This window comes from Bacillus sp. 95MFCvi2.1 (genome assembly GCF_000374965.1).
In the GTDB taxonomy this organism is placed as follows: Bacteria; Bacillota; Bacilli; order Bacillales; family Bacillaceae_G; genus Bacillus_A; species Bacillus_A pseudomycoides.
The window spans coordinates 1-115,343 of record NZ_KB895706.1 but is presented as its reverse complement, the minus strand read 5'-3'; the positions used below and the strand labels follow the sequence as shown (position 1 = coordinate 115,343).

Below are 115,343 nucleotides of genomic sequence, written 5' to 3'. Positions count from 1 at the left end.
GTCATCTTGAAAATTATCATACGGATATTTCGTTGCAACGTGGCGAATTGCTGTTTCACTTTGAATTTCTACGAATTCATCATAATGTTCAACCCCAAAAATCGCTTTTGCTGAATCGACAACTTTATAAACGACAACAGCTGCAATTTCAATCGGGTTCCCATCTACATCATTTACCTTTAGTTTTTTACTATTAAAGTTTTCAACGCGAAGAGAAACAGTTTGACGAAGTGCGAATGGAATTGTTAAAAATAATCCATTTTGACGGATTGTTCCTAAATAGTTCCCAAAAAACGTAATCACTTTTGCTTGATTTGGTTGGACAATCCCAATACCGGTGGCAAGAATAGCAGCTAAAATTAGACAAAGTACAGCTACTACAAATATTTCTTGTACGAGGCAAAATACACCGATACCGGCTAAAGCTAAAAGACCAATAATACCTAGAAAACCATTTACATAAAACACTTGTTTTTCTCTCATACTAATCGCCTCCTTCTGATATAAAAATGATATCACTTTTATATCATCGAATGCAAGGGAGGAAAATCTTATTTTCTGAAAATAATAAAAAATATTTCTTAGAAGAGTGGGAAATTAGTTTTTTAGGTGTGCGGCGCGATACATCTCAAATTAATATATAGCTACAGTTATTTATCCCGCATTAACGGGCAGTAAGACCTCCACCTCAGAATCCAGTAAAAGCAAAGAGATTAGATGGGGGTCGGGCTGCCCGTAAAAGCTCGATTGGTACGGGCTAATAATCAGTGGGGGATGAAGAAAACCTCCACTGATTAAAGTTTCACTTTATTAAATTCTGAGGGTGTTGTAATTGATTCAATGCATAAAATGACTCATCAAAAAGTATTAGTCTCCGAAAGGCGAGGATTTATTGAAATGAATTCGAAGAACATTAAAAAAGGTGCGAGAACTGGTTGAAAAAAGCGATCTTCTGCAATACAAGCCACAATACGTTGAAATCTTAGATAGATGGGAGAAAGGTGATTTCACTCAAGCGGTTGAGGAGCATAATTTTTTTGGGAAATACAAGGCGGTAACACTGGTAAAGCCTACAAATTAACAAATCCAGAGCAAGAATTCATTCAAACACAAGGAAAGTAAAGAGCAAAAAAATCCGCTCTTTTTTTAGTGGAATCTCTTAGGGGAAATAAAACAAAAGGAACATTAGTTCTGTTTTGTGATAAAATAAAGAAGACTTAGCCGCCCACTGCAGCAGCTAAGTCTCTTTGAGAGCATCTTGCATCGTGACAAATGATTCAAAGCGGTTTCGCCAGGATTGCTTCTTCAATCGCTGACTCAATCTCTTTGTCAGAAGCATCATAACTTCCTTTTGATCCTGGTTTGTCAGGACTGGAAGTGTGACTTACTTCTTCTTGTTTAGCATGTCCTTTTTTATTAAAATCCATGCTAGGTATTTTTAAGGCACCCATGTTTATATATTTTCCAAATTTACATGCTTCAGTAATAGGACAGAAACGCAAGATTCCTTCTGCAATTTTCATTGCACCAAGCCACAGCAAAATCTTTGACCAAGTGCACCATGGTTTACGTGTGAGTTTAGCTGTGCTACAACTTAGTACAACTAAACCGAGTGTAATTCGGATTAGAGCATTCATTATGCCGATGTTTTGCTTCATCAAAGAAAACACTCCTTCTTCGTCAGCTTAGAAATAGCAAACACTATTTCAGTTGTTATTATTCCACGTAAGTTTCGTGATATGTAATCCAACATTTGACGGTGAAAAAGATGTTGGATTGGACGTGTGTATAGGTGTCTTTTTTTGTTATAATGTAAGAATGCATAAAAGGAAGTTTAAAAAGTCCGGTCAAGATAACCTTCGCATTTCTTCGTTGCTTTGCCAGTCCGGTACTCATGTAGTATATAGCTACACTCCGTGTCCTCCTGGCTGCAGCGCCTCGAATAGCTCGGCTCTCTAGATCCTCCTTTTTGAACCAGCACATAAAGGTGAATAGACAAAAGAAAGGGTGTTTTCATGTACGATATTTCACAGTGGAAACATGTATTTAAACTTGATCCGAATAAGGAATTAAGCGATGAACATTTAGAAATGATTTGTGAATCTGGAACAGACGCAGTGATTGTAGGCGGAAGTGACGGGGTAACAATTGATAATGTATTACACATGCTAGTAAGCATTCGTAGATATGCAGTTCCTTGTGTGTTAGAGGTTTCTGATCTTGAAGCTCTTACACCAGGGTTTGATTTTTATTACATTCCAAGTGTTTTAAACAGCTCAAAAGTGGAATGGATAACGGGAATTCATCATGAGGCATTGAAAGAATTCGGGGATATTATGAACTGGGATGAAATTTTCATGGAAGGATATTGTGTTTTAAATCCAGAAGCAAAAGTAGCTCAGCTTACAGAGGCGAAATGTGATTTAACAGAAGATGATGTGATTGCATATGCACGTATGGCAGACAAGCTTCTGAAGTTGCCGATTTTTTACTTAGAATATAGTGGTACTTACGGAGATATTGAACTCGTTAAAAATGTAAAAGCAGAATTACAACAAGCAAAGTTGTATTACGGCGGTGGAATTTCAAGTGCGAAAGAAGCAAAAGAAATGGCACAGTACGCTGATACAGTCGTTGTAGGAAATGTAATTTATGATGATATAAAGGCAGCTTTACAAACAGTAAAAGCTGTAAAAGGAGAGTAGGTGCAGGCACATATGAGTATAACTGATAAATTATTAAATGGTTTAAATCCTCAGCAACAAAAGGCAGTGCAAACAACAAACGGACCACTTCTATTAATGGCAGGTGCTGGTAGTGGTAAGACGCGTGTGCTAACACATCGCATCGCATACTTACTTGGTGAAAAAGGTGTAGCACCTTGGAATGTATTAGCAATTACTTTTACAAATAAAGCGGCTCGTGAAATGCGTGAACGTATCGATAAGCTTGTTGGCCCGGAAGCGGAAGATATTTGGATTTCTACGTTCCACTCAATGTGCGTACGTATTTTACGACGTGACATTGATCGTATCGGAATTAATCGTAACTTTACGATTTTAGATGCAAGTGATCAACTTACAGTTGTAAAAAAGATTATGAAAGAGCGTAATATTGATCCGAAAAAATTCGATCCACGTTCTATTTTATCTGGTATTAGTAATGCAAAGAATGAATTGTTATCTGCTGATAAATATGCAAAGCAAATTTCAATTGCGGATCCATTTGAAAAATTAACAAGCGATGTATATACAGAATATCAAAAACGTCTTTTGAAAAATAACTCATTAGATTTTGATGATTTAATTATGACGACGATCCATTTATTTGAACGTGTTCCAGAAGTATTGGAATTCTATCAGCGTAAGTTCCAATATATTCATGTGGATGAGTACCAAGATACGAATAGAGCCCAATACATTCTTGTAAATAAATTAGCTGCTCGCTTTAAAAACCTTTGTGTTGTTGGTGATTCTGACCAGTCCATTTATCGTTGGCGTGGGGCGGACATTTCTAACATTTTGTCATTTGAAAAAGACTACGAAAATGCACAGGTTATCTTGTTAGAGCAAAACTACCGTTCATCACAAAATATTTTAAATGCGGCTAATGCTGTAATTGAAAATAATTCAAATCGTAAACCGAAAAAATTATGGACAGACAATCAAATTGGAAGTAAGATTTCGTATTACCGTGCTGCAACGGAAAAGGATGAAGCATATTTTGTTGCAAAAAAAATTCGCGATGAAATTCAAATGGGAAATCGAAAATATACAGATTTTGCGGTTCTGTATCGTACGAACGCCCAGTCTCGTATGGTCGAGGAGATTTTCTTAAAGTCTAATATTCCATATAAAATTGTCGGCGGCATTAAGTTCTATGATCGTAAAGAGATTAAAGATATTTTGGCATACTTACGTTTAATTGCAAATCCAGATGATGAGATTAGCTTCGCACGTATTATTAACATGCCGAAGCGAGGAATCGGTGCCACGTCTATCGATAAAATTATTAACTACGGCGTGCAAAATGGGATTTCATTAACGGCTGTAATGGATGAAATTGAACATGTCGGAGTAAGTGCAAAAATCACAAAAGCAGTAAAAGAATTTGCAAGTCAATTACACAACTGGGTAAACATGCAAGAATACTTATCTGTTACGGAACTAGTAGAAGAAGTGATTGAGAAAACGGGTTACCGCGATATGCTAAAGAATGAACGTTCTTTAGAAGCAGAAGGACGACTTGAAAACTTAGATGAGTTTTTATCTGTTACACAGACATTTGAATCGCAAAGTGAAGATAAGAGTCTTGTTGCTTTCTTAACAGATTTGGCACTTGTAGCAGATATTGATCGCGTGGATGAGGATCCAACTGCGGGTGAAGAAGTTATTTTAATGACGATGCACTCGGCAAAGGGACTTGAATTCCCAGTTGTCTTTATTATTGGACTAGAAGAAGGAGTGTTCCCGCATACTCGCTCTCTTATGGAAGAAGATGAAATGCAAGAGGAACGCCGTCTTGCTTATGTAGGTATTACTCGTGCGGAAGAAGAGTTATATTTATCAAATGCCCAAATGCGTACGTTATTCGGTAGAACAAATATGAATGCAGCATCTCGATTTATTTCAGAAATTCCTACGGAGTTGCTAGAACCATTAAATGAAACAGCGCCAAAGCGTGAGACATTTAGTGCAAAAGGAAGATCGGCTGGGGCAACAACGACAACACGTTCCCGCTCTGCATTTGTGCGTCCAACTGTGAAAACGACAGGAGGAGAGCAAATTGGCTGGGCTGTAGGTGATAAAGCGTCCCATCAAAAATGGGGTGTTGGTACAGTTGTAAGTGTGAAAGGTGAAGGAGATGCAAAAGAATTAGATATTGCATTCCCAAGTCCAATTGGCATTAAACGCTTATTAGCAAAATTTGCACCTGTAACGAAACAATAGAAAGGAGTAAGGATATGTCAAAAGAAGAGGCAAAGCAGCGTATAGAAGAACTTCGTGATATGTTAAATGCATTCAACTATCAATATCACGTATTAGACAATCCTTCTGTTTCTGATGCGGAATACGACCGTGATATGCAGGAGCTTATAAAATTAGAAGCAGAGAACCCAGAATTTTTAATAGAAGACTCTCCCACCGTTCGAGTTGGGGGAGCAGTGCTTGATATATTTGAAAAAGTAACGCACAAATCGCCGATGTTAAGTTTAGGAAATGCCTTTAATGAAGGAGATTTACGTGATTTTGATCGCAGAGTACGTCAAGGAATTGATGATTCAAATGTAAGATATATATGTGAACTAAAAATTGACGGTCTTGCTGTTTCCCTTCATTATGAAAAAGGACGCTTCGTTCAAGGCGCAACACGTGGCGATGGCGTAACTGGTGAAGATATTACGCAAAATTTAAAAACAATTAAAGCGATCCCTCTTCGTTTGAAAGAAGAAGTAACATTAGAAGCGCGCGGTGAAGCATATATGCCAAAGCGTTCTTTTGTAAAATTAAACGAAGAGAAAGAACAAAATGGCGAGGCAGTTTTTGCAAATCCACGTAATGCAGCAGCAGGATCACTTCGCCAGCTTGATCCGAAAATTGCTGCGAAGCGTAATTTGTCAATGTTTGTGTACGGCCTTGCTGATGTGAAAGAAAAGACGATTGCATCACATAGCGAATCATTAAACTTCTTAGGCGAGCTTGGGTTTAAAACGAATCCAAATCGCCGCACATGTGAAACAATTGAAGATGTAATCGCTTATGTAGAAGAATGGCAGGAAAAGCGCCCGAATCTTAATTATGAGATTGATGGAATCGTAATTAAAGTAGATGATGTGGCCTTGCAAGATAGTTTAGGAACAACAGCAAAGAGTCCACGCTGGGCAATTGCTTATAAGTTTCCGGCAGAAGAAGTTGTAACGAGATTAACAGGTATTGAACTGAGCGTGGGACGCACAGGGGTTGTGACACCGACGGCAGAACTAGAGCCAGTTCGAGTGGCAGGAACAATTGTCCGCCGTGCATCTCTACATAACGAGGATCTAATTCGTGAAAAAGATATTCGAATTGGTGACTACGTTATTGTGAAAAAGGCTGGAGACATTATTCCAGAAGTAGTTAATGTTATTTTCGATAAACGTACTGGTGAAGAAGAAGAGTATCATATGCCAACGCATTGTCCGGCTTGTGACAGTGAACTGGTTCGTTTAGAAGAAGAGGTAGCTCTGCGTTGTATTAATCCAGCATGTCCAGCGCAAATTCGTGAAGGATTGATTCATTTTGTTTCAAGAAATGCAATGAATATTGATGGGCTTGGAGAGCGTGTTATTACACAGCTCTTTGAGGCAGATTATATTCGGACATTCGCAGATTTGTATCCATTAACGCAAGAGCAATTGTTACAATTAGAGCGTTTTGGTGAGAAATCAGCATCTAAATTAGTACAAGCAATTGAAACTTCTAAGGAAAATTCGTTGGAGCGTCTATTATTTGGACTTGGTATTCGTCATGTCGGTGCAAAAGCGGCTCGCACGTTAGCTGAGCATTTTGAAACGATGGATCATCTTGTGAAAGCAACAGAAGAAGAGTTAAAAGAGATTAATGAAATTGGCGAGAAAATGGCCCAATCAATTGTAACGTACTTTGATAATGAAGACGTGTTAGAATTATTACAACAATTTAAAGAGTACGGTGTTAACATGACCTACAAAGGCATAAAACGTGCTGATTTACAAAATATTGCATCTTACTTCGCTGGAAAAACAATCGTTCTAACAGGGAAACTAGAAGTTATGGGGCGTAGCGAAGCGAAGAAAAAGATTGAAGAGCTAGGTGGAAAAGTAACAGGTAGTGTAAGTAAAAGTACTGATTTAGTCGTTGCTGGTGAAGCGGCAGGGTCAAAATTAGCACAAGCAGAGAAACATAATATTGAGGTTTGGAATGAAGAGAGGTTCTTACAAGAGCTGAATAAGTAAGAGGTGCAAACTTACCATGAAAAAAATAGCATTAGCGGTATTAAGCCTAGGTCTACTTCTAAGTGGATGTAGTACAGGTATAAAAAAAGAAGAAAAAGTTGTTGAAAAATCGGGTAAATCAAAAGAACAAGCGATTGTTCCGAAATATTCTATTTCTGAGGATTATTACAAAACAACGGTGCCATTTGATCCAGGTTCTGCACGTGGCTTAGTTGTACAAGGATTAAATAGCCGTCTGGATATAGATGAATTTGAAACAGGACTAATGCGTATTGCGAAAGAATCGTTTAGTACGAAGGATTATCTATTTAAAGGTGGTAGCTCTTTAGATAAAGAAACGGTTCAAATGCTTGTAAAGAGAAAGCGTACAGATGCGGAGCAAAAAGAGTTAGAAGAGAAACTGAAAAAAGACGCAGTGAAATTCCCTAATATTGGATTGAATCCGGCGTTACAAGAAGGTTCAGAATCATTAGAGGTTCGAAACAAAAAAACACCAATGTATCTTTCTAATATTTTAGAGCACGATTATTATGTACGAAAAGGTGAAAAAGAAGTTGAACTTGGTGGAGTTGTTATTGGTTTAGCAATGAATTCGGTTCATTATTATACTGAGGAACATGGGTATCCACGTGAGGTAGAAATTTCAGAAAAAGAAATGTTAGATCAAGGTAAGTCTATGGCACAAGAAATTTTAACATTATTGCAAAAGAAAGATCCAAAATTAAAAAATGTTCCCATTACATTTGCGATTTATCGCCAAGGATCAAAATCGACACTTGTACCAGGAAAATTTGTATCTTATGCTCAAATAGATAAAGGCAGTGACAAAGTAGGAGATTGGAAAGCAATTAATGAAAAATATTACTTGTTCCCTTCTGAATCAGCTAAAACGGATGTGCGTGAAGATTACGCAATTGTAGAAAACTTTAAAGCAAAACTGAGTGAGTTTTTCAAAGGTGACTACACAGCTATTGTTGGTACAGGATTTTATAAAGATGATCAATTAAAAGAAATGAAACTTGAAATCCCTGTTCAGTTTAATGGAAAAGCAGAAGTGATTGGATTTACACAATTTGTTGCTGGACAAGTTATGCAATACTTCCCGAATTATGTGAAAGTACAGGTGACAATTAAATCTGTTGAACGACCAGAAGCGATTATTATCCGTGAGGCGAAGCAGGATGAACCATTTGTGAAAATTTTAGATTAAGAAAAAAGCTGTTCCTTTCTGGAACGGCTTTTTTTCTTCTGTAATTTTGTTATAATTTCTAATGTTGTGAACAAAAAGGGGTAAGGAGAAAAGACATGGATGAGTTAAGCTTACAGATTATTGTATTACTCGTTGCTTTTGGTTTTTTGGCTGCATTTATTGATTCAGTTGTTGGAGGAGGAGGGCTCATTTCACTTCCAGCACTTATGTTTGTGGGCTTATCGCCTGCATCGGCAATTGCAACAAATAAGCTGGCTGCAACGATGGGGACTTTTACAAGTGCTATTTATTTTATTCGTTCAGGAAAGGTTAATTTTCGTATAGTAGGAAAATTAATCCCATTAACTATTGTGGGTGCGATAGCTGGAGCTTTAGTTGTGAAATTTATTCCACCCGATATTTTACGGCCGCTTGTACTTATTATGTTGGTATTTATTGCAATTTATATTATTGTAAAAAAAGATTGGGGAAGTACGTCCACTTATAAAAAGATGACGAAAGGAAAAGCATTAATGTTTTTCTTTGTTATTTTAAGTTTAGGATTTTATGATGGATTTTTTGGTCCCGGGACAGGTTCATTTTTAATTTTTGCATTTTTATTAATTGGTTTGGACTTTATTCAAGCTGCTGCATCTGGAAAACTTTTGAATTTCGTTAGTAACATTGTATCTTTAATCACATTTCTATTTTTAGATGTCATTCATTTTGAATACGGTATTATTATGGGGTTATCAATGATTTTAGGGGCTTATCTAGGATCAAAGTTTGCAGTACAAAAAGGTGTTGGATATGTGCGGACTTTATTTTTATTGGTGACAATTTTATTAATTGGGAAAAATGTTTTGGAATATGTTCATATTATTTAGCTTCATACATAACGTATGAAGCTTTTCTTTTTTTATTATATTTTAAAAATTAATTAATTTTAAAAATATAAGTCTAGGAATATTTGAATAAATCTAAATTATCGTGTAGAATAATGTTGTAAAATGTAAACGTTTTTCTAAGGGGAGGCTAAAAAGAATGGTAGTAGCATACAAGCATGAGCCATTTACAGATTTTTCAGTAGAGGCTAACAAGTTAGCGTTTGAAGAAGGTTTAAAGAAAGTAGAATCTTATCTTGGACAAGACTATCCATTAATTATCGGGGGAGAAAAGATCACTACAGACGAGAAAATCGTTTCTGTAAACCCTGCAAATAAAGAAGAAGTTGTGGGCAGTGTTTCAAAAGCAAGCCGTGAATTAGCTGAAAAAGCAATGCAAGTGGCGGATGAAACATTCCAAACTTGGAGAAAGTCAAAACCAGAAATGCGTGCAGACATTTTATTCCGTGCTGCAGCAATTGTTCGTCGTAGAAAGCATGAGTTCTCTGCTATTCTTGTAAAAGAAGCAGGTAAACCATGGAATGAGGCAGATGCTGATACAGCAGAAGCAATCGACTTTATGGAATATTATGGTCGTCAAATGTTAAAATTAAAAGACGGTATTCCAGTAGAAAGCCGTCCAATTGAATATAATCGTTTCTCTTACATTCCATTAGGAGTAGGTGTTATCATTTCTCCTTGGAACTTCCCATTCGCAATTATGGCAGGTATGACAACAGCTGCAGTAGTTTCTGGTAACACAGTATTACTAAAACCAGCTAGTACAACACCTGTAGTGGCAGCGAAATTTATGGAAGTATTAGAAGAAGCAGGCTTACCGGCAGGCGTTGTAAACTTCATCCCTGGTAGCGGATCTGAAGTTGGTGACTACTTAGTAGACCACCCTCGTACACGTTTCATTAGCTTCACTGGATCACGCGATGTAGGTATTCGTATTTACGAACGCGCAGCAAAAGTAAATCCAGGCCAAATTTGGTTAAAACGTGTTATCGCTGAAATGGGCGGTAAAGATACAATCGTTGTTGATAAAGAAGCAGATCTTGAATTAGCTGCTAAGTCTATCGTTGCATCTGCATTTGGATTCTCAGGACAAAAATGTTCTGCTTGTTCTCGTGCAGTAATCCATGAAGATGTATACGATTATGTATTAAACCGTGCTGTTGAATTAACGAAAGAATTAACTGTAGGTAACCCAGCTGAAAAAGACATGAACATGGGACCAGTTAATGACCAAGCTGCATTTGATAAAGTAATGAGCTATGTTGCAATTGGTAAAGAAGAAGGTAAAGTAGTAGCAGGTGGCGAAGGAGACGACTCTAAAGGCTGGTTCATCCAACCAACAATCGTTGCTGACGTTGCAGAAGACGCTCGTTTAATGAAAGAAGAAATCTTCGGACCAGTAGTAGCATTCTGTAAAGCGAAAGACTTTGATCATGCGCTTGCAATTGCAAATAACACAGAATACGGTTTAACAGGAGCTGTTGTTTCTAATAACCGTGAACATATCGAAAAAGCACGTGAAGACTTCCACGTTGGTAACTTATACTTCAACCGTGGATGTACTGGTGCAATCGTAGGTTACCAACCATTTGGTGGTTTTAACATGTCTGGTACAGACTCTAAAGCTGGTGGACCTGACTATATCGCACTTCACATGCAAGGAAAAACTACTTCTGAAACTTTATAAGAAATAGATGAAAAGGCCTTCCTGTAATAGGGAAGGCCTTTTTCATGTAAGAAAGATTCTGATTGGAAAACTGCTACCTTGCTTAAATACAATATAAAAGAGTGAAAAGAAACAAAAGCACCAGAAAAATTGATTCATTCGTCATATTTTTCTGTATTAATTTTTTGAATTTCCTGTATAATACAATTTGAAAGAAAATCTATGGTTAGACAAGAGGACACTACTTTCGGTTTTGCTCACTGAAAGTAGTGTTTTTGTATTTTTCAGAAAAAACATTGTAACAAATTATGGTAAATGATAAAATGAAACATGAAAGATTGGGAGAAAAATAAGTAGCTATTGAACAGTACTATATAATATATGGTACTGAATAATAAAAGCTATATGAACAGGGATGTATGGAATTTAATTTTTAACGATTTTATAGAAAGAAATACGACGAAGGAAGTGTTATTTTATGAAAAAGATTGTTCTTATCGCATTATCGTTGTTAGTTATTGGGGGCATTGGTGTTGGGGCAATGACTGTTTTCGGTGTAGCTTTTAATAAAACTGAAATTCATAAAAAAGAAACGGTGGCTGTTGAAAAAATTGATGAAATTGAAATAAAGACTTCTGCCGCAGATGTTGAAATTATTACAGTTGATTCAAAAGATATCGAAGTGTTACTGGATGGAGAAATAAGTAAAGAGCTAGTAGATGAATATAAATTTGATGTAAAAAAAGAAAACAATAGATTAAATATTAAATTTAGTAAAAATCAGAATTATGTTGGATGGGGAATTGGAACTGCCGCAGATGTAAACTTACAAGTTAAAGTTCCAAAGAAAATATATGACACTGTCAAAGTAACCACATCATCAGGAGATTTTGTTGCAAAAGAAATTGAAACAAAGGTAGCGGAGATAAATACTTCTTCTGGGGATGTATCATTATCACATTCTAAGGTAAATGAAAAATTAACAGCTAAAACATCTAGTGGAAAGATTAAGACAGATAAAAGTGAAATCGAAGTAGCAAAATTGAACACACGTAGCGGAAAAATTAGAGTAGAAGGTTTACATTCTAAAGAATTAGCAGCTAATACATCATCGGGTGATATTGAATATAATGATCGTAGTTTGCGGGGGGAAGTAGAGTGTAATACATCAAGCGGTGATGTTAAGATGCAATTTGATACATTTCCTGAATCTTTAAGAGTTGAGTTTGATGGAAGTTCAGGTAAAGCGGATATAAATGTTGCTGGTCTGCTATATGAAGAGAAATCAAAGAATCAGTTGGTTGGAGTAAAAGGTACAGGGGAAAATAAGGTGAAAGTAAAAACAAGTTCGGGAGATTTCAAGTTACGGTAACCTTTGAATAACAGCATAAAAAATCATGTCTCTGTCTGTGAGAGACATGATTTTTGTTTCAGATGGAGTTTCTAAAACTGAAGAATTCTTCTGTATTCATGACATCTGCATATACGTCATTCAAACTTGCTAAAATTGTATTATGGATATAAACAGCAGGAATCGTAGCGTTTTTAAAGATGAGATCTTTTGTTGCGCATGCATCATGTACAACAGTACAACGAAAACCGAAATCAAAAGCAGCTCTTACTGTAGCATCAATACACATATGAGTCATCATCCCGCATATAATAACATGTTCAATTTCTAAGTTTTGCAATTGCTCTAATAGGTCCGTTTCCCGAAAACCGTTTGGATAGTGTTTGAGAATAACAGTTTCATTTTTTAAGGGGCGAACATTTTCATGAATGTGGACTCCTTCTGTGTCAGGGAGAAAAAAAGTAGCATTTTCTTGAATAGATACATGTTGGATATGAAAAATAGGTTGATTCATTTCTCGAAAATGCCGAAGTAGTTGACTTGCATACTCGCTAGCTTCCATGGTGCCACGTAGTTCCATTTTACCATTTGGAAAATAGTCATTTTGAATATCAACGAGTAAAAGGGCTGTTTTCATATAATCGATCGTCCTCCGTTTTTATTTCGTATTCATGTAATGTTATTCAATTAACAGAGGAGATTTTCCTTTTAGAAAGACTTTCTTATTGCATTTAAAAATTTTAATAAAAAGATAATTGGTATATTTTAGGGTTTTTATATTGACCCTCGCTTTTCAGAGTTTTATAGTAAGACGTAATTAAGTGACAATTAAATCGATACACTCTTATCCAGAGAGGTGGAGGGACTGGCCCTGTGATATCTCAGCAACGGGTTTTTTAATACCGTGCTAATTCCAAGCAAGCTCTTAAAGGCTTGGAAGATGAGGAGATGTGAATGAGTATATAAGTGCTCTTCTTCTTATTTTTATTACAGATATGAAGAAGAGCACTTTTTATTTGATTTCAAGGCTCTGTTTCAAATTGTTACAGCGTGTAAAAACTTAAAAAAATCGTAAAATAATATCGGGTTTAACGAACTAACCAGTAGGAACCCCTTCGCTGTTAGCTCGTTCAACATATATCATACCTAACAGACGATACCCTAATTTTGTACCTTCCAATTCTGTGTAATAAAAGATTCAATGTCTGTTAGGTAGAGTGAAAAGGCCAGGAGTTTTCCTGGTTTTTTAATTTGATTAAGTAAGGAAGCTAGCTGAAAATAAGGTGATCCAGATCATAATAGGATAGGAGAGTAAACTAAAAAATAGTGTGAGAGCCAGTTTCTTTTTATTGATTAATAATTTTACTAGTGAGAATGCATAGAGGGAAAACAGTACAATTATAAATGCTGATATTGCCCCAGGATTGTAAGAACGATAAACGAAAAATAAAACAATATGTTGAACAGCGTTAAAGAAAATAGCTCCTTGTATGAAAATAATCCAGTAAACAGACGATATAATATGAATTTGGTATAGGGTAATGAAGAGTAGAACAATGGTCGTTAATATACAAATCGCTATTACAAACTGCTTATTGCTTATGAAATGAATTGAGAATTGATTGGCAAGATACTGAGGTATTTTAATAGATTCTTCAAGGTTATGAATGAAAAATAATAAGGGAATAAACCAAACAATAATATTGGTAGATATATGTTTAATTTTAGGTGTTTTAATCAAATAAATCATCTCCAGGTAAAGAAATAGAAAGCCCGTAAGGAAAGGGCCCCCTATGCTCTTATAGTTATTCAATCGTAATGCTTTTTAAGTTTACTTCTGCAGGCTGTTTTTCTTCCTGTATACAAGCGGAAAGCTCTTCTTGCAAAATATGAATCATCTTTTTAGCTTGCTGTCCGATAGGAGTAGGTAATTCATTGATGATACACATCCCAACCTTTAATTTTGTTTGAATGACTGTTCTTAGCAAATCCTCATGCATGAACAACGCCTCCAAATCGAATGATTAGCACATCCCCTTCAAATTTTGCACCTTGAACGGATAAATGCGTTAATGTTTTTGGTAATGTAATATTTCGTTTGACAGAACCGGCGCGAATGATGAGTTCATCACCTTTTTGATTTAAAGAGAGTTCACTTTTATCTGAGAATGGAATAGAGAGAACAAAAATATATTCATCACCATCTTTTTTTACATATTGTGTACGCCCGTTGAATTTTACAGCGGTTGGTTCTACATCATCTTTGAATAGAGCAGCTCCTACACGCTCTAGCATAGGTAATCCAACTACTTCTTGTTCAAACATTGGAGCTTCATAAATAGGAAGTGGTTGGAAGCTATCTTGAATTAATGCTTTATATTTTTTCTGCGCGTCTTTCCATGCTTGGAAGTAGGAGTCGGTAACGGTATCAGGGATGACGCGGTTAATCATGATCGCATCCACGTTATAATCATATAAATTCAAATAGGTGAAGCTACGCTGCGCTTCTTTAATAACCATTTTTTCTGGATTTACAACAACGCGAATACTTGTCACTTCACGGTTAGATAAAATATCCCGCATTTCTCCAAGGTGTTCAAGTGTATTTGTTAATTCATCCATAATATCATCAGTAGGAAGTGGGACTCCTAGAAGTGGTTGTGCAACAGGTCGGACAACTTTTAAAACTTTTCTTTTAATCGGAAAGAGTTTTTCCATCCACCAGCCGAGCATATCAGGAAAGCTTAGCATGGCGAGAGTTTCTCCGGTTGGTGCGCAATCAATAATGATGACATCATATGTTTTCTGTTTATAGTAATCGAGTACACGAAGTAAACTAATTAAGTCCTCCATGCCAGGAAACATCGTTAATTCCTCTGTTGTAATATCATCAGCAGCTTTTGATGTGAATAGCAATGTAATATACTTTTGTAATTTCCCCCAGCCTTTTTCCATTTCATAAATTGTATTGATTTCTTGTGCCCATAAATTTTCACGAATTTCTAGTGGCTCAGAAGATAATTTTATGCCAAAGGAATCTCCTAAGCTATGAGCTGGATCAGTGCTCATTACTAATGTTTTTAATCCTTGTTTTGCACTTTGAAGTGCTGTTGCTGCTGAAATGCTAGTTTTTCCTACGCCGCCTTTACCTGTATACAAAATAATTCTCATATTTATATCCCCTTTGTTTCGGTTATCGAATATTACGAGTGTCGAAATATATGTTTGAATAAAAACCCATAAAGGGCATTATTCAATCGGGATGTTCTTCATCTTAGGTGTAGGAAGCTTTTCGACTTGCTTTTGTTGTGACGTAGCGATGTGATTCATAATCTTTTGGAAGATTTGTAGTAAAAATGTTTTTTCTTCTTCTGATAATGCTTCCGTCACAAGGTTAAAGTAATGAGCCGCATTTTGTTTTACTTCTTGAACGAGTTGTACGCCAGTTTCGGTTAAGCGAATTAGTACAATGCGTCGATCATTTTCGTTCCGATAGCGCTCAATATATCCTTTTTTCACAAGCCGGTTAACGACACCTGTCGTTGTGCTCATTGGAATATCGAGAAGCTCCGTAATTTTCGTCATTGTAATATCTGTATTTCGCTCCATCCATAACAGACAGAATACTTCTGTTTTAGAAAGTGATAAATCAAGGCTCACCCATTCTTCTGGGTAGAAAAGCTTCTTGGCATTATCTAGCAGTAAATCTAAAAAATGTTCATATTGCAACAATTATTTCCACTCCCGTATATTTCGAGGTTCGTAATATTTATTTCTATTGTATGTATGTTTGAAATAAATGTCAAACAATTATGATTTGTTTTTTTAGATTAGATAAAAAATAAATTTTATATTAGAAAATTTATGTAATAGAGTACTAAGTAGATAAACATATTTTACATAAAAATCCATAATAGTAATATACTTATCTATTATGGAGGTACAGCTACAAGGGGGAGAACCATGAGGAGAAGAAATACCCAAGCGTTCACATTTTTAGCATGGACTTCATTTGTTTGTGCGCTTTCTGGTATGTTAATTGGTATTTATACATTAGATGAAAAACTTAGCGTAAAAGGATACTATTTAATAGGTACATTATTTTTAACAATGTCCTGTTTTGTACTGCAAAAAACAATTCGTGATAATGAAGAAGATAACGAGCGTTTACCGAAAAAAGAACCACTAGATAAAGAATAAATTGAGAGGAAAGGCAGAAGCCTTTCTTTTTTTATGTAAAAATGCTGTAAGTACCGTGTGTTGACTTGCTTGAAGTACTGAAAATTTGGTATCATCAATAGTATTGTAGATTGAACGATATATTATGGAGGTGGCCTAGCCGTGTCAAGAATTTCCGTTGAGAATGTAAAGCATGTAGCGCATTTAGCACGTCTTGCAATTACAGATCAAGAAGCAGAAAAATTTCAAAAGCAACTCGATGCAATTGTTACATTTGCAGAGCAGTTAAATGAATTAGATACAACAGGTGTTAAACCAACAACTCATGTATTAGATATGAAAAATATTATGCGTGAAGATGTACCAGAAAAAGGTTTACCAGTTGAAGAAGTATTAAAAAATGCACCGGATCACAAAGATAATCAAATCCGTGTTCCAGCAGTATTAGAATAGAGGAGGGGAATTTCGATGTCATTATTTGATCATTCTGTATCAGAGTTACATAAGAAGTTAAACAACAAAGAAATTTCCGTTACGGATTTAGTAGAAGAATCATACAAACGTATTGCGGATGTAGAAGATAACGTAAAAGCTTTTCTTACATTAGATGAAGAAAATGCACGCGCGAAAGCGAAGGAATTAGATGCGAAAATTGGTGCTGAAGATAACGGTTTACTATTCGGTATGCCAATCGGTGTGAAAGACAACATTGTAACAAACGGCCTTCGTACAACTTGTGCGAGCAAAATATTAGCAAACTTTGATCCAATTTATGATGCGACAGTTGTGCAAAAGCTGAAAGCTGCTGACACAATTACAATCGGTAAATTAAACATGGACGAGTTTGCAATGGGGTCTTCAAATGAAAACTCTGGTTTCTATGCTACGAAAAACCCATGGAATTTAGATTATGTTCCGGGCGGATCTAGTGGTGGTTCTGCAGCGGCAGTAGCGGCAGGAGAAGTATTATTCTCTTTAGGTTCTGATACGGGTGGTTCAATCCGTCAACCAGCTGCATATTGCGGTGTTGTTGGTTTAAAACCAACTTACGGACGTGTATCTCGCTTTGGTTTAGTTGCATTTGCATCTTCTCTTGACCAAATCGGACCAATTACACGTACAGTAGAAGACAATGCATACCTATTACAAGCGATTTCGGGTGTTGACCGCATGGATACAACTTCTGCAAATGTTGAAGTTGGCAACTACTTAGCTGGTTTAACAGGTGATGTAAAAGGTTTACGTATCGCTGTACCAAAAGAATACTTAGGAGAAGGTGTTGGCGAAGAAGCTCGTGAGTCAGTATTAGCTGCGTTAAAAGTATTAGAAGGTATGGGGGCAACTTGGGAAGAAGTATCTCTTCCGCACTCTAAATATGCTTTAGCAACGTATTACTTAATTTCTTCTTCAGAGGCGTCTGCTAACCTTTCACGCTTTGATGGCGTACGCTATGGCGTTCGTTCTGACAATGTGAGTAACTTAATGGACCTTTACAAAAACACGCGTAGCGAAGGCTTCGGTGATGAAGTGAAACGTCGTATCATGCTCGGTACATTTGCGCTTAGCTCTGGTTACTATGATGCATATTACAAAAAAGCACAACAAGTACGTACATTAATTAAAAATGACTTTGAAAATGTATTTGCTAACTATGACGTTATTATTGGACCAACAACGCCAACTCCAGCATTCAAAGTAGGCGAAAAAGTAGATGATCCAATGACAATGTACGCAAACGACATTTTAACAATTCCAGTGAACTTAGCAGGTGTTCCGGCGATTTCTGTTCCATGTGGATTCGGTGCGAACAACATGCCACTTGGTTTACAAATTATCGGTAAACACTTCGATGAAGCAACAATTTATCGCGTTGCACATGCGTTTGAGCAAGCAACAGATTATCATACAAAAAAAGCAAGTCTGTAGGAGGCGAGCATAGATGAATTTAGAAACAATTATCGGTTTAGAGGTTCACGTTGAGTTAAAAACGAATTCGAAAATTTTCTCTGCGAGTCCAACAGAATTCGGAGCGGATCCAAATACACAAACAAGTGTAATTGACTTAGGATATCCTGGGGTGCTTCCAACTCTAAATAAAGAAGCAGTTAACTTTGCAATGAAAGCTGCAATGGCATTAAACTGTGAAATCGCAACAGAAACAAAGTTTGATCGTAAAAACTATTTCTATCCAGATAATCCGAAAGCATACCAAATTTCTCAATATGATAAACCAATTGGGGAAAATGGTTGGATTGAAATTGAAGTAGATGGCAAAAAGAAACGCATCGGTATTACACGTCTTCACCTAGAAGAAGATGCAGGTAAATCAACGCATACAAGTGAAGGTTCATTAGTGGATTATAATCGTCAAGGTATGCCATTAATCGAAATCGTATCTGAGCCAGATATGCGTACGCCAGAAGAAGCATATGCATACTTAGAAAAATTAAAATCTATCATTCAATATACAGGTGTATCTGACTGTAAGATGGAAGAGGGGTCTCTTCGCTGTGATGCGAACATTTCCCTTCGTCCAGTAGGACAAGAGAAGTTCGGTACAAAAGCAGAGCTGAAAAACTTAAACTCTTTCACTTATGTACAAAAAGGTCTTGAGCATGAACAAGTACGCCAAGAAAAAGAATTATTATCTGGTGGCATCATTCAACAAGAAACACGTCGTTATGATGAAGCAACAAAGAAAACAATTTTAATGCGTGTAAAAGAAGGATCTGACGATTACCGTTACTTCCCAGAGCCAGACTTAGTTGAACTTTACATCGATGATGAGTGGAAAGAACGCGTTCGCGCTTCTATTCCAGAACTTCCAGATGCTCGTAAAGTACGCTATGTTGAAGAACTTGGTTTACCAGCTTATGATGCACACGTATTAACATTAACAAAAGAGATGTCTGATTTCTTTGAAGCAACAATTGTAGACGGTGCAGACGCGAAATTAACATCAAACTGGTTAATGGGTGAAGTACTTGCATACTTAAATAAACAACAAAAAGAATTAAAAGACGTAGCATTAACGCCAGCTGGTCTATCTAAAATGGTTCAATTAATTGAAAAAGGTACAATTTCGTCTAAAATTGCGAAAAAAGTATTTAACGAATTAATTGAAAAAGGTGGAGACCCAGAAGAAATCGTTAAAGCAAAAGGTCTTGTTCAAATTTCTGACGAAGGTACACTTCGTAAGGTCGTAACAGAAATTCTTGATAATAACGAACAATCTATTGAAGACTTTAAAAACGGTAAAGACCGTGCAATTGGCTTCTTAGTGGGTCAAATTATGAAGGCGACAAAAGGACAAGCAAACCCACCACTTGTTAATAAAATCTTGTTAGAAGAAATCAACAAGCGATAATAAAGAAAAGTGGAACTGGATAGCCTAGCTTATGAAGTTAAGCGGTTATCAAATAGTAAAGATTAATCAGAGAAAGCACCCATATTTGGGTGTTTTTTCTGAGTTAATCAAACGTTTGTTTAAATTAAGAAATTATTTAAACAAACGTTTGATTAACTAACAAAAGTGAGAAAATGTTTGTATAGCAACTATGGTATGATAGTTGCAAAAAGGTGGGAATAATGATAAATCTAGACATAGAGAGTTTTTTCATCTCGTGAAATAATAGATAATTGTTATCCCCTGTTTTGTATGTAAGAAACAGAAAGTACTATGAATGGTGAAATGATATATATTACTTAGTTCAATAAAGCAAAGCTTTCATTAGTAGGTTGTTCTTTATATTTTGCTGATGTAAAGCGGTATGAACCTGGGTCCTTATTTGTCCTTTTAAATGGGCTAAAGGAAGGATATGGAGATGAGAGGAGGTAGGCATAGGAACGCTGAATAAAGATTCGGTATATTCTTTTTCTGTGAATGGTGAATGAGAAATTTCCTGTGCTAATGAATGATGAAGCGAGCAAGAATAATTTATAACCCTACTTCTGGCCGTGAGTTATTTAAAAAGAACTTACCAGAAGTATTACAAAAATTAGAACAAGCTGGATATGAAACATCTTGTCATGCGACAACGGGTCCTGGAGATGCGACTGTGGCAGCGAGGCAAGCGGCAAATCGTAAATTTGATGTTGTCATTGCAGCTGGTGGTGACGGGACGTTAAATGAAGTGGTGAATGGTTTAGTAGGGAATGAATATCGTCCGAAATTCGGAATCATTCCAGTTGGGACAACAAATGATTTTGCACGTGCAATCGGTGTACCGCGTTCTATTGAAGAGGCGGCAGATATTATTTGTGAAGGTAAGACTGTTCCATTAGACCTTGGTAGAGCGAACGATACATATTTTATTAACATTGCTGGCGGCGGACGTATTACAGAATTAACATACGAAGTACCAAGTAAGCTGAAAACAGTACTAGGACAGCTTGCCTATTATTTAAAAGGTATCGAAATGCTGCCGTCATTACATCCAACATACGTTGAAATCGAGTATGATGGAAAGCTATTGCAAGAAGAGATTACGATGTTTTTAATTACGAATACCCGTTCAGTTGGTGGTTTTGAAAAGGTTGCACCATATGCATCTATTAACGATGGTTTATTTGACCTATTAGTGCTGAAGAAGGGTTCTATTGCTGATTTGATTAAAGCAGCAACACAAGCACAGCGCGGTGAGCATATTAATAATCCAAAAGTTTTATATACGCAGGCAAATCGTATTAAGGTTCATTCGCCGGATAAATTAATGATTAATTTAGATGGTGAATATGGCGGAGATGCGCCAATGGAATTTGAAAATATATATCATTGTCTTGAACTATTTGTTCCAGAACATAAAGAGGATACCTTATAAAGGTATCCTTTTTTATTTATATATATAGGAACGTGTCGATGGAATCGTGTCATTAATTCCTTTTGTAAATTGGGAGTTGGTTTGATTTTCAATGTATTTTTACAATGCGTTCATCTTATATCCACATTTACTTGCTACACTGAATGTGAGAAGGGAAGAAAGGTAGGGTGTGTTATGGAGAAGATAAAGGCAATACTCTTTGATAAAGATGGAACATTAATGGATTTTCATTCGATTTGGATTAAAGTTGCAGAAGAACTTGTAGCTGAACTTATAGAACTACATCAATTACCTCAATCATTACAGTTAACCATTTTGGAAGAAATTGGTGTTAAAGGGGCGTTTGTTCATCCAAGTAGTGTATTAGCAGCAGGAACAAGCCTCGATATAGCGAAAATTTGTTGTAAGTATATACCGTCTGTTAAAGAGAGTGATATGCATCACTGGATAAGTGGAAAACTATTTACTCTTATGTACGAACATCGTTCACATATGAGAATGACAGCAGATTTACCAAGGGTTTTACAAACATTGAAAGATAAAGGTTTCATTTTAGGAGTGGTGACAGCTGATGATTTTGCACCGACAGAATTATTTTTAAAGCAGTATCGATTGGAATCTTTCTTTGATTGTATTGTAACTGCAGATACATTTCCGGCACAAAAACCAGATAAACAAATTGTAGAAGCACTTTGCGAGAAGTTTAGCTTGGATTCATCGGAAGTAGCGGTAGTTGGTGATACACCGACCGATTTACATTTAGCGAAAAATAGTGGCGGTTGTTATGCAATTGGTGTTCTTTCTGGGACGGGGGATCGACAAACATTAGCACCACTTGCCGATGTTGTACTAGATTCTGTAGGGGATCTTATTTCTAGCTCTGGTGAATTTATTTGGGAACAAAGGAAGTCTAATGTATAAATAAAATAAGTCTATAGAGACTCATAACAAGTCTTTACAGACTTATTTTTTATGTCGAAATACTAGGAATGTTAGAACAACACTACATTTGTAAATTGGCATACATCTTGCAATATAGAAAAAGAAAATCGTAGCATAGAAAAGGATGGGAGAAACGATGAATACAAAATTCGCTAAAGTAAATGAACAAATTCCAGGACCAAAGGCAGCTTCTTTATTAGAACGCCGTCAAAATATCGTACCAAGGGGCGTGAGTAATGGGATTTCAACATTCGTACAGTCAGCCGATGGTGCGCTTGTAACAGATGTAGATGGAAATCAATTTATCGATTTTGCAGGAGCAATTGGAACGATTAACGTAGGACATTGTCACCCTGCTGTGAAAGAGGCGCTTCATAAACAAGTAGATCAATATATTCATACTGGATTTAATGTAATGATGTATGAGCCATATATTGAATTAGCAGAGAAGCTTGCTGCATTAGCTCCTGGAAAATTTGAAAAACAAGTATTATTTTTAAATAGCGGTGCTGAAGCAGTTGAAAATGCTGTGAAAATTGCTCGTAAATATACGAAAAGACCTGGCATTATTGCGTTTTCAAAAGGATTTCATGGTCGTACATTGATGACAATGACGATGACAAGTAAAGTAAAGCCATATAAATTCGGATTTGGTCCATTTGCACCGGAAGTATATAAAGCACCATTTCCATATGAATACCGTCGTCCAGAAGGTTTAACAGACGAACAATACGATAACTTTATTATTGAAGAATTTAAGAATTTTTTAATATCAGAAGTTGCACCAGAAAGTATAGCAGCTGTTGTGATGGAACCAGTCCAAGGTGAAGGGGGTTTTATCATTCCAAGTAAAAAGTTTGTACAAGAAGTACGTCGTCTTTGCTCCGAACATGGTATTTTATTTGTAGCTGATGAAATTCAAACAGGATTTAGCCGTACAGGAAAATACTTTGCAATTGATCATTATGATGTAGTTCCAGATTTAATTACTGTTTCAAAATCATTAGGGGCAGGAGTACCGATTAGTGGCGTTATTGGCCGAAAAGAAGTTATGAATGAATCAGCACCAGGGGAACTTGGTGGAACATACGCTGGAAGTCCATTAGGCTGCGCTGCGGCATTAGCTGTTTTGGATATTATAGAGAAAGAAAAATTAAATGATCGAGCTGTACATGTAGGAAAAGTTGTGATGGATCGATTTGAAGCAATGAAGAAAAAATATAATTGTATTGGTGATGTGCGTGGCTTAGGAGCAATGTGTGCGTTCGAACTTGTTAAAGATCGTACAACGAAAGAAGCGGATAAAGCATTAACAGCAAAGTTATGCGCTGAAGCAAATAAACGTGGATTGCTCTTATTATCTGCTGGAACGTATGGGAATGTAGTTCGTGTATTAATGCCACTTGTCATTACAGATGAGCAGCTAGAAGAGGGGCTTACAATTATTGAAGATTCCCTGCAAGCTTGTTATGAGCAAGCGGATATAGCTCGTGTGTAAATAATAGAATGCAAATTGAAAAAACGGCATAAAACCTTTCTTTTTTTAGGTGGAGAGAGCATCCGTCCATGCATAGAAGTGGTCAGACTCTCTTCCAGCCTCATGCAAAGTTAAAACAAAGAGAGGAAACGACCATAGATTACCGTTTGTTCTTTATAGTAGCGCCGTATATGTCGGAAAATCAAAATGGATATATATAACATATTTGTGACCGTTCTAGTTTACTTTGTTGAATATACAGAAAATTCCCTTAAATATAGGTTTCATTTTATAATGAAATGTAAGAGATAATAAAGTGAAGCAATGTACTTGAATTTGAGGAGTGGCTGGAATGGTTGCAGAAAAGGAACGAGCATTTATGGATTTAAAAGATGTATTTGAATATGCATTTGATGAGATTTTTGTTACGGATGAGGAAGGAACTGTTGTCCGTGTAAATAGTACATGCGAAAGACACTATCAATTATCTGCTGAGGAGTTAGTAGGTAAGCATGTAAAAGAACTACAAAAAGAAGGGATCTTTTATCCATCTGCAACATTAGAAGTAATTGAGAAGAAAAAGCCAATTGAACTTGTTCAGACAACAAAATCAGGAGAGTATTTACACGTTCGTACAAGGCCTGTGTTTGATGAACAAGGGAATTTGCGAAGGGTAATTAGTTATTCTCGTGATCTCACTGAACTCTACCAATTACGAAAAAAGGTCGAAGAGATGGATAATCAGTTAAAGACATATAAAAAAGAGTTAAGAGAAACGTATGAATATGAGGGGCTTATTTTTAAAAGTGTAGCTATGCAAAAAATAGTTACAACAATCAAAAAAGTCTCTGTGGTAGATAGTACGGTTCTTATTTTAGGCGAGACTGGTGTAGGGAAAAGTAGATTAGTGCGTCATTTGCATGAAGTGAGTCATCGTAAAAATGAAATGTTTTATGAAATTAATTGTGCGGCATTGCCGACAAATTTAATCGAATCGGAACTGTTTGGCTATTCAGGTGGTTCATTTACAGGTGCAAACCGCGAAGGAAAAAAAGGGATTTTAGAGCTAGCTCATAAAGGAACTCTTTTCTTAGACGAGATTGGTGAAATGCCACTTGAAATTCAGGCGAAACTGTTACAAGTATTACAAGAAAAAACATTCCGCTCAGTAGGAGGTAGGGAACTAAAAAAAGTAGATGTTCGTATTGTAGCAGCTACGAATAGAGATTTGGCTGAAATGGTGAAACAAGGTACTTTCCGAAAAGATTTATACTATCGTTTAAATGTAATACCGATTCATATCCCTCCACTTCGTGAAAGAACGGAAGATATTTTACCTTTAGTCTATCATTACTTACATCACTTTAACGAGAAGTATGGACGTGATGTAAAATTGGCCCCTAGTACTTTACAAATGTTTGTAGGGTACCCTTGGGAAGGGAATAATAGAGAAATAGAAAATGTGATTGAAAGAATTGTCATTACTGCAGATAACATTGTAACGATTGAAGACTTACCATTATCTATGCATGGATCAACAGTTGAACAGTCCGGTCAAAGCCTCTATAAAATGTTGGAAGAAGTAGAACGGAATATTATCCTTAAAGCGTATAAAACATATGGATCAAGCTATAAAGTAGCAGAGTTTTTGAAAATAAGCCAGTCTGCAGCGACGAGGAAAATTAAGAGGTTTATAGGAGAGGAATTTATATAAATACAAATTGAAAAAATGATATAGAACCTTTCTTTTTAGGGGGGAGAGGGCATCCGTCCATGCATAGAAACTGTCCCATTCCAAGTGAAAATAAAGAGAGAAAACGAGTGAAGGCTATTTCTTTGTTCGAATGCTTTTTTGAAAGTATGATAGAAATATAGAAGAAAATGAAGTGAATATAAAGGAGGAAGAAAACGTTGGATAAGAAAGCGACTTATATAAATTTAGAACAGAAAGCAATGTATATAAATGGGGAATGGATCGGGCTACAGGAACAAATTGAAATTAATAATCCTGCGACGCAGGAAGTATTTGCAACTGTTCCAAAAGGCGGGGTCATTGAGGCGAAGCAAGCGGTAGATGCTGCACATGAAGCTTTTAAATCTTGGTCAAAATTAACTGCAGCTGACCGTGCGCAAAAATTAAAAAAGTGGTTTGCACTAATTGATGAAAATAAAGAAGAAATCGCAGCAATTATGACGAAAGAGCAAGGGAAGCCATTTGCAGAAGCACTTGGTGAAGTGAATTATGCGAATAGTTTTGTAGAATGGTATGCAGAAGAAGGAAAGCGAGTATATGGTGAGATGATTCCAGCTTCTCATCCAGATAAACGCATCTTAGTAATAAAACAGCCTGTTGGTGTTATTGCAGCAATTACACCGTGGAATTTTCCAGCTGCTATGATTACAAGAAAAGTAGCTCCAGCGCTTGCAGCAGGTTGCACAGCAGTTGTAAAGCCTGCAAGTCAAACGCCGTTAACAGCATTAAAATTAGCTGAACTTGCACATGAGGCTGATATTCCAAAAGGCGTTTTAAACATTGTAACAGGTAGTGCAAAGGCTATCGCTGATACGTGGATGAATGATGGACGTGTGAGAAAGGTTTCGTTTACGGGATCAACTGAAATCGGAAAAGAATTAATGTGTGGTGCAGCGAAAACAATGAAAAAAGTGTCACTTGAATTAGGGGGGCATGCTCCGTTTATTGTGATGAATGATGCGGATTTAGATAAAGCTGTAGAAGCGGTAATTGGTTCGAAATTCCGTAATGCTGGTCAAACATGCATATGTACAAATCGCGTATTTGTACAAGAAGCGGTATATGGAGAATTTGCAGAGAAGTTTCAAAAAGCAGTAGGTCAGCTTAAGGTAGGAGATGGATTTGGAGAAGGTACGACTGTAGGGCCGCTTATTGATGCGAATGCAGTAGAAAAAGTAAAGGAACATATAGAAGATGCTATCCAAAAAGGCGGCGAAATCCTTTATGGAGGACAAACAATTGCAGAATTAAATGGTCACTTTATTGAACCAACTGTAATTGGAGGAGCAAACGATACAATGTTATGTATGAATGAGGAAACATTTGGACCAGTTGCGCCTGTTGCAAAATTTGAAACGGTTGAAGAAGTAATTGAACGAGCTAATAATACTCCGTATGGTTTAGCTGCATATGTATTTACAAAAGATATTAGTCAAGCATTTCAAATTAGTGAAGCATTAGAATATGGCATTATCGGTTTAAATGATGGCCTTCCATCAGTTGCACAAGCTCCGTTTGGCGGATATAAAGAAAGTGGTATTGGCCGTGAAGGGGGTCATTTTGGAATTGACGAATATTTAGAAATTAAATACATTTCTTTAGGACTATAATAAAGTAAAAAAAGGTTGTTTTCTAAAATGAAAACAACCTTTTTATTATGTGAGGATAAATTAATATAAAAGAATAAGTTTACATGAGTGCTTTCAATAGATCTGTTACTAATGGAATCACTTTACCAACGAATGTTAAAATCGCAATTGCTGTTGGCATGAAAACTCCTCCTTTTATTTTGAATATTATAATAACAAAACTTTATACATTGATTATATTAAGGCAGTATACTAAAAAGTGAAAAGAGCCTTTTTCTAGGAAAATGGCTCTTTTCATTAAATAATTTGTATTCTTAGAATGCCCAGTTACCTTTACGGAAAATTGGTTCATGTGTTCCATCAGCTGTAATACCATCAATATCAAGCTCTGCTGAACCAATCATAAAGTCTTCGTGTGTAATACTAGAGTTTGCTCCATTTTCTGCAAGCTCTTCTTTTGTCATCGTTTTACCACCATCTAAGTTAAATGCATAAGCATTCCCAATTGCTAAATGGCAAGATGCATTTTCATCAAATAGCGTATTATAGAATAAAATGTTTGTATTAGAAATCGGTGAATCATGAGGTACTAATGCGACTTCTCCTAAGAAGTGAGAGCCTTCATCTGTTTCTACTAAATGTTTTAGTGCTTCTTCGCCAACATCAGCTTTGTAGTCAACAATGCGACCATTTTCGAATGTTAGTGTAAAGTTATCGATGATGTTACCTGCAAATACTAATGGTTTTGTGCTCGATACTTGACCGTTTACACCTGTTTTTAATGGCATAGTAAAGACTTCTTCTGTCGGAATGTTAGCCATAAATGGTATATTCTTTTCATTTAAGCTACCAGCGCCAGCCCATACATGTTTTTCTGGAAGTTCAATTGTTAAATCTGTTCCAGGACCTGTATAGTGAAGAGCTTTATAATGTTTTTCGTTTAAGTAGTCTACTTTTGTATGTAATGTTTCATCATGTTCTTTCCATGCTTCAACAGGATTTTCTAAATCTGCACGAGTTGCTTGGAAAATTGCATCCCATAGCTTTTCTTGTTGCTCTTCTGGTGCTACATCAGGGAATACTTTTGCAGCCCATTCTCTCGTAGGAACAGAGATTACGCACCAGCTTACTTTATCTGCTTGTACATAATCACGGTATACCTTCATTGCTTCTCCAGCAACCTTATGAGCACTTGCAATTCGTTTTGCATCTACACCTTTTAATAAATCTGGATTTTCTGCATAGATAGACATAAATGCAGCGCCTTCTTTTGCCAATTCTTCACGTGCATGTGCCTTCCAAGCAGGGAATTCTGAGAATGCTTCTTCAGGAGCTAAATCAAATTTTAAACGTGTTAATACCTCATCGTTCCAATCTACATATACATGCTTTGCGCCTGATTTATATGCTTTTTCTGTAACAAGACGGACAAATGGAGCTGCCTCAAGTGGCGCATTAATAGATAATGTTTGTCCAGGCTGAATATTAACACCGACATTTACTGCAAGAGCAGCATACTTTTCTAATGATTGTTCAAATGACATAGGTATAATCCCCTTTATTCAAAAGATTTCTTATATACATAATACAAGAAAATTTAAAAAATATAAACGGTGCCTCAATTATATTAATCTTAATTTCGTATTTTGACGATGTGTTGTGAGAAAATGGGCAATTGATTGAGTAGAATAATCAGGTAAACAAGCATAAACATATATTAAATAAGATTTGAAAGAAAATGGTTATGAATATGTAGTGTGAAAGGTTGATAAAATGGGACGAAATCCGAATCGAAATAGAAAAGATTGTTATCCATATATAGAAAAGAATTGTGAGATAGGACCTATGTCCCCATATGAGCGTTGTGATAAGGCATTCCGAGTTCGTTTTCAAGCTGCAGATTATCAAAAAGGTCTTCCTCTTCCAGTTCAATTCTGTAACGGAGATGAAAAATTGTTTGATAATAAAATTGCTAGCTTCTCCAAAGCTTTACCACATAATTCTTTAGGGGAAGTTGATATTTATGCTTATAAAAAATGGATTGAGGCACTTAAGAAGGGAAAGCCAGATGCTTTTGAATGTTTAACGCTTGGTGGTGTAGTGAAGCTTGCCAATCCACAAGCAGCTTATGCTTATGGGCTAGAAGGACCGGATTCTCACCATTTAAGTATCGCGGTACCTCCAGCTTTTAGTAGTGCCTGGGAAGCAAGTGAAATGACTGAACTATACTGGCAGGCATTGACACGGGATGTGCCTTTTGCTGAATATAATAGTAATTCTCTTACTTTAGCAGCGGCTTCTGAATTATCAAGTTTGTCGGATTTCCGTGGACCTAAAGTTAATGGTAGCGTTACTACAGAGACTTTGTTTCGTGGTGAAATACCTGGTGGTCTGATAGGACCTTATATTTCTCAATTTTTATGGCAAGATGTTCCCTATGGAGCTACAACAATGATTCAAAAATATCGTACTACTGTATCTGATAAAGATTATATGACTGCTTACCAAGAATGGCTGGATATCCAAAATGGTTTATCTCCGAAGGGAATTATATTTGATACAGTCACGCGTTATATTCGTAATGGTCGTGACCTAGCTGAATTTGTTCATCAAGATTTTTCCTACCAAGCTTGTCTTTCTGCGTGTTTGATATTACTTAGCTTTGGAAAAGGAGCATTATCATCCAATAACCCCTACTTACATTCAAAAACTCAGAATGGTTTTGTTACCTTCGGTGCCCCTCATATTTTGGATTTAGTGGGTAAGACGGCAAAGGCAGCACTTGAAGCGGCATGGTGTCAAAAGTTTTTAGTTCATCGCAGAATCCGCCCTGAAGAGTTTGGAGGGCGTGTTCATAATCAGCTAACAGGTGATACTCATTATCCGATTCATCCAGAATTATTAAATTCGCAAGTTATTTCCGAAGTATTTAGCAAGTTTGGAACGTATTTACTCCCGTTAGCGTATCCTGAAGGCTGTCCGACTCATCCTGCATACCCTGCGGGACATGCAACTCTTATGGGAGCTGGTGTCACTGTATTGAAAGCCTTTTTTAATGAATCGTTTGTCATTCCAAAACCAGTTGTAGCGAGTTCTGATGGTCTTTCTTTGCTCTCTTATTCAGGACAACCTTTGAAAGTCGGAGGGGAATTGAATAAGCTTGCTACCAATATTGGGCTTGGCCGTGGTACAGCTGGTGTTCATTGGCGTTCTGACACGATAGAAGGCTTAAAGCTCGGGGAAGCAGTAGCGATTGGAATTCTGAAAGATCATAAAGCAACCTATAACGAAAAATTTAATGGCTTTTCTTTTACTAAATTCAATGGTAAGTTTATAAAAATTTAATAGTAGTACACGATTTCCTTATTGAAATTATCCCATATTGTTAAGAGTTATTAAAAAAATGAGTGCGATATGAAAAGTATCGTACTCATTTTTCTAGTTATAATAATTTTTATTCTTACTCGATTATTTATGGGTAGTAAACCCAAGTTTATTTAATAGAAGTAGCAAACTGTTCAACTGTAGTAGTGTTGTGCATACGAACGCGTTTCATTTTTAACAGTTCATCTGGCTCACCTTTTGTAATGAACTGTCCTGGTTTTGTCGTTGTCGCAAATTGATAATATTTCTTTGTTTCTTCTACAACTTTATCATTTACATGACCAAACGGGTATGCAATTGCAATGACAGGTTTACCAGTGATCTTTTCAAGCTTTTCTTTTGAACCCTTTAACTCTCCCTCATAGTTTGTGATTTTCGGTAAATCAGCATGTGTTGCTGTATGAGATTGGACAGAGAAAATACCCGAATCAACCATTTCTTTTATATCCGCGGTGGATAAGGAGCCTTCTGCATCGATGTTATCAACAATCATATATTCGGTTGCTGTCGGCTTAAATGTATCGTCTTTTAACTTTTGTAGAATATGAAATGCATTCATATTATTTTTCATACCATCATCAAACGTAACAAGAATTGGTTTATTTACTTTATTAATATCATTCCAACGTTCGAACGTTAATAATGTATAGCCGTTTTCTTTTAAATATTTCATTTGCGCTTCGAAGTTCGCAGGTGAGACAAATAAGCCTTTTATTCCTTGACCATAATAATCCTCAATCGCGTGATACATTAAGACAGGAACATGCTGCTGAAACGTGATGGTGGATGTTGTGAGCAGAATACTTTTTCCACCTTCTTTTAAACCAGATGCTTCAATTTGATATTCACCACGTTTGCCGTCAAATTCTTTAATATCAAAAGGAATTGCAAACTGTTTGTTTTTATCTTTGGATGAAAATAATTTTGCGCTTTCTTTTCCATCAGCAGTTCGCCAAATTTTATATTGTACCTCGGTTAAAGAATCTTTTAAATCCGTTATATGGATAGCTGTATTTGTGGATTCATGTGTAATAGAACTCCAAGATATTGTACCCTGTGGTTGCACTTTTTCTACTTGCTTTTTTGGCTGTTCTTGAACCGTTTTCTCTTTTTTAGGTTCATTATTTGTATTGTTAGAATTACACCCTGCTAGAATGGCAGATGTACATAAAGCAATAGCTGCATATTTTTTCATAACGATCACCTTCTATTGTGTATTCACTTTTTCCCCGCATGAACGGGCAGTAAGACCCTCACCTTAAGATTCAGAGAGAAATGAAGAGGTCGGGCTGATTAAAGTTTCACTTTATATCGTTATAGTAAAGTGATGGTAGTTCAAAGAAACAAATAGTTAAGATGTTTCTCTACTTCGAAGTCTTTTTCTTTTTGCAGGCTTGTTCAGCGTTATGATCATGTAGCCAACAACAAAAATGAAAGGAATTAAAAATACATAACTAGGGATGCCGAAAACATAATGACTTTTTATGCTGAAAAATAATAAATGTAGGAAATCAAAAAGAGCATGTAATTTCATTTGTACCTCCATTAATCTTTTTACAAATTATAACATTTATAAAAGTGGAGCTAAATGTTCAAGGCTAAAATTTAAGCTAATTTTAAAGTTGGAAAAATAAATAAAAGAAAAGGCTACTTTTTCATGAAAGCAGCCTAAAAAACGATTAATATTTTTCTTTCACAAGTGATGTAAACTGCGCCATTGTTGTATTAGGGCCAACAAAATGTCGCTTAATTAAGTATTGTTCATTTGGTGTGCCTTTTGTAATATGAGTTCCATGATCGGTAGTTACCGCAAATTCATAATGTTTCTTTGTTTCTTCCACAGCTGGGTCATTATAAGAACCTACTGGATAGGCAAGGGCGATCACTTTTTTGCCTGTAAGATTTTCAATTTTTTCTTTAGATACAAGTAATTCTTCATCATAATTACTTGTATAAGCCATCATTGCATGATTAGCAGTATGAGATTGAATGGAAAAAATACCCGAATCAAGCATTTGTTTTATATCATCTGTCGTAAGACGATTTGGTGTATCAATAGTACTTGAAACGAGGAATTCGGTTGCTGCTGGTTGGAATTTATCATCTTTTAATTTTTGCAAAATATGAAGAGCGTTCATATTATTTTTTCGGCCATCATCCATTGTCACAAAGACAGGTTTATTGACACGATTTACCTCGCCCCAACGTTCAAACGTTAACATTGTATAACCGTTATCTTTTAAATATTGCATATGTTTTTCAAATTGTTCTGGTGGTACATATAAACCTAAATCGCCATCACCTGGTCCAGGATATTTTTCAATAGCATGGTACATAAGGAAAGGTGCATATTGCTGGAATGTAATCGTAGATTTCACTAGAGGAACTTCAGTGTTGTCATTTTTTAATCCCACTGTTTCAATTTGAAATTCTCCACGTTTTAAATGAAATGATTGTAAATGAAATGGGAGAGCAAAATCACGCGCTTTTTCTTGTGATACAAAGGTTTGTTTACTTGTAGGTCCATCAGCTGTACGCCAAATATTGTAACGCACTTCCTTAAATGAATCTCTTAAGTTCTTTGTATAAAGTGTCGTATTCTTTGCATTGTATTCAAATGGATCCCATGAAATGAGTCCTTGAGTTACAGGTATTTCTACTGCTTTGGCTTGTACTTCTTTCGTTTCCTTTTGGCTCTTGTAAGTTGCTTCTTTTGTCTGTTTTTCACTAGTAGTGCTAGTGTTACAACCTACGAGAATAGCAGAAGAAAGCAAAGCGATACATGCATATTTCTTCATAATATCATCCTTCTATTGTGTTTTTAGTTTTGTCTCTTATATGTAATAATTTCTCTATTTGTCTTGTTATAAGAGATTATTGATTCAAATATTCCTATTTGAATCATACCCTTGTCTATCATATCACTATGAAATATAGAGGGGAATATCTCTTTTGGGAGAATTCGACAAAAATGCAGTTCAATTGCATGGGATTTGTCTTATATAAAATTTTGTAAATAAAAACAATTGTAGTTATAGACTGCCTTATGAAAAAAGATACCTCCGAAAAATAGCTAATTTCGGAGGTATCTTTAAAAACGCTTTTTTTACTTTTGGGTTTTTGTTGTTGGATATTTCTTTCACTGTAAACAGACAGAATACATCTTCTGGCCAATACTAGTATATATATATTTCTTAATATAAAAAAGAAAAATCGTATTGAAAAATGTATGCAATATTGCATATGATTACATTTCATTTGCAGATTGGTGACCTTCGCTCATAAAAAAATCACCCCAACATTCCAAAATGAAAGGAAGGATAGGGTAATTCATTGTTAAATAAATAATCCAGCAATCGTAGCGGATAAAATAGAAGCAAGTGTTGATGCAAATAGCATTTTCCAACCAAACTTAGATACGACACTTCCTTGTTTTTCGGAAAGGGCACGAATTGTACCAACGATCGCACCGATTTGGCTAATACTTGCGAAGCTAATTAAGAATACGGTAACGATTCCAACTGTACGTGGAGATAATGTTTTTGCAACTTCTTTTAAATCAAGAATAGCCACAAATTCATTTAAAACAATTTTTGTTCCCATGATTCCGCCAGCTGGGATAATATCGTGAGCTGGAATACCCATTAGGAATGCAAATGGTGCAAGAATGTAACCGAAGATTTGTTGCAGTGTAATCGCATGGCCCATTGCGCCTGAAGCTGCGCTAATTACATAGTTTACAACTTCCATCACACCGATAAAGGCGATCATTAAAGCAGCAACGATACCGGCTACTTTTAAACCATCTAATGCACCGTTAATCATTGCACCGATAAAGCTGTCTCCAAATAGACTTCTATCGAATTTCTGAACTGTTTCTTCTTCTTTCTTTGTATCAACTGGTGTTAATAAAGAACAAACAATTAAGCTAGAGAATAAATTCAGTGGCAACGCTGCTAGTACGTATTTCGCATCTAGCATCATTACGTATGATGCTGTAACAGAAGCTGAAACGGAGCTCATTGCTGAACAGCAAATGATGAACATACGGTTTTTATTAAAATGCTGTAGGTCATTTTTAATAACGATTAATGCTTCGCTTGAACCAAAGAATACAGAGTTTACCGCATGGAATGATTCAACGCGTGGTAAACCAGTAATTTTGGAAATTGCACCGCCGACAATTCGAACGATGAATGGTAAAACACCTAAATAACTGAAAATAGAAAGTAGTGCTGAGAAAAAGACAATAATTAATAATACATTTAAGAAAAAGACAAAGTCTCTTTGAATTCCATTAAAGAGAAAATCGACACCTGTCGTACCAAGTTTAATTAGTTTGTTGAAAACCTTACTAATTAAAATGATGATCTGTTGACCAATTTTTGTGCCAAACATAAACCAACCAATTAAAATTTGGAAACCAATCATAATAGCAATTGCACGGAAGTTGATTTTACTTTTGTTGTTTGACAAAGCAAAACATAAACCTAACACGACAAGAATGCCGATAACGCTCATTACATATTGCATGTAGTTGCCCCTTTCAGAAGTTCGTATAAAGTTTTTACATAAAACGCTCATTATATAACTATATAAATACAATTTGAAAAACCGACATAAAAACCCTTTCTTTTTAGATGGAAGAGAGGATCCGATCAAGCATAGAAGCGGTCAGAGCCTTTTTTAGCCCCGTGCCAGGTGAAACCAAAATGGGAAAACAAGAGCGGGACACTTTTTATTCTTCATAGCTAAACGATATACTGAAAAGTCAAAATGAATATATATAATTAAAATAGGAGAGGTTTTATGTCATACGTAAGATGTCTGACCTTTTAGAAAAGTGGAAAATAAAAAAAGACCCATATGGATTCACTTTCATCTATGAGAGAAAGCTAATCAATATGAGTCTTTGTATACACAAACAAGCTAATATTCATTAGTTTTCCCCATAGTCCAGCAATTTTCGGTTGCCGGGTAGAAACTCTCGATCCATATTATCAAGTATATATGAGGGAACATCGTCCGTATTAAATTATTAGTAGCGTAACATTAGTCAACAAAATTCGTCAATAGCTTTTTTTCTTCCAATGGATAAAGAGCATATGAGTATGGTAAAATGTAACGCAGTGTTATGAAAAAGAGAGGTCGGAAAATGAGTAATAAAATGACGCCACCAGTTGAAAAGAACGAGTTTATAGATGTAGTATTTGAAGATTTAACACATGATGGTGCCGGTGTTGCGAAAGTGAAAGGATATCCTATTTTCGTAAAAAACGGGTTACCAGGTGAAGAAGCACAAATTAAAATTATTAAAGTAAAGAAGAACTTCGCATTTGGCCGTTTAATGAAGCTTCATACAGAAAGTCCATATCGTAAAGATGCAGAATGCCCAGTTTACAACCAATGCGGCGGTTGTCAGCTTCAGCACTTAACATATGAAGGACAACTAAAGGCGAAAGAAAAACAAGTGCGTGACGTAATGCAGCGCATCGGTGGACTGCACGACGTACCAGTTCATCCTGTTCTTGGTATGGAGAATCCGTGGGTTTATCGAAACAAAGCACAAGTACCGATTGGAGAACGTGAAGGCGGGCTTGTAGCTGGTTTTTATCGCCAAGGAACACATGACATCATTAATATGGAAACATGCTTAATTCAAGCAGAAGAAAATGATGCATTAATTCAAGAAGTAAAACGTATTTGTGAAAAGCATGGCATCACAGCGTACAACGAAGAACGTCATAAAGGAACACTTCGCCACGTAATGGCTAGGTACGGACAAGTAACAGGGGAAATTATGCTTGTCTTCATTACACGTACGGCAGAGCTTCCAAACAAAAAGGCGATCATCGAAGAAATTACAACGAAGTTCCCAAATGTAAAATCAATTGTTCAAAACGTAAATACGAAACGTACAAACGTAATTTTCGGAGACACAACAACAGTCCTATATGGATCAGAATATATTTATGATTTTATCGGTGATATTAAATTTGCTATCTCAGCACGTTCTTTCTATCAAGTAAACCCAGAACAAACGAAAGTGCTATATGACAAAGCATTAGAATATGCAAAATTAGATGGAAATGAAACAGTAATCGACGCATACTGCGGAATCGGATCAATCTCGCTATTCCTAGCGCAAAAAGCGAAAAAAGTATACGGCGTTGAAATCGTCCCAGAAGCAATTGAAGACGCAAATCGAAATGCTGCATTAAACAACATGACAAACGCTGAATTTGCAGTAGGAGAAGCAGAGGTAGTCATTCCAAACTGGTATAAAGAAGGCGTAATTGCTGATACAATCGTCGTCGATCCGCCGCGTAAAGGCTGCGATGAGGCACTATTAAACACGATCATCGATATGAAGCCAAAACGCGTTGTATATGTATCATGTAATCCAGCAACACTAGCACGTGACTTAAAAGTATTAGAAGAAGGCGGATATAAGACGCAGGAAGTACAGCCTGTGGATATGTTCCCGCATACTACGCATGTGGAGTGTGTGGCTTGGTTGGAGTTGGTATAATAGAAAAGCAGTTGATATAGAAAAAATCTATACCATCTGCTTTTTTGTTTATAAAAATACCATTCAGGACCGACTTTAGTTAAAATAAACATTGCCGATTTTCACGATAGTTTTTCACAAATTATAAATGTCCAAATGTACTTGTGTTTGATAATAAGTTATTAAGCATGATATAAGTGTAAAAGAAGTGGAACATTTGGCTTTATATTTTTTGACCGAGAGTTTGAAGTTGTATCCATAGTGAGAGGATTTGAGTTTGAAATGATAGATAATTTTTGGCGTGATTTACCACGACCATTTTTTGTACTTGCACCAATGGAAGATGTGACAGATGTTGTTTTTCGTCACGTAGTAAGTGAAGCTGGTCGACCGGATGTATTTTTCACAGAGTTTACAAACTCGGATAGCTATTGTCATCCAGAGGGTATGAAAAGTGTGCGTGGCCGTTTGATTTTTACAGAAGATGAACAGCCAATGGTGGCACATATTTGGGGGGATAATCCCGAATATTTCCGTCAAATGAGTATTGGCATGGCAGAGCTAGGATTTAAAGGCATCGATATTAATATGGGCTGCCCTGTACCGAATGTGGCATCAAGAGGAAAAGGTAGTGGCCTTATTCTGCGTCCAGACGTTGCCGCAGAACTTATTCAAGCAGCAAAAGCGGGCGGACTGCCTGTCAGCGTGAAAACACGACTTGGCTTTAAGGAGCTAAATGAGTGGGAGGAGTGGTTAACGCATATTTTAAAACAGGATATTGCGAACCTTTCTATTCATTTACGTACAAGAGAAGAAATGAGCCAAGTAGATGCGCATTGGGAGCTAATTCCCGAAATCAAAAAATTACGTGACCGTATCGCACCAAATACGCTACTAACAATCAATGGAGACATTCCTGACCGTCAAACTGGGCTACAGCTTGCTGAAAAATATGGTATTGATGGCGTTATGATCGGACGAGGTATCTTTAAAAATCCTTTTGCTTTTGAAAAAGAGCCGAAAGAGCATAGCAGTAAAGAATACCTTGATCTTTTAAGACTGCAGCTTGATCTTCAAGATCAATATGCGGAAGTACTGCCACGTTCAATCACAGGGCTTCATCGCTTTTTCAAAATTTATGTCAAAGGATTCCATGGAGCTGCTGAATTAAGAAATCAATTGATGAGCACGAAATCAACAGATGAAGTGCGTGCATTGCTTGATAAATTTGAAAAGAGTGTTGATGGGACAGAGGACAGTGAAATGGTGTAACTCTCAAAAAGTTAGAGGGAAAATGATTCACATCAACTCACGTGTGCTTATTTTATTCAGTTTCAAGTTCCCTTGCAGCCGACAACTTTTGTTTGATAAAGTCTGTTTTCTGAAAGAAAAAGGTCTTAAGAATGTAATAAACCCACCAGCACCCTTGTGTTGCCACATACACTCTGCATATGTGGAGTGTGTGGCTTGGTTGAGTTTAAAATAAATTTAAAGCAGAAAATGAGCAGTGTTTTTGAGAGATCAAAGCACTGCTTTTTCTTTTCGTTAACGCAACGGTGGAAAGAGTCTTATAAGCGTACCTCAGGGTTTAATAAATATAGACCAGATCTATAGGCGCAAGGAAGGAGAAGAGAATAAATCAAAAAATCATTTGAATCTTTCCTCAGACTCAAGGTCCTCTTGAGTTTTTTAGTATGACCTTCACAAGTATTAATTTGGGTAAGACTATAAAACATGTCTGTAAAGTGTTAAAGTATTAATTTAGCGGACATTAACTAAAAAGTTATATTAAACATGATAGTTTAAAGCATGTTAGAGGATACGCTTTGACTGCTGGATAAATAACCAACATTTTAGGAGGACAAACAATGGCTATAAGCAATAATGATATTTTAATTAGAGTAAGATATGCTCTGGATATAAAAGATATAGATATGGTGGAGATGTTTAAACTTGGTGGCGTTGAAGTAACAAAAGAAGAAGTGCGAAAGATGCTGACAAAATTAAAAAACAGTTACTATGATGAAGTTGACGATGATAGTGATGTAGTTGAAAATGATTACGAAATAAAATGCAATAATGTTATGTTAGAGTCGTTTTTGAATGGTTTGATTACTTTTAAAAGAGGAAAACAAGATCCAAAACCAGGGCAATCGGATAGACAAGCGATGTCTTTAAAGAGTAATGGAAGTGTTAATAATCTCGTTCTAAAAAAATTGAAGATAGCACTATCATTAACAAGTGAAGATATGCTTGATATATTAGAAGACGTAGGAGTCATCGTAACAAAAGGAGAATTAAGCGCTCTATTAAGAAAAGAAGGTCATAAAAATTACAAAGAGTGCGGCGATAGATACGCAAGGAATTTCTTAAAGGGACTAGCTGTTAAATATAGAGGATAAGGGATCAGTATTGTAGCATTTATGATAAAGCAGTAAATGATATAATAGATAGAGTAGGGAGTTTGTAGCCTACTCTTTTTTATTTGTAAAAATAACAAGAACAAATACGCTAGGTGATGAAATGATACATACATATTTAGGTGAGACAATCAATTTTCATATAAATTGCAAGAAGAAAAAATCAGTACGTCTTTATGTAGATTCTTACGGAAATGTTGAGGTGCAAGCTCCGAAAGGGACGCCTGTTGAATATATAATCCAGTTGTTAGAGGAGAAATGGGATTGGATTCAGAAAACACGTAAGGAAATGCAGGAGAGAGTGCTTGGGTCACAGGAAAAGGCTTATGATCAAGGAGAGGGCTTTCTGTATTTAGGAAACACGTACCCGATACAGATTTCTCAAGATACAAGTATTGAGCAAGATAATGCGGTGTTTGAAGGAGATAAGCTGCATATTTATGTGAAAGAGCTTAAGAATGAGAAAATACAACAAGCTTTAAAACGATTTTATTATAAACAGTGTAAAGCGTTAGTAGAGAAGAGTATTAAATCGTATCAAAGTAACTTTAAAACAAAGCCGCGTTTAATCCGTATTTCAGATAGTAACCGTACATGGGGAACTTGTGATTCAAATCTACAGTTAACGTTTAATTGGAAGCTAGCAATGGCACCTCAGAGGGTGATTGACTATGTAGTTGTTCATGAAATGTGCCATATGGTCCATTTAAATCATGATCGATCTTTTTGGCGTCTTGTTGGGAAGATAATGCCTGATTATAAGGAGATGGAAAACTGGTTAGCGTTATCAAGTTGGAAAATGACGGTTTAGTTATTACTCTGGATATGTGGCTTGAAATAAAGTAGAACCCTAATGAATTAGGGTTCTTTTTGTATATATATTATCGTCCAAATTTCACAATGAAAGCCTCATCCACTTTCTCCATCTCATATCCACGATAACCCTCTGAAAGTAATGCCTGCTGTTCGCTAGCATCACTCATCGAAATGTTCTTAACATCCGTCCAATCTCTTTCTTTATCCTTGCGCAATTCCTTCACAAATACATACCGCATACTCCCGCCATACTTCTCCTTCAGCGCCGCAATCTCCATCCTTTGCGCAAACTTATCTTTCAAACTCGGAATATTAAATGGCGCAACTGTACAACAAACGTAATCGTATTTGCTGTCTGTTTGTGTTAATTGTTCCATAATCACTGTTGCTAATATTTTCTGCATGCCGTTTCCACGGCACTTTGGATGAACATTTGAGATTTCTTGGTAAATAACACGGTCTAAATCATCCTCAGTTAAACCAATATCAAACCCTAAATGTTCGTCATCAATAGGTGGGACTAAGAGTGCACGAAACGCAATCAGCTCTTGATCTACAAATGCACCAATTATTAAGCCGTTTCCGTTTAATATATATTGATATTCTTCTAATGTAAGAGGTTGCAAGCTATCTGTATTTTCTAATGCTTCAATTACAACATTTTGTAAGGATAAAATTTGCTGGATGTGATCGAAAGATAATGGTGCGACCTTGAATCTTTGTTCGTTTTGTTTTAATGTTCCTTCATAAAGAATGTTCATGTGGTGGTCCTCCTTTAGCGAACAACGTCTTGAAAAACGGTTAATTCATTTAGTATATCTTCATTGACATCGACGCCTAATCCTGGCTTTTCGTTTAGACGAATAAATGGTATGTCGTAATATAAATCTCCAATATCTTTCGTGAACTTTAACGGTCCTGTTAGTTCAACGCTTGTGATGATTTTTTTCGAAAAAGCAACATGGAATCCAGCAGAAGATGCAACAGATGATTCAACCATGGAGCCAACTTGGCATTCAATTCCGGCCATTTCAGCTTGATGAGCGAGTTTCACAGCGGGGTATATACCGCCACATTTCATTAATTTAATATTCACTTTATCAGCGGCCTGCATTTGAATAATTTGGCGCATTTCACGGGAACTTTTTAGTCCTTCGTCAATCATAAGTGGAAGGTCTGTTTTTGAGCGAATATAGGCCATTGCATTAATATCGTCAGCTATAACTGGTTGTTCAATCCAATCAATGTTCAAGTGTCCGAGTGAGCGTAATGCAGTTAACGTAGTAGCGCTATTTTTCCAGCCTTGGTTTACATCCACGCGAATTGCGATATCATTCCCTACTCGTTCACGTACAGCTTCAATTCTCTCAACATCTTTTTGGACATCTGTTCCGACTTTCATTTTAAAAGAGCGAAAGCCTTTATTGATCATGGAAGCAGCTTCTTTTGCCATAGCTTCTGGGGAGGCGATACTTAAAACATGAGTAATTGGAAACACTTCATGGTAACGGCCACCAATCAATTGATAAACAGGCTGATCTAACTTTTTCCCAATTAAATCAAAGCAAGCAATATCAATCGCAGCTTTTGCGGTAGGAACACTATAAATAGTTTGATTCATGATGTCATGTATCTTCTCGATATTCATTGGATTCACACCTAGCAAGGCAGGAGCTAATGTATGTTTTAAAACTTGAAAGGTACTTTCCCATGTTTCGCCTGTAACGTGATCATCGGCTACTCCTTCACCGTAACCGACAATACCTTCATCTGTTTCAATTTTTATAATAATAGAAGGCATATCATGGTAAGTGCCGTAGCTGATAATAAATGGATCACGAAGTGGTAAACGGATTGCATAAAGGTGAATTGCTGTAATTTTCATTGTATAATCCACGTCCTTTGTATCATAAATTTAAAGTTGCATATATTCTTAATTAGACTAATGATGAGTAATTTTTTAAAAGAATTTTCAGAATTCTGATCTTAATTACCTTATTATATTTCAAAAGAAATGAAGGGACAATCTCTTGACATTTGCGTGAATATTCAATATGTTTTTCGAAATAGGATTTTTATAAATGAGAAAACTGCTTCGAATTTAGGAAGGAGAAAGGGAAAGTGAAAACAGTAGAGCTTCAAGATCGTTTAAACGAAATTTTTCAGCATTTACACGAGAATCCTGAAATAAGTTGGAAAGAATATAATACAACGGCCTATATTACGAAATTTCTAGAAGAAGAAGGAGTTTCATATAAAGTATTTGATGATTGCCCTGGAGTTATAGCTGAAATGGGGAACGGGAAACCAGTTATCGCCATTCGTGCTGATATGGATGCATTATGGCAAGAAGTAGATGGGAAATTTAAAGCAAATCATTCTTGTGGTCACGATGCTCATATGACGATTGCGATGGGACTTATTTTGCAGTTGAAAAATGAGCATTGGCAAAAAGGAACTGTCCGATTTATTTTCCAGCCTGCAGAAGAAAAAGGAAATGGTGCTTTAAAGATGGTGGAGAAGGGAGCGGTGGATGACGCTGATTTCTTATTTGGTGTTCATTTACGACCAATTGAAGAATTACCTTTAAAAAAAGCAGCACCATCTATTTGGCATGGGGCAGCGGGATTTTTAGAAGCGAATATACACGGGGATGATGCGCATGGGGCACGACCACATCAAGGTGTGAACGCAATTGATGTTATTTCTATGATTAATATCGGATTAAAAAACATCTGGCTCTCACCGCAAAAATCATACTCTGTCAAAATGACGAAATGCCAAGCTGGTGGAGATAATTTAAATATCATTCCAGGAAATGGGCAATTCGGTTTAGATGTAAGGGCGGAGAGCAATGTATTGCTAGAAGAGTTAACGAACAAGATAGAACATGTCATTCAATCAGCTGAATCAATGGGAACGAAGATTTCTTACGAATGGGTTGATATTGCACCTGGGGCAGAGGTATCGGAAGAGGCAGAACAACTCATGCGGAAAGGAATTCTTGAAATATACGGAGAAGATGGATGCACACCGCCACTTTTTACTACAGGAAGTGATGATTTTCATTACTATACGGTCAAAAGGCCGCATTTAAAAGCTGTTATGTTAGGATTAGGGGCAAATTTAAAGCCCGGGTTACACCACCCTTATATGAAGTTTGATCACGCTTGTATAATCGATGGAGTAGAGATAATGAAGCAAACTGTGTTGGAAGCTTTAAAATAATATTGGTTTAAAGTAAAAGCCTGATTTTATCAGGCTTTTTTCTATGTTGTATAATAAAAAGTATTATTTCTTAATAGGAGAAAATCAATGAACGAACAATATTATGATGCGATATTAAATATAAAAACAGTAGGAGAGCAAAAGGGATTCAATAAGTCCCTGCATTATCATCGCTATGAACCAACGCCATATAGCGGGCTAGAAATATTATTAAATCAATATGAAATGAAAAGCAGTGATCGGATTGTTGATTTTGGATGCGGAAAAGGCCGGCTGAATTTCTATATTCATCATGCATGTGGTGCGTCAGCTGTTGGAATAGAAATGAACGAGATGTTCTACAAAGAAGCAATGGAAAATTTAGAACGTTATGCGAAGAAATCGAGAAATAGTAAAGATAAAATTCAATTTCAATGTTGCTTAGCGCAAGAATATGAGATTGATCCGCGTGACAATCGATTTTATTTCTTTAATCCATTTTCAGTGCAAGTGTTTATGAATGTAATCAATAATATATTGCTTTCGGTGGAGGAAGTAGAGAGAGAAATAGAGATTATTTTATATTATCCATCGGAAGATTATATCTTTTTCTTAGAGAATCAAACGGCATTTGAATTGAAAGAGGAAGTTAGATTGCCTGGGGTGTATGAGCGGAATGGGAACGAGAGGTTTTTGGTTTATGGATTGAGAAGCTAGAAGGAGTAAAAAGATAAATAGTAAATGTCAGTGAGTATTTAGAATTAAATACGGTGAACCGTACCATAAATAAAACACAATGGAGTACAGGATGTTTGAACTTTGCTCATTATGTAAGATGGATAGGGGTTAAAGCGTATTAAATAAAAAGGAAGCAAGAAGCTCTTAAAATACAAAAGTAGCTTCTCATTTTCATATAGGAAAACATTGACTCCCATCCCCAACAAGCTATAATAAAAACTAGATGTTCGTTTCAAACAAAATATGATACAAAAAGAACATATAACATAGATTGAAAAAAATACTTTCAATCTATTATTTTTACGGCTTTTAGAAAACGCTTACATTTAGTGTGGAGGGAGAAACCATGTCTAAGTTCGCAGAGTATTTTTTAATGGAAGCTAATAATGTTATTGAGTATGTGAAAGAGAAGTTACCAATGTTTGAAAACGCAAAAGATTTGCAGTGCAAGGAAATTGGGGATGGCAATTTAAATTATGTGTTTCGTGTTTGGGATAAGGAGAAAGGAACTTCTGTCATTGTGAAGCAAGCCGGAGATACGGCGCGTATTTCAGATGAGTTTAAGTTGTCTACGAATCGAATTCGCATTGAGTCAAACGTTTTACAGTTAGAGGGGAAGCTGGCATCTGGGCTTGTACCAGATGTGTATTTATTTGATAGTATGATGAATTGCTGTGTGATGGAAGATTTATCAGACCATACGATTTTACGGACGGCACTGATTAACCATCAAATGTTTCCAAAGCTTGCGGATGATTTAACTACTTTCATGGTAAACACACTTTTATTAACATCTGATGTAGTGATGAATCCTAAAGAGAAAAAGGAACTTGTGAAGAATTATATCAATCCAGAGTTATGTGAGATTACAGAGGATCTTGTGTACTCGGAGCCATTTACAGATCATAACAAGCGCAATGAGTTGTTTTCGATAAATGAAGGTTGGATTCGGGAGCATATATATGGAGATGAAGCACTTCGTATGGAAGTAGCGAAGCCTAAGTTTTCGTTTATGACGAATGCGCAGGCACTACTTCATGGTGATTTACATACTGGCTCTGTGTTTGTACGAAAGGACTCCACAAAGGTCATTGATCCAGAATTTGCTTTCTATGGTCCGATGGGATACGACGTTGGGAATGTGATGGCAAATTTAATATTTGCTTGGGTGAATGCAGATGTAGCGATGGTTGATGGAGTGGAAAAAGATACCTATATGAGTTGGCTGGAGTCTACGATTATAGATGTAATCGATTTGTTTAAGAAGAAGTTTTTAGAAGCGTGGAGCACGCATGTAACAGAGATTATGGCAAAGGAAACTGGCTTTGATCGTTGGTATTTACAATCTGTGTTAGTGGATACAGCGGCTGTGACGGGTTTAGAGTTGATTCGCCGCATTGTTGGATTAGCAAAGGTGAAAGATATTACATCGATTTCAAGTGATGAAGCTCGGGCGGGAGCAGAACGGATTTGTTTACAGGCAGCGAAGAAGTTTATTTTACGAGCAAATGAATATAAAACAGGCGCTAGTTTTTTACAAACGTTAAAAGAGCAGTCTGTCCATAGTGCAAAGTAAGGAGAGAAGATGATGACAGAGCAATTAATACCAATTCAGTGGAAAGATGATGCTTTAGTTTTATTAGATCAAACTCTATTACCGAATGAGGTAGTCTATGAATCTTTTACAACAGCTGAGGGTGTATGGGATGCCATTCAAGTAATGAAAGTACGCGGGGCACCGGCGATTGGTGTTTCAGCAGCTTACGGTGTGTATTTAGGCGTAAAAGAGACATCCGAAGATTCAGTGGAGTCATTTATAGAAGAAGTAAATAGAGTCTGCACGTACTTAGCGACATCTCGACCGACAGCGGTGAACTTATTTTGGGCACTTGAGAGAATGGAAAATGCGGCAAAAGAACATTCCCATTTATCTATCGCTGATTTGAAAAATAGGTTATTAGAGGAAGCAAAAGGAATTCATAAAGAAGATGAAGAGATTAACCGCCAAATTGGGGAATATGCATTAACATTGTTCCAAGATGGCATGGGTGTACTAACGCATTGTAATGCAGGTGCTTTAGCAACAACGAAATATGGTACTGCAACAGCGCCGATGTACCTAGCGAAAGAAAAGGGATGGGATTTAAAGATTTATTCTGATGAGACACGTCCTAGATTACAAGGATCTACGTTAACGGCACTAGAACTGCAGCGAGCTGGGATTGATGTAACAGTCATTACGGATAATATGGCGGCAATGGTTATGTCACAAGGGAAAATTGATGCAGTTATTGTTGGCTGCGATCGTGTAGCGGCAAACGGTGATGTGGCAAATAAAATTGGAACGCTTGGTGTATCCATTTTAGCGAAATATTATAACATTCCATTTTATGTTGCAGCACCGACTCCGACAATTGATGTAAAAACACCAACAGGTAAGGAGATTCCGATCGAGGAGCGTGATGCTTCTGAAGTGATTAACCGCTTTGGGCAATATTCAGCTCCAAAAGAAAGTAAAGTATATAATCCAGCGTTTGATGTAACGCCGCATGAGAATGTAACAGCAATTATTACGGAAAAGGGAATTGTTAGGGCTCCATTTACCGAGAATTTAAGAAAGTTATTTTAGTAATTATGAAATATATAAGTACAAATTGAAAAACTGATATAAAACCTTTCTTTTTAGATGGGAGAGAGCGCCTGTCCATGCATAGAAGCGGTCAGGTCCTCTTCCTGCCTCATGCCAAGTGAAAACAGAGAGAAAACAAGTAGCGATCATCTTTTGTTCTTCGTAGTAGCGACTTATATGTTGAAAAATCAAGATGGGTTTATATAGAAAATTGCTTATGTATATTAGACATATAAGAAAATAACGAAAAAGAGGACCGATTATCATGTCTAATTCACCGGTAGAGAGAAGAAATAAAATCATTGAGATACTTGAACAAAGGGAGCACGTGGAAGTTTCATATTTAAGCGATGCATTTCAAGTATCATTAATGACAATAAGAAGAGATTTAGAGAAGCTTGAAAAAGACGGCAAAGTCATTCGGATGTACGGTGGTGTAAAACTAAAAACAAAGCGGGTATATGAATATTCGATGGAAGAGCGTCTAAATAGTAATAAGAGAGAGAAGTTAGCAATCGCACGTGAAGCTGCTAGGTTAATTGAAGATGGTGATGTCGTTGCGTTTGATGCGAGTACAACAGCCCTTGAGGTAAGTAAACTTATTAAGGATCGCAAAGATGTAACGGTTGTGACAAATAACCTGAGCATTGCGATTGAACTAGCAGATGTGCCAGAGATTGTTGTCATTGTACTCGGTGGCTTTTTACGTGGGAAATCATTATCTGTTATGGGAGCTTCTTTGAAACAGTATTTAGAGGCAATTTATATTGATAAAGCTTTTATTTCAAGTAAAGCACTTAGTTTTCATGAAGGCTTAACAGATACAGCTATTGATGAAGGAGAAGCGAAGCAAGCGATGCTTAGTAAATCGAATGAAGTCATTGTTTTAGCAGATCATACGAAGCTCGGAAAGGTTGCTTTCTATAAGGTTTGTGATAAACAGGGTATTACAAAAATTATCACAGATGAGCTCATACCGTTGACACCACTGCAGCAAGAATGTATTAACAGCTATAAAGAATATGGTACACCCATTATTCTAGCAAACTAGTCGTCACAGAGTTCACACCAAGGGGGATGTATATATATGTTACTACAAAAAGAAAGAGAAGAGATTGTAGCGTATGGAAAGAAAATGATCGCTAGCGGATTAACAAAGGGGACTGGCGGTAATATTAGTATTTTTAATCGTGAACAAGGTCTTATTGCAATAAGTCCAAGTGGTTTAGATTATTTTGAAACAGTGCCTGAAGATGTAGCTATATTGAATTTAGATGGTGAAATTGTGGAAGGTGATAGAAAGCCTTCTAGTGAACTAGATATGCATCTTATTTATTATAGAAAGCGTGAGGACATCAACGCACTTGTTCACACGCACTCCCCTTACGCAAAAACAATAGCATCATTAGGATGGGAACTTCCTGCGGTATCTTATCTGATTGCTTTCGCAGGGCCGAATGTACGTTGTGCGCCGTATGAAACATTCGGAACAAAGGAACTAGCAGAAGCGGCTTTTGAAGGAATGATTGATCGCCGTGCGGTTTTACTTGCTAATCACGGCTTAATGGCCGGTGGGAACAATATAAAAATGGCGTTTACTGTTGCGGAGGAAATTGAATTTTGCGCGCAAATTTATTATCAAACGAAGTGCATTGGAGAGCCAAAATTGTTGCCAGAGGAAGAGATGGCAAGATTGGCGAAGAAGTTTGATGGGTATGGGCAACACTAGAATTAGTAAATAGAAAAAATCCCTCGAGAACAAATCGATTCTCAAGGGATTTTATTTTTATTTCTTAAGTAACAAATACATAAAATAAGGAGCACCAATCAAAGCGACCATAATCCCCGCTGGAATTCCACTTGGCTCTACAATATGACGACCAATTGTATCTGCAAGTAACAATAGCCATCCCCCGATTAAAATGGCAACAGGAAGAAATAATTGATGCCTCGGCCCGACTAAAGATTTTGCGATGTGAGGAGCCAGAAGTCCGATAAAGGCGATTCCCCCTGTGACTGAAACGGCAGAAGCTGCTAATGCAACGGCTGCTATAAGGAGTGAGCGGCGTTCTTTTTCGAGTGCGACACCAACACCAATTGCTACATGCTCATTTAATGCAAGGAGATTTAATCGGTTTGCTTTATAGAAAGTAAATGGAATGAGTACAGCTAGCCATGGAAGGAGTGCGAAAACAAAAACCCAGTCATCTCCCCAAATGTTTCCGGCAATCCATTTTACGATAAAGTCTACTTTTGCACGTTCAGCAGATGAAATAAGTACAATCATCGTTCCGGAAAGAGCGAACGTAAATCCAATTCCTGTTAATGTCAGTCTTATCGGTTGAAGCCCAGCAGTTTTACTGTATGAAAATCCATAGATGAGACAGGCTGTAATAAAGGCACCGATAAATCCAACGATTGGTAGCAAGTAAACAAATGAGCCTGCGTCTATTGGAAAATATAAAAAGAAAAGGGCAATTGCAACGCCTGCCCCTGAGTTAATACCGATAATACCAGGCTCGGCTAGATCATTACGCGTTATACCTTGTAGTATAGCTCCTGATAAGGCAAGTGCCATACCAGCTAATAGTGTAATCACAATTCGTGGTAATCGAAGAGAAAATAAAATAAATTCTTCTTTAAATGTACCTTGGCCAAAAAGTGTAGGTAGCAGTCTATCATAGGACAATGAAGCTGCTCCTAGGCCCATTCCAATTGTAATGGTTGCTGCAATAAGCAGGAGTAAGGCAAGTACGATTACTCGTTGTTTTTTAGATTGTTGAATCATGAGAACGACCTTCCTCCTTTACGTACGATGAATAGGAAGAATGGTAAACCTACAATTGCGATAATGGCCGCTATTGGTGTTTCATATGGAGCGTTGATTGTGCGTCCAAGTGTGTCAGCTAATAGCATAAAAGAAGCACCAGCAATGGCAGACATCGGTAGCACAAATCGATAGTCTGGTCCGACAATAGGGCGGACCATATGAGGTACCATTAAACCGATAAATGCCATATTTCCAACAAGTGAAACAGAAGCACCGGCAAGTAAAATGATAACGATAAAAAGAATGATTTTAATGACGATGATTTTTTGACCGAGTCCTATTGCTACTTCTTCGCTTAAGCTAAGAATCGTCAATTTCTTTGAAAATAAGATTGCAATGAATATACTGATTGAAATAACTGGAACAATGACCTGTAATTGGCTCCATGATGTTCCGATTACGCCTCCGGCAGTCCACATGGATACATCTTGTGAGATTTTAAAATAAATCCCGATTCCTTCTGAAATCGCGACTAAAAATGCTGAAACCGCGGCGCCAGCAAGTACAATACGAAGAGGAGAAAGCCCGCCTTTTTTCATCATACCAATTCCGAAGACCATAATGGCGCCGATAGCAGCACCGATAAAACAAGCAATCATTATATAAAAATAGTTTACAGAAGGAATAAGGGCAAGTGTAATTGCCAAGGCAGCGTTGGCACCACCAGTTAGCCCGAGTAATCCTGGATCAGCGAGTGGATTTCGCGTTATACCTTGCATAATCGCACCAGAAACAGCGAGCCCAGCTCCAACAAAAATGGCTGCAATTTCACGTGGGAAGCGAAGTTCACGGATAATGGAGAACTTTTCTCCATTAACGTTAGAAGTCAGCGCTATCCATACATCCTTTATAGAGGTATCTGCTGCGCCAAATACCATGGCAACCATAAATATAATAAAGAACACAATGATTCCTAAAATGAGCTTGTATACAAAGGAAGTGGAACGTAGATTGTCTTTTGTCATTAGTTTCACATCTTTTCTTTTCATAGAATAAAGGAAGAGGAATTCTTTAAATAAGAATTCCTCATTGTTGTGTTATTTACCAAGAAAGCTTTTCTTGAAGAAATCTAGTTGGAAATCTAATGTGATTGGATCATTAAAATAGAATTCTTTCGCGTTTACTTCAAATGCTTTATTGTTTTTAACAGCTGGAATGTTTTTGTACGATTCTGTTTCTTGGAATGAATTATTCGTATCGTTGTTTTTACTTATAATTAAGTAATCCCCAGCATACTCAGGTAGAACTTCAGCTGATAGTGCATAGTAGCCATCTTTTAGCGCTTTTTCTTTTACTTTTTCCGGCATTTTTAATTTCATTTCTTGATACAGGATTTCTGTTCCACGGCCCCAGTTATCGCCGAATACATAGATTTGTTTGTCGAAGTTTTCAATAACAGAAACGGTTGTATCTTCACCAATTTTTGTTTTAATATCTTTTCCAGCGGCTTGCGCACGTTTTTTGAAATCATCAACCCAAGCTTTTGCTTCTTTTTCTTTATTTAGTAGTTTACCGATTTCTAAATGTTGTGTTAAGTAGTCAACTTTCCCATATGTGAATGTTACAGTAGGAGCGATTTTTTTTAACTTATCGATATTTTTAATGTTTGATAAACCAATGATTAAATCTGGATTTAATTCGATAATTTTTTCAACATTTTCATCAGATACTTCTGTAACATCTTTCAATTTTTTTTCAAAACGCGGATTCATTTTAGACCATGAATCTACACCAACAAGGTTTACACCTAAAGATATTACGTTACCTGCGAATGATGATAGTACAACAACGCGTTTTGGGTTTGCAGGAACTTCAACTTTACCATTCTCAGATTGATATGTAATTGTTTCTGATTTGCTTCCCTTTGCATTTGAATCGTTTTTCTTATCTGTCGAACCGTTGCTACAAGCACTCATAACGAGTACGAATAGAACTGTAAGTGAAATGAATAACTTTTTCATTTTTTCTTTCTCCTTTTTATAAAATTGTATGTAGTATATAGCTTTCTAACGGGATAGATGTCTTACACTTAGTAGTTAAGGAATCTTATAAATCTTGATATTGAGATTTATTATAATAAAATACTTGAGGGATCTATAAATAAACGAGCCGCTATTTTCCCTACAAATTTGTTAATAGTTTACAAAATGATAATGATTATCAATATCGATTCTTTAATAATATAATTTTATATTTTTCTATTGTCAATAGTTATTTTGATTGAAAACCTGAAGGGAAAAGGTTATATTTTATCGAGAATGATAATCAATTATATTTGATGCCTGGGAGTGAACATAAATGAATCCAGAAGAATTATTTGATGTGACCGTGATTGGAGGAGGTCCAGCAGGGCTTTACTCAGCGTTTTATAGTGGGCTTAGGGAAATGAAAACAAAAATAATTGAATTTCAACCACAGTTAGGTGGGAAAGTACATGTTTATCCTGAGAAAATGATTTGGGATATCGGGGGATTGCCACCAGTTACTGGAGCGCAGTTAATTGAGCAGCTTGTGGAGCAAGGGTTAACATTTCATCCGGAAGTAGTGTTGAATGAAAAGGTAGAGTCAATCAATCGGAATGAAGAGGGAGTTTTTGTGCTAACAACTTTCTCTGGTCAAAAGCACTTTTCAAAAACAGTTATTGTAGCTACTGGAAGTGGAATATTAAAACCACAAAAGTTAGCAATTGAAGGTGCAGAAAGGTTTGAAGTATCAAATTTAAATTATACGGTCAAATCTTTAAAGGGTTTTAAAGATAAGACTGTAATTATTTCAGGTGGAGGAAACTCAGCGATCGATTGGGCAAATGAATTAGAGCCCATTGCGAAAAAGGTTTATTTAACATATAGAAAAGATGCCTTAGCTGGTCATGAAGCACAAGTTACTCAGCTTATGAATAGTTCAGTGGATTGTCTCTTTAATACGTCGATTACAAAGTTGATGGCTGATGATAATCACGAAGCAATTGAATATATTGAGTTAACGAATCATGAAACAGGTGAAGTTTCTCATTTACCTATTGACGAAGTCATTATTAATCATGGGTATGAACGTGATATAACATTATTGGAAAATAGTGAACTAAATGTTGAAATCGTTGATAATTATTTTATTGCCGGGAGTGCGAACAGTGAATCTTCAATAGAAGGGCTATATGCTGCTGGAGATATTTTAAAGCATGAAGGGAAATTGCATTTAATTGCGGGTGCTTTCCAAGATGCTGGAAATGCTGTAAATAAAGCAAAACAATTTATTCAACCAGATGCGAGTGAATATGGAATGGTTTCTTCCCATAATGATGTTTTCAAGCAGCGTAACCGAGAAATTATTAAGCAAATGATGAAATAATGGGTCGTGTTGAGAAGTTTAAAGAGTGGAAAGAAATAAATAGAGAAGAATATGTAAATGAATTATGAGAGATTTGAAATAAATATCTTTTTAATAGATAAACACCCAGTTACTTTCCTAATCTTTATTAAGTAAGGAAGTAGGCTGGGTGTTTATATAATTACTATGTTTTTTATCATTTGTATTACACTGGTTTCTTCAGTTCACGTCTTTTACATGTATTTTGAGAAGAGAATACATGTAAAAGACGTGAACGTTGGATTTGTAAATCTTTTTTTGTGGTTCATATTTTTTATAGACAAGGAAAATTATGCTGTTCCTTGTGCGTACTGATCAGGAAACTGCTTATTTTGCACAGAGGCAATATATTGTTTCCCGTGTTTTCTAGCCATAGATTCTAGTATGTGACGTACACGTTTTGTAAGATGTCCCTGGTTTTGTAACGCTTCACAGTATGCATCATAGTAAGCATATTTAGCCCAAAGGAAATCATCTTGTTGAAATATGAAATGATGTTTATACCATTCTCCAATTGTATTATAGTTTACGCTTTCATTTGCAGCCTTTGTTTGCTCAATGATTCTTTTTGGTAAAGCTTTAGAAAGCTGAGAAGCAGTATTTGTTGTTTCAGTTTGTAATGATTGCTCTAACATTGTAATGATGTGACGAGTAGCCATATGTTTAACTCTCCTTTGTGTAAATGGATAAATGCCATCTATATTTTTTTAATACTTACTATATTATTATACAATATATGGAATGCATCTACCTGCTTTTTGATTTGTATTTACAAAATCTTTTTATTTTATTTATAAAAATCTTTTATAATAATGTAGACATAAAAAATAATAAGGGAATGAAACGATTGTATATAACGGTAAAAGAAGCAGCAGAATATTTAAATATTCCGGAATCTTACATTGAAGAATTGGTTCAGCAAAAACGAATTCGAGCCGTGTATGACGGTGAGCAATATTTGCTGAATAAAGAACAGTTCAATACGCATTTAGAGCAAATGGAAAAATATAAACAGTTAGTAGAAGAAATATTAAATGAGCCAATTCCAGAGGATATGGATGTAAAAGACGAAGATTAAAACTCATGGGCCTATAGCGTAGTACTCTATGAAAAATGATACAGAATCATTTTTATCCTGCTATTTGTGGGCAGTAATATTCCCACTTTAATTTCAACAAAAGTAAAGAAGCTAGGTGGAGAATAAACTGCCCGTAAAAGCCCGATTGGTGAGGGCTAATACTAGTGGAGGATGAAAAATCCTCCACTAAGTAAAGTTTCATTTTATAAATACTGTTTCAAGATCTGTAGGATAAGTATCTTGAAACGGTATTTTTTTATGATGAAATAGTAAAATTGTGTGCATAAATGGCGGCTAATGACATGCTGGGTATTGATAGAAGCCATGCTAGTCTTTTGTACATCAGAGATATACATATTGGATAGATGTACCCCCGTGTTAAAAACATATTTTTATATAATGGGACAATCATAGAGAACGTAACCTGTACAGATACATATACTATCAGTGCAAACGACTTATAAAACAATGAAAGGGGTTTTCTCATGAGCACGATTAGTAGTGATTTGCTGTATGGATTGATTGGAGAGAGTGTTAGAGTGAATCGAGGTGGACCAGAGTCTCAAAAAGGTACAGTGGTCGCAGTGTATTCGGATCATTTTATTTTATTGAGTGAAAACAGAACGTTTTACTATTATCAGTTTCAACATCTAAAAAGTATTACAAAAAATGCGAAAGATGTTGCTGCAGACATTGGAGTTTTACCAACATTTGCACAAGGTGAAGATTTTCAAGGCTTACTTCAAAATTTAAAGTATCGTTGGGTGAAAATTAACCGCGGCGGTCCAGAAAAGATTGAAGGAATTCTACAAGATGTTTCTTCTGAATATGTGACATTAATTGTAAAAGAGGAAGTTGTACAGATTCCACATTTCCATATTAAAAGTATGAATTATGGTCTGCAAGCACTAGAAGAAGATGATTATCAGTCAAATAACCAAAAATCCGATCAGACAGCATATGTTCAATATTCAAGAGCAAGAGCAACAAGACAATCAAGTCGATATAATCGATCCAAATAATAACAAAAGAGGGGAAGGAGGGATGAAATTGGAAAATATATTTCCTGAAAATCAAATAAAAAGCTTGGTTTATCAAGGTGTAAAAGTAAACCTTGGTGGACCAGAAAGCCGTACAGGTGTGTTGCTGGCAGTAGGTGATGATTATCTCGTTCTTCAAGGAAATACAGGAGAGGTCATTTATTATCAACAGAAGCATATAAAGGGTGTTGTAAAAAAGGCAAAAGAGATAGGGTTAAATCCTTATTTTATTGAGCAATCCTATGCGGATGGTGCAACGTTTCAAGAGATACTAGGTAGTCTTAAGTATAAATGGGTCAAAATTAATCGCGGTGGACCAGAAAGCGTAGAAGGTTTATTAAGTGATGTAAATGAAGAATACGTTACATTAGTGAACCGTGATGAGGTAATTTACGTTATTAACTTTCACATTAAAAACGTAAATCAAATCGTTAAAACTAATAAAGATGAAGAAGAGTAATGTTTGATAAATAAGAGGGGGCAGTATGGAATAGGTAGTGGCGAATGTTTTTTGTTCAATTGCTATTATTTTACTATAGTCTAAATGCCCTCCTCTACTATTCATACAGATAGAAAGAGAGCATTGTGTCACTTTGCATACATGTTTTAGCCCCCTATTATTCTTTTTTAGCTACATGTGAATGAGAGATAAAGAGGAAGTTACGCTTTGGAGAAAGGAGGATACAGGTGAACGAACTAAGCAAAAATATTGGAGAATATATCTATGTTAAATTAATTGGCGAGAAAAGGTTTAAAGGATTATTAATTGATGTAGGCAATGATATTGTTGTTATTTATGATGGGAAAGACTACATCTATATTTCCTTATATCATATTCAATATTATAAATTTATAGCGAGTCTTGTGACCGAAATACACAAGCCAGAAACAGATTCTGTTATTAAAAGAGAGTCACCGTCAATTTCCCTTCGAAAAGTACTGAGCACATCTAAAGGGATTTTTACGGAGATTTATGTAGCTGGTGGTTATCCTATTCATGGTTATGTTGCAAGTGTTATGAATGATTATTTAGTATTCTATAGCCCTGTGTACAAAACAGTATATATTTCTTTAAAACATCTAAAATGGTTAATCCCCTATCAAGAAAATCAAATTCCGTATTCCCTCAATAAAAATGAGCTTTCAGTTAATCCATTAAATATTACACTAGCTAGAACATTTGAAGAACAACTAATCAAAATGGCAAGGAAAATTATGGTGTTTGATTTAGGCGAACATTCAAATAAAATTGGGAAGATGACGAAAATTGAAGATGGTCATATTGAATTGATCAAGGCGCGTGATGAAAAAGTGTATTTAAATATTCAACATGTAAAATCGGTTCATTTTCCGTAAGCTTGTTAAGAAGGCTTGCTTTTTCTTTTATGTGTGTAAAAGAAAAGGTCGAGTCTATTTTTATCCCGTAAAAGCCCGATTGGTGAGGGCTAACTATCAGTGAGGGATGAAGACATCTCCTCACTGATTAAATATTTAATTTATTTAATCATGGATTAGTAAGAGAGAAAGGTATATTTTTATAATAAAAAATGTGTACGAGCATGTTTATTATGTCCAAGCTATCCTTTCAAAATTGAATAGATTATGTATTATTTAACTAAATATTAAAGGGGTTTTCAGGGTGAGTCAGCTTAGACATTCTTTTTCAATTACATTACTTGGTAGTGGGGGAGGAGCCGCTAAAGCAGTATTGGCAGTTTTAAATCAAACTGTGGCGAATATAAATGATCCCATCTATTCTATGATAAAAGATTTAAAGTTTCATCTCGTTGATATAAAGCAAAAGGAAAAAAGCTATTATGACGAATTATTTCCGAATTTAAAGGGGAAATTCTTTCTTCATGAAATGGATCTTCAAAATACAATACTGTTTAAACAGCATTTACAGAAAACGGATGCTGGTGTAGTTATCGACGTTTCCGGAGCAGATACGATTCGTATACTTAGTTGTTGTAATGAATTAGGTATTTCGTATGTAAATTCAGCTTTGGAGAATGAGCAGGTGGATCAGGATGATAGCTTAAAGGGGTTTCAGCTTACAGAACGTTATACGAGATTTGAAAAGGAAAAAAATAATTTTACAAATACAAGAGCTATTATAGGATCGGGAATGAATCCTGGTGTTGTTCAATGGATGGTTGTACAGCTTATGAAAGAACAACCGGGAAAAAAACCACGTGCGTGTTATATTATAGAGCATGATTATTCTTTCTTTGCAGACCAAAGTCTTATAAAACCTAATACACTTTATGCTTCATGGGCGGTAGAACGTTTTCTTGATGAAGCAATATTAAGTTATCCAATGTATGTGAGTCATCATCGGCCCATCTATTTTTATGAGGATGTATATGCTTCGGAATATAAAGTGAGATTAGGAGAGAAAGAGTTTCATGGTTGCTTAATGCCACATGAAGAAGTTCTAATTCTTGGTAAAACATTTGATATGGAAGTGGGTTTTCTTTATCGTATTAATGAATATACAACAGATTTAATTCGAAAAAATCTAGATGATGTGGATAAATTATGGAATTGGAATCGAAAAGTTTTTAATCCAGCAGAGGAAGAAATAGCAGGAGAAGATTTAGTTGGTGTGTTACTTGTCTATGAAGACAATGAAAAATATATGTACAATGTAATGAATAGTAGTGAAGTTTTCCAGAAATATAAGACAAACGCGACTTATTTTCAAGTTGGTTGCGGAATCTATGCTGGTTTGTCCAGTTTACTGCTAGATATATTTTCACCAGGTGTGTATTATGTTGAGGAATTATTACTTAATACAAAAAGTAAGTATGGTGAATATTTACATGTTTATATGAAAGATTTTGTGATGAGTGATAATTCATTTACGGATGGATTGCTTCATGAGCGGGTGAAGTGGATATAATTTATCCCGCCATTTGTGGGCAGTAAGACCTCCACCTCAAAGTTCAGCGAAAGCGAAGAGGTTAGGTGGTGGATCAACTGACTGTAAAAACAAGATTGGTGAGGACTAATAATCAGTGTGGAATGAGGCTTCCACTGATTAAGGTTTCATTTTGTGTAATTGTTAACAGGGGGAGTTTGTTCACTCCCTCTTTTAGTGTTATGGTATGAAAGGAAGTTAGAATAAAAATAGTATAGCCATTTTATATAGGATAATACTACTAGAAATTTCACATGACGTAAAAGTTAGATAGAAATGACTTTAAAGGGCTTTACTCAAATTCAAAAAGAGCGCAATCTAGCTGATAATGCTAGTTATGATATTATGCTACAGGAAATTGAGAGAATTGATGGATTTGTTAGTGAGTGAATGTTATTTGGAAAGCTGAAACCAACAATGTATCAATTGTGTGATATGCAAAAAGTTCTGTTATATGTTGTTCATCTGATGGAAAGTTATGCAATGCAGTACGCTGTAAAAATACATATACAAGTAGATGAGGCTTTACCTGATATAAAGGGTAATGAAAAGCAATTAAAGCAAGTCTTATTAAATCTTGTGAAAAATGGGATTGAATCGATGATGTATGGTGGAGATTTGAGAATTTCTGCCTATAAAACGATAGAAGAAAAATTGTTTATTTGCATTCAAGATGAGAGATGCGGTATGGATAGCGAAAGAATAGAGAGACTTGGAAAGTCTGTTTATACGACAAAGGAAAATGGAGCTGGTCTTGGTTTAATCATTACAAATAAAATTATTGAAGAGCATCAAGGGATGATTCAATTACAAAAGTAACATTGGCACAGGGACAAAAGTAGAAGTGACATTGCCAACTATATAGAATTTAAAGACAAGAGTACTTTTCAGAAAAGTGCTCTTGTTGTGTAAATATAAACATTTTATAAAAAGCTTCAAGAATGCTTTTTTTTATAAAAAACTTAGTTTATAATGGAGGAAAATATCGACATGTAGTTTTATTATTCATGTACCGGTTTGTAGTTTTTACTTGTATGAATGTTTATATTGAATTGGGTTTTATGTGAATTAAAAAAGAGGGGTGCACATGCATCCTTTTTTCTATGCTGATATTATGACAGAGGTGGTACGATGGAACTAACATTAAATTCGACCGTATGTTTACACACTATTCAATTTCGAAAAGATCAAAAGAATTATATTGTAAAGGATACAATTACAGGAGAAAAATATGAAATGCCGCCACTTTGGATTGATGCACTTGCAATGATGCGTGACGGATTTTTATTGGGAGAAATTGAAGAAAAGCTAAAGGAAGAGTATCCAAAAGAAGAAGTGAATATTCTAGAATTTACGAGGCAATTGTTAGAACTAGAGCTTGTCGGAATGGTTGATGGAAAAGAAATTATTTGTAAGAAAAAGAAAGATAAAGATTATTTTGCATGGGTTCGTCCTCGGATTGAACAGTTTTTTCTTAATTTAAATCGAAAATATCGAAGCAGAGGTCAATGATGATCTCTGCTTTTTTGTTGCAAGAATAAAAAATAGGTATTCACCCAATTGAAGCGTCGTGCATATTGTAATTTATGTAAGTAGACTGCTATAAAGGAGTGAGGGCAGTGACAGGGGAAATTTTAAATTATTATGCTGGAGGAAATACCGCGAGAGGTTTTTATAGTTTATATGAGGAAAATGTAAGGGGATTGGAAAGACTTTTCATTTTGAAAGGTGGTCCAGGGACAGGGAAATCCTCATTGATGAAAGCAATTGGGCGTGAGTGGGTTGGAAGAGGATATGATATTGAACTGTTACATTGTTCTTCTGATAATAAATCCATCGATGGTGTTATTATTCCAAAATTAAAAGTAGGAATTGTAGATGGAACAGCACCACATGTCATTGAGCCAAAAATACCTGGAGTTGTAGAGGAATACGTGAACTTAGGAGTTGCATGGGATTCAGAGAAATTACGAAAACATAAAGGTGAAATTACACATTATATTTCTGAAGCGAGCGATGCATTTCAATCAGCGTATGCTTGTTTTAAAGAGGCGTTAGCTATACATGATGATTGGGAGAGAATTTATATTGATAATATTGATTTTCAAAAAGCGAATGAATTAACAAAGCAGCTTATACAAAAGTTATTTGCAGATAACAAAGGAAAACAAGCGGTGGTAAAGCACCGTTTCTTAGGGGCAGCAACACCAAAAGGGGCGGTTGATTTCGTTCCAAATTTAACAGAAGATATCCCGCATCGTTATTTTATAAAAGGACGCCCGGGTTCAGGAAAATCAACGATGCTAAAAAAACTAGCTGAGGCAGCGGAAGAGAAAGGGTTTGAAGTTGAAGTATATCATTGCGGCTTTGATCCAAATAGCCTAGATATGATTATTGTAAGAGAATTAGGTTTTGCGATCTTTGACAGCACCGCGCCACATGAATATTTTCCAGAGCGAGAAGGTGATGAGATTATTGATATGTATGATCTCATCGTTACGCCAGGAACGGATGAAAAATATGCAACAGAAATTCGGGATGTTTCCATTCAATACAAAACAAAAATGAGTGAAGCAATGTCGTTCTTAGCGAAGGCAAAAGCAGTTCGAGATAAATTAGAACGGATTTATATTGCTGCGATGGATTTTACAAAAGTAGATATGTATAAAAATGAAATTCAGGGTGAGTTTGAGCGAATTGCAAAGCTTGTTAGCGAGCAACAAAAATGAAATGTTTATAGAGCTGCCAGGGAAGGCCTAGCAGCTTCCTTTTAAATTTAGTTATGATACATACTATAGAGTTACTGAGATATTGATGTTAAAAGTAGAATAGCACGCCAATAATAAGTAGATTATATTTGTCGAATTTCCAGGGAAATGATCAGAAAATGAGGATGATATATATGAGGGATAAAATTCAATTAGAATTACAAAAAATTGAAAAAGAGAACAATGTGAAAATTTTATTTGCTGTCGAATCTGGAAGTCGTGCATGGGGATTTCAGTCGAAAGATAGTGATTATGATGTTAGATTTGTATACATTCATTCAGTAGACTGGTATTTATCTATTAATGAAAAACGTGATGTGATTGAGTATCCAATTAGTGATGCTTTAGACATAAGCGGTTGGGATATTAGAAAAGCTCTGCAGTTATTTGCAAAATCAAATCCAGCACTATTAGAATGGATCCGTTCTCCAATCTTTTATTCTAAGAACTCTGATCTTCCAGAGCGTCTACAGAAAATGAGCGAAAATGATTTTGATCCTAAAGCAACGATGTATCACTACTTACATATGGCTTCAAAAAACTATCGTGAATTTCTACAAGGAGAGAGCGTGAAGTTGAAAAAGTACTTCTATGTATTGCGCCCTATTTTAGCTTGCAAATGGTTAGAAGAGAAAGGGACATTGCCGCCTGTAGAATTTGAACGATTCATTACTGAATTGTCGCTAGAACAAGAGCTTTTTGATGAAATTGAAGATTTACTACTAAAGAAAAAGGATGGTGTTGAGTTAGACGCTGGTCCGAAGATTATCGTATTAAATGAATTTTTAGAGGGGCAGATAAAGTATTATCAAGAGTATGTGAAAGGTATTGAAAAGGGAAAGGGCATTGAGGTTGAGAGGTTGAATGGCTTGTTTCGGGATATGTTATTTGAGAAAGAGCACCAGTAGATTGGTGCTCTGTTTGTTTTAGTTAACTTTATTCTCCATCAACCCGTTTTAACGGCTTATCTGCCGGCCCCTCAATTACATCTCCTTCAATTGAAAAGCGTGATCCATGACAAGGACAATCCCACGTACAATCACCGCTATTCCATTCTACTTCACAGCCAAGGTGTGTACAGGTCGTATCAACAATATGCAATTTTCCTTCGTTGTCTTTATAAGCGCCTGCACGTTTTCCATGTACTCTTACAACGGCACCTTCACCATTTTCAAGATCTTCTGGTTTACGCAGAGCAAATTCTAACTTGCCTTCGATCAAATGTTTTGCCACATCAAGGTTTTGAGAAACAAATGTTTTTATATCTGGATCTGCATGGAATCGTGATGGGGCAAAGAGTTCTTTATACGGGTTATCTATTTTTGTAATAGAGTCCTTTAGTAGTTGAGCTGCAGCAGTTCCTGTTGTCATCCCCCATTTTCGATAACCTGTTGCAACGAATATATTTGGATTATTTTCATTAATATGGCCGATGTAAGGTAGTTTATCTAGGGTAATTAAGTCTTGTGCTGACCATCTGTAAGGGATTGCATCTATTCCAAATGTTTCTTCTGCGAAAGAGTGCAATGCTTCATAATGAAGCATTGTATTGATTCCTTGTCCTGTTTTATGACTTTCACCCCCAACAAGAATAATTTTTTCTCCATTTACTGTTGTGTAACGTAAGGAGCGTGTAGGAGTATCTATGCTTAAATACATGCCTCCGGGATAATCTTTTTTTGCTTTTATAGCTAGAACGTAGGAACGTTCTGCATACATTCTTGTGAAGAAAAAGCTATTTGCATCATAGAAAGGAAAATGAGAACAGGAGACGACATATCCACATGTAATACGATGGCCATCTTTTGTAATGACTTGCGGATAGAATCCTTTCTCGATATCGATTGCAGTGGTTTGCTCATAGATTGTTCCGCCTGCTTCAATAAACTGTTCAACAAGGTTCTTTAAATAATGAAGAGGATGGAACTGTGCTTGTTTTTTCATAACAAGTGCTCCCTGAACTGAGATAGGAAGTGGAATGGACTCTACATAGTCACAAGGAATATTTAGTTTTTTATAAGCTTCATATTCTTTTGTTAATTTCCGTAATCCGTCATTGCAAGTTGTATATAAGTAGGCGTCCTCTTCAGTAAAGTCACAATCAATGTTATTTGTTCGGACTGTTTCTTTTATAAATTGCAATGCTTTTTCGTTTGCCTCATAGTATAGGCGCGCTTGATCAGCTCCAAAATGATCAATGAGCTCATCATAAATGAGATCGTGTTGTGCTGTGATTTTTGCAGTCGTATGGCCTGTCGTTCCATTTAAAATATTTCCGGAATCGATTAAAACAACTTTCATGCCCTCTTTTGCAAGTAAATAAGCAGTTGTGATGCCTGTAATTCCAGCACCAATAATTGCAACTTCTGCTTTTATATTTTCTGATAGCTTGGGGAAAATAGGGAATGAAGTAGAATCGCGCCAGTACGGTTCTGGAAATTTGGGAAATGAATTGTTTGTCATCGTATGTCCCTCCTGTTTTAAAATAATTTACTACTTATTTTTTCCAATTTATATAAAATTCATGTAGCTTATTTTCAATCTAGGAGAAGGAGATACTGTACAGTGAACAGAAGAAATTAAGAATAAGTTTTAAATATTTACAAAACATAAATATTATTCTAATATAATAAAAATGAGTATTCCTTTATAAGGTTATTTTAAATGACAGTCGATTCTATAAAGAATTATTGATGTTCATATATAAGCTTTTCTTGAGTGAAGCAGACTTTCTTATATGTGAAAGTATTTATATATATAATGGATAAAAGCTTATAAAACCTATGCTTTTCCTTTGGTGAAATAAAATATTATTATAAAAATATAACCACATTTTATTACTAGGTCATAAAAGTTATTGACAATATGGAAAGTCTATTGATATGATTCATCATGTGGAAAGGTTGATAAAGAGTAAAAAGAGAAATGTTTTTCATTGATAATAAAAGCGAAAATGAGTGACGATAGAGTGAGTATGATTTACTTATTATAAATGCTTTTTGTAATTAACTAGTATTATCAATCTGGAAACAAGAATTGATTTATGCAAGTTGCGTAAGCGCGGCATAAGAAAGGGGCAAAAGGATGAAGGAGCTTCATACGTTTGGATGGTATGCAGCACGTGTATCGCCGCATTTGCCAAAAAAAGCATTTAAACCAGTTCCAACTCGTTTGTTTGGTGGACTGGCTTATTTACTTGTGGCGGTAGCTGGGTTAATAGCGATTGGTTTATTCGATTTGAATGTGTGGGCAAATCTTGGAATTGCAATTGTTCTAGGGTTATGTTTTGCTTCACTTGGATTTTTAGGACATGAAATCTTGCACGGAACAGTTGTAAGAAAAGCATGGCTTCGTGATTTTTTAGGGGCAATTGCATTTATGCCATTATCTACAGGACCGAAATTGTGGAGAAAATGGCACAATGCGACGCACCATGTTCATACACAGCATGAAGAACATGACCCTGATGCGTGGCCAACACTTGAAAAGATGAAGAAGAGTAAATTTTTAAGATGGGTGTATCGTATGCCCTTGCATGTGCGTTCTTTCTTCAGTTTTCTGTCACTAACAATTCAATTTACAATACATTCAACTCGTATGTTCTTTCATTTTATAAAAGAATTTAAGTCATCGAATCAGAAGTCTGTGTGGCTTCAACTTCTTTTGCCATGGACGGTTTGGATTAGTTTGCTATTTATTATGGGGCCTACGAAGTGGTTGTTTGCTTATGTGATTCCATTACTCATTGCAAACTTTATTGTAATGGGCTATATTGCAACAAATCACCGTTTAAATCCAATTGTTCCTGTAAATGATCCATTAGCTAACTGTTTATCTGTAACAGTGCCGCGCTGGGTTGATGTTTTGCATTTTAACTTCTCATATCATACGGAACATCATTTGTTCCCTGCTATGAGTTCTAAGTATTACCCATTAGTAAAAGAAAAAATTAAAGAAATGTGGCCGGAGCGTTATCATGAAATGCCGATGACGAAAGCAATGGCAGCACTTTGGAACACACCTCGCGTATATTATCAAGGCAGTGAATTAGTTGATCCTCATAGGGAACATTTCTATGGTTCTTTAGGAAATGGGTTAGACCCTGATAATATTGCATATCGTGAGGAGCATATAGAAGAACAGGAAACTATCAAAAAAGTGAATCCATGATTCTGGAATAGATTATTTAGAACCCTTTAACTAAAAAAGCAAGCTACCTAAAAAGTAGCTTGCTTTTTTAGTTTGTATTTTGATTGTTTTTTTGCATGTAATAGTAACTTTTCATTGATTCCTTTTTCAATCTAATAGATGAAAGGGTTGCTACAATTCTTCCTATAAAGAGACTGCTTTTTCTTTCTCTTTATTTACTTGTATAGAATTACTTTGTTTACGCTGAAGTTTTTTCTCTAAGAGATTTACGAGGTAAGTAAACAAAAGGACGAGTACAAGATAATAGGCACTAACAACAATGTATGTTTCAAGTTGCTTAAAGTTTCCAGCAGCTATAGATAAACCGGATCCCCAAAGCTCAGACATTCCTACGTATGCGACAAGGGAAGAATCTTTTAATCCAATGACAAATTGGTTTCCGAGCGGAGGGATTGATAATCGAAATGCTTGTGGTAAAATGATACGGCGCATAGCGAGTGGATAGGACATTCCTAAAGAACGAGCCGCTTCTAATTGGCCGCGATCGACCGATTGAATGGAGCCACGGAAAATTTCTGTAATATATGCACCGTTATGAATTGCTAAAGCAATGGCACCAGCCCAAAATGGAGACAGAACGATAATAGACGTAATGCCGAAATAAAGAATCATGATTTGAACGATTAATGGTGTGCCTCGGATAACAGCAATATATATGTGTGCAATACTATTTAAAATTTTATTATTGGAAATACGAAAAAAGGCGAATAGAAGTCCGATTAATGAACCAAGTAATAATGAAGTTAATGTTAATTGTAAAGTCATGACAATTGCTTTTAGAAATGTTGGATATGTAGATATGAAAATTTCAATCATCAACGTCACCTCAATATAGAATTTATTTTAGGAAATAGATGCAAATACCCCACGGCTGAGGTGGGGCATCGCTTATGGATTAAAAATGATTTGTTTTTTAGAAGGGTAAATCATTTTATTTTGTCTTTTCCTCTTCTCCAAGAATATTTTTTCCAAACCATTTTTTACTGATTTTTTCATATGTGCCATCTTTAATAATTTCCTCTAATGCTTTGTTTACTTTCTTCACCATCTCTTTATCATCCTTGCGAATTGCAATTCCCATTTCCTCAAGATTTAATGGTTTTCCAGCTTCTTTTATATTTGATTTTCCTTCTTTTATCATACGAAGACCAACCATTTGATCCGTAATAACAGCATCTACTCGGCCTGGTTCCAAATCCATAAGAGCTGTAATGTCACTGTCGTATTCTGTGATTTGATCTGTATGTTTTTCCACAAGTTTTTTAAATGTACTAGCTTTTACAACACCGATTTTTTTTCCTTTTAAGTCTTCTACTGAAGAAATGGAATTGTTCTTTTTAGCTACGAAAATTTGTGCACCAGAGCGATAGTATGGATTCGTAAAATTAACGGCTTTTAGGCGGTCTTCTGTAATTGCCATACTTCCTAATATGACGTCATATTTTTTTGCTTTTAGACCTTGAATCAATGTTTCCCAAGGATTTGTAACTGGAACAGGCTTCATTCCCATTTTTTTTGCGAGTGCCTCACCAATTTCGACATCAAAACCAACTAGTTTCCCGTCATTTTCTTTGAAATTAAAAGGTTTATATAAGCCGCTCATTGCGTAGCGAAACTCTTTCCCTTCATTTGTTGAAGTTTCCTTACTACAGGCTCCAAGGACGAAGGATACACATAGTGTAATTGCTGCAAAAGCAGTAAGCATTTTCTTTCTCATCAAAACCCCTCCTATATATTCATCCTGCACATACGGGGTAAACAGCCGTATCTTAATTGCTATGGAAAGTTTCCATGGGTGGGGCAATTAGGCCACCCGTATGAGTTTTAATGGTTTAAGTATTCGTGGGGAGAGAAGTCCCTCTCTATAAAATGTTTCGTAAAAACTGTTTTGCTCTCTCATTTGACGGTGCTGAAAAAAATTGTTCTGGTGGTGCATCCTCTACAATTTGTCCATTATCCATAAAAATGACGCGATCTGCTACATCCCGTGCAAAGTTCATTTCATGGGTGACGATTACCATTGTCATTCCTTCACCAGCAAGCTCTTTCATAACTTGGAGTACTTCTCCAACAAGTTCAGGATCAAGAGCAGATGTAGGTTCATCAAATAGCATGATTTTAGGATTCATTGCAAGTGCGCGTGCAATCGCAACACGTTGTTTTTGTCCACCAGATAAAAGGTGAGGTGTCACGTTTGCTTTGTCTTGTAATCCAACCTTTTGTAATAGGTCGGTTCCAATTTCTTTCGCTTTTGTTTTGTCCATTTTTTTTACATGAATAGGTGCTTCTATGATGTTTTCTAATGAGGTCATATGTGGAAAGAGGTTAAAATGTTGAAATACCATTCCAACATTTTCGCGGACTTTGTTTAAGTTTGTACTTTTAGGATTAATTCGTTTCCCTTGTAAGTGAATTTCCCCTTCATCGTACATTTCTAAAAAGTTGAGACAACGAAGTAAAGTGCTTTTTCCTGAGCCGCTCGCGCCAATTAAAACAACAACTTCTTTTTCTTTTACTTCTAAATTGATCCCTTTTAAAACGTCTAATGAACCAAATGACTTTACTAGATTTTGAACTTGAATCATACCAATCCCCCAGTCAAATTTGTATTTTACAAATGTTTCCCCTTATTTTTGTTATTAGTCATAAAGTGCCAAAACCCTTTATTTTTTGCGAAAAACATTGTCTAGAGGACGTGAAATTAGGAAGATGATTCGGTTAGTAAGGTGATAAAAAGAGGCTTTGAAGAAAATAAAAAAGTGAGAGAAATTTATATTTTATTTATGGAAGGGAGGGATGCTTTGTGGGAATCGAAAAACATTACAAGGGTCATATACTGTTTTTACTTTACGTAACCTTGTAAAGTTTTTGCCATAGTAAGTGTTTTGCCAATCTGTAATATCAATATCAGGCCAATTGACATAATCACCTAATGTATAAGGTGCCATAGCATTTCGTAAATCTTTAATCCAACGTATATTTTGTTGTTCCTCATTGTCGCATTTCCAAGATGTAAGGTATTCTTGAGCAATAATTGCTTTTCGATGGAAATAAGCTGTTTCACTTGGAGCAATGTCTTCTACAGCTCCTACGAGTGATTGATGCCAAACGCTCGCTGAAGAATTTGGAGCATGACTAAGAAAATGCTTTAGAACTTGAATCCCTTTAAGCGGAATTGTCTTATATACATAAGAACCAGAACGTTTGAATTTTTCTGGGATGTTACCACTATTAAAGAATTCAACTGCTTGTATATAAGGAACTTCTTCTATGAACAGAGAAGGAGTTCCAGCTTGTAATACAGGTGCCAGTAAATCGAGGAGTTCCGAAGGATGACCAACAAATTCTCCTTTTACTTCAATTTTATTTCTCTGTTTAGAAAATAATTCAATAGATGAAGTAAGACGCTCATCTATATAAGGTGCCCAGTTTTGCCAAGCTTGAAATGCGGTAATAAAGTCTTTCCATTCCCAAGTGAGTGAAAAAATCGAGACGTTTTGAATGGGGTGAACACGAAATGTTAAAGATGTAACAATTCCGAAGTTCCCACCGCCACCGCCGCAGCATGCCCAAAATAAATCAGCGTTTTCTCTTTCGCTGGCACGAATAAATCTTGCCCCTTTTTTACCAACTGCTTGCACCATGTCTATTTCTAATAGTTGATCACAAGTTAATCCAAATAAGCGTGATAACATACCAATGCCACCACCAAGTGTTAATCCAACAATTCCAACGCTGGCGCTGGTGCCAGCTGGTAATGTGACGCCATATTTCCACAGCTCTTTATAAACAGCACCAAGGTTTGCTCCAGCCTCAATGGTTGCTGTTAAGCTGTCCTGCTGGACTATAATTCGATTCATTTCACTTACATCAATAATAAGTCCACGATTCACAAGGGAAAAGTTTTCATAGTTATGGCGACCACTTCGTACACGAAATGGTATATGACGTTCACGTGCCCACTTCAAGGCATTGCATACATCTTGAGTATTTTGACAGAAGACAATTATGCAGGGGAGCTTTGGAAGACTTAAATTTAAGTTTATGCGAGCTACATCATATTCAGGATCTTCTGGAGTTACAATGCGCCCTGTTAATTTTGTTTTTTTCATTATATTGTTCCTTTCCATATGAGATTGGTTCTTATTATTTTATGAGAAAGCTTGTTTAAGAGTGTTTGAATTATAAATAGTATGTATATGAAGAATGAATAGGCTGATTAAAATGTTAGTATATTTTTCTGGGAAATTTAATTGAAATTAGAAACATATGGATGTGTATTCAGCAGTATGTATTTAGTGTTGCCATACTAGATACTATAGAAATTTTTAGCAGTACTCCAACAGAAGTCCCCTTTCTCAAGTACGTGCAGGACATAGTCCAGGATGAAATCATATAAGAGGGATAATTATAAACTATGAACGTTTCCGCAACATTTACCTTTATCTCTTTCGAATGGAAATTATAGCAAGATATAATAAAGTTATAATATTCGAAAGGATGTCTTTTATGAAAAAGGAGAAAAGACAACGGCTAATTAAACAATTGATAAGAGAGTGTGAAATAGATACACAAGAGAAATTAGTAGAATTGTTAGAAGAACATGGTGTAGTAGTTACACAAGCAACGATTTCACGAGATATTCGTGAATTAAATTTAATAAAGGTAACCTCTGCAAGTGGATTAACAATATATAAGATTTTTTCAGAAGACAGTTTACAAACGGATATGAAATTAAAGAAAAAAATAAAAGAAGTTGTTGTGAAAATTGATTGTGTAGAGCAATTAACAATCATTAAAACATTACCGGGAAATGCCCATGTTATTGGTGTATTATTGGATTCTTTAGATTGGAAAGAAAAAGTAGGATGTATATGTGGAAATGATACGTGCCTTGTGATTTCTCGATCACAATCGGATAGGAAGGTTCTAGAAGAAAGATTGAAATTGATTATGTAAGTGAAGATCCTATTTCTAATTTTTATTAGAAATAGGATCTTTTTTTGAAATTTTAATATGAATTAGTAAAGGGTTATTCATTATATATACGTAATATATAGCTGTTTTGCAAAATATGGAGCAAAAAACCTTATAAAAATACAAATATATATTATTTTAAAAAATAAATTGTGAAATATTCCACTTGAAAATGTTAGCGCTTTCACAAAGAAGGAAGTACGTACCGTTTATTATGTATTTGTAGACATCAAACAAATTTAAAAGGAGGTACAACAAATGAAACATCCGATACATGTTACTTCAGAAATTGGGGAATTACAAACGGTTTTATTAAAACGTCCTGGTAAAGAAGTGGAAAATTTAACGCCAGATTATTTGCAACAATTATTATTTGACGATATCCCATATTTACCAATTATTCAAAAAGAACATGATTATTTTGCACAAACATTACGCAATCGGGGTGTTGAAGTTCTTTATTTAGAAAAACTAGCAGCTGAGGCGTTAGTTGATAAAAAACTTCGTGAAGAATTTGTTGATCGTATTTTAAAAGAAGGACAGACTGACGTAAATGTTGCACATCAAACTTTAAAAGAATATTTACTTTCCTTTTCAAATGAAGAATTGATTCAAAAAATTATGGGTGGCGTGCGGAAAAACGAAATTGAAACTAGTAAAAAAACGCATCTGTATGAATTAATGGAAGATCATTATCCATTTTATTTAGATCCAATGCCAAATTTATATTTTACTCGTGATCCAGCAGCTAGTATAGGTGACGGTTTAACAATTAACAAAATGAGAGAACCGGCACGGAGACGTGAATCATTGTTTATGGAATATATCATTAAACATCATCCACGATTTGCAAGTCATGATGTGCCAGTTTGGTTAGATCGTGATTATAAATTTCCGATTGAAGGTGGCGACGAACTGATTTTAAATGAGGAAACAATTGCAATTGGGGTATCTGCTCGTACTTCAGCTAAAGCAATTGAGCGTTTAGCTAAAAACTTACTTAGTCGCCAAAATAAAATTAAAAAAGTGCTAGCAATAGAAATTCCAAAATGTCGTGCTTTTATGCACTTAGATACAGTGTTTACAATGGTCGATTATGACAAATTTACAATTCACCCAGCTATTCAAGGACCAAAAGGAAATATGAATATATATATATTAGAAAAAGGAAAGGATGAAGAAACTCTTAAAATTACCCATCGTACATCTTTAACTGAAGCTTTAAAAGAAGTATTAGGTTTAAGTGAATTAGTACTTATCCCTTGCGGAGGAGGAGATGTGATCGCTTCTGCTCGTGAACAATGGAACGATGGATCTAATACATTGGCGATTGCGCCAGGAGTAGTTGTTACATATGATCGCAACTATGTATCTAATGCTTTATTACGTGAGCATGGTATAGAAGTTATTGAAGTACTTAGCTCGGAATTATCTCGCGGTCGTGGGGGTCCACGTTGCATGAGTATGCCGATTGTTCGAAAAGATATTTAGTATAAAAAACGGAGAAAGTAGGGATGAATCATGTTGATGACTAAACCAAACTTAAAAGGAAGAAGTTTTCTTGCTGAAAAAGATTTTACGGAAGAAGAATTATTATACTTTCTAGATTTAGCAGCAGAATTAAAAGAGAAAAAGAAAAATGGTATTCCGCATCGTTATTTAGAAGGTAAAAATGTTGCACTCTTATTCGAAAAAACTTCAACTCGTACACGGTGTGCATTTACCGTAGCTTGTACAGATTTAGGTGCCAACCCTGAATACTTAGGTAAAGGTGATATTCAGCTCGGAAAAAAAGAATCTGTTGAAGATACAGCAAAAGTTTTAGGGCGTATGTTTGATGGGATTGAATTCCGTGGTTTCGATCATGCGACAGTAGAATCTTTAGCAAACAATTCTGGTGTGCCAGTATGGAATGGCTTAACAGATATGTGGCATCCAACACAAACACTTGCAGATTTATTAACAATAAAAGAGCATGTGGGACGTTTAAAAGACGTTAAGCTCGTTTATGTTGGGGACGGGCGGAACAATGTAGCAAATAGCTTATTAGTCGGCGGTGCAATTGTTGGAATGGAAGTCCGTATTTGTACACCAGAATCATTATGGCCAGCACAAGAAGTTATTGATTTAGCAAAAAAATATAATGATCGAGTAATGGTAACAAGTAATGTTCAAGAGGCTGTTGCAGATGCGGATGTAATTTATACAGATGTATGGGTATCTATGGGGGAAGAAGATAAGTTTGCTGAACGTATTGAATTATTGACGCCTTATCAAGTAAATATGCAAATGATTAAAGCAACTGGAAATGAAAATGTGATGTTCTTACATTGTTTACCTGCATTTCATGATGTGGAAACAATGTACGGAGAAGAGATTTATGAAAAATATGGAATAAAAGAAATGGAAGTAAGTGACGAAGTCTTCCGTAGTAAGCATTCAAAAGTATTTGATCAAGCAGAAAATAGAATGCATACAATTAAAGCGGTTATGGCAGCTACTTTAGGAAATATGGAGTAAAGAAGGAAGGTAACCTTCCTTCTTTCTCCTCCTTTAGACACTATCATTCACTATTGTTGTTTTCTTCTTATTGCAATTAAAGAGAGGTGAGTGTAATGGGTGAAGAAAAGAAACTAGGACTATTTACTTTAACAGCTCTTGTCGTTGGTTCCATGATAGGCGGTGGAGCATTTAACTTAGCAAGTGATATGGCAAAAGGCGCTGGTGCGGGAGCCATTATTATCGGATGGGTTATAACAGGGATTGGGATGATTGCTCTTGGATTATCATTTCAAAATTTAACTGTAAAAAGACCAGATTTAGATGGTGGTATTTTTAGTTATGCAAAAGCAGGATTTGGTAATTTTATGGGATTTAATAGTGCCTGGGGATATTGGCTATCTGCTTGGCTTGGTAATGTAGCTTACGGTACATTATTATTCTCTTCATTAGGTTATTTCTTCCCAGTTTTTGAAGGTGGACAAAATGTGGCTTCGATTATTGGAGCGAGTATATTGCTATGGTGTGTTCACATGCTAATTTTACGTGGGGTACAATCAGCAGCACTTGTAAATTTAGTAACAACAATTGCAAAATTAGTGCCTGTATTTGTCTTTATTGTTGTAGGAATTTTCGCCTTCCATATTGATATTTTCTTAGATGGTTTTTGGGGACAAGCTGGTTCCTTTTCTTGGGGAGCAGTAGGTAGTCAAGTTAAGAGCACAATGCTTGTAACTCTTTGGGTATTTATTGGTGTAGAAGGAGCTGTTGTCTTATCAAGTCGTGCGAAAAGCCGAAGCGATGTGGGGAAAGCAACAGTCATCGGATTAATTGGTACACTCATCATTTATATCCTACTTACATTACTATCTCTTGGTCTTATGCAACAAGCTGATGTTGCTAATTTGAAAAATCCATCTATGGCGTATTTATTTGAAAGCGTTGTCGGAAAATGGGGCGCTATTTTTATTAACTTAGGTTTAGTCATTTCTGTATTAGGTGCTTGGTTAGGATGGACGCTACTCGCATCTGAAATTCCGTATTTAGCTGCTAAAGACGGAGTGTTTCCAAAGTGGTTTGCGAAAGAAAACAAAAACAAAGCTCCTATAAATTCATTATGGATAACAAATGGTTTAATTCAAGTTTTCTTATTAACATTTGTTGTTTCAGATCAAGCATATAATTTTGCATTTTCTCTCGCGTCCTCTGCTATTTTAATTCCGTATGCTTTTTCAGCATTCTATCAATTTAAGCACAGTTTACAATCTAAAGAAAAAGATCGAACAAAAAATATAATCATTGGTTTGGTAGCAAGTATTTATGGAATTTGGTTAGTGTATGCAGCTGGCTTAGATTACTTATTACTAACAATGACATTATATGCACCTGGTATTTTCATCTTTTACAATGTTCAAAAGCAAACGAATCCAAAACAAATATTTACTCGTGTGGAACTGGCATCCTCTGTAGTTATTGGTGCCTTAGCATTTTTTGCGATTTACGGATTAATTACAGGGAGTATCACTTTATAAAATTTTGTGAAAATGAAATCAATTGGAGGGTTGAAATATGAAACGAAGAAAAATCGTAGTTGCACTAGGGGGAAATGCTATACAATCTGGAAATGCCACTGCCGAGGCGCAGCAAGAAGCATTAGAAAGAACAGCAGAACAACTTGTTAAAATTATGGAAAATAACGTTGATATTGTTATTGCACATGGAAATGGCCCGCAAGTAGGTAATATTTTATTGCAACAAAAAGCAGCAGATACGGAAAAAACACCGGCAATGCCGTTAGATACTTGTGGTGCAATGAGCCAAGGGATGATCGGATATTGGATGGAAAATGCAATTGAGAAGGCTTTGAAAAAGCGTAAAATAAAAAAAGAAGTAGCCACGGTTATAACACGTGTTGTCGTGGATGAAAAGGATGAGGCATTTAAAAATCCAACAAAACCAATTGGGCCTTTCTACACAGAAGAAGAAGCAAGAAAGTTAATGGAAGAAACAAAAGCTGTATTTAAAGAGGATGCAGGAAGAGGATGGAGACGCGTTGTTCCATCACCAAAGCCTGTAAGTATTCATGAGCATAAAATAATCAATTCATTAGTAGAGGATGGAAATATAGTTATTGCTGTTGGAGGTGGAGGAATCCCCGTTATTGACTCTGAGGAAGGGTTAAAAGGTACTGAAGCTGTCATTGATAAGGACTTTGCAGCTCAAAAGTTAGCAGAACTAGTAGATGCTGATACACTTGTGATTTTAACGGCAGTTGATTATGTTTATGTGCATTTTAATCAGCCTAATCAAAAGAGATTAGAGGCTGTTACAGTCGATGAATTAGAAGGGTATATACAGGAGAAACAATTTGCAGCAGGTAGTATGCTTCCAAAAATTGAAGCTGCTATTAGTTTTGCAAATGCAGATCCAAAGCGAAAAACAATTATTACTTCATTAGAAAAAGTATATGAAGCATTAGAAGAAAAAGCTGGTACGATTATTTCTAAGCAGGACGTATATGCTTGTGTATAAACATAGCTCTTCTATTACTAGTAATTTCAAAAAGAATGGGGTTAGTAACTTCATTCTTTTTGTTTGTTAATTTTTAGGAAAAATGTTCATAAAGTATTCATGATAAGAAAAAGCTGTGTAGGTTAAGTGTGATAAAATAAAATTGAATACGCTTTCTCGATGTTTCACTCCGATATATAGCAAGAGAGAAGGAATTTTATGAACAGACGGAACGTAGTTAAAGACTTGAAGCAGTTTGAATTATTTTCTCATGTAACAGATACAAAATTAAAAAGCCTATCAGAGTTTGTTTATTGGCGAACTTATAAGAAAGGTCAGTTTTTATTTTTAGAAGGTGATTCAAGAGAAAGAATTTATTTTATGCTAGATGGTTTTGTAAAGTTAGAGCGAGTAAATCAAAACGGGAATTTATTATATGAAGACTATGTAAAGCGACTTTCTATTTTTCCTTATGGTGGTATGTTTACAGACAATGCATATAATTATACAGCGGAGGCAATGACAGATGTGGATGTTTACTATATTCCTACAGTGATTTTTGAAGATATGGTAAAAGTAAGTCGGACACAGCTAATGTACGTTGTTCAGCAGTTATCCTCTATATTAAAAATTAACGAAAATCGGGTGCAAAATATTACAATCCCAAATGCACAAGATCGTGTTATCCAGACATTAAATTATTTAATGAATGATTTAGGAGAACAAGATGGTGAGGAAATTGTAATCGCATGTCCACTTACAACAATTGAAATTTCAAAGATATCTGGAACATCTCGAGAGACTGTTAGCGGTGTATTAAAACAATTGAAAAATGATAGTATTGTTACGGTTCTAGGTAAAAAAATTACTATACATAATCCAACGTACTTTGAGGAAATTTCGATGTGAAAACTTCATATTGTATATTAATAGAGTTCTTTATATATTTATAAGGAACTTTTTTATGTTATTCCCTATAAAAAGATTGTATATTCCGATAATGTTAGCTAAAATCGATAATAAAAAACAAAGGAGAAGGGAGAAAGAATGATTCGGATTGAATATGATCGATTAGTAGCCATTTTTTACAGTGTCGGAGTATTACTATTAATAAAAATGCCAAATGATAATGAATTAATTGGAGAAAAATTATTTCACGCATACGGGATTCCAGTAGATACATATATTTATATGGGGTATAAGATTTCGAATATCTGGATTTGTTCTTTTGCATTACAAGCAATTTCTTTTCTATTTCTTATAAAGTGGTTAGAAAAGAAGGATTCTAATTGGTTAAAAAAGCTAAATAACATAAAAGTAGTGTGTATGAGTGTCTTGATTATCATAATGCCATTTACTTTAAATGAAATACTTCAAACTCTTGATAAAACATGGCATTACACAGGGAAAAAAGGACTAGAGGCAATTGAATACAAAAAAGAGGATAGCCAATGTACGATGGAGAAAAAGGGGGATAATTTTGAACAAAATTGCGTCGTCACTTTAAAAAATTATCGCAATCATTCACAAGCATTACAACTTGTTTTATATCAAGATGCAAATCAAAAATTAAAGAGTTATCAGGTACCAACACCTATTTACCTACAGCGACATGAAACAAAGCAATTTGAGTTTCAAGTTCCAGTTGTTTATGATGACGTCGTAGTGAAAAATAAAGCACCAAATATTAAATTGCGGTCATTAAATAAAAATCATAAGACAGATAATTAGTTTATGAAAATGAGGTTTGTTATTAGGAGAAAGAATTAGAAATGAAAAAGAAAAGTAAACTTTAGTCATCCAAAATGTTGCGAATAATCGGGCATAAATTGGATGATTTTTTATTTGTAATTAAGACCCATACATCAAAATTCAGGGAACCAACTGTCCGTAAAAGCCCGATTGGTGAGGGCTAATAATCAGTGGGGGATGAAGAATCCCCCACTGATTAAAGTTTCACTTTATTAATGATAAAGGGGAGTGAGAAATTCCCACCAAGTATGTACACCATAAAAATATGTAAGGTTAATGAAATGGAGTATTGTTTCTTAAAGAAAAGTAGATATTTAGTAATAAGATGAAATTTCTCATTGCAAACTCTCTATATTTTGTTATGATAGTGTTACGAAAACGTTTGCATAAATTTTTAAGATGGATGCAAAAGGAGAGAATTATTATGAATAAAACATGGTGGAAAGAAGCTGTCGCTTATCAAATTTATCCACGTAGCTTTATGGATTCCAATGGTGATGGTATTGGAGATTTACAAGGTATTATTACAAAACTTGATTATTTAAAGGATTTAGGTATCGATGTAATTTGGATTTGTCCAATGTATAAATCACCGAATGATGATAATGGTTATGATATTAGTGACTATCAAGACATTATGGATGAATTTGGTACAATGGCTGATTTTGATGAATTACTAGATGAAGTGCATAAACGTGGTATGAAGCTCATTATTGATTTAGTTATTAATCACACGAGTGATGAACATCCTTGGTTTATTGAATCGCGTTCGTCTAAAGATAATCCAAAACGTGATTGGTATATTTGGCGCGATGGTAAGGATGGAGAAGAGCCAAATAATTGGGAAAGTATCTTTAGCGGTTCTGCTTGGGAATATGATGAAGTAACAGATCAATATTTCTTACACATATTCTCACGTAAACAACCAGATTTAAACTGGGAGAATGCACAGGTCCGTGAAGTTTTATATGATACTGTAAACTGGTGGCTAGATAAAGGAATTGATGGTTTCCGTGTAGATGCAATCAGTCATATCAAAAAAGAAGAAGGCCTAAAAGACATGCCAAATCCAAAAGGGTTAAAGTATGTGCCTTCTTTTGATAAACATATGAATGTAAATGGAATTCAGCCACTTTTAGAAGAGTTGAAGGAGAATACATTTTCAAAATACGATATTATGACTGTTGGGGAAGCCAATGGTGTCAAAGTTGAAGATGCTGATCTTTGGGTTGGAGAAGAAAACGGTAAATTTAATATGGTATTTCAGTTTGAGCATTTAAGTTTATGGGATGCAGAAAAGAAAAAGGAACTTGATGTTGTGGAACTGAAAAAGGTGTTAACGAAGTGGCAAAAAGGTTTAGAAAATAAGGGATGGAATGCGTTGTATATTGAAAATCATGATAAACCACGGATTGTTTCTACGTGGGGAGATGATAAACAGTATTGGCGTGAAAGTGCAACAGCTTTAGGAGCAATGTACTTCTTTATGCACGGAACACCGTTTATTTATCAAGGACAAGAAATTGGTATGACAAATGTTCAATTCCAAAATATTGAAGATTATGATGACGTAGCAATTAAGAATTTATATCGCGAGAAAATTGCAGAAGGCGTATCACATCAAGAAATGATGGAAATTATTTGGGCATCTTGTCGTGATAATTCACGTACACCAATGCAATGGAATGATGAAGAAAACGCTGGTTTTACAACAGGGAAACCGTGGTTTGGAATGAATCCAAATTATAAAGAAATTAATGTTCAAAAGCAGCAAGTAGAGGCTAGTTCTATTTTTAATTTCTATAAAAAGATGATTGCACTAAAAAAAGAGCATGATGTATTTAATTATGGCACATATGATTTGATTTTAGAGAATGATCCGCAGGTTTATGCGTATACGCGTACGTTAAATGATGAAAAAGTTGTTGTGATTAGTAATATATCTAAAGAAAATGCTGTGTATAATGAGGATACATTCTCTTTAGAACGCAAACGTTTGCTTTTAAATAACTATGAAGTAGCGGAACATAATAAATGTACTACAATTACTTTAAAACCTTATGAAACAAGGGTTTATCGTATTTCTTAATAAAAAAAGATGCTCTCGTAGCATCTTTTTTTATGAAAAATAATAAATTTATATTGCAATATGAAAACGCTTTTATTAAAATAGATTTATGAAAACGTTTGCGTTAAAAAAGGTATCGTTTTCGTAAGCAAAAAGAAATTATTATCTGTATTATTAGGGATTTTATAAATAAAGAGGAGGAAAAAACAGATGAAAATTACGTCTTTTGATTTTTGGCAGAAGTTCGGGAAAGCATTGCTAGTTGTTGTAGCTGTTATGCCAGCTGCTGGCTTAATGATTTCCATCGGTAAGCTAATTGGTATGTCTGCTGGGGATGTAAATGCAGTACATACAATTGCTAGAGTAATGGAAGACATCGGTTGGGCAATTATTACAAACTTGCATATTTTATTTGCAGTAGCAATTGGGGGATCTTGGGCGAAAGACCGGGCAGGTGGTGCATTCGCAGCACTGTTAGCATTCGTCTTAACGAACCGAATTACGGGAGCTATATTTGGTGTTAACGCTGAAATGTTAACGGATTCAAAAGCGAAAGTTTCTTCATTATTAGCAGGAGATTTACTTGTAAAGGATTATTTCACTTCTGTACTTGGTGCACCAGCATTGAACATGGGAGTATTCGTAGGGATTATTACAGGGTTCTTAGGAGCTACCTTATATAATAAATACTATAACTATAATAAATTACCACAAGCATTAGCGTTCTTTAACGGAAAACGATTTGTACCATTTGTTGTAATTGTATGGTCTACAGTTACTGCGATTGCTTTATCACTTTTATGGCCATTTATCCAAAGCGGATTAAATGAGTTTGGTCGCTGGATCGCAGCATCTAAAGATAGTGCACCAATTGTTGCACCATTTGTATACGGGACATTAGAGCGTTTACTATTACCGTTCGGATTACATCATATGTTAACGATTCCTATGAACTATACGGAGCTTGGTGGAACATACACGATGTTAACTGGAGCAAAAGTTGGTCAGGTTGTTGCGGGACAAGATCCATTATGGCTTGCATGGATTACTGATTTAAATAACTTGTTAGCGAATGGGGATACAAAAGCATATAACGATTTATTAAATAATGTTGTTCCAGCTCGTTTCAAAGTTGGGCAAGTTATTGGTTCAACTGCATCATTAATTGGTATTGCATTTGCGATGTTCCGTAATGTCGATAAAGAGAAACGTGCAAAATATAAACCAATGTTCTTATCTGCAGCATTAGCAGTATTTTTAACAGGTGTAACGGAACCAATTGAATTCATGTTCATGTTTATTGCACCAGTATTATATATTGTATACGCGATTACAACAGGACTTGCATTTGCATTAGCGGATTTAATTAACTTACGTGTTCATGCATTTGGATTTATTGAGTTAATTACACGTACACCAATGATGATAAATGCGGGGTTAACAAGAGATTTAATTAACTTTGTTGTTGTGTCAGCAGTATTCTTCGGTTTAAACTTTACATTATTCAATTTCTTAATTAAAAAATTCAATTTACCAACGCCAGGTCGTGCAGGGAACTATATTGATAATGAAGATGAATCAGAAGAAGGCACAACGAATGTAAAAGAGGGTTCATTAGCAATAAAGGTTATTGAACTTTTAGGTGGAAAAGATAATATTGCGGATGTAGATGCTTGTATGACACGTTTACGTGTAACAGTGAAAAATTTAGAAGCTGTTGCACCAGAGGCACAATGGAAGCAAAACGGTGCTTTAGGTCTCATTGTAAAAGACAAAGGTGTTCAAGCAGTATATGGTCCGAAAGCTGATGTGTTGAAATCAGACATCCAAGATATGTTAGGTGCATAATAAATGAAATTACTCACTTTAAACTGCCACTCTTGGCAAGAAGAGAATCAAATAGAAAAAATAAGACATCTTGCTAAAACGATTCAAGAGGAAGGTTACGATGTTATTGCCTTGCAAGAGGTTAGTCAGTCTATAAAAGCTCAAAATGTATGCGGTAATAAGAAAAAGGATAACTTTGGCCTTGTATTACTTGCAGAGCTTGAGAAGTTGGGTTCAGGAAATTACAATATTGTTTGGGATTACTCGCATATTGGTTATGACATATATGAAGAAGGTTCAGCTATCATAACGAAACATCCTATTGTGAAACAAGATTCTTTCTTTGTATCAGAAAGTAAGGATACTTCTTATTGGAAAGCACGTAAAATTGTAAGTGCAACAGTTTCTTATAAAGGAAAGAATATGACGTTTTATTCATGTCACCTTGGGTGGTGGAATGATGAGGAAGAAACGTTTCAAGGCCAAGTGGATTGTTTAACGCAGCATGTGAATGAAAACGAACTTTCAATTTTAATGGGCGATTTTAATAATAATGCCCGTTTACAAGGAGAAGGATACGATTATCTTATGCAAAAAGGGCTTTATGACACATATGAACTAGCTTTTAAAAAAGATGAAGGAACAACTGTACAAGGAAAAATTGCTGGTTGGGATGAAAATAAGCAAAATTTACGAATTGATCTTATTTTAAGTAACAAACCAAAAACAGTTATTTCTTCAAAGGTCATTTTCAATGGTATAAATCGAAATATTATTTCAGATCATTTCGGAGTAGAAGTTCAATTAGATATATAATAATAGAAGAAATCCTCATAGCAATGTAAGCGCTATGAGGATTTTTTTTGTGAATACAAGTATTTCCAAGATAAAATACTTGTATTTTTTATGACATTTCCTATATATTTGTTATTACTGAATGTAAAACCGATTTGGTCATTTTGTATGAATACTTTATCGACTTCGTTATATAATGAAGTAAGTGAAGTGTTTCGTTTGGAAAAATAGTACATTTTCGTTTAATCCACGATGAGGAAAATGATATAATTGCAAAATGCATGCATCATTTTCTAAAGAAGGAAAAATATATAATTAGGTGATAGCTTATATGAAACAGATATGGCGTATTTATACGACAGACTTACGGAATGTAGCCAAACATTGGGCTGCGATTGTAATTGTATTAGGACTTATGATTTTGCCATCGTTATATGCATGGTTTAACATTAAAGCTTCCTGGGATCCATATGGGAACACGAAAGATGTTCCAATTGCAGTTTCCAACCAAGATGCTGGATCAAATTTACGGGGAAAAGATATTAACATCGGGAATGAAATTGTAGATTCGCTCAAAAAGAATAAAAATATGGGATGGAAATTCGTTGATGAAAAGCAAGCAATTTATGGAGTAGAACATGGGGATTATTATGCAAGTATTACGATTCCGAAAGATTTCTCTGAAAAAATTGCAACGGTAATTAGCGATAACCCACAAAAACCAGAACTTGATTATTTTGTGAATGAAAAGGTCAATGCCATTGCACCGAAGATTACAGCGAAAGGTGCATCAGGTATAACAGAAGAAATCAGTAAAAACTTCGTTAAAACAGCAAACGGTGAGATTTTTGAAATCTTCAATGACCTTGGAATCGATTTAGAAACAAACTTACCAAGTATTGAAAAAGTAAAAGATCTTGTGTTTAAGCTAGAAGCACAGTTCCCGGAAATGTATACACTTGTGAATACAGCATTAGATGATGCGACTAGAGCGCAAGATCTTGTGAAAGTTGCACAAGAGGATTTACCGGTTGTGGAAAGTGTGATTAATGATGGACAGGAAACGCTGGGGAACTTAGATAAGTTCTTTGCAAACAATGACCAAAGATTAAAAGATGCTCCTGGAGCGATACGGAACGACTTAACTGTGGTGAAAGATGGCATGGATAAGGCAACAGCCTTTACTAATTTCTTAATGAATCCAGGAGTCGACCTGAATCTTCCAGATTTTTCTCAGCTGCCTAAACTTCCAGAGTTCCCGGCAATGCCACAACTTCCAGATCTTCCAAAGTTGAATACTGAGGGATATAAAAATATTGCCAAAAATATTAATCAAACGGTAAACAATGTGTTGAGTTCAGCACGTACGGGAACTGCATATGCACAAGGCGTTATGAATGGCTTGCAAAATGGAAAGTTTGATCCAGAGAGAGCTAAGCAAGAACTCAATAAGGCTTCCGATAATCTGCAAGGCCATACTGACGGTGTTTCTTATCTTATTGATGTGTTGACTAAACTTAAAGAATCGGCACCGAATAAGGCAGAAGCGTTTTTCCAAAAGGGAATAGATCATTTAACTAATTTAAAAAATGGTATGGAGAATGCGAACAATGGTATTAAAGATCTTGTAAATATTATTGGTACAGGTCAAGAAGTAAAACAAGATGTGAGAGATGCTGTTAATCAAAAATTAAATGCAGTAAATGGTTTAATTGATCAAGCTGAAAAAGATTATAATGAAACTTTTGTAGCGGATTATCAAAAAGCGGTCAGTACTGCGGAACAAATTAAAGATGAAGCAGGTCAGCTTAAAGATCAAACAGCTAATACAATAAATGAAACATACGAAAAAACAAAGGTTGAATATAATAAAGCAAGAGATAGCATTGAGAATGCTAAATCTGACCTTCAAAAAGCAAAAGAAGACTTGCAAAATAAAGGTGTAAATGGCCTAGATTCAACGAAAGTAGCTTTAAACAGCTTAAATGGCCAATTCCAAGCAGGTATCAGTATGATTGATGATATGATTCCTGTACTAGAGAGTGCAAACAAGGTTTTAGCTGATGTAAACAGTGATAAAAATCTTGATAACGGAATTGAAAAATTAAATAAAGTGAAAGATATCATGCAAAAAGGTAGTGATGCAACGAATAAAGCAATCACACTCATTAATAATGGGCAACAGCCTACAAAAGATGTAATTGAAAGCATTAATGAAGCATCAAAAAATGGTTCAGCACAATTAGGAGACTTCTTAGCTCGTTACGATTCCGAAATTGTTCCAAGCTTCAATGCAGCAATCGCACGTACAAAAGAGATGTCAAAAAATACATCTAAGCTTTTAAACGACGCAGATAAAAAGCTTCCAGATGTAAAAAAACTGCTAGAAGATTCATCAAAAGGATTAGTAGAAGGTACGAAGAAAGTTGAAGATATTAAAGCAGAAATGCCAGCTACTGAGAAAAAGATTAAAGAATTAGCAGATAAAATTCGTAAATTTGAATCGGAAGAAGATATAAAAGATATCATCAAGTTATTGAAAAATGATGTTGAACAGCAAAGTGATTACTTTGCAAATCCAGTAAAATTAAAAGAAAATAAATTATTTGCGATGCCAAACTACGGTTCGGGGATGTCACCATTCTATACAGTGCTTGCATTATGGGTAGGGGCACTTTTAATGGTTTCATTATTAACAGTAGAAGTACATGAGCCAGGGGCAAATTATAAGAGTCATGAGATTTACTTCGGACGCTTTTTAACATTCTTAACGATAGGTCTTGCACAGGCGTTTATCGTATCGATGGGAGATATTTTCTTACTTGGTACGTATGTAGTTGATAAGTTTTGGTTTGTTCTATTCAGCTTATTCATTGGTGGAGTCTTTGTTTGTATCGTGTATTCACTCGTTTCTGTTTTCGGAAACATTGGGAAATCGATGGCAATCATTTTACTCGTACTACAAGTAGCTGGATCAGGCGGAACATTCCCAATTCAAATGCTTCCAAAATTCTTCCAATCGATATATCCGTTCTTACCGTTCACATATGCAATTAGCGTGATTCGTGAAACAGTGGGCGGAATGCTTTGGGATATTGTGATAAGAGATCTTCTCGTGTTAAGTGTCTTTGTGGTAATCATGCTTGTACTTGCATTGGTACTGAAAACACCGATTAACAAGTCGAGTGAGAAATTTGTTGAGAATGCAAAAGGAAGTAAAATTATTCATTAAAAAAAGTTCCTACCGAGAGCGGTAGGAACTTTTTTTATTCAAATTTTAACTTTTTTAATGCTTCTGCTAGTGCGTTATTTAATGGCTCTTCTTCTTCTTTTTGTTGCTGCTTCATATATTTTTGCACGTAGCGTTTATCTGCTTTATTTCCTGATTCTTTCTTGCGGCGCTCTTGGAATGTAGAAAGCTTCTCGCGATATCCACATTTACATGCGAAGATTTGCCCATCTCCTTCACCGCGAAGTTCTAGTTTTTTCTTACATTGAGGGCATCTTGCATTTGTCGTACGGGATACATTTTTACGATGACCACATTCGCGGTCTTGGCATACAAGCATTTTACCTTTTTTGCCGTTTACTTCAAGCATCGGTTTTCCACAGTCTGGACAAGTTTTTGTTGAAATGTTTTCATGCTTATACTTTTTATCGCTTGATTTAATTTCAGCAACGATTTCTTTTGTATAGTTTTTCATCTCGGAAATGAAAATTTCTTTTTTTAATTTACCTTTTGCGATAGCTTCAAGTTTTTGTTCCCATTCAGCAGTTAGTGTAGGAGATTTTAGTTCTTCCGGTACTAAATCAAGTAACTGACGACCTTTTGATGTAATGTGAATATCTTTACCACGTTTTTCAATCAAGAATGAATTAAATAGTTTGTCAATAATGTCAGCTCGTGTAGCCACAGTACCTAATCCACCAGTTGATTTTAGCGTATCAGCAAGTTGTTTATTTTGCGTATCCATGTATTTTGTAGGGTTTTCCATTGCTGAAAGTAACGTTGCTTCATTAAAGCGTGCAGGTGGTTTTGTTTGACCTGATGTTTGAGCAATTAGTTTTACGCTTAATGTATCGCCTTTTTCAATGCGAGGTAAAATTTGCTCTTTTAAATCTTCAACTGCATCGTCATCTTCAAAGCGGTTTTCATATACTTCTTTCCAACCAGAATGTAAAATCGTTTTGCCACGTGCAACAAACGTTTCATCACCAATTTTCGTGCGTAATGTTAGTTGTTCATATTCAAAGGCTGGGAATAAAACTGCTAAGAAACGTTTTACCACTAAATCATAAATTTTGCGTTCTTTATCTGTGAAAGCTGAGAAATTCACATAGCTTTCCGTTGGGATGATTGCGTGATGATCGCTTACTTTACTATCATCAACAAATGCTTTAGTGGATTTTATAGGCTTATTTAAAATTTTATGAGCTAAAGGACGGTATTCTCCTACTCCACACGCTTTTAGACGCTCTGGAAGTGTTCCGACGATATCAGATGAAATATAGCGCGAATCTGTACGAGGGTAAGTGAGTACTTTATGTTGCTCATATAATTTTTGCATAATGTTTAATGTTTCTTTTGCAGAGTAACCAAAGATTTTATTCGCATCACGTTGTAGCTCAGTTAAATCATAAAGACCAGGAGCGAATGATTTTTTCTGCTTTTTCTCAATTTCCGTGACAGTGGCATTTTGTTTATCGAGTTTTTTCACAATCGTATCGATTTTCGCTTTATCAAAACTACGACCATTGCCTTTCCCATCTTGCCAAGTTAGCTTTAACTTATCTGTTGTTTGAGCTTCAATTCCGTAGTATGTTTGAGCTTTAAAGTTTTTAATTTCGTCTTCACGACCTGCAATGATAGCCACAGTAGGTGTTTGTACACGACCACAGTTTAGTTGAGCATTAAATCGAGTAGTTAATGCACGTGTTGCATTAAGCCCGATATACCAGTCAGCCTCCGAACGTGCGACAGCTGAAGCGTATAAATTTTCATATGCTTTACCTGGCTTTAAGTTTGCGAAGCCATCTTTGATTGCTTTATCGGTAACAGATGAAATCCATAGACGCTTGATAGGTTTATTAATTTTAACTTTATCAATAATCCAACGCGCGACTAATTCTCCCTCTCTTCCTGCGTCTGTAGCCACTATTATTTCAGTAACATCTTTTCTAATCAGTTGACTTTTAACGGCATTAAACTGTTTGCCAGTTTGCTTAATCACTGTCAATTTCAAACGTTCAGGTAGCATTGGCAGATCTTCTAAATTCCACTTTTTGTATTTCACATCATAGCTTTCTGGGTCTGCTAATGTAACAAGATGCCCTAAAGCCCAAGTAACGATATATTTATTACCTTCAAGATAACCATTTCCTTTTTTATCACACTTCAATACACGCGCAATATCACGTGCAACAGAAGGTTTTTCAGCAATTACAACACTTTTTGCCATATTTAAAACATCCTTTCAAGTTTCCGTAAGTTAAATATAGCATACATCCTTTGTGGATTCAGTTATGCCGAAGATTCTAACCTTTTGTTATGAATTAAATACTCTATATCTTTGACTAGTTAAGAGGGTGAAAATTTTAGTATTTCGGATATAACAAAATAGTAGGATATCTTTGTCCTTTTTTAAAAGGACAAACCATTATTTCACAAGGCGGAAAAGATCAAAACGCGATGTTGCGAAGTATATGAAACAATAAAATCAAGATGATGAGCCGCGTAATCCTGCGTTAGCGGAAGTTTTGGCAAAATTGAAATTTGGTTCAAAAGAAAAAGAAGAAAGTGCAATTTTTCTTATCTCAAAGGGAAGTTGGGCTTTTTATTAATTCTATAGATATAATGAGTTTCCTAATATGAATAAAAAAGCGATATAAACAATAATGGAATTCATTGACATTGTTAATGAATTTCATTATCATTAAGTTGGTAATCTGATTATTGCCAAAACGTCAGATTGAAAGTATAAAGTATACCTTTAATTGATAAAGAGAATCATTTTCTTTTCTATTATCTTATAAATAGACAAAGGGGGATAAAATGATAGGATTATAATCTGTATGAAATCAAATGATGGCGACAGAACATAATCTGCACCATGAAGAAATTATGAAAAAGAGATATTTGTTTATCATGCTTATTGTTTTATCAATTGTGTCTATTTTTATCGGTGTAAAAGAGGTTAATCTAGCAGATATTTTGCACTGGAATCAAGAAAAAATGCAAATTGTATTTATTAGTAGATTACCACGTCTAATCAGTATTATTGTTGCTGGTGTTAGCTTAAGTATAAGTGGTTTAATTATGCAGCAACTTAGCAGAAATAAATTTGTATCCCCGACAACTGCGGGGACAATGGATAGTGCAAAGCTAGGGGTTTTAGTTTCATTGATGCTATTCACGACAGCGAGCCCGCTTGAAAAAATGTTTGTTGCATTTGTCTTTGCATTAGCTGGTACATTTTTATTTATGCAAATTTTGAAGAGAATTAAGTTTAAGGATGCGATTTTTATCCCGCTTGTGGGAATTATGTTTGGGAACATTATCAGCTCTATAACGACATTCTTTGCTTATAAATACGACCTAATTCAGAACATTTCTGCATGGCTACAAGGGGATTTTTCAATGGTGATGAAAGGAAGATATGAAATTTTATATTTAAGTATCCCACTTGTCATTATCGCCTTCTTATATGCAAATCGATTTACAGTTGCTGGAATGGGTGAAGATTTTGCGGCCAACTTAGGGATGAATTACAACCGAGTGCTAAATATCGGGCTAATTATCGTTTCTTTAATCTCCGCATTAGTTGTTTTGACTGTTGGTATGATTCCATTTCTAGGGCTTATTATTCCGAATATTGCTTCTATTTATCGTGGAGATAATTTAAAGAATAGTTTACCTCATACTGCTTTACTAGGAGCGGTCTTTGTACTTGCTTGCGATATACTTGGCCGCGTCGTTATTTATCCGTACGAGATTTCTATTGGCCTTACAGTGGGAGTAATTGGAAGCGGAATCTTCCTTTATTTATTGATGAGGAGAAACGCATATGCAGCATAGAAAACAAACAAGTCATAAAAAAATGTTGGCAGTGCTTGCCATTGCATCAGTTGTAGCCATGGGGATATTTTTATTTATTAACTTAAATATGAATACATTAGATTATGCATTGCCAAGAAGAGGTAAGAAATTGTTGGCAATGGTTATAACGGGCGGAGCAATTGCGTTTTCGTCTATGATTTTTCAAACAATTAGTAACAACCGTATTTTAACACCAAGCATTATCGGTCTAGATTCACTTTATATGTTTATGCAAACATTTGTAGTGTTTGTATTCGGTTCAAAACATATCACAATGATGAATACAAATGTTAATTTTCTTGTATCAGTAAGCTTAATGGTTATTTTTTCACTGTTTCTTTATAAATTTCTCTTTAAGAGAGAAGGAAGCAATATTTATTTCTTATTGTTAATTGGATTAATATTTGGAACGTTCTTTCAAAGTTTATCCTCTTTTATGCAAGTACTCATTGATCCAAATGAGTTTCAAATTGTACAAGGGAAAATGTTTGCAAGTGTAAATAACGTGAGAACAGAGTTACTTGTAACGTCTATCATTGGGATTCTATTAGTTCTCGCTTACGTATATAAAGAACTGAAGTTATTAGATGTACTATCGCTAGGAAGAGAAGAGGCTATTAATTTAGGTGTAGATTACGATAAAGTTGTGAAAAAGCTTTTAATTGTAATTGCAATTCTAGTTTCTATTTCTACAGCGCTAGTTGGACCAATTACATTTTTAGGATTACTTGTAGTAAACGTTGCGCGTGAATGTTTACGTACATACAGGCACAAATATTTAATAGCAGGTTCTATCTTTATTAGTATTATTGCCCTAGTAGGGGGACAATTAATTGTTGAAAGGTTGTTTGAATTTAATACAACTTTAAGCGTTATTGTGAATTTTGTTGGTGGAGTATACTTCATCTATCTTCTATTAAAGGAGAGCAAGGCATGGTAGAAGTAAGAAATATATCAAAGCAATATGGAAATAACAATGTTGTTGAAGATGTTTCTATTAAAATAGAAAAAGGTAAAATCACATCTTTTATCGGACCGAATGGAGCTGGAAAAAGTACGGTTCTTTCTATGATGAGTAGGCTGTTACAAAAAGATGCTGGTGAAATCTATATAGAGGATAAAGAAATTGGCGAATGGAAGAGTAATGAGCTTGCCAAAAAAATCTCTATTTTAAAGCAAACGAATCATATCAATTTAAGACTTACGATTCGGGAATTAGTTAGTTTTGGGAGATTTCCGTATTCACAAGGAAATCTGTCCGAAGAAGATTGGAATCATATCGAGGAAGCCATTAACTATATGGAGCTTGAAGATATTCAATATAAGTACTTAGATCAGCTTAGTGGTGGGCAGCGGCAAAGGGCATATATCGCTATGGTTATTGCTCAAAATACAGAATATATTTTGCTAGATGAGCCATTGAACAACTTAGATATGAAGCATTCCGTACAAATTATGAAAGTGCTAAGACGCTTAGTTGAAGAACTGGGTAAAACAGTTGTAATTGTAATCCATGATATTAACTTTGCTTCTTGTTACTCTGATTATATCGTTGCTTTAAAAGATGGAAAAGTAATGAAAGAGGGAGCAACAAATGAAATCATTGACCCGATTGTTTTGAAGGATATTTATGACATGGATATTCATATTGAAGAAATAGCGGGAAATAATATTTGTATTTATTTTTCATAAGAGGAAGTTATTTTGATAGTACTAGCTTGCTATCGATTTAAATAATTTTAAAAAATTTATAGAGGTGATTGAAGTGAAGAAATTAGCGATGCTACTATTAACTTTCATGCTTGCTATCGTCGCGGTAGCATGTAGCAATAACGCTTCTTCTGAGAAGAAGACAGAAGCGAGTGAAAGTAAATCAAAAGAGATGACGATTAAGCACAAATTAGGAGAAACGAAAGTTAAAACTAACCCGAAAAAAGTTGTCGTATTTGACTTTGGTTCCTTAGATACATTAGATAAATTAGGTGTTGAAGTAACTGGTGTACCACAAAAGAATACACCAGAGTACCTTTCTAAATATAAAGATAAAAAGTATACAAACGTTGGTGGTTTAAAAGAGCCAGATTTTGAAAAAATTAACGAAATTGCACCAGATTTAATTATTATTTCTGCAAGACAAGCTGATTCATATAAAGAATTCTCAAAAATTGCTCCAACAATTTATGTAGAACAAGATACTAAAGATTATATGAAATCATTTAAAGACAACACAGAAATGTTAGCAAAAATCTTTGGAAAAGAAGATAAAGCGAAAAAAGAAATTGCAGCAGTTGAAAAGGATGTAAAAGCATTAAATGAAAAAGCTACGAAAAGTGACAAAAAAGGTTTAGTTATTAAAGCAAATGACGGTAAAGTAAGTGCGTATGGTCCGGAATCTCGTTTTGGTATTATCCACGATGTGTTTGGAGTAATTCCTGCGGATAAAGAGATTCAAGCATCTACTCATGGTAATAACGTGTCATTTGAATATATTCTCGAAAAGAACCCTGATTACTTATTCGTAATCGATAGCGGTGTTGTTACTGGTGGTAAATCTTCTGCGAAACAAGTAGTTGAAAATGAACTTGTTAACAAAACAAATGCTGCGAAAAACAACAATGTAATCTATTTAGATGCAAACTACTGGTACCTATCTGGTGGCGGACTTGAGTCTGTATCAGAAATGGTGAAAGAAGTATCTAAAGGCTTAAAATAATATGAAAGATAGTGGTAGGGATTTTAATTTCCTATCACTATTTTATATATATAAATCCATTTTGATTTTTCAATATATAAGTCGCTGCTCCGAAGAACAAAAAGTAGCCCGCTCTCATTTTGTTTGAACTAAAAAAGGGCCTGACCGCTTCTATGGATGGCCGGATGGTCTCTCCCACCTAAAAAAAGGGCTTTTATCGTTTTTTCAATTTGTCCTTACATATTAAGATGACAAAAACTTGTAACTTGTTATTTTAAGAGAATAAGAGTAGACTCTGAATTAGATGAATAAGAAAACACATGGGAGTTTGCGGAAGCAAACTGAGAGTACGGCTAATCTGTCGTTGACCATTTGAACCTGTTGGATAATGCCAGCGTAGGGAGAGTGTAAAAGCACATATTCAGGCACTTTGCATACGCGAAGTGTCTTTTTGTGTATCTCCCATTACTAAATTAGGAGATGAAAAGAATGAATATAAAAGAAATTGCAAAAGTAGTGGAAGTAGTAAGAGAGTCTAATCCACTTGTGCATAATATTACAAATGTTGTTGTGACAAATTTTACGGCCAATGGTTTACTTGCAGTAGGAGCATCACCAGTTATGGCGTATGCAAAAGAAGAAGTGGCTGAAATGGCTAGCATTGCAGGAGCACTTGTTTTAAATATGGGTACGCTTCGCCCTGAAGAAGTAGAAGCAATGCTAATTGCTGGAAAGTCTGCGAATACACATCATGTACCAATATTATTTGATCCAGTTGGTGCTGGAGCTACTTCTTACCGAACTGAAGTAGCAAGACATATTCCAAGTGAAGTGAAATTAGCAATGATTCGCGGGAATGCAGCGGAAATTGCTAATGTTATCAATGAAAAATGGGAAATTAAAGGTGTTGATGTTGGTGCTGGAAATGGAGATGTTGTAGGAATTGCGAAACAAGCAGCAGATGAACTAGATACAGTCGCGGTTATTACCGGAAAAGAAGATGTTGTAACAAATGGTGAGCGAACTTTTATCATTCGTAACGGCCATCCAATCTTAACGAAAGTTACAGGGACGGGATGTTTGTTAACTTCTGTAATGGGAGCATTTGCAGCGGTTGAAAAAGATTATGTGAAAGCAGCAGTTGCTGCATTAACGTTTTATGGGGTAGCAGCAGAAATCGCTGCTGCAAAAAACGTGGAGCTAGGACCGGGCAGTTTCCAAATCGAATTTTTGAATCAGCTAGCAAACATTACTGTGGATGATATTGAACAATATGGAAATATCCAAGAGGTGCAGTAAGAAAGGATGAGGGAAATGGCGCGCATTAATCAACAGCAAATGTCCAAATTATTGCAAGTGTATTTTATTATGGGTAGTAACAATTGCCAAAAGGATCCATTACGAGTAATGAAAGAAGCGCTAGATGGTGGAGTGACCCTTTTTCAATTTCGTGAAAAGGGTGAAGGAGCTTTAACTGGCAAAGAACGAGTCCATTTTGCAAAGCAGTTACAAGCACTTTGTAAAGAATATAATGTTCCATTTATCGTGAATGATGATGTAGACTTAGCAATTGAATTAGATGCAGATGGTATTCATGTTGGACAAGATGATGAAGGAATTACATTCGTTCGTGAAAAAATGGGAGATAAAATTGTTGGGGTATCTGCCCATACGATAGAAGAAGCACGCTTTGCCATTGCAAATGGGGCGGATTATTTAGGAGTAGGACCTATTTTTCCGACGAGTACGAAGAAAGATACAAAAGCGGTGCAAGGAACGAAAGGGTTGCGTCATTTTAGAGAGGCGGGGATTACAGTTCCGATTGTTGGTATTGGAGGAATTACAGTTAAAAATGCTGCTTCTGTTATAGAGGCAGGGGCTGATGGCGTTTCTGTTATTTCTGCCATTAGTTTAGCAGATTCGCCTTATGAAAGTACGTCTTTACTGACAGGTATTTTTAATGATAAAGTGAAACTTTAATTAGTGGGGGGTTCTTCATCCCATACTGATTATCATCCCTCACCAATTGGGATTTTACGGTCAGTTAATCTCCCACCTATCTTCCTCGTTTCTCTCTGAATCTTGAGGTGGGGGTCTTACTGCCCGCGAATAGCGGGATAAATAGTGAAAATTGTTGATATATGGGAAGAACCATTTCTAATCTGAAGAAATGGTTTTTTGTCGTATAAAACAAAGTGTGCGGCTCAAACTAATATGTATGAACATATATCGTTTCGGAGGGGAACATATGATTTCTTTACAAGATATTATAGCTGCTCATGAGAAAATGAAAGGCATTGTACATATGACACCGCTGGATTATTCAAGTACATTTAGTGAATTATCAAAGAATGAAGTGTATTTAAAGCTTGAAAATCTACAAAAAACCGGCTCTTTTAAAGTACGTGGTTCTTATAATAAGATGGTTTCTTTAGAAAAAGGAGAACTAGAAAATGGAGTTATTGCAGCATCTGCTGGAAATCATGCACAAGGAGTTGCCTATTCTAGTAATATGCTCGGTATTCCTTGTACGATTGTGATGCCAAAAGGTGCCCCGCTTAGTAAAGTGCTAGCGACGAAGCGATACGGAGCACACGTGGAATTGCAAGGTGATGTATTTGACGATGCTTTAGCTTACGCGCTTGATTTAAAAGAACAAACGGGAGCGAAGTTTGTTCACCCGTTTGATGATGAGGCTGTCATTGCTGGTCAAGGTACAGTTGGATTAGAAATTATGCAGCAGCTTGATGATATAGATACAGTAATCTGTCCTATTGGAGGCGGAGGTTTAATTGCAGGTATAGCGATGGCGATTAAAGAGCAGAAGCCATCGGTAAAAATATATGGTGTACAAGCGGTTGCCTGTCCAGGTATGAAGCAATCCTTTGAAGAAAAGAAAGTAATTACAGTAGAATCTTCACCGACTATGGCAGATGGAATCGCGGTAAAAAGACCAGGTGAGCTTACTTTTCAGCTTGTAGAGCGCTACGTAGATGATATTTTTTGTGTGGATGAAATGGAAATTGCACGAACAATGCTAATGCTACTTGAACGCAATAAATTATTAGTAGAGGGGTCCGGTGCTAGTTCATTAGCGGCGCTACTATATCAAAAAGTACCTGTGAAAGAAAAAAAGGTTGTGTCAGTTTTAAGTGGAGGGAATGTCGACGTAAACTTTATCACTCGTATTATTGAACATGGAATGGTTGAAGCTGGTCGATTTGTTCACATTGCGACAACAATTAAGGATAAACCAGGACATTTGCAACACTTACTTGAAATTGTGACAAATTTTGAAGCGAACGTATTACATATTCATTTAGAGAGAATTGGAACAAAGGTGTTTCCTGGGTATGCACAGCTCCATTTATCGTTAGAAACGAAAGATAAAAACCATATTGAAGAAGTGCTAAGCGCGATAGAGAAGAAAGGATATAATGTAGAGGTTATTGAATAAAGAATTTAAACAAACGTTTGATTAAATGAAAAAAGCACAAACTTTATTCAGAAAAAGTTTGTGCTTTTTATATATTAAAACATAATTGAAATTAGTAGCATCCCAATTCCAATGGAAGCAAATGTCGCAACCAGACCAGGAATCATAAAGCTATGATTTAATACATATTTACCAATACGTGTTGTTCCTGTACGGTCAAAGTTGATCGCAGCAACAATTGTTCCGTAGTTCGGAATGAAGAAATATCCGTTTACTGCAGGGAACATCGCAATAAGAAGTGCTGGTGAAATACCAAGTGATAATCCGAGTGGCACTAACGCACGTACTGTTGCTGCCTGACTATATAGTAAAATAGATAGAATAAATAATGCAATAGCGAATAACCATGGTGCGCTTGTTACTAAGTGTTGAATCGATCCTTGAATCGTACTTAAGTTTCCGTTAAAGAATGTGTCTCCCATCCAAGCGATACCGAAGATTGCAACAACGGCTGTAGCACCAGCTTTGAAGACATTTCCAGATACAATGCTTTCTACATTCGGTTTACAGAAGATAATAATAAGAGCAGCAATTGTAAGCATGACCATTTCAATTGTATTTGGCATTGAAAGACGAACTAATTTTCCATCTATCATCCATCCTGGACGAAGTGTTTCGAATGAACCAAGAAGAACAACAAAAAGAGTAGCGAATAAGAAAAGAATAACAGATAACTTGGCACCTTTTGCACCGATAAATTCTTTCTTTTCTTCAAGTTTAGGAATCATTCCTTCTTTTAATCGTTTCAAGTATTCAGGGTCTTCATTTAACTCTTTACCCATTTTGCTGGCAACGAAAGCAGCTAGCATACAAGCGATGAAAGTAGAAGGAATACTTACTTTTAAAATATCTAACAATGTAATTTTATAATCAGCTAGCATTGCTAACAGGGCCACAGTTGCAGCAGAGATTGGACTTGCTGTAATTGCTTGTTGCGAAGCGATTACGGCAATTGACATCGGGCGTTCAGGTCTAATTCCTGATTCACGTGATACCTCTGCAATAACGGGAAGTACGGAATAGGCAACATGTCCAGTTCCAGCGCACAATGTAAATAAATATGTCACAATAGGTGCGAAAAATGTAATGCGCTTCGGGTTTTTACGAAGTGCTTTTTCTGCAAGATGAACAAGGTAATCCATTCCACCTGCAGCTTGTAAGGCACCTGCAGCTGTAATGACTGCTAAAATCATCAGCATAACGTCAATAGGAGGAGCTGTAGGTTGTAAATGGAATACGAATACAAGTATTGCCATACCAACTCCACCCATTACCCCTAGTCCAACTCCACCAAGGCGTGCACCGATAAAAATGCAGAGTAATAAGGTAATAAATTGTAGCCAAAACATGATAAACTACCTCCAAAATCTATATGGTAAGATATTTTTGAATAATTTAATTTGAATGATAATTATTAAATTATTCAAATAAAGACCTGTTAAATCAACCTTTTTATTATATAACACATAAAATGTAACATTCACTATATTTTGTGACATTATTTTGGAAAAACAATTACTTTAATTTAATATATAAATAAGAAATAATGGACGTATAGTGAATGTGTTGCAAAGAAAAAAGCAGAAACGAATTCATCCGTTTCTGCTTTTTTCTTATGAAATAGACTTATTTTAGAGATTCTTTAATTTGTGTGAAAATATTAATAGCAAAAATGATAATAGCAAGAACAACAAGAATACTTCCACCAGCAACAAAAGGTATAGCTGCATGGTAGCCATAAATCTCAAGAGCAAGTGCAATCATTATAATCGGTAGCCCGATATGTAAGAGCCAAAAATGCCATTTACCAAGTTTTGAGGCACCAGCTTCTTTGAAAATATAATATAAAATATATGACCAATAGTTTATGAGCGGTATCATATTATGAAAAAATGTGGATTTGTTTGTTTGAAAAAATAAATCATGCTACAATGAAAACGAATTAAGACCGGGGAGCCAATTGGCTGAGAGGATGTAAGTAAGCATCGACCCTCAACCTGATCTGGATAATGCCAGCGTAGGGAGTTACTTAAAGTGATGTAAGCAGATGTTGTTGTATAATAACTTGCATACAAGGCTTTCCTACGTATTTTGTAGGAAAGCCTTTTCTTTTTACAAAACATATTTTGCAAGGAGGATTTTCGGATGTCACAACAAGTTACAATTTCATTTTCAGTCGTACCACAAGCAAAAACGAAAGATGTGTATGCCGTTGTTGATAAAGCAATTGAAGTCGTACAACAATCGGGTGTTCGTTATGAAGTAGGTGCGATGGAAACAACACTAGAAGGAGAATTAGACGTGCTTCTTGACGTGATTAAACGTGCACAACAAGCTTGTGTTGATGCTGGAGCAGAAGAGGTTATTACTTCTATTAAAATTCATTATCGTCCAAGTACAGGTGTAACGATTGATGAGAAAGTTTGGAAGTACCGTGATGAATATGAAAAACCAGAAACGATCTAACATAACAATTACAACGATTTGGCTTATCCTTCTCATTTCTATATGGGAAGGATCTGTTTCATTATTTCAAATTGAACAGTGGATTTTGCCTAAACCTTCTGCTATTGTACAGGAACTGATTGGAATGAAGGATTTATTACTACCAAATACAATACAAACTTTGCAAGAAGTTATTATTGGATTATTCTTTGCGATTTTACTTGGAACGAGTATTGCAATTATTATGGATGTGATTCCGTTATTTCGTGTGTTAATTAATCCGTTACTCGTTATTTCACAAACCATTCCGATTGTCGTACTAGCCCCTCTATTTATTATTTGGTTTGGATATGGAATGCTCCCAAAGGTGATGGTCGTTATTCTTGTTTGTTTCTTTCCAATTGCTCTTAGTATTTTAGAAGGTTTTCAAACAGTAGATAAAAACATGCTCAAGTTGCTGCAAACAATGCGTGCGACAAAATGGCAAATCTATCAGAAGGTAAAATTCCCTGCCGTGCTTCCATATTTTTTCTCTGGATTAAAAATTGCTGTTACATATAGCGTGATGGGAGCAATTATCGGGGAGTGGCTTGGTGCGAGCGAGGGATTAGGTGTTATGCTTACTCGTGCAACAAAATCCTTTTTAACAGCTCGTGTATTTGGTATTGCAGCAATTATTGTCATGGTGACATTGCTCTTGTATTTTATCGTAGAATTTATGGCAAGACTAACAGCACCATGGATATACAGAAAGGACGACAGAAAATGAAAAAAGGCTTAAAAGTGATGCTAGCTGCAATACTTGCAGCTGGTGTTGTTGGCTGTAATGCGGCGAAGAAAGAAGAGAGCGCAGATAAAGAAAAGAAAGTAAAAGTTGTTTTAGACTGGTTCCCGAATACAAACCATACTGGTTTATATGTAGCAAAGACGAAAGACTACTATAAAAAACAAGGTTTAGACGTAGAAATCATTCAGCCGGGTGATAACGTATCGGCAGAGCAAATGATTGCATCAGGAAAAGCTGATTTCGGTGTAAGTTATCAAGAAAACGTAACATCAGCTCGTGTTGAAGGAATACCGGTTGTTTCAATTGGAGCAATTATTCAACATAATACATCTGCATTTGCATCACTGAAAAAAGATAATATTACCTCTCCGAAAGGGTTTGAAGGTAAGCGCTACGGCGGTTGGGGTGCACCAGCAGAAGAAGCGACGTTAAAAACAATTATGGATAAGCATCAAGCTGATTTTAGTAAAGTAGAAAAGGTTGTTCTTGGACAAACAGATTTCTTTAAATCAATTGGCCGCGATGCAGACTTTGAATGGATTTATTATGGCTGGGATGGCATTGAAGCAAAACGAAAAGGAAAAGAATTAAATACGATCATGGTAAAAGATTTAGATCCAGCGTTAGATTTCTATAGTCCTGTCATTATTACAAGTGAAAAGCATACAAAGCAAGATAAAGATTTTGTGAAAAAATTCATGAACGCAACGGCAGAAGGATATAACTTTGCAATTAAAGAGCCAAAAGAAGCGGCTGATATTTTAATTAAAAATGTACCGGACATTAATAAAGAGTTAGTACAAGAGAGCCAAAAATGGTTAAGTACGAAGTATCAAGACGATGCGAAAGCGTGGGGAGTACAGAAGGAAGAAGTTTGGACGAATTATATGAATTTCTTGCACGATAACAAAGTTATTAAAAAGAAAATTGATGTAAAAGATGCCTTTACAAACGAGTTCCTTCCAAGCGAAAAATGAACGGATTACAAATAAAAGATGTTGTGAAAGCATTTGATGGGAAAAATGTACTAGAAAAGATTAGTGCTTCTATACAAGAAGGTGAGTTTGTCTCGTTTGTAGGCCCAAGTGGTTGCGGAAAAAGCACGTTATTAAATCTGATTGCGAGTGTTGAAGAGGCAACTAGTGGTGAGGTAATCTATAACGATACCCTTGTTCAAAAACAGGATAGTGTAAGTTATATGCCGCAACAAGATTTGTTGCTCCCGTGGCGTTCAGCACTACAAAATATTGTTCTTCCATTAGAAATTGATGGGAAGCCAAAGAAAGAGAGACTTACAGAAGGAATGGAAGCCTTGCAACAATTTGGTCTAGCTGAATACGCAAATCATTATCCAGATGCATTATCCGGTGGTATGCGTCAGCGTATTAGTTTCCTTCGTACCTATTTATGCGAAAAGCCGATTATGCTGCTTGATGAACCCTTTGGTAAGTTAGATGCATTTACAAAAATGGAAGTGCATCGTTGGCTTTTAGATTCATGGCATCAAGAGAAGCAAACAATCGTGATGGTAACACATGACTTAGATGAAGCGATTCTATTATCTGATCGTGTATTCATTATGTCACAAAGGCCAGCTACGATTGTAGGTGAAGTAAAGGTTAACTTACCACGTCCTCGAACGATGGAAATGTTAACATCTCTTGAGTTAAAAGAAGATAAGGCCGAGATTTTAGGGATATTGGCTCCTTATATGCGGAAGTAATGAAAGCTTCTTAACAGTTTTTGTGACTGTTAAGAAGCTTTTTGTTTTAGAGGGAGAAACAATGGGTTAAATGATTGAACAAAGAGTGGATTTACTCATTTTAGATTTTACAAGTCTGTATGCAATGGAGAAAATATCCAAAGGAATTTTAAAAGAAAAAGAGGAACCAAAAGATTCATAACGAATAAAATATAAGAGCATGGTGCATGCTTATTATAAGACAATAATGATTTATAAAGGAGTGAAAGGATAAGATGACTTTATCAACTGTTCTTCAAATGGTTTTAGCTTGATATGGGAGAAGTCTGCCCATTTTTAAAGTTTAAGCCAAATTGAAGACAGCAGGTAAAGAACCTTAATCCTTTTTTACAATAGTAATGTGTAATGGGTAAGGTGTGTTCACCTTACCCATTTTTCATATATACAATTAAATAAGATCTTTATTTTGCTGTTCTCCCTATTTGGCTTGTTAGTTATAAAGAAAAGGAGAGAACAAAAATGAGCGTATTAACAGTAGAAAATCTTACACATACGTATGGAGATAAAACCATTTTATATAATGCTTGTTTTCGATTATTACAAGGTGAACATGCGGGGCTTGTCGGAAGTAATGGTGCAGGAAAGTCAACATTGCTTCGGCTTTTAATAGGAGAAGTTTTGCCTGATGGGGGAATGATTGAATGGTTTCCGCATGTAAAGGCGGGGTTTTTAGAGCAGCACATTGATTTACAAGAAGGAACAACAATTGAGGAATATTTACAAAGTGCATTTTCTCATTTGTATGCGATTGAACGTGAAATGATAGTCATTGCTGAAAAGATGGCAAAGGAAACAGACTTAGATAAGTTATTGGTACACTATGGGGAATTACAAAATATACTAGAGGGTTCAGATTTTTATCAAGTTCATACGAAAATAGAAGAAGTAGCAGCTGGTTTAGGATTGTTAGACTTAGGGATGAAAAAAGATGTTTCAAAATTAAGTGGTGGCCAGCGTACAAAGTTATTACTTGGGAAGCTTCTTTTAGAGAAGCCACATGTTTTACTATTAGATGAACCAACAAACTATTTAGATACAGTTCATATAGATTGGCTAAGGGCGTATTTACAAGCGTATGAGCATGCCTATATTGTTGTGTCACATGATGAATCATTTTTAAACAATATTACGAATGTTATTTATCATTTAGAAGGGCAAACAATAAAGCGCTATACGGGGAATTATGAAAGATTTTTAGAAAGTTATCGCTTGCAGAAGCAGCAATTGCAAGTGGCTTATACGAGACAACAAAAGGAAATTGCAAATTTAGAGAGTTTTATTCAAAAAAATAAAATTCGAAAAGCAAAGCAGGCAAAAAGCCGTGAAAAGGTATTGGAGAAAATGGAAAAAATCGGAAAACATAACGATGTACCACGGCCGCGTTTTCATTTTCAGATTCACACTGAGCCTGTGAGCCGCATATTACAAGCACAGCAAATTCAAATTGGTTACGTGGAGCCATTGTTTCCATCCCTTAATTTACAAGTGAAAAGGGGCGAAAAGATTGCAATTGTTGGTCATAATGGAATTGGAAAAACAACAATGCTAAAAACGTTGTTAGGACAATTAGAACCATTAAGCGGGAGAGTTCATATTGGAGAACGGGTACAACCTGCATATTTTGCTCAAGAAGAATTTAGGGTAGAAGTTACACCACTTGAGCAAGTATGTTCAGGTCGTCCAGATATGACGCAAAAAGAAGTTCGTCAATCTTTAGCAAGGTGTGGTTTAAAGGAAGAACATATTCGGCAGTCTCTTTGCCTTTTAAGTGGTGGAGAACAAACGAAGGTACGTTTATGTGAACTTATGTTAATGCGGAGTAATGTTTTAATTCTAGATGAGCCGACGAATCATTTAGATGTACAGGCGAAAGAGGCATTGAGAGAAGCTTTAGAACACTATCAAGGGACAATTTTACTCGTTTCTCATGAACCTTCTTTTTATGAATCTTGGGTGACGAGAGTTTGGAATCTGGAGGAAATGAACGTTACTAAAAAATAAGAGAGCCGTTTATTTAGGAGTGTAATGGGCAAGGCATAAAATATTTTAGTATGAAGATCATGAAGCAGCTACATGTTACGTAGCTGCTTTCATATTATTTATTGATTTACTTGTAGTCGTTCTTGAATGAATAATAGTAATTTAACAATACTTTCTTCCGTATAAATATCAAATTTTTGTCGATGAAATTCACCATGTTCGTTATAAAAAATAAGTTCTCCTTTACCAGCAACTTCGTTTATCAACATATGAAAACTAAGTGGCGTTGCTACGATGGAGCCGTTATCATCTCGTAAAAGTATTTGGCATAGTGTTCCTTGTTGTGCCTCTTCATATAAAAAATCGTAATGAAAGGATTGAGAGAGTTTTTCTATCTGAGATAATAGTAGGGTTTGTATAGCATGTTTATCTTGCATACAGTATAACCTCTTTTCGTTTGTTTATATAAAGTATTTGCTGTTCTAGTATATTAACGATAGGGATACTTTGTACATAGCTATTGCTCATTACGTCTAGAGACTACCAAATAGATAATTAGAAGAAAGAAATCCATTATTCGTAAATAAATTATATTCAGAAAAATCTTATTGACAAAATTTTTCGTGAGATTTACTATTAGTACCATAGTTTTTGAAAAATTTAATACAAATACTCTTATCCAGAGAGGCGGAGGGACTGGCCCTATGATGCCCGGCAACCGAGCTTATGAATTATAAGCTAAGGTGCTAATTCCTGCAAAACGATTTTCATTTTGGAAGATAAGAGAGGAGCCTATTTTGTCTATTCGACACCTCTCTTATTTGAGAGGTGTTTTTTGTTTAAGAACAGATATATATAAGGGGGAATTGTATATGAAAAAGTTGTTGTTAAGTATTGTAAGTGGAACGGTATTGTTATTAGGCGCATGTAGTGCTGATTCGGGGAAGGAAGCAAAAGCGCTAGATGAGAAAAAGATTACAGTTGGTGTAACAGGTGGACCACATGAACAGATTTTTGAAAAAGTAAAAGAAGTGGCGGCAAAAGATGGTCTACAAGTTGATTTAAAGGTATTTAATGATTATGTAGCACCAAATGTATCGTTAGACGAAAAAGACATTGATGTGAATAGCTATCAAACGAAATCCTATTTAGATGTATTTAAAGCAGAACGCAATATGAAATTGACAGAAGTATTTTCAACGGTAACGTTCCCAATGGGAGTATATTCTAAAAAACTGAAAGATGTAAAAGAGTTAAAAGATGGAGATGCAATTGCTGTACCCAATGATCCAACGAATGAACTTCGGGCATTAAAATTATTTGAAAAAGCAGGTGTTTTAAAGGTTGATCCAAAAGCAACCGAGAAAGCAACTGCAAAAGATGTGATTGAGAATCCGAAGAATTTGAAAATTGTTGAATTAGAGGCGTCACAATTACCAACGCAGCTAGATGAAGTGAAAGCAGCGGCGATTAATACGAATTTTGCATTAGGTGCAAAACTAAATCCAGCTAAAGATTCTATTTTCCGTGAAGGAAAAGATTCACCATATGTAAACTGGGTGGTTGTTCGTACGGGAAATAAGGATGATGCAGCTGTAAAAAAATTAAAGAAAGCGTATCAATCTAAAGAAATTAAAGAGTTTATTGAGAAAAAATTCGATGGTTCTGTTTTGCCATCTTGGTAGGAGCTGACTATAATGATTGAACTGAAAAATGTATCCAAAGTATTTACAACAAAAAAAGGTAAGGTTGAAGCTCTTAAACCAATTTCTCTTAAAGTAGAGAAAGGAGAAGTATTTGGAATCATCGGATATAGTGGCGCTGGTAAAAGTACATTAATCCGTTGTGTAAATTTATTAGAAAAACCAACAACAGGAAATATAATTGTAAATGAAAAAGATTTAACAACTTTATCTACAAAAGAGTTAGCGCAAGCGAGACAAAAAATCGGGATGATTTTTCAAGGATTTAACTTATTAAAAACAGTCAATGTTTATGAAAATATTGCATTACCTTTACGTCTAGCTGGGATTCCAAAAACTGAAATTGAAAAAAGAGTAGAAAAATATTTACGTATTGTTGACCTTTTTGATAGAAAAGATGCATATCCAAGTGAGCTTTCTGGTGGTCAAAAACAGCGTGTTGCGATTGCGCGTGCACTATCCTATGAACCAGAAATTTTGCTAAGTGATGAAGCGACAAGTGCATTAGACCCAGAAACAACAGATTCTATTTTAGATTTGCTACTAGAGATCAATGAGAAAATAGGTATTACGATTTTGCTAATTACACACGAAATGAATGTAATTCAGCGTATATGTGATCGAGTTGCTGTAATGGAGAATGGGGCTGTGGTTGAGAGTGGCACAGTAAAGGATATTTTTACAAATCCGCAACATGTAACCACGAAAAAATTTGTAAACAGCGCTTTTGCAGCTAAAATTCCGGAAGAAGTACAGAAAGAGCTAAAAAACACTGGGGAGATTGTAACACTTTCGTTTATAGGGAACTCTTCAGGAGAACCAGCATTGGCTGTTGCTACAAAACGATTCCAAGTGTATCCCAATATTTTATCTGGTAATATTACACAATTAAAGCATGAAGCGTACGGTAAACTCGTTGTTCATATGCAAGGTGAAGAAAACGAGGTACATAGAGCTTTAGTATTTTTACAGGAACAAGGAATCATCGTAGAAGGAGGTAGGAAAGAGTATGGGAAACAAGTCCTTTTTGGATGAATGGAGTAACGTGATATGGGAAGCAACGATTCAAACGTTTCAAATGACATCAATTTCACTACTTATATCAATTATTATTGCATTGCCACTAGGAGTAACACTTGTTTTAACAAGGCCTGGTGGTCAACTAGAGAATAAAATCGTATACCCTATTTTTAATACAATTATTAATGTCATTCGTTCTATTCCATTTATTATTCTATTATTCTTCATTCTACCGTTTACAAAACTGCTTATGGGAACTTCAATTGGTGTGAAAGGTGTGATTGTACCGCTTGTTGTATTTACAGCTCCTTATATTGCACGTTTAATGGAAACAGCTTTACTAGAAGTGGATCGTGGTGTAATTGAGGCGTATCAAGCGATGGGAGTTTCTACTATAAAGATTATTTGGCACGTTATGGTTAGAGAAGCGCGTCCATCGCTTGTGCTCGGCTTGACCATCGCAACGATTGGATTAATCGGTGCAACTGCGATGGCTGGACTTGTAGGAGCAGGTGGTCTTGGAGATTTAGCATATCGATTCGGTCATTTGCGTTATGAGCCAGAAGTGATGTATGCAACAGTCTTTATCCTAATTATTCTTGTTCAAGGATTACAATCTCTAGGGAACGGGATTGCGAGAAAATTAAAGAAAGATTGAAAAAGTGCGGTCGCTCAAATATAAGAGGTACCGCACTTTTTTATTTTTTGGAATATAGGTATAAATAAAATTGAGACCTAATTTTTTTAGATACCATATCGTGGTATCATTTAAATTTTTCGTGTAAAATAATAGTAAAAATATGTAATAGAAGAATTAATAGCATATATTGAAGAACAAGGATGATTACTTTTATTCATAAAAACCGGAAATTGTGGCGTGATGTGATGTTAGAGAAGGTAAATCGTTTGTTAAAGCATTATAAAAATGTGGAAAATATTGTCGTTTCATTGGAGGATATGAAAGAAATTTCAGCGAAGTATTTAGTATTTACAGCACCAACAGTTTTATTATTTCATCAAGGAAAAGAAATACTTTGTGAGTCACGATTTATTTCCTTAGGGAATATAGAATGAAGATTACAAATGTTCAGAAAATAAAAGGGGGATTTCATATGGGATTTGTAATAGCGGCATTATTGTTTTTAGTTTTAATTGGAATGATTGTAAAATCAATTAGATCGAATAAACGGAAAGTAAATCTTTATAAATCAGGTACTGGTGATAGTACATCCACTACGGCTACTTCTACACCATTTTTCTTTGCAGGATCTGATAGCGATAATTCACATGATTGTGGAAGTTCGTTTGGAGGAGATAGCGGTTTTTCAGGTGGTGATGGCGGTAGCTGTGGCGGCGGTGGAGATTAAAAAAATACGCTCTTTATGGGCGTACTTCTTTTTAAACAAACGTTTGATTAGTTGACTTGAATCCGTATAGAATCAGCTAAACAAACGTTTGTTTAAATGCAATGTATTAATAAATAAGGAATATATGATGTTATAAGGGGAATGAACATGGAGAAGAAGCCGAAAGTTAAAAATAAAGGGAAGGTAGCTTTATTTTTATTAGTTGCAGGGGGAGTATTTATTGTTAAACTTGGTTTGAAGGTTGGAGCTATTCATACACTTCGAACATGGTTTGAGAATACTTTTTCCTAAATAAGGAATATGACCTCTTGTAAAAGAGGGTTTATATTTGTTAATATTAGACTGAACGGTCGGTTCGGTGAGGTGTGAACATGAGGAAGAGTGCAGAAGAGATAAAAAAAGAAATAGCGTACCAAGCGGAAGAGTTATTTTCACAAAAAGGATACGCTGCAACATCTATGGAAGATATTTGTGAAATTACTGAACGTAGTAAAGGTAGCATTTATTATCATTTTAAAAGCAAGGAAGAATTATTTTTATTTGTAGTAAAACAACATACGTATGATTGGCTTGAAAAGTGGAATGAAAAAGAAAAGCATTATCATACGAGTACCGAAAAATTATATGGGCTTGCAGAGTACCACGTGGAAGATATACAACAGCCTATTTTTAGTGCCGTGGAAGAGTTTTCTACAAGTCAAATTGTGAGCAAAGAAACTCTGGATGAAATGCTGGTTTTAGCAAGGGCATCATATGGTGTTTTTGAAAAATTAATTGAAGAAGGTATAAAATCTGGAGAATTCCGTCAAGGAGATACCAGGGATCTTATGTACATTGTAAATGGCTTATTATCAGGGCTTGGGGTACTTTACTATGAGCTAGACTCTACAGAAATGAAACGCATTTACAAGAAGGCAATAGATGTACTGCTACAAGGAATGGCAGCTGAATCTTAAATCAGCAGCTTTTCTTTCATACTAAATTAGACTGGACGGTCGGTTTATAAAGGAGAGATAGTATGAAATCTTTATTTAAAAATCGAGCATTTATGCTTGTTATGGCGTCTGATATTTTACAGCAGTTTGCAATTTGGATTCGAAATATGGCACTTTTGTATTTCGTTATGGAGCGAACAAATAATGATCCCGTTTCAGTTTCATTATTATCGGTTATGGAATACGCACCCATTTTTGTTTTTTCATTCATTGGTGGTGCGTTAGCAGATCGTTGGAATCCGAAACGAACGATGGTAGTAGGGGATATGCTGAGTATGGTATCTATTATTGGAATTGTGTTCTTGTTAAAAATGGATTATTGGCAGGCTATATTTTTTGCAGCGCTTGTTTCAGCGGTTGTTGGACAATTTTCTCAGCCTTCATCGTCACGAATATTTAAACGCTACGTAGAAGAAAAACATGTTGCAAATGCAATTGCAATAAACCAAACGCTACAGTCACTATTTATGATTTTTGGGCCAGTTGTAGGATCGATTGTTTATACACAGCTTGGGTTGTTTATTTCACTATATAGCTTAATTGGATTGTTTGTGTTATCGGCTATTACTCTTTCGTTTTTACCAAGATGGATAGAAAAAGAGAAAACTGAGGGTATTTCATTATGGAATGATATAAAAGAGGGATGGAGGTATGTCCTTCAAACAAAAAATTTATATATGATTACAATTACTTTCGCAATTATTGGATTAGCAGTAGGATTAACAAATCCATTAGAAATATTTCTTGTTATTGAACGATTGGGAATGGAGAAGGAGGCTGTTCAATATTTAGCAGCTGCTGATGGAATAGGTATGCTCATTGGAGGCGTCGTTGCAGCAGTCTTTGCTTCAAAAGTGAATCCGAAAAAAATGTTTGTGTTTGGTATGGGTGTTTTGGCTATGTCTTTTCTTGTAGAAGGACTGTCTACATCATTTTGGATTACTAGTTTGATGCGGTTTGGAACGGGAATTTGCTTAGCTTGTGTGAACATTGTGGTTGGAACACTTATGATTCAGCTTGTACCGGAGAATATGGTAGGACGTGTAAATGGTACAATTTTACCGCTTTTTATGGGAACTATGTTAATTGGAAATTCACTAGCTGGGGGATTAAAAGAAGCGACTTCACTTATTATTGTATTTTGTATAGCGATGTCACTTATTTTACTCGCGATTTTACCAATTTTACGTATGAGAATAAATGAAGAAGTTAGAAATAAAAAAGAGGATGCAAATCAAAAGGGGGTTACGGATTCTTTGGTGTAGGAATTCTACTAGAACAGGAGCGATTCATGCTCCTTTTTTATCCCGCATTAACGGACAGTAAGACCCCCACTGATTAAAGTTTCACTTTATATGGGGATTTTTTGACAACTATATGTACCAAATATATACTGATATTGTAAAAATAATTTTACAGGCTAGGAGAAAAGATGTGAAAAACCAAATTTACGCATTGCGCACTGAAAATCATATTTCACAAGGTGCATTAGCTGATAAATGTAAAGTATCGAGACAGACGATAAATGCAATTGAAAATAATAAATATGATCCAAGTTTAGCTCTGGCATTTCGTTTAGCTGAAGTATTAGGGACAACGGTTGATAAATTATTTTTGTATAAGCAGTAGAGTTTTTATATAAATACGGATTGAAAGACCGACATAAAACTATTCCTTTTAGGTGGGAGAGAGCATCCGCCCATGGGTAGGAGCGGTCGGTGTCTTTTTTACCCCATGCCATGTGAAAACAGAAGGAGAAAACGAGTGGAGAACTTCTTTTTTTTTCATAACCACGACTTAGATATCGGGAAATTAAAATAGATATATATGGTAGTGGAAGGTGTCGATAGAATAATAGAAAATGTCCCTTTCTGCATGCAGAAAGGGACATTTTCTATTATAGTGTTTCCGATTTTGGAGCAGGTGGTGTAACAGAAGTCGCATTTTCTGGTACTCGTGTTAGTATGAATCCGCCGATTATAAATAAAACGATAATGCTTAGTACACCAGCATTTGTTCTTCCTGTTAGCTGAGTTGTTACACCGACTAATACGGGTCCCATAATAGCTGCGAACTTACCGAAAATATTATAGAATCCGAAGAATTCATTTGCAGATTCTTTCGGTACCAACTTTGCAAAATATGAGCGGCTGAGCGCTTGAATTCCGCCTTGAGAAGTTGCGACAAGCATTGCTAAAATCCAAAAGTCGAGTGTTGTTTTTAAGAAATAAGCGTATGCACAAATAATGATATAAATAATAACACCGACATAAAGCATTTTCTTGTCTTTGAACGTTTCAGATAGTTTCCCATACACCAAGGCGAATGGACAAGCGACAATTTGTGTTACAAATAAAATAATAAGTAAGTTTGTCGCACTAATACCAAGGTCTGTGCCATAAGCTGTGGACATTGTAATAATTGTATCGACGCCATCAATGTAGAAGAAATAAGCAAGCAAGAACAAAAATACAGTGCGATATTGACGGATATTTTTAAATGTATTAGCTAGGCGCTTAAAACTCATTGTGATCGGTTTTGGATGCCTTTCAATATAATGCGTTTGTTCCACATTTTTGAGCATCGGAATCGTAAATAATCCCCACCAAAGAGCTGTAATTGCAAAGGAAATTTGACTGGCGATACCAACTGATAATGGGATTGTTCCTTTTTGGGCAAGGATAATTAGAGTGAGGCATCCAATAAATGGAATTGTACTTCCGATATAGCCTAATGCAAAACCACGAGTTGAAATTCGGGTCATTCGATCTTCTGTTGTGATATCTACTAAAAATGCATCATAGAAAATGTTTGCTCCAGCAAATCCAACTAAAGCGAGCATATAGCAGCCTAGTAGTAAATACCACTGTGATGTTGGAACAACAGCTAGCATACTTGTAAATATAATACCGAGTCCAAAAAAGAATGTGAAAAAGCGTTTTTTAAAGCCTTTATAATCGGCAATTGTACCGAGAATAGGAGCGAGAATAGAAATTAAAAGTGTTGAGAGAGAATTTGCATATCCCCAATAAGCTGTTGAAGTTGCTCCAGATAGACCTGCTTCTTTTGCAGCAGCTTTGAAATAAATAGGAAATAGTGCAGTTGTAATGACGAGCGAGTATACCGAGTTGGCCCAGTCATACAATATCCAGCTTTTTTCTTGTCTGGACATTTTTTTCATAGAATGTTCCTCCTTATAGTCGTTCTAACATTAGTGTACAAAAATAGAAATAGGAAAAAGAGAAACAGAGGTAAGTTTTACGTATTTTTTACATAGATACACATTTCTTTACAATTGAAGTAAATCCTCTATTATAGTTCCGTCAGTTTCACCAAGGTATAATCCGAGCAACCGTGCAATGGTCGGTCCTTCGTCAATGAGACGCATATAAGGAATAATTGCACCTTGGCGAATGCCTTTTCCAGCGGCGATGAAGATGGTCTCATAGTTTGGTTTTGTTGGAGAATAGCCATGCGTACCGAACGTGTATTTTTTACTGGGAGTTACATCTTTTTCCGAGATTTCTTTTATAAACTCTCCTGTGTAGTTTTCGGTGAAGTAATAGCCTTCTCTTGCTTCAAGCATAAAAAGGCAGTTTCCATCAGCACCGCGCTCTTTTGCGCCTTCATCATGAAGGATAAATTCGATTCCATTTTGTTTATCTTGAAGGAGTTCTTCAAGAAGGTGTTGGACAACTTGTATAGTTTGGATATCATTTTTATCCTTTACATGTACATAAGCAGAGCCATCACAGCTTTGGCAATAAGCTTTCCAGTTTGTTAATTTGCCATCTTGATTTACTGAAATGAGTCCTTTTTGATGGAAAAGAACATTTAATTGAATAGCCTTATTCTCACTTAGAGCGCTATGATCACCGAGGGCAATAATTGTACTTGCTTCGTATATACCAGTTACTTTTAATGCTTTGATAATCTTCCCCAGTCTCTCATCGTGCCGCTGAATAGCAGCTGTTGTCTCTGTAGAAGAAAATCCATGATAATGCCTTTGTGTATCTAAATCTGTAAAGTGAACAAACATGACGTTCGGTTTTTTTGTTTGTATGGTATGTACGGCTGAGGCGAGGACAAAATCATCAAGTTCGGGCTGTGACAACCCTTTTCTAATATGGCCAAAACGACGATTTAAATCTAGCTGATACAACGGGCTTCCACTAAATAATGAAACAAGAACTTGATTTTGCCACGGTCTGTTTGGAAAAATTTCAGGTAAGTTGTAGTCAATTTTTGCTCTTCCTGTAACAGGCCATAGAAGTGCAGCTGTTGTTAAATTCGCTTTTCGTGCCTCGTCATATAATGTCGTTCCTTTAATAGAACGGCGGTACCAATGCCAATCTGGTGATTCCCTGCCAGGCTGAAGTAATGTATTGCTTACAACACCATGTTTGTTAGGATAGTTACCAGTTACAATAGTGGCGTGACTTGGATATGTTACAGAAGGATAAATAGCTTCTACTTTTTTTGCAATTGCACCTTGTTCTATTAAAGACCGAAAATGAGGAAGTTCTTGTAATATAGGAAAATCTAAAGCTGATAAACAGTCAAAAGATAAAACAATTACATGATTTGTTAATGGCTTGCCCATTGTGTATACCTCCTGTTATATAACCTATTATTATATATTACTATTAATACCTAGTAATAAAAATATCTTTCGGAGAAGAAAGTATTTTTTATATATTCAGACTGATAAGAGTATAATGTGCGTAAGAAGAAATCAAGGGGGAAGAAAGATGGAAACCTTTTTAATAATTAGTATCCTAACAGTAATTGTTGTTTTCTTTGTGTCGTTCATGTTACGAAAAAGCTTTCCGAATCGCTCATTTGATATTACGTTTGGTCTTATTATCATTATAATTTGTCTAATTTGTTTTCTAATCACGTTATTTTTTATTGGTGGATTTGAAGGTATGGCATATGGTTTCTTATGTTTCTTTATACTAATTGGAACAGTTGTTGGAATGTTACTTCATCAAATTGTAAAATTGCTTAGGGCGAAAATAAAAAATTGATAAGGGACATTTAGTAGATCCCTGCAAATTTTATGATACTTATTATTGTATATCACTATTAATATCTGATTATAAAAAATCATCCATGAGGAAGGTTTATTGTTTATTTTTTGAATTTTAAAACATATAATAATTATAGGGAAATTGATGGAAGGAGGATATGGAATGAATGGATTTGAAGTGTTTTTTATAATTGGAGCTGTAACAATTCTCATTGTATTTGCTGTTTCATTTTTATTAAAGAAGCAATTTCCAAAGAGACCGTTTGATATTATATTTGCACTTATTTTAATTCTCCTTTGTTTAGCTTTCTTTCCTTTTACTATCTTCGCTATTGGAGGATGGGATGGAATGGGTTATGGTATTGCATGTTTCTTTGTTTTAGTGGGAACAATCATCGGTATGATTACTCATCAATTTGTAAAACTCTTTCGGAAAAATTATGTGTAAATTCAGTATAAAACAGAAAAAAACGAAAAGAATATATAAAAATAAGAAAATTAGCTATTGTTTTAAAATAGAATTTATATTATGATATTCAACAAATTTATTTCGTTATAACGATGAAAAAGGATTAGTACATGTCCCACCTTTTTTCTAGAGAGAGAATCCATTTGGCTGGAAGATTCTTAAAAAGGCGATATGGAACCTACCTTTGCGTTCTGCATATGCAGCGGGAAGTTCCCGTTATCAAAAAGAGAGCATGTACAATTTATTTGTGCATGAATCAGGGTGGTAACGCCGGCAAAAGCTCGGTCCCTATTTAGGGGACACGGGCTTTTTTTATTTTCTAAAGGAGGAAAAGAATATGGCAAAAGAACAAGTTCAAGCTATTACAAAAATGGAAGAAGACTTTGCGCAGTGGTATACCGATATTGTGAAAAAAGCTGAGTTAGTTGATTATTCAAGTGTAAAAGGATGTATGATTTTACGTCCGTATGGATACGCGTTATGGGAAAATATGCAGAAAGTGATGGATGGGAAACTAAAAGAATCCGGTCATGAAAATGTGTATATGCCAATGTTTATTCCAGAGAGCTTACTACAAAAAGAGAAGGATCATGTGGAAGGATTTGCACCTGAAGTAGCATGGGTTACACATGGAGGAGACGAGAAGTTAGCGGAACGACTCTGCGTTCGTCCAACATCTGAAACTTTATTTTGTGAGCATTTTTCAAAAATTGTCCAGTCTTATAATGATTTACCTAAATTATATAATCAGTGGTGTTCGGTTGTCCGTTGGGAAAAAACGACGAGACCATTTCTTCGTACAACTGAGTTTTTATGGCAAGAAGGTCATACAATTCATGAAACGGCAGAAGAATCTCAAGAAGAAACGTTAAACATTTTAAACCTGTATGCCTCTTTCTGTGAAGATTACTTAGCAATTCCAGTAATTAAAGGACAGAAAACGGAAAAAGAAAAATTTGCAGGGGCGAAAGCAACATATACGATTGAAAGTTTAATGCATGATGGAAAAGCGCTTCAAACAGGAACATCTCATAACTTTGGGACTAATTTCTCTGAAGCGTTTGATATTAAATTTTTAGATCGTAATGGAAAATGGCAATATGTACATCAAACATCTTGGGGCGTATCAACAAGAATGATTGGTGGACTTATTATGGTTCATAGTGATAATAACGGGCTAGTGATGCCGCCAAAAGTAGCACCAGTACAAGTTGTTATTGTACCAATTGCTCAGCATAAAGAAGGTGTGTTAGAAAAGGCAACCCAGCTACAAGGACGTATTCAAAAAGTTGCGCGCGTAAAAATAGATGCTAGTAATAAAACGCCAGGTTGGAAATTTAACGAGTATGAAATGAAGGGTGTTCCAATTCGATTAGAAGTTGGTCCAAAAGATATAGAGAAGAATCAAGTGGTACTTGTCAGACGCGATACGAAGGAAAAAGAGTTCGTATCAATGGATCAATTAGAAGAGCGTATCACATCATTACTTGATGAGATTCACGATTCTCTATTTAATAAAGCAAAGGCATTTCGCGATGAAAACACATATAGTGTTACAGCCTTTGAGGAAATGAAGCAAGCGGCTGATGAAAAGCAAGGGTTTATTAAGGCAATGTGGTGTGGTGAGCTGGCTTGTGAAGAAAAATTAAAAGAAGAAGCAGGAGTATCATCGCGTTGTATACCATTTGAGCAAGAAGAATTAGTACAAGAATGTGTATGCTGTGGGAAGAAAGCAGAGCATATGGTGTATTGGGGCAAGGCGTATTAATTATGTAAGTTTTAAAATAGACCTTTATCTCGAACTTATAAAATTTGAGATAAAGGTCTATTTATATGTTTGTTTAAATTTACAGTATGTATTTTGGGGATGGAGTTATTTTGTTTTAATTATTTCTATTGTTTCCTATGAACCAATAGAACAATATCGAAAAGGAACGATGGCGGAAACTTAGGTGATAAGGCACAAGGCATGAACGTCATGTATGCAAGCGATGATCTTGTTCCACGATGTTAGGATTCAAAGCATTTCGTACAGCCACTTACATAATATTTAGTATAATCTATAAAAATGTAGAAAGATTGTAAGTAATATGAGCTATTATGCAAGGGAAAATGGAATTTGTTTTTTTGTAGAGTAATGAATACATGATTCCCGTTACTGTTGCAGAAATAATAAATGCGATATCGTAGTTATGAGCAATTCCAAATAGTAAACTAGATAGGATTAATCCAGCTAGAAAAGAATATTTTGTTTCAAAAAATTTAAGTATAATCCCACGATATATAATTTCTTCTTGAATTGGTCCTATTAATGCAATTGATAGGATAGCAATTATATTAATAGTGAATGATTGCTCATATAAATTTTCTATTCCTAAATGTTCAGCTTGGATTTCAGCAGAATAAGAATATAAATTTGTTATTTTATCGATAAAAGTATCGATTATATATACTAATAAAATATATAGATATGTTTGAGATGAATATAAAGGTTTGATATTGCATACAGATATAATTATTTTTTGAAAAGGTGTATATTTTAATATAAACAGAATCAATATAAATAAATAAAAAATATCAAATATAAAATCTTGTACAATTATAAGACTATCATTGTTAAATTTTTGTTGAATGAAATTTAATGAACTGGTCATTTTTAATGGAATACCTATAATTATTATTGCTATAAAGTTGACTAACAATGTTCCTAAAATAAATTCTTTCCAGGATATTTTAATTTGCTGTAATTTTGTCTCCATGCATGTTCTCCTGTTATTAATTTTTTCATTTATAATATTTTGTTTTATAAAGTTAATAGTATTAGATGGAAAAAGTATAAAGTATATTATCTTTCTTTTCTTTATTAATGACAATGTATTTTAAGGTAATTTGTGATCTTGGTATGGATTGAACATCAATGAGATGTGTTTTTTTGTTTATGGATTTTACACCTCTTTATTTACAGTGTTTTGAATATATACTTTTCTAGTCATTTTTGAGGAAAATGGGTAAGTTGCGATAAAGTCAATAAAATCAAGGGAAATGAATGTAAACAAATATTTAAAAGTTTACATTCGTATTTATAATAAAAAAGCACTTTTCAATGTTTTAAAAGTGCTTTAACTTGATGTTGATGTGATGGAACCTCAAGTATGTAGAAATTTAAAAAAATCCCTTCATAATGCTAAAGGGACTTTGCTCATACAAATGATCTGCACATCAATTCATCTTTGATATACAGATCATTTGTATGATAATTTTTATAAATAATTGCGGAATAATGAACTTACATTACTGCTTTTAAAAG

The 115,343-nt window shown here is 35.5% G+C and carries 102 protein-coding genes, 2 pseudogenes, 5 riboswitches and 1 other annotated feature (1 of these 110 running past the window's edge); of the genes and pseudogenes, 75 read left to right on the top strand and 29 right to left on the bottom strand.

What is annotated here, in order from left to right; translation table 11 throughout:
* A protein-coding gene (locus C568_RS0121070) for an SPFH domain-containing protein (protein WP_006093212.1) crosses the window boundary here: on the bottom strand, window positions 1-483 show its 5' portion. Its footprint begins 363 nt before the window's first position; only the first 483 of its 846 coding nucleotides appear in the window; the start codon lies at window positions 481-483; its stop codon lies off the left edge, out of view.
* A 357-nt stretch (window positions 484-840) separates the two neighbouring features.
* Here C568_RS0121070 and C568_RS36530 point away from each other — a divergent pair, with 357 nt between their 5' ends.
* Together C568_RS36530 and C568_RS35665 are read left to right on the top strand one after the other, a co-directional pair.
* Window positions 841-939, top strand: a complete 99-nt coding sequence (locus tag C568_RS36530; protein ID WP_371399185.1) for a DUF6241 domain-containing protein — start codon at window positions 841-843, stop codon at window positions 937-939.
* The gene (locus C568_RS35665; protein ID WP_231398951.1) at window positions 923-1,081 is read left to right on the top strand and encodes a DUF6241 domain-containing protein; all 159 of its coding nucleotides are present in this window, start codon (window positions 923-925) and stop codon (window positions 1,079-1,081) included. Before C568_RS36530 ends, C568_RS35665 begins: the two co-directional genes overlap by 17 nt.
* A 196-nt stretch (window positions 1,082-1,277) precedes the next feature.
* Here C568_RS35665 and C568_RS0121060 read toward each other — a convergent pair whose 3' ends face one another.
* Window positions 1,278-1,658, bottom strand: coding sequence for a YgaP family membrane protein (locus C568_RS0121060; protein ID WP_018782637.1), 381 nt, complete (start codon window positions 1,656-1,658; stop codon window positions 1,278-1,280).
* 357 nt (window positions 1,659-2,015) lie between these two features.
* Here C568_RS0121060 and C568_RS0121055 point away from each other — a divergent pair, with 357 nt between their 5' ends.
* The 7 genes from C568_RS0121055 (at window position 2,016) to C568_RS0121025 (ending at window position 12,105) form a co-directional block, all read left to right on the top strand.
* Entirely contained in the window at window positions 2,016-2,705 is a 690-nt protein-coding gene (locus C568_RS0121055) for a heptaprenylglyceryl phosphate synthase (protein WP_003194625.1), read from the top strand.
* A 12-nt stretch (window positions 2,706-2,717) separates the two neighbouring features.
* Window positions 2,718-4,949 carry a DNA helicase PcrA gene (gene pcrA, locus C568_RS0121050; protein WP_029427567.1) on the top strand — a complete coding sequence of 744 codons (2,232 nt, stop codon included), beginning with the start codon at window positions 2,718-2,720 and terminating at the stop codon, window positions 4,947-4,949.
* Between the two features lie 14 nt (window positions 4,950-4,963).
* Complete coding sequence (gene ligA / locus C568_RS0121045; RefSeq protein WP_006093215.1) at window positions 4,964-6,973, top strand: NAD-dependent DNA ligase LigA; 2,010 nt, start codon at window positions 4,964-4,966, stop codon at window positions 6,971-6,973.
* A gap of 16 nt (window positions 6,974-6,989) precedes the next feature.
* Window positions 6,990-8,183, top strand: a complete 1,194-nt coding sequence (locus C568_RS0121040) for a CamS family sex pheromone protein (RefSeq protein WP_006093217.1) — start codon at window positions 6,990-6,992, stop codon at window positions 8,181-8,183.
* A gap of 95 nt (window positions 8,184-8,278) precedes the next feature.
* The gene (locus C568_RS0121035; RefSeq protein WP_018782636.1) at window positions 8,279-9,049 is read left to right on the top strand and encodes a TSUP family transporter; all 771 of its coding nucleotides are present in this window, start codon (window positions 8,279-8,281) and stop codon (window positions 9,047-9,049) included.
* A 157-nt stretch (window positions 9,050-9,206) separates the two neighbouring features.
* Entirely contained in the window at window positions 9,207-10,754 is a 1,548-nt protein-coding gene (pruA, locus tag C568_RS0121030; RefSeq protein ID WP_018766483.1) for an L-glutamate gamma-semialdehyde dehydrogenase, read from the top strand.
* Between the two features lie 457 nt (window positions 10,755-11,211).
* Complete coding sequence (locus C568_RS0121025) at window positions 11,212-12,105, top strand: DUF4097 family beta strand repeat-containing protein (protein WP_006093222.1); 894 nt, start codon at window positions 11,212-11,214, stop codon at window positions 12,103-12,105.
* A gap of 58 nt (window positions 12,106-12,163) precedes the next feature.
* On the opposite strand, the gene C568_RS0121020 is transcribed toward C568_RS0121025, so the two are convergent.
* The 5 genes from C568_RS0121020 to C568_RS0121000 all read right to left on the bottom strand — a co-directional run bounded on the left by C568_RS0121020 (window position 12,164) and on the right by C568_RS0121000 (window position 15,816).
* Window positions 12,164-12,721, bottom strand: coding sequence for a cysteine hydrolase family protein (locus tag C568_RS0121020; RefSeq protein ID WP_018782635.1), 558 nt, complete (start codon window positions 12,719-12,721; stop codon window positions 12,164-12,166).
* A gap of 204 nt (window positions 12,722-12,925) precedes the next feature.
* A riboswitch (SAM riboswitch) is annotated at window positions 12,926-13,031 on the top strand.
* Between the two features lie 308 nt (window positions 13,032-13,339).
* Entirely contained in the window at window positions 13,340-13,825 is a 486-nt protein-coding gene (locus C568_RS0121015) for an HXXEE domain-containing protein (RefSeq protein WP_018766486.1), read from the bottom strand.
* 64 nt (window positions 13,826-13,889) lie between these two features.
* Window positions 13,890-14,084: a DUF3926 domain-containing protein gene (locus C568_RS0121010; protein ID WP_018782634.1), complete on the bottom strand. Its 195-nt coding sequence runs from the start codon at window positions 14,082-14,084 to the stop codon at window positions 13,890-13,892.
* Window positions 14,077-15,255, bottom strand: a complete 1,179-nt coding sequence (locus C568_RS0121005) for an ArsA family ATPase (RefSeq protein WP_018782633.1) — start codon at window positions 15,253-15,255, stop codon at window positions 14,077-14,079. Before C568_RS0121005 ends, C568_RS0121010 begins: the two co-directional genes overlap by 8 nt.
* Before the next feature lie 78 nt (window positions 15,256-15,333).
* Window positions 15,334-15,816 carry a MarR family winged helix-turn-helix transcriptional regulator gene (locus tag C568_RS0121000; RefSeq protein ID WP_018782632.1) on the bottom strand — a complete coding sequence of 161 codons (483 nt, stop codon included), beginning with the start codon at window positions 15,814-15,816 and terminating at the stop codon, window positions 15,334-15,336.
* A 231-nt stretch (window positions 15,817-16,047) separates the two neighbouring features.
* Here C568_RS0121000 and C568_RS0120995 point away from each other — a divergent pair, with 231 nt between their 5' ends.
* The 9 genes from C568_RS0120995 (at window position 16,048) to C568_RS0120955 (ending at window position 26,865) form a co-directional block, all read left to right on the top strand.
* The gene (locus tag C568_RS0120995; protein ID WP_018782631.1) at window positions 16,048-16,284 is read left to right on the top strand and encodes a YiaA/YiaB family inner membrane protein; all 237 of its coding nucleotides are present in this window, start codon (window positions 16,048-16,050) and stop codon (window positions 16,282-16,284) included.
* 141 nt (window positions 16,285-16,425) lie between these two features.
* Window positions 16,426-16,716 (top strand): Asp-tRNA(Asn)/Glu-tRNA(Gln) amidotransferase subunit GatC, encoded by a 291-nt coding sequence (gene gatC / locus C568_RS0120990; RefSeq protein ID WP_003194647.1) that lies wholly within the window; start codon window positions 16,426-16,428, stop codon window positions 16,714-16,716.
* A gap of 15 nt (window positions 16,717-16,731) precedes the next feature.
* Window positions 16,732-18,189, top strand: coding sequence for an Asp-tRNA(Asn)/Glu-tRNA(Gln) amidotransferase subunit GatA (gene gatA / locus C568_RS0120985; protein ID WP_006093232.1), 1,458 nt, complete (start codon window positions 16,732-16,734; stop codon window positions 18,187-18,189).
* A 13-nt stretch (window positions 18,190-18,202) separates the two neighbouring features.
* Window positions 18,203-19,630 carry an Asp-tRNA(Asn)/Glu-tRNA(Gln) amidotransferase subunit GatB gene (gatB, locus tag C568_RS0120980; RefSeq protein ID WP_006093233.1) on the top strand — a complete coding sequence of 476 codons (1,428 nt, stop codon included), beginning with the start codon at window positions 18,203-18,205 and terminating at the stop codon, window positions 19,628-19,630.
* A gap of 547 nt (window positions 19,631-20,177) precedes the next feature.
* Window positions 20,178-21,083 carry a diacylglycerol kinase gene (locus tag C568_RS0120975; protein ID WP_029427566.1) on the top strand — a complete coding sequence of 302 codons (906 nt, stop codon included), beginning with the start codon at window positions 20,178-20,180 and terminating at the stop codon, window positions 21,081-21,083.
* A 174-nt stretch (window positions 21,084-21,257) separates the two neighbouring features.
* The gene (locus tag C568_RS0120970) at window positions 21,258-22,004 is read left to right on the top strand and encodes an HAD family hydrolase (RefSeq protein WP_018782629.1); all 747 of its coding nucleotides are present in this window, start codon (window positions 21,258-21,260) and stop codon (window positions 22,002-22,004) included.
* Between the two features lie 157 nt (window positions 22,005-22,161).
* On the top strand, window positions 22,162-23,523 hold the full coding sequence (gene gabT / locus C568_RS0120965) for a 4-aminobutyrate--2-oxoglutarate transaminase (RefSeq protein WP_018782628.1): 1,362 nt from the start codon (window positions 22,162-22,164) through the stop codon (window positions 23,521-23,523).
* A gap of 331 nt (window positions 23,524-23,854) precedes the next feature.
* A complete protein-coding gene (locus C568_RS0120960) occupies window positions 23,855-25,216 on the top strand; it encodes a sigma-54 interaction domain-containing protein (RefSeq protein ID WP_018782627.1) in 1,362 nt (453 codons plus the stop codon).
* Window positions 25,217-25,413: 197 nt separating this feature from the next.
* The gene (locus C568_RS0120955) at window positions 25,414-26,865 is read left to right on the top strand and encodes an NAD-dependent succinate-semialdehyde dehydrogenase (RefSeq protein ID WP_003194659.1); all 1,452 of its coding nucleotides are present in this window, start codon (window positions 25,414-25,416) and stop codon (window positions 26,863-26,865) included.
* Between the two features lie 293 nt (window positions 26,866-27,158).
* Here C568_RS0120955 and C568_RS0120945 read toward each other — a convergent pair whose 3' ends face one another.
* Window positions 27,159-28,388 carry an aminopeptidase gene (locus tag C568_RS0120945; RefSeq protein ID WP_018782626.1) on the bottom strand — a complete coding sequence of 410 codons (1,230 nt, stop codon included), beginning with the start codon at window positions 28,386-28,388 and terminating at the stop codon, window positions 27,159-27,161.
* 229 nt (window positions 28,389-28,617) lie between these two features.
* Between C568_RS0120945 and C568_RS0120940 the strand changes: the two genes are divergently transcribed.
* On the top strand, window positions 28,618-30,189 hold the full coding sequence (locus C568_RS0120940; RefSeq protein ID WP_018782625.1) for a vanadium-dependent haloperoxidase: 1,572 nt from the start codon (window positions 28,618-28,620) through the stop codon (window positions 30,187-30,189).
* 148 nt (window positions 30,190-30,337) lie between these two features.
* Here C568_RS0120940 and C568_RS0120935 read toward each other — a convergent pair whose 3' ends face one another.
* The 3 genes from C568_RS0120935 to C568_RS0120920 all read right to left on the bottom strand — a co-directional run bounded on the left by C568_RS0120935 (window position 30,338) and on the right by C568_RS0120920 (window position 34,761).
* The gene (locus C568_RS0120935) at window positions 30,338-31,423 is read right to left on the bottom strand and encodes a polysaccharide deacetylase family protein (protein WP_018782624.1); all 1,086 of its coding nucleotides are present in this window, start codon (window positions 31,421-31,423) and stop codon (window positions 30,338-30,340) included.
* Window positions 31,424-31,907: 484 nt separating this feature from the next.
* Window positions 31,908-33,026, bottom strand: a complete 1,119-nt coding sequence (locus C568_RS0120925; RefSeq protein ID WP_018782623.1) for a polysaccharide deacetylase family protein — start codon at window positions 33,024-33,026, stop codon at window positions 31,908-31,910.
* A 538-nt stretch (window positions 33,027-33,564) separates the two neighbouring features.
* Window positions 33,565-34,761 carry a NupC/NupG family nucleoside CNT transporter gene (locus C568_RS0120920; protein ID WP_018766499.1) on the bottom strand — a complete coding sequence of 399 codons (1,197 nt, stop codon included), beginning with the start codon at window positions 34,759-34,761 and terminating at the stop codon, window positions 33,565-33,567.
* A 399-nt stretch (window positions 34,762-35,160) separates the two neighbouring features.
* Window positions 35,161-35,262: riboswitch (purine riboswitch) on the bottom strand.
* A gap of 121 nt (window positions 35,263-35,383) precedes the next feature.
* On the opposite strand from C568_RS0120920, the gene rlmD reads away from it, so the two are divergent.
* The 4 genes from rlmD (at window position 35,384) to C568_RS0120900 (ending at window position 39,970) form a co-directional block, all read left to right on the top strand.
* On the top strand, window positions 35,384-36,760 hold the full coding sequence (gene rlmD, locus C568_RS0120915) for a 23S rRNA (uracil(1939)-C(5))-methyltransferase RlmD (RefSeq protein ID WP_018782622.1): 1,377 nt from the start codon (window positions 35,384-35,386) through the stop codon (window positions 36,758-36,760).
* Between the two features lie 261 nt (window positions 36,761-37,021).
* Window positions 37,022-38,011 carry a tRNA dihydrouridine synthase gene (locus tag C568_RS0120910; RefSeq protein ID WP_018782621.1) on the top strand — a complete coding sequence of 330 codons (990 nt, stop codon included), beginning with the start codon at window positions 37,022-37,024 and terminating at the stop codon, window positions 38,009-38,011.
* Between the two features lie 596 nt (window positions 38,012-38,607).
* The gene (locus C568_RS0120905) at window positions 38,608-39,141 is read left to right on the top strand and encodes a DUF1456 family protein (RefSeq protein WP_003205667.1); all 534 of its coding nucleotides are present in this window, start codon (window positions 38,608-38,610) and stop codon (window positions 39,139-39,141) included.
* Window positions 39,142-39,262: 121 nt separating this feature from the next.
* Window positions 39,263-39,970 carry a M48 family metallopeptidase gene (locus tag C568_RS0120900; protein WP_006093254.1) on the top strand — a complete coding sequence of 236 codons (708 nt, stop codon included), beginning with the start codon at window positions 39,263-39,265 and terminating at the stop codon, window positions 39,968-39,970.
* Window positions 39,971-40,040: 70 nt separating this feature from the next.
* On the opposite strand, the gene C568_RS0120895 is transcribed toward C568_RS0120900, so the two are convergent.
* Together C568_RS0120895 and C568_RS0120890 are read right to left on the bottom strand one after the other, a co-directional pair.
* On the bottom strand, window positions 40,041-40,736 hold the full coding sequence (locus tag C568_RS0120895) for a hypothetical protein (RefSeq protein WP_018782620.1): 696 nt from the start codon (window positions 40,734-40,736) through the stop codon (window positions 40,041-40,043).
* 14 nt (window positions 40,737-40,750) lie between these two features.
* Entirely contained in the window at window positions 40,751-41,860 is a 1,110-nt protein-coding gene (locus tag C568_RS0120890; RefSeq protein WP_018782619.1) for a mandelate racemase/muconate lactonizing enzyme family protein, read from the bottom strand.
* A 236-nt stretch (window positions 41,861-42,096) separates the two neighbouring features.
* On the opposite strand from C568_RS0120890, the gene C568_RS0120885 reads away from it, so the two are divergent.
* The 6 genes from C568_RS0120885 to C568_RS0120860 all read left to right on the top strand — a co-directional run bounded on the left by C568_RS0120885 (window position 42,097) and on the right by C568_RS0120860 (window position 48,278).
* Window positions 42,097-43,203 carry a M20 peptidase aminoacylase family protein gene (locus tag C568_RS0120885; protein ID WP_018782618.1) on the top strand — a complete coding sequence of 369 codons (1,107 nt, stop codon included), beginning with the start codon at window positions 42,097-42,099 and terminating at the stop codon, window positions 43,201-43,203.
* An 87-nt stretch (window positions 43,204-43,290) separates the two neighbouring features.
* The gene (locus C568_RS0120880; protein ID WP_018782617.1) at window positions 43,291-43,899 is read left to right on the top strand and encodes a class I SAM-dependent methyltransferase; all 609 of its coding nucleotides are present in this window, start codon (window positions 43,291-43,293) and stop codon (window positions 43,897-43,899) included.
* A gap of 367 nt (window positions 43,900-44,266) precedes the next feature.
* Window positions 44,267-45,496: an S-methyl-5-thioribose kinase gene (gene mtnK, locus C568_RS0120875; RefSeq protein ID WP_018782616.1), complete on the top strand. Its 1,230-nt coding sequence runs from the start codon at window positions 44,267-44,269 to the stop codon at window positions 45,494-45,496.
* A gap of 12 nt (window positions 45,497-45,508) precedes the next feature.
* A complete protein-coding gene (gene mtnA / locus C568_RS0120870; RefSeq protein ID WP_018782615.1) occupies window positions 45,509-46,549 on the top strand; it encodes an S-methyl-5-thioribose-1-phosphate isomerase in 1,041 nt (346 codons plus the stop codon).
* Window positions 46,550-46,814: 265 nt separating this feature from the next.
* Window positions 46,815-47,600, top strand: coding sequence for a DeoR/GlpR family DNA-binding transcription regulator (locus C568_RS0120865; RefSeq protein WP_018782614.1), 786 nt, complete (start codon window positions 46,815-46,817; stop codon window positions 47,598-47,600).
* Between the two features lie 36 nt (window positions 47,601-47,636).
* Complete coding sequence (locus C568_RS0120860) at window positions 47,637-48,278, top strand: L-fuculose-phosphate aldolase (protein WP_006093266.1); 642 nt, start codon at window positions 47,637-47,639, stop codon at window positions 48,276-48,278.
* A 57-nt stretch (window positions 48,279-48,335) separates the two neighbouring features.
* On the opposite strand, the gene C568_RS0120855 is transcribed toward C568_RS0120860, so the two are convergent.
* Genes C568_RS0120855 through C568_RS0120845 form a run of 3 tightly spaced genes read right to left on the bottom strand, consistent with a single transcriptional unit; the run spans window position 48,336 to window position 51,340 of the window.
* Window positions 48,336-49,337: a FecCD family ABC transporter permease gene (locus C568_RS0120855; protein WP_018782613.1), complete on the bottom strand. Its 1,002-nt coding sequence runs from the start codon at window positions 49,335-49,337 to the stop codon at window positions 48,336-48,338.
* The gene (locus tag C568_RS0120850) at window positions 49,334-50,368 is read right to left on the bottom strand and encodes a FecCD family ABC transporter permease (protein ID WP_029427565.1); all 1,035 of its coding nucleotides are present in this window, start codon (window positions 50,366-50,368) and stop codon (window positions 49,334-49,336) included. Before C568_RS0120850 ends, C568_RS0120855 begins: the two co-directional genes overlap by 4 nt.
* 48 nt (window positions 50,369-50,416) lie before the next feature.
* Window positions 50,417-51,340, bottom strand: coding sequence for an iron-hydroxamate ABC transporter substrate-binding protein (locus C568_RS0120845; RefSeq protein ID WP_006093271.1), 924 nt, complete (start codon window positions 51,338-51,340; stop codon window positions 50,417-50,419).
* A gap of 337 nt (window positions 51,341-51,677) precedes the next feature.
* On the opposite strand from C568_RS0120845, the gene C568_RS0120840 reads away from it, so the two are divergent.
* Window positions 51,678-52,727: an NAD(P)/FAD-dependent oxidoreductase gene (locus C568_RS0120840; RefSeq protein ID WP_006093273.1), complete on the top strand. Its 1,050-nt coding sequence runs from the start codon at window positions 51,678-51,680 to the stop codon at window positions 52,725-52,727.
* Window positions 52,728-53,035: 308 nt separating this feature from the next.
* Here C568_RS0120840 and C568_RS0120835 read toward each other — a convergent pair whose 3' ends face one another.
* Window positions 53,036-53,404, bottom strand: coding sequence for a hypothetical protein (locus C568_RS0120835; RefSeq protein WP_003205643.1), 369 nt, complete (start codon window positions 53,402-53,404; stop codon window positions 53,036-53,038).
* Between the two features lie 179 nt (window positions 53,405-53,583).
* On the opposite strand from C568_RS0120835, the gene C568_RS0120830 reads away from it, so the two are divergent.
* From C568_RS0120830 to C568_RS0120785, 9 genes and pseudogenes are all read left to right on the top strand, one after another.
* Window positions 53,584-53,823, top strand: coding sequence for a helix-turn-helix domain-containing protein (locus C568_RS0120830; RefSeq protein ID WP_006093276.1), 240 nt, complete (start codon window positions 53,584-53,586; stop codon window positions 53,821-53,823).
* Between the two features lie 485 nt (window positions 53,824-54,308).
* Window positions 54,309-54,845 carry a hypothetical protein gene (locus C568_RS0120825; RefSeq protein ID WP_003194708.1) on the top strand — a complete coding sequence of 179 codons (537 nt, stop codon included), beginning with the start codon at window positions 54,309-54,311 and terminating at the stop codon, window positions 54,843-54,845.
* A gap of 22 nt (window positions 54,846-54,867) precedes the next feature.
* Window positions 54,868-55,323 carry a spore coat protein gene (locus tag C568_RS0120820; protein WP_080740143.1) on the top strand — a complete coding sequence of 152 codons (456 nt, stop codon included), beginning with the start codon at window positions 54,868-54,870 and terminating at the stop codon, window positions 55,321-55,323.
* A 227-nt stretch (window positions 55,324-55,550) separates the two neighbouring features.
* Window positions 55,551-56,219: a hypothetical protein gene (locus C568_RS0120815; protein WP_018782610.1), complete on the top strand. Its 669-nt coding sequence runs from the start codon at window positions 55,551-55,553 to the stop codon at window positions 56,217-56,219.
* 283 nt (window positions 56,220-56,502) lie between these two features.
* Entirely contained in the window at window positions 56,503-57,768 is a 1,266-nt protein-coding gene (locus C568_RS0120810; RefSeq protein WP_018782609.1) for a hypothetical protein, read from the top strand.
* Window positions 57,769-58,068: 300 nt separating this feature from the next.
* Window positions 58,069-58,651 (top strand): annotated as a pseudogene (locus C568_RS34360) (ATP-binding protein); the annotation flags it as partial.
* A 266-nt stretch (window positions 58,652-58,917) separates the two neighbouring features.
* Complete coding sequence (locus C568_RS0120795) at window positions 58,918-59,298, top strand: hypothetical protein (RefSeq protein ID WP_003194716.1); 381 nt, start codon at window positions 58,918-58,920, stop codon at window positions 59,296-59,298.
* 107 nt (window positions 59,299-59,405) lie between these two features.
* Window positions 59,406-60,515 (top strand): PRK06851 family protein, encoded by a 1,110-nt coding sequence (locus C568_RS0120790; protein ID WP_018782607.1) that lies wholly within the window; start codon window positions 59,406-59,408, stop codon window positions 60,513-60,515.
* Between the two features lie 173 nt (window positions 60,516-60,688).
* A complete protein-coding gene (locus tag C568_RS0120785; RefSeq protein WP_006093288.1) occupies window positions 60,689-61,462 on the top strand; it encodes a nucleotidyltransferase domain-containing protein in 774 nt (257 codons plus the stop codon).
* A 28-nt stretch (window positions 61,463-61,490) separates the two neighbouring features.
* Here the strand turns inward: C568_RS0120785 and C568_RS0120780 are convergent, their stop codons facing one another.
* On the bottom strand, window positions 61,491-63,017 hold the full coding sequence (locus C568_RS0120780) for an FAD-dependent oxidoreductase (protein WP_018782606.1): 1,527 nt from the start codon (window positions 63,015-63,017) through the stop codon (window positions 61,491-61,493).
* Window positions 63,018-63,638: 621 nt separating this feature from the next.
* On the opposite strand from C568_RS0120780, the gene C568_RS0120775 reads away from it, so the two are divergent.
* On the top strand, window positions 63,639-64,724 hold the full coding sequence (locus C568_RS0120775) for a fatty acid desaturase family protein (protein WP_003194723.1): 1,086 nt from the start codon (window positions 63,639-63,641) through the stop codon (window positions 64,722-64,724).
* 162 nt (window positions 64,725-64,886) lie between these two features.
* On the opposite strand, the gene C568_RS0120770 is transcribed toward C568_RS0120775, so the two are convergent.
* From C568_RS0120770 to C568_RS0120755, 4 genes are all read right to left on the bottom strand, one after another.
* Window positions 64,887-65,579, bottom strand: a complete 693-nt coding sequence (locus tag C568_RS0120770; protein WP_003194725.1) for an amino acid ABC transporter permease — start codon at window positions 65,577-65,579, stop codon at window positions 64,887-64,889.
* Window positions 65,580-65,694: 115 nt separating this feature from the next.
* Window positions 65,695-66,480, bottom strand: a complete 786-nt coding sequence (locus tag C568_RS0120765) for an ABC transporter substrate-binding protein (protein WP_018782605.1) — start codon at window positions 66,478-66,480, stop codon at window positions 65,695-65,697.
* A 145-nt stretch (window positions 66,481-66,625) separates the two neighbouring features.
* Window positions 66,626-67,348 (bottom strand): amino acid ABC transporter ATP-binding protein, encoded by a 723-nt coding sequence (locus C568_RS0120760; RefSeq protein ID WP_003194731.1) that lies wholly within the window; start codon window positions 67,346-67,348, stop codon window positions 66,626-66,628.
* 192 nt (window positions 67,349-67,540) lie between these two features.
* Window positions 67,541-68,875: an FAD-binding oxidoreductase gene (locus tag C568_RS0120755; RefSeq protein WP_018782604.1), complete on the bottom strand. Its 1,335-nt coding sequence runs from the start codon at window positions 68,873-68,875 to the stop codon at window positions 67,541-67,543.
* A 397-nt stretch (window positions 68,876-69,272) separates the two neighbouring features.
* Here C568_RS0120755 and argR point away from each other — a divergent pair, with 397 nt between their 5' ends.
* From argR to C568_RS0120700, 11 genes are all read left to right on the top strand, one after another.
* Window positions 69,273-69,722 (top strand): arginine repressor, encoded by a 450-nt coding sequence (gene argR, locus C568_RS0120750; protein WP_018766526.1) that lies wholly within the window; start codon window positions 69,273-69,275, stop codon window positions 69,720-69,722.
* 276 nt (window positions 69,723-69,998) lie between these two features.
* Entirely contained in the window at window positions 69,999-71,231 is a 1,233-nt protein-coding gene (gene arcA / locus C568_RS0120745; RefSeq protein ID WP_018782603.1) for an arginine deiminase, read from the top strand.
* A gap of 30 nt (window positions 71,232-71,261) precedes the next feature.
* Window positions 71,262-72,260, top strand: a complete 999-nt coding sequence (gene argF, locus C568_RS0120740) for an ornithine carbamoyltransferase (RefSeq protein ID WP_029427564.1) — start codon at window positions 71,262-71,264, stop codon at window positions 72,258-72,260.
* A gap of 95 nt (window positions 72,261-72,355) precedes the next feature.
* Window positions 72,356-73,771, top strand: a complete 1,416-nt coding sequence (gene arcD / locus C568_RS0120735; RefSeq protein WP_018782602.1) for an arginine-ornithine antiporter — start codon at window positions 72,356-72,358, stop codon at window positions 73,769-73,771.
* 37 nt (window positions 73,772-73,808) lie between these two features.
* Window positions 73,809-74,771 carry a carbamate kinase gene (gene arcC / locus C568_RS0120730; RefSeq protein WP_018782601.1) on the top strand — a complete coding sequence of 321 codons (963 nt, stop codon included), beginning with the start codon at window positions 73,809-73,811 and terminating at the stop codon, window positions 74,769-74,771.
* Between the two features lie 198 nt (window positions 74,772-74,969).
* A complete protein-coding gene (locus tag C568_RS0120725; protein ID WP_018782600.1) occupies window positions 74,970-75,659 on the top strand; it encodes a Crp/Fnr family transcriptional regulator in 690 nt (229 codons plus the stop codon).
* A 138-nt stretch (window positions 75,660-75,797) separates the two neighbouring features.
* Window positions 75,798-76,481: a hypothetical protein gene (locus tag C568_RS0120720; RefSeq protein WP_003194745.1), complete on the top strand. Its 684-nt coding sequence runs from the start codon at window positions 75,798-75,800 to the stop codon at window positions 76,479-76,481.
* A gap of 445 nt (window positions 76,482-76,926) precedes the next feature.
* Entirely contained in the window at window positions 76,927-78,591 is a 1,665-nt protein-coding gene (locus tag C568_RS0120715) for a glycoside hydrolase family 13 protein (RefSeq protein ID WP_018782599.1), read from the top strand.
* 189 nt (window positions 78,592-78,780) lie between these two features.
* Complete coding sequence (locus tag C568_RS0120710; protein ID WP_018782598.1) at window positions 78,781-80,418, top strand: PTS transporter subunit IIBC; 1,638 nt, start codon at window positions 78,781-78,783, stop codon at window positions 80,416-80,418.
* 3 nt (window positions 80,419-80,421) lie between these two features.
* Window positions 80,422-81,213, top strand: coding sequence for an endonuclease/exonuclease/phosphatase family protein (locus C568_RS0120705; protein WP_003194752.1), 792 nt, complete (start codon window positions 80,422-80,424; stop codon window positions 81,211-81,213).
* Between the two features lie 310 nt (window positions 81,214-81,523).
* Window positions 81,524-84,424, top strand: coding sequence for a YhgE/Pip domain-containing protein (locus C568_RS0120700; RefSeq protein ID WP_018782597.1), 2,901 nt, complete (start codon window positions 81,524-81,526; stop codon window positions 84,422-84,424).
* 34 nt (window positions 84,425-84,458) lie between these two features.
* Here C568_RS0120700 and C568_RS0120695 read toward each other — a convergent pair whose 3' ends face one another.
* Complete coding sequence (locus C568_RS0120695; protein WP_003205730.1) at window positions 84,459-86,651, bottom strand: DNA topoisomerase III; 2,193 nt, start codon at window positions 86,649-86,651, stop codon at window positions 84,459-84,461.
* 662 nt (window positions 86,652-87,313) lie between these two features.
* Here C568_RS0120695 and C568_RS0120690 point away from each other — a divergent pair.
* From C568_RS0120690 to ilvA, 7 genes are all read left to right on the top strand, one after another.
* On the top strand, window positions 87,314-88,267 hold the full coding sequence (locus tag C568_RS0120690) for an ABC transporter permease (protein WP_029427563.1): 954 nt from the start codon (window positions 87,314-87,316) through the stop codon (window positions 88,265-88,267).
* Window positions 88,268-88,325: 58 nt separating this feature from the next.
* A complete protein-coding gene (locus tag C568_RS0120685) occupies window positions 88,326-89,228 on the top strand; it encodes an iron chelate uptake ABC transporter family permease subunit (protein ID WP_371393780.1) in 903 nt (300 codons plus the stop codon).
* Entirely contained in the window at window positions 89,222-89,980 is a 759-nt protein-coding gene (locus C568_RS0120680; protein WP_018782594.1) for an iron ABC transporter ATP-binding protein, read from the top strand. Before C568_RS0120685 ends, C568_RS0120680 begins: the two co-directional genes overlap by 7 nt.
* Window positions 89,981-90,053: 73 nt before the next feature.
* Window positions 90,054-91,001: a siderophore ABC transporter substrate-binding protein gene (locus C568_RS0120675; protein WP_018782593.1), complete on the top strand. Its 948-nt coding sequence runs from the start codon at window positions 90,054-90,056 to the stop codon at window positions 90,999-91,001.
* 289 nt (window positions 91,002-91,290) lie between these two features.
* Window positions 91,291-91,400: riboswitch (TPP riboswitch) on the top strand.
* A 60-nt stretch (window positions 91,401-91,460) separates the two neighbouring features.
* Window positions 91,461-92,279: a hydroxyethylthiazole kinase gene (gene thiM, locus C568_RS0120670; protein WP_339326080.1), complete on the top strand. Its 819-nt coding sequence runs from the start codon at window positions 91,461-91,463 to the stop codon at window positions 92,277-92,279.
* Window positions 92,280-92,285: 6 nt separating this feature from the next.
* Window positions 92,286-92,960, top strand: coding sequence for a thiamine phosphate synthase (gene thiE / locus C568_RS0120665; protein ID WP_006093429.1), 675 nt, complete (start codon window positions 92,286-92,288; stop codon window positions 92,958-92,960).
* A 268-nt stretch (window positions 92,961-93,228) separates the two neighbouring features.
* Window positions 93,229-94,437 carry a threonine ammonia-lyase gene (ilvA, locus tag C568_RS0120660; RefSeq protein WP_018782590.1) on the top strand — a complete coding sequence of 403 codons (1,209 nt, stop codon included), beginning with the start codon at window positions 93,229-93,231 and terminating at the stop codon, window positions 94,435-94,437.
* Between the two features lie 74 nt (window positions 94,438-94,511).
* On the opposite strand, the gene C568_RS0120655 is transcribed toward ilvA, so the two are convergent.
* Together C568_RS0120655 and C568_RS34355 are read right to left on the bottom strand one after the other, a co-directional pair.
* Window positions 94,512-95,825, bottom strand: coding sequence for an anaerobic C4-dicarboxylate transporter family protein (locus C568_RS0120655; protein WP_018782589.1), 1,314 nt, complete (start codon window positions 95,823-95,825; stop codon window positions 94,512-94,514).
* Window positions 95,826-96,102: 277 nt separating this feature from the next.
* On the bottom strand, window positions 96,103-96,357 hold the full coding sequence (locus C568_RS34355) for a hypothetical protein (RefSeq protein WP_123767159.1): 255 nt from the start codon (window positions 96,355-96,357) through the stop codon (window positions 96,103-96,105).
* A gap of 58 nt (window positions 96,358-96,415) precedes the next feature.
* Window positions 96,416-96,517: riboswitch (TPP riboswitch) on the top strand.
* Between the two features lie 104 nt (window positions 96,518-96,621).
* On the opposite strand from C568_RS34355, the gene C568_RS0120645 reads away from it, so the two are divergent.
* From C568_RS0120645 to C568_RS0120620, 5 genes are all read left to right on the top strand, one after another.
* The gene (locus C568_RS0120645; protein ID WP_006093425.1) at window positions 96,622-96,942 is read left to right on the top strand and encodes an MTH1187 family thiamine-binding protein; all 321 of its coding nucleotides are present in this window, start codon (window positions 96,622-96,624) and stop codon (window positions 96,940-96,942) included.
* Window positions 96,914-97,690, top strand: a complete 777-nt coding sequence (locus tag C568_RS0120640; protein WP_018782588.1) for an ABC transporter permease — start codon at window positions 96,914-96,916, stop codon at window positions 97,688-97,690. The genes C568_RS0120645 and C568_RS0120640 overlap by 29 nt, the downstream gene beginning before the upstream one ends.
* Window positions 97,687-98,685, top strand: a complete 999-nt coding sequence (locus C568_RS0120635) for an ABC transporter substrate-binding protein (RefSeq protein ID WP_018782587.1) — start codon at window positions 97,687-97,689, stop codon at window positions 98,683-98,685. Before C568_RS0120640 ends, C568_RS0120635 begins: the two co-directional genes overlap by 4 nt.
* The gene (locus tag C568_RS0120630) at window positions 98,682-99,431 is read left to right on the top strand and encodes an ABC transporter ATP-binding protein (protein WP_018782586.1); all 750 of its coding nucleotides are present in this window, start codon (window positions 98,682-98,684) and stop codon (window positions 99,429-99,431) included. The genes C568_RS0120635 and C568_RS0120630 overlap by 4 nt, the downstream gene beginning before the upstream one ends.
* A gap of 498 nt (window positions 99,432-99,929) precedes the next feature.
* Window positions 99,930-101,471 carry an ABC-F family ATP-binding cassette domain-containing protein gene (locus C568_RS0120620; protein WP_018782584.1) on the top strand — a complete coding sequence of 514 codons (1,542 nt, stop codon included), beginning with the start codon at window positions 99,930-99,932 and terminating at the stop codon, window positions 101,469-101,471.
* A 98-nt stretch (window positions 101,472-101,569) separates the two neighbouring features.
* Here C568_RS0120620 and C568_RS0120615 read toward each other — a convergent pair whose 3' ends face one another.
* Complete coding sequence (locus tag C568_RS0120615; RefSeq protein WP_018782583.1) at window positions 101,570-101,887, bottom strand: hypothetical protein; 318 nt, start codon at window positions 101,885-101,887, stop codon at window positions 101,570-101,572.
* A 235-nt stretch (window positions 101,888-102,122) separates the two neighbouring features.
* A riboswitch (SAM riboswitch) is annotated at window positions 102,123-102,236 on the top strand.
* An 86-nt stretch (window positions 102,237-102,322) separates the two neighbouring features.
* Here C568_RS0120615 and C568_RS0120610 point away from each other — a divergent pair.
* The 9 genes and pseudogenes from C568_RS0120610 (at window position 102,323) to C568_RS0120570 (ending at window position 108,164) form a co-directional block, all read left to right on the top strand.
* A complete protein-coding gene (locus C568_RS0120610) occupies window positions 102,323-103,135 on the top strand; it encodes a MetQ/NlpA family ABC transporter substrate-binding protein (protein ID WP_018782582.1) in 813 nt (270 codons plus the stop codon).
* 12 nt (window positions 103,136-103,147) lie between these two features.
* On the top strand, window positions 103,148-104,188 hold the full coding sequence (locus C568_RS0120605; RefSeq protein ID WP_018782581.1) for a methionine ABC transporter ATP-binding protein: 1,041 nt from the start codon (window positions 103,148-103,150) through the stop codon (window positions 104,186-104,188).
* On the top strand, window positions 104,163-104,831 hold the full coding sequence (locus C568_RS0120600; protein ID WP_018782580.1) for a methionine ABC transporter permease: 669 nt from the start codon (window positions 104,163-104,165) through the stop codon (window positions 104,829-104,831). Before C568_RS0120605 ends, C568_RS0120600 begins: the two co-directional genes overlap by 26 nt.
* A 147-nt stretch (window positions 104,832-104,978) precedes the next feature.
* A pseudogene (locus C568_RS0120595) lies at window positions 104,979-105,247 on the top strand (thioredoxin family protein).
* Window positions 105,248-105,285: 38 nt separating this feature from the next.
* Complete coding sequence (locus C568_RS0120590) at window positions 105,286-105,540, top strand: hypothetical protein (protein ID WP_003205752.1); 255 nt, start codon at window positions 105,286-105,288, stop codon at window positions 105,538-105,540.
* A 147-nt stretch (window positions 105,541-105,687) separates the two neighbouring features.
* A complete protein-coding gene (locus C568_RS0120585; RefSeq protein WP_003194771.1) occupies window positions 105,688-105,831 on the top strand; it encodes a hypothetical protein in 144 nt (47 codons plus the stop codon).
* An 80-nt stretch (window positions 105,832-105,911) separates the two neighbouring features.
* The gene (locus C568_RS0120580) at window positions 105,912-106,496 is read left to right on the top strand and encodes a TetR/AcrR family transcriptional regulator (protein WP_003194773.1); all 585 of its coding nucleotides are present in this window, start codon (window positions 105,912-105,914) and stop codon (window positions 106,494-106,496) included.
* Window positions 106,497-106,558: 62 nt separating this feature from the next.
* The gene (locus tag C568_RS0120575) at window positions 106,559-107,800 is read left to right on the top strand and encodes an MFS transporter (protein WP_018782579.1); all 1,242 of its coding nucleotides are present in this window, start codon (window positions 106,559-106,561) and stop codon (window positions 107,798-107,800) included.
* Between the two features lie 112 nt (window positions 107,801-107,912).
* A complete protein-coding gene (locus C568_RS0120570; protein ID WP_006093406.1) occupies window positions 107,913-108,164 on the top strand; it encodes a helix-turn-helix transcriptional regulator in 252 nt (83 codons plus the stop codon).
* Between the two features lie 268 nt (window positions 108,165-108,432).
* Here the strand turns inward: C568_RS0120570 and C568_RS0120565 are convergent, their stop codons facing one another.
* Window positions 108,433-109,716 (bottom strand): MFS transporter, encoded by a 1,284-nt coding sequence (locus tag C568_RS0120565; protein WP_006093404.1) that lies wholly within the window; start codon window positions 109,714-109,716, stop codon window positions 108,433-108,435.
* Between the two features lie 108 nt (window positions 109,717-109,824).
* Entirely contained in the window at window positions 109,825-111,138 is a 1,314-nt protein-coding gene (locus C568_RS0120560; protein ID WP_006093402.1) for an alkaline phosphatase family protein, read from the bottom strand.
* 148 nt (window positions 111,139-111,286) lie between these two features.
* On the opposite strand from C568_RS0120560, the gene C568_RS0120555 reads away from it, so the two are divergent.
* From C568_RS0120555 to proS, 3 genes are all read left to right on the top strand, one after another.
* On the top strand, window positions 111,287-111,565 hold the full coding sequence (locus C568_RS0120555; RefSeq protein ID WP_018782577.1) for a YesK-like family protein: 279 nt from the start codon (window positions 111,287-111,289) through the stop codon (window positions 111,563-111,565).
* Between the two features lie 165 nt (window positions 111,566-111,730).
* Entirely contained in the window at window positions 111,731-112,015 is a 285-nt protein-coding gene (locus tag C568_RS0120550; RefSeq protein ID WP_018766549.1) for a YesK-like family protein, read from the top strand.
* A 104-nt stretch (window positions 112,016-112,119) separates the two neighbouring features.
* Window positions 112,120-112,329 (top strand) — a binding site (T-box leader).
* Window positions 112,330-112,373: 44 nt separating this feature from the next.
* Complete coding sequence (gene proS, locus C568_RS0120545) at window positions 112,374-113,804, top strand: proline--tRNA ligase (protein ID WP_006093398.1); 1,431 nt, start codon at window positions 112,374-112,376, stop codon at window positions 113,802-113,804.
* 292 nt (window positions 113,805-114,096) lie between these two features.
* Here the strand turns inward: proS and C568_RS0120540 are convergent, their stop codons facing one another.
* Window positions 114,097-114,795 (bottom strand): CPBP family intramembrane glutamic endopeptidase, encoded by a 699-nt coding sequence (locus C568_RS0120540; protein WP_018782576.1) that lies wholly within the window; start codon window positions 114,793-114,795, stop codon window positions 114,097-114,099.
* Window positions 114,796-115,343: the final 548 nt, after the last annotated feature.

What these genes read in the sequence shown, in the direction of transcription:
- mtnA (WP_018782615.1), top strand. Translation starts at nt 45,509, where the DNA reads ATGACAGAGCAATTAATACCAATTCAGTGGAAAGATGATGCTTTAGTT.
- C568_RS0120560 (WP_006093402.1), bottom strand. Translation starts at nt 111,138, where the DNA reads ATGGGCAAGCCATTAACAAATCATGTAATTGTTTTATCTTTTGACTGT.
- C568_RS0120640 (WP_018782588.1), top strand. Translation starts at nt 96,914, where the DNA reads ATGAATATGAAAAACCAGAAACGATCTAACATAACAATTACAACGATT.
- C568_RS0120860 (WP_006093266.1), top strand. Translation starts at nt 47,637, where the DNA reads ATGTTACTACAAAAAGAAAGAGAAGAGATTGTAGCGTATGGAAAGAAA.
- mtnK (WP_018782616.1), top strand. Translation starts at nt 44,267, where the DNA reads ATGTCTAAGTTCGCAGAGTATTTTTTAATGGAAGCTAATAATGTTATT.
- C568_RS0120775 (WP_003194723.1), top strand. Translation starts at nt 63,639, where the DNA reads ATGAAGGAGCTTCATACGTTTGGATGGTATGCAGCACGTGTATCGCCG.
- C568_RS0120620 (WP_018782584.1), top strand. Translation starts at nt 99,930, where the DNA reads ATGAGCGTATTAACAGTAGAAAATCTTACACATACGTATGGAGATAAA.
- C568_RS0120655 (WP_018782589.1), bottom strand. Translation starts at nt 95,825, where the DNA reads ATGTTTTGGCTACAATTTATTACCTTATTACTCTGCATTTTTATCGGT.
- C568_RS0120645 (WP_006093425.1), top strand. Translation starts at nt 96,622, where the DNA reads ATGTCACAACAAGTTACAATTTCATTTTCAGTCGTACCACAAGCAAAA.
- C568_RS0121060 (WP_018782637.1), bottom strand. Translation starts at nt 1,658, where the DNA reads ATGAAGCAAAACATCGGCATAATGAATGCTCTAATCCGAATTACACTC.
- C568_RS0120940 (WP_018782625.1), top strand. Translation starts at nt 28,618, where the DNA reads ATGGGACGAAATCCGAATCGAAATAGAAAAGATTGTTATCCATATATA.
- C568_RS0120610 (WP_018782582.1), top strand. Translation starts at nt 102,323, where the DNA reads ATGAAAAAGTTGTTGTTAAGTATTGTAAGTGGAACGGTATTGTTATTA.
- C568_RS0120900 (WP_006093254.1), top strand. Translation starts at nt 39,263, where the DNA reads ATGATACATACATATTTAGGTGAGACAATCAATTTTCATATAAATTGC.
- C568_RS0120895 (WP_018782620.1), bottom strand. Translation starts at nt 40,736, where the DNA reads ATGAACATTCTTTATGAAGGAACATTAAAACAAAACGAACAAAGATTC.
- C568_RS0120910 (WP_018782621.1), top strand. Translation starts at nt 37,022, where the DNA reads ATGATAGATAATTTTTGGCGTGATTTACCACGACCATTTTTTGTACTT.
- C568_RS0120975 (WP_029427566.1), top strand. Translation starts at nt 20,178, where the DNA reads ATGATGAAGCGAGCAAGAATAATTTATAACCCTACTTCTGGCCGTGAG.
- C568_RS0120830 (WP_006093276.1), top strand. Translation starts at nt 53,584, where the DNA reads ATGAAACGATTGTATATAACGGTAAAAGAAGCAGCAGAATATTTAAAT.
- argR (WP_018766526.1), top strand. Translation starts at nt 69,273, where the DNA reads ATGAAAAAGGAGAAAAGACAACGGCTAATTAAACAATTGATAAGAGAG.
- proS (WP_006093398.1), top strand. Translation starts at nt 112,374, where the DNA reads ATGGCAAAAGAACAAGTTCAAGCTATTACAAAAATGGAAGAAGACTTT.
- C568_RS0121035 (WP_018782636.1), top strand. Translation starts at nt 8,279, where the DNA reads ATGGATGAGTTAAGCTTACAGATTATTGTATTACTCGTTGCTTTTGGT.
- C568_RS0120820 (WP_080740143.1), top strand. Translation starts at nt 54,868, where the DNA reads ATGAAATTGGAAAATATATTTCCTGAAAATCAAATAAAAAGCTTGGTT.
- C568_RS0120905 (WP_003205667.1), top strand. Translation starts at nt 38,608, where the DNA reads ATGGCTATAAGCAATAATGATATTTTAATTAGAGTAAGATATGCTCTG.
- C568_RS0120925 (WP_018782623.1), bottom strand. Translation starts at nt 33,026, where the DNA reads ATGAAGAAATATGCATGTATCGCTTTGCTTTCTTCTGCTATTCTCGTA.
- C568_RS0120565 (WP_006093404.1), bottom strand. Translation starts at nt 109,716, where the DNA reads ATGAAAAAAATGTCCAGACAAGAAAAAAGCTGGATATTGTATGACTGG.
- C568_RS0120725 (WP_018782600.1), top strand. Translation starts at nt 74,970, where the DNA reads ATGAACAGACGGAACGTAGTTAAAGACTTGAAGCAGTTTGAATTATTT.
- C568_RS0120880 (WP_018782617.1), top strand. Translation starts at nt 43,291, where the DNA reads ATGAACGAACAATATTATGATGCGATATTAAATATAAAAACAGTAGGA.
- C568_RS0120850 (WP_029427565.1), bottom strand. Translation starts at nt 50,368, where the DNA reads ATGAAAAGAAAAGATGTGAAACTAATGACAAAAGACAATCTACGTTCC.
- C568_RS0120540 (WP_018782576.1), bottom strand. Translation starts at nt 114,795, where the DNA reads ATGGAGACAAAATTACAGCAAATTAAAATATCCTGGAAAGAATTTATT.
- C568_RS0120935 (WP_018782624.1), bottom strand. Translation starts at nt 31,423, where the DNA reads ATGAAAAAATATGCAGCTATTGCTTTATGTACATCTGCCATTCTAGCA.
- C568_RS0120630 (WP_018782586.1), top strand. Translation starts at nt 98,682, where the DNA reads ATGAACGGATTACAAATAAAAGATGTTGTGAAAGCATTTGATGGGAAA.
- C568_RS0120580 (WP_003194773.1), top strand. Translation starts at nt 105,912, where the DNA reads ATGAGGAAGAGTGCAGAAGAGATAAAAAAAGAAATAGCGTACCAAGCG.
- C568_RS0120690 (WP_029427563.1), top strand. Translation starts at nt 87,314, where the DNA reads ATGAAAAAGAGATATTTGTTTATCATGCTTATTGTTTTATCAATTGTG.
- C568_RS0120835 (WP_003205643.1), bottom strand. Translation starts at nt 53,404, where the DNA reads ATGGCTACTCGTCACATCATTACAATGTTAGAGCAATCATTACAAACT.
- thiM (WP_339326080.1), top strand. Translation starts at nt 91,461, where the DNA reads ATGAAAAGAATGAATATAAAAGAAATTGCAAAAGTAGTGGAAGTAGTA.
- C568_RS0120755 (WP_018782604.1), bottom strand. Translation starts at nt 68,875, where the DNA reads ATGAAAAAAACAAAATTAACAGGGCGCATTGTAACTCCAGAAGATCCT.
- C568_RS0121020 (WP_018782635.1), bottom strand. Translation starts at nt 12,721, where the DNA reads ATGAAAACAGCCCTTTTACTCGTTGATATTCAAAATGACTATTTTCCA.
- gabT (WP_018782628.1), top strand. Translation starts at nt 22,162, where the DNA reads ATGAATACAAAATTCGCTAAAGTAAATGAACAAATTCCAGGACCAAAG.
- thiE (WP_006093429.1), top strand. Translation starts at nt 92,286, where the DNA reads ATGAGGGAAATGGCGCGCATTAATCAACAGCAAATGTCCAAATTATTG.
- C568_RS0120705 (WP_003194752.1), top strand. Translation starts at nt 80,422, where the DNA reads ATGAAATTACTCACTTTAAACTGCCACTCTTGGCAAGAAGAGAATCAA.
- C568_RS0120825 (WP_003194708.1), top strand. Translation starts at nt 54,309, where the DNA reads ATGAGCACGATTAGTAGTGATTTGCTGTATGGATTGATTGGAGAGAGT.
- C568_RS0120605 (WP_018782581.1), top strand. Translation starts at nt 103,148, where the DNA reads ATGATTGAACTGAAAAATGTATCCAAAGTATTTACAACAAAAAAAGGT.
- gatB (WP_006093233.1), top strand. Translation starts at nt 18,203, where the DNA reads ATGAATTTAGAAACAATTATCGGTTTAGAGGTTCACGTTGAGTTAAAA.
- C568_RS0120685 (WP_371393780.1), top strand. Translation starts at nt 88,326, where the DNA reads ATGGGGATATTTTTATTTATTAACTTAAATATGAATACATTAGATTAT.
- C568_RS0121005 (WP_018782633.1), bottom strand. Translation starts at nt 15,255, where the DNA reads ATGAGAATTATTTTGTATACAGGTAAAGGCGGCGTAGGAAAAACTAGC.
- C568_RS36530 (WP_371399185.1), top strand. Translation starts at nt 841, where the DNA reads ATGCATAAAATGACTCATCAAAAAGTATTAGTCTCCGAAAGGCGAGGA.
- C568_RS0120840 (WP_006093273.1), top strand. Translation starts at nt 51,678, where the DNA reads ATGAATCCAGAAGAATTATTTGATGTGACCGTGATTGGAGGAGGTCCA.
- C568_RS0120920 (WP_018766499.1), bottom strand. Translation starts at nt 34,761, where the DNA reads ATGCAATATGTAATGAGCGTTATCGGCATTCTTGTCGTGTTAGGTTTA.
- C568_RS0120590 (WP_003205752.1), top strand. Translation starts at nt 105,286, where the DNA reads ATGGGATTTGTAATAGCGGCATTATTGTTTTTAGTTTTAATTGGAATG.
- C568_RS0120600 (WP_018782580.1), top strand. Translation starts at nt 104,163, where the DNA reads ATGGGAAACAAGTCCTTTTTGGATGAATGGAGTAACGTGATATGGGAA.
- C568_RS0120720 (WP_003194745.1), top strand. Translation starts at nt 75,798, where the DNA reads ATGATTCGGATTGAATATGATCGATTAGTAGCCATTTTTTACAGTGTC.
- C568_RS0120680 (WP_018782594.1), top strand. Translation starts at nt 89,222, where the DNA reads ATGGTAGAAGTAAGAAATATATCAAAGCAATATGGAAATAACAATGTT.
- C568_RS34355 (WP_123767159.1), bottom strand. Translation starts at nt 96,357, where the DNA reads ATGATACCGCTCATAAACTATTGGTCATATATTTTATATTATATTTTC.
- C568_RS0121025 (WP_006093222.1), top strand. Translation starts at nt 11,212, where the DNA reads ATGAAAAAGATTGTTCTTATCGCATTATCGTTGTTAGTTATTGGGGGC.
- C568_RS0120855 (WP_018782613.1), bottom strand. Translation starts at nt 49,337, where the DNA reads ATGATTCAACAATCTAAAAAACAACGAGTAATCGTACTTGCCTTACTC.
- C568_RS0120970 (WP_018782629.1), top strand. Translation starts at nt 21,258, where the DNA reads ATGGAGAAGATAAAGGCAATACTCTTTGATAAAGATGGAACATTAATG.
- rlmD (WP_018782622.1), top strand. Translation starts at nt 35,384, where the DNA reads ATGAGTAATAAAATGACGCCACCAGTTGAAAAGAACGAGTTTATAGAT.
- C568_RS0120615 (WP_018782583.1), bottom strand. Translation starts at nt 101,887, where the DNA reads ATGCAAGATAAACATGCTATACAAACCCTACTATTATCTCAGATAGAA.
- C568_RS0120770 (WP_003194725.1), bottom strand. Translation starts at nt 65,579, where the DNA reads ATGATTGAAATTTTCATATCTACATATCCAACATTTCTAAAAGCAATT.
- gatA (WP_006093232.1), top strand. Translation starts at nt 16,732, where the DNA reads ATGTCATTATTTGATCATTCTGTATCAGAGTTACATAAGAAGTTAAAC.
- C568_RS0120890 (WP_018782619.1), bottom strand. Translation starts at nt 41,860, where the DNA reads ATGAAAATTACAGCAATTCACCTTTATGCAATCCGTTTACCACTTCGT.
- C568_RS0120865 (WP_018782614.1), top strand. Translation starts at nt 46,815, where the DNA reads ATGTCTAATTCACCGGTAGAGAGAAGAAATAAAATCATTGAGATACTT.
- C568_RS0120695 (WP_003205730.1), bottom strand. Translation starts at nt 86,651, where the DNA reads ATGGCAAAAAGTGTTGTAATTGCTGAAAAACCTTCTGTTGCACGTGAT.
- argF (WP_029427564.1), top strand. Translation starts at nt 71,262, where the DNA reads ATGTTGATGACTAAACCAAACTTAAAAGGAAGAAGTTTTCTTGCTGAA.
- C568_RS0120575 (WP_018782579.1), top strand. Translation starts at nt 106,559, where the DNA reads ATGAAATCTTTATTTAAAAATCGAGCATTTATGCTTGTTATGGCGTCT.
- C568_RS0121055 (WP_003194625.1), top strand. Translation starts at nt 2,016, where the DNA reads ATGTACGATATTTCACAGTGGAAACATGTATTTAAACTTGATCCGAAT.
- pruA (WP_018766483.1), top strand. Translation starts at nt 9,207, where the DNA reads ATGGTAGTAGCATACAAGCATGAGCCATTTACAGATTTTTCAGTAGAG.
- C568_RS0120945 (WP_018782626.1), bottom strand. Translation starts at nt 28,388, where the DNA reads ATGTCATTTGAACAATCATTAGAAAAGTATGCTGCTCTTGCAGTAAAT.
- pcrA (WP_029427567.1), top strand. Translation starts at nt 2,718, where the DNA reads ATGAGTATAACTGATAAATTATTAAATGGTTTAAATCCTCAGCAACAA.
- C568_RS0120550 (WP_018766549.1), top strand. Translation starts at nt 111,731, where the DNA reads ATGAATGGATTTGAAGTGTTTTTTATAATTGGAGCTGTAACAATTCTC.
- C568_RS0121040 (WP_006093217.1), top strand. Translation starts at nt 6,990, where the DNA reads ATGAAAAAAATAGCATTAGCGGTATTAAGCCTAGGTCTACTTCTAAGT.
- C568_RS0121010 (WP_018782634.1), bottom strand. Translation starts at nt 14,084, where the DNA reads ATGCATGAGGATTTGCTAAGAACAGTCATTCAAACAAAATTAAAGGTT.
- C568_RS0120780 (WP_018782606.1), bottom strand. Translation starts at nt 63,017, where the DNA reads ATGACAAACAATTCATTTCCCAAATTTCCAGAACCGTACTGGCGCGAT.
- C568_RS0120555 (WP_018782577.1), top strand. Translation starts at nt 111,287, where the DNA reads ATGGAAACCTTTTTAATAATTAGTATCCTAACAGTAATTGTTGTTTTC.
- C568_RS0120795 (WP_003194716.1), top strand. Translation starts at nt 58,918, where the DNA reads ATGGAACTAACATTAAATTCGACCGTATGTTTACACACTATTCAATTT.
- arcD (WP_018782602.1), top strand. Translation starts at nt 72,356, where the DNA reads ATGGGTGAAGAAAAGAAACTAGGACTATTTACTTTAACAGCTCTTGTC.
- C568_RS0120715 (WP_018782599.1), top strand. Translation starts at nt 76,927, where the DNA reads ATGAATAAAACATGGTGGAAAGAAGCTGTCGCTTATCAAATTTATCCA.
- C568_RS0120570 (WP_006093406.1), top strand. Translation starts at nt 107,913, where the DNA reads ATGTACCAAATATATACTGATATTGTAAAAATAATTTTACAGGCTAGG.
- arcC (WP_018782601.1), top strand. Translation starts at nt 73,809, where the DNA reads ATGAAACGAAGAAAAATCGTAGTTGCACTAGGGGGAAATGCTATACAA.
- C568_RS0120785 (WP_006093288.1), top strand. Translation starts at nt 60,689, where the DNA reads ATGAGGGATAAAATTCAATTAGAATTACAAAAAATTGAAAAAGAGAAC.
- C568_RS0120960 (WP_018782627.1), top strand. Translation starts at nt 23,855, where the DNA reads ATGGTTGCAGAAAAGGAACGAGCATTTATGGATTTAAAAGATGTATTT.
- arcA (WP_018782603.1), top strand. Translation starts at nt 69,999, where the DNA reads ATGAAACATCCGATACATGTTACTTCAGAAATTGGGGAATTACAAACG.
- C568_RS0120995 (WP_018782631.1), top strand. Translation starts at nt 16,048, where the DNA reads ATGAGGAGAAGAAATACCCAAGCGTTCACATTTTTAGCATGGACTTCA.
- C568_RS0120845 (WP_006093271.1), bottom strand. Translation starts at nt 51,340, where the DNA reads ATGAAAAAGTTATTCATTTCACTTACAGTTCTATTCGTACTCGTTATG.
- C568_RS0120700 (WP_018782597.1), top strand. Translation starts at nt 81,524, where the DNA reads ATGAAACAGATATGGCGTATTTATACGACAGACTTACGGAATGTAGCC.
- ligA (WP_006093215.1), top strand. Translation starts at nt 4,964, where the DNA reads ATGTCAAAAGAAGAGGCAAAGCAGCGTATAGAAGAACTTCGTGATATG.
- C568_RS0120765 (WP_018782605.1), bottom strand. Translation starts at nt 66,480, where the DNA reads ATGAGAAAGAAAATGCTTACTGCTTTTGCAGCAATTACACTATGTGTA.
- C568_RS0120635 (WP_018782587.1), top strand. Translation starts at nt 97,687, where the DNA reads ATGAAAAAAGGCTTAAAAGTGATGCTAGCTGCAATACTTGCAGCTGGT.
- C568_RS0120585 (WP_003194771.1), top strand. Translation starts at nt 105,688, where the DNA reads ATGGAGAAGAAGCCGAAAGTTAAAAATAAAGGGAAGGTAGCTTTATTT.
- ilvA (WP_018782590.1), top strand. Translation starts at nt 93,229, where the DNA reads ATGATTTCTTTACAAGATATTATAGCTGCTCATGAGAAAATGAAAGGC.
- C568_RS0120710 (WP_018782598.1), top strand. Translation starts at nt 78,781, where the DNA reads ATGAAAATTACGTCTTTTGATTTTTGGCAGAAGTTCGGGAAAGCATTG.
- C568_RS0120760 (WP_003194731.1), bottom strand. Translation starts at nt 67,348, where the DNA reads ATGATTCAAGTTCAAAATCTAGTAAAGTCATTTGGTTCATTAGACGTT.